We start from the raw sequence: 115,343 nt of genomic DNA on the forward strand, positions 1-115,343 counted from the left end.
AGCGATGGCGTCCGCGGCAACACCGATCAAGGCGTAGATCGCGATGGTCAGAACGATGACATCGGTGCGAAGGAATTCCCGCGCATCCATGGCGAGGAAGCCGATGCCCGATTGAGCCCCGATGGTCTCGGCCACGACGAGCGCGAGCCAGGCGGTCGCCAGTGCATAACGCACGCCAGTGAGGACGGACGGTAGGGCGCCGGGAAGGATAATGCGCCGGATCAACTCGAGCCGGCTGAGCCCTTGGACCCGTCCGAGCTCAATCAGCTTGGGGTCGATCTGCCTGATCCCGAGGGTGGTGTTGATATAGATCGGAAAAGTGACGCCGAGCGCGACCAGGAAGATCTTCTCGGCTTCACCGACGCCAAGCCAGACGATTACGAGCGGGAGAACCGCAAGGAAGGGAATGGCGCGGATCATTTGGACACTACGGTCGATAGCGGCCTCCGCGATGCGCGAGAAACCCACGAGGGTGCCAAGGGCAAAGCCGAAGCTGGCGCCGATCGCAAATCCACTTGCCGCGCGCAGCAGGCTCACGCCGAGATCGTTTAGCAGGCTATCAGTCGTAGCCAGCTTGATAGCGGTGGCCAGGACCTTGCTCGGTGCGGGCAGCACTTGCGGCGAAATCCATCCGGCTCTCGCCAGCAATTCCCAAGTGACCACGAGCGCCGCCGGCGCGAGCCAGGAGATCACCAGCAGGCTTCGCTTGCCCAGCGGAGCTGGTGTGTGCTGTGAGGCGGCCGTCTTCCCCTGATCGAATTCGGTCACTGCGAGAGTTTGCTCGGTATTGCTCAAGGGTGCTCGGTTCCTATTGCATTGTGTCGCGTGTCAGGGAGCACACGAAACGCGCACCAATCATGCTGCGCAGGAAACCGACAGGAGCCATCGCTCGCTGCGTTGCCGCTACAGCAATCTTTGTTACGCGCGCAAAACAGTCCCACGATTTTCGGCGAACAGAAATAGAGCGGTATTTCAATTGTCATTCGTTCCGGAGTTTTCTGATTTCTCCAAGTATGCTCGGGCGGCAAAGAATATCTTTTGATGTGGATGTGCTTGAACTCGAAGCACGCGTCGGTCAAAACGGCCAGCGTTCGTCCGATAAGGCGCGAGCTCTACGAGGAGAGGGTCCCATGACAGCAACGTCTCCGCGCTTTGGTATCTGGGCGGTCGTGCACGGATCACGTGGCGCGTACCAGGATCCCGATGAGCCCTATAACGCGTCATGGGAACGCAATCGCGATCTCGTGCTCGGCGCGGAAGAGCTTGGCTATGACTCGACCTTAATCGCGCAGCACACGATCAATCCGCATATCGAGGATTTCGATCAACTCGAGGCCTGGAGTGCCGCGGCTGCGATCGCGGCATTGACGAAACGCATCGAGGTCATCGCGGCCATCAAGCCTTATCTCTATCATCCCGTCGTGCTGGCCAAAATGGCGCTCGGGATCGAGAACATCAGCCGTGGCCGCTTTGCACTCAATCTGGTCAATGCTTGGAACCGTCCCGAGCTCGAGAAGGCGGGAATCGGCTTTGCCGAGCATGACGAGCGCTACGCCTATGGTCGTGAATGGATCTCGGTGGTGTCCCGTCTGATGGATGGAGAGCGGCTGACCTACAAGGGCAGGCACTTTGACGTTCGCGACTATGTGCTGCGGCCGACGAGCCTCTACCGACAGCGGCCGACCATCTACGTCGGAGGCGAGTCCGAACCCGCCCGCGCACTGGTCGCCGATCATGGTGATGTCTGGTTCATCAATGGGCAGCCGCTGGTTGATGTCGCCGAGCTCATTGCTAATGTTGCGGCACGTCCGCGAGCCGCCGCGCCGCCTCTTCGGTTCGGGCTTTCCGCCTTCGTCGTGGCCCGCGAGAGCAACGAGCAGGCTTGTGCCGAACACCAACGCCTGTTGGCCCTTTCGGCAAAGGATGCGCCGATGAAGGCGATTCAACGCCAAAATACCGATCCGAAGGTCGTGATGATGCAGACGATGCAGAAGACGCCGCGTGTCGGCACCAATGGTGGAACGGCCGCCGGTCTCGTCGGCAGCTATGACGAGGTGGCGGCGCGCATCCGCGACTTCCACGCCGCCGGCATCGAATTGTTCATGCTGCAATTCCAGCCGTTCGAGGCAGAGATGCGGCGTTTTGCTCTGGAGGTCATCCCTCGGGTGCGACAGGCACAAACCGCGCGGGCGCTCGAGCCGGCGGCGGGATCCTAGGCCGACGCCGCGGCTGGTCCGGACTGGGACAAACCGGCTCGGCGGCCTTGTGAGACCAAAATGATCGCGCAGGGTCGAGCCGCCATACTCGGTCCGCAATAGGCGGCGCCGTGGCCGGATCGGCACCGACGGTTTCGTCCAACGTTTCTGGCCAGACGGCAGCACATTGGGCACGAGCTGAATCGATCAGCCGCGCCAGCCGTGAACCCGATCGTAGCAAGATGGCGTGCTGGCAGGATGATGATCGGCTCATCGAGCCGAACTGCCCTCGCTCGGACAGATGATTTCCGATCAGACCATGCCCTCCCGGTCTCTACAGGAGTATCGAGGCGCGAAGCGCACGCTCAAAAAATTCTCTATTGGCAAACGTGGAGCCTGGCAGCCCAATGTGCGACGGTCAACGCAGCAAACCGCATCGTCAATTGACGAAGACATGGCGTCCGCGCGCCCATGTCAATGCCAAGGTCACGCGCAAGCCGTTCCACCACGAATGCGGGCGACATCGTCCTGTTGAGACGTTGCAGCAGCAAGTGATGAGAACGTGGCGCGATCATCGTATCAATCGTAACTAGCGGTATTTGACGTCTGGCGATGAAATCCTCGGTCCACGGCTTGGGCCGCGTTTCTGGACGATCGTGGTTGCGATCGTAGGCGGATTGGGGGGCCGTTTCGCACGCATCCATCATGAGCGCACTCACCTTCAATACAGCGCGCCGGTCTGGGCCAGCCCCCGGGGCGCCGACCATACACCTTGTCGAATTGATTGATGATAGCGCTACTATCGACCAGTACCGCGCCGTAGTTGAGTCCAGGGCCAAAAATGCCGCCGGTTGGGTTATTGACACGCACTTGAGCCCCGTTGCCGAAGCCGCAAAGCGGATACTGCTCGAATGGCATGTTGTATTTACTCGAGGTAATCGACGACAGGTCGCCTGGACGGTGACCGGTTTACCGCAATGAGCAGCATGTTGGCTCGACAATGCTAGGCCGCGGCCGCGGCGCGCAAGTAAGGCAATGAACTCGACAAAAGATGCAACCGACGTGCAATCGGTAGCGAAGCCATTAAGCTACACGAGATCGTCGGATCACACATGACGATGTACTTCGCGTAAAGTAAGAAAGACGCGTCCGATGAGAAATTTGATAATGGAGATTATCTCCACCCGATGAAAAATAGTCGGTATTGGACTCGCGCATCCGAAAATTCTCTGAGAGGATTGATCATCAGGGCAATGATGCCGATCGAGGAAGATTGTGATGCGCAACGACAACTGCGGCAAGGTGGGTGATACCAGGGCGCAGCACTTGTCGGTGACCTGTCCGTGTCGTTGTGCTGACGCGGGCTAGATGCGCGGCACTGATTGCGCCTGAGATCGCTGCAACTCTCCCAACTCCAATAGTGCTCAGAAACGTGAATGCGTGCTCGTCGCGAGCAACGCGATTGCACGATGCTGTCTGACTTCTCGCACCTCTCTTCCGCACACACAACTGTCGAGGGACCTACACGATGACCGTCAACAACGATCCGATCAAATTTGCCTACTGGGTTCCGAACGTATCCGGCGGCCTTGTGATTTCTTCGATCGAGCAGCGCACAAGCTGGGACATCGATTATAACCGCAAGCTCGCCCAGATCGCGGAGAAGTCAGGTTTCGAGTATGCCCTATCGCAGATCCGCTTCACGGCAGGTTACGGGGCTGACAAGCAGCATGAATCGGTCGCTTTCTCACACGCGCTGCTGGCGGCGACCGAGAAGCTCAAGGTTATCGCCGCTCTCCTTCCCGGTCCATGGAATCCGGCACTGGCCGCAAAGCAGATTGCAACGATCAGCCAGCTCACCAACGCGCGCGTTGCCGTCAACATCGTCTCGGGTTGGTTCCGCGGAGAATTCCATGCGATTGGCGAACCCTGGCTCGATCATGACGAGCGTTATCGCCGCTCGGAGGAGTTCATCAGCGCGCTTCGCGGGATCTGGACTGAGGAGAACTTCACGCTCAAGGGCGATTTCTATCGGTTCAACGACTATTCCTTGAAACCAAAGCCGCTGGATCCGCTGCCGGAAATCTTCCAGGGCGGCTCCTCGCGCGCAGCCCGCGATATGGCCGCTCGCGTGTCCGACTGGTATTTCACCAATGGCAATACGCCAGATGGCCTCAAAACGCAGGTCGAAGACATCCGGACAAAGGAAAAGGCTTTCGGGAAGAGCTTTCGCACCAAGATCGGCATCAATGCTTTCGGCATCGTCCGGAAAACTGAGAAGGAAGCCAAGGATGTCCTGCAAGAGGTCATCGACAAGGCGATCCCGGATGCGGTGCGCGGCTTCCATCATGAGGTCCAGAATGCCGGGAATGCAAGTCCCGAGCGCGAGGGCAATTGGGCCAAGTCCACCTTCCAAGATCTCGTTCAGTACAATGATGGCTTCCGCTCGAATCTCATCGGTACCCCGCAACAGGTTGCCGAACGGATCATCGAGCTCAAACAGGCCGGCGCCGACCTGATCTTGCTCGGCTTCCTCCACTTTCAAGAAGAGGTCGAATCTTTCGGCAAGCATGTGATCCCGCTGGTCCGTGAGCTTGAGGCGAGGGCTCCCTTGCGCGTGCAGGCCGCTGAATAGCCGTTACGGAGAAGCCGGTGTCTAGAATTGGGACAGGAGCGGGTGCGCTTCGTCTGGAGGAAGCGCCTCCAGACGGACATGTCCATGCGCCGGCTGGCGCACGGTGTGCTGGGGTAGAGCGCCGTACGGAGCATGTGGCCGCAACGCTCGCATCTCCGGTCCTTGGTCTCACCAATGTCTCGCTGGCATTTGGCGGTGTCGCAGCGTTGCGTAATGTCGATTTGCAGGTCGCCCAAGGTGAGATCCGGGCCATTATTGGACCAAACGGCGCGGGAAAGAGCTCCCTGCTCAATGTTGTCAGTGGGCTCTACCGGCCTGACCGGGGCGAGGTCAGGCTCGGCGAGCGTTCGTTTTCTGAAGTGCCAACGTCGCGGCTTGCTGCCCTTGGCGTGGCGCGGACGTTTCAGAACCTGGCGCTGTTCAAGGGTCTTTCCGTCTTCGATAACGTGCTGATGGGGCTTGCGCATCGCGTGCGCGCCGGATTCCTGCGCCAGATCGTCGGCTCGCCGTCGGCGCGGCGGATCGAGGCGGAGAATCGTGCAGCTGCGGAAGACGTCATTAGCTTCCTGCATCTTGAGCAGGTTCATGATCGCATTGCGGGAACGCTGCCTTATGGCGTGCAAAAGCGAATCGAGCTGGCGCGCGCGCTGGTGGCCCGGCCAAAGCTTCTGCTGCTGGACGAGCCGTTTGCCGGCGTAACCCTCACCGACAAGCAGGAGCTGGCGCAGCATGTGCGCAACGTCCGCGACAGCTTTGGCGCCACCATCGTTCTGATCGAGCATGACATCGGAGTGGTGATGGACCTGTCCGATTGCGTGGCTGTGCTGGATTACGGTCGAAAAATCGCAGACGGCCCGCCCGACGAGGTGCGTGCCAATCCCGCAGTAATCGATGCCTATCTCGGCGTTGCCCATGAGGACGAGACGGAGCTTGCGGTCTGATGTTCGACTATCAATTTCTGATCGAGGTCTTGATCGGCGGGCTACTGTCGGGGGTGATGTACTCACTGGTCGCCATCGGCTTTGTGCTGATCTAAAAGACCTCGGGCGTGCTCAATTTCGCGCAAGGCGCGATGCTGCTGTTTGCGGCGCTGACCTTCGTCAGTCTGGTCGAGCGCGGTGCGTCATTTCCTCTGGCGCTTCTCGCTAGCCTTGCGATCATGGTTGCGCTCGGCATTGCAGTTGAACGCACGGTGCTGCGGCCGCTCGTGAACCAGCCGCCGATCACCTTGTTCATGGCCACCCTCGGGCTCTCCTACGTCATCGAGGGCGCAGCCCAGCTCCTGTGGGGCACGCAGGTACATGGTCTCGAGATCGGGGTCAGCGATACCCCCTTTGAAGTCGCAGGCGTGCTGATCAGCCAGTTCGATCTGTTCGCGGCCGCGATCGCCGGCAGCCTGGTCGCGCTATTTGCCCTGTTCTTCCGCTACACGCGCACCGGGCTCTCGTTTCGTGCCGTAGCCGACGACCAGTTTGCCGCGCTCGCAGTGGGCCTGCGGCTGCCCTGGGTTTGGGCCGCGGTCTGGACCGCGGCTGGCATCGTCGCCCTGGTCGGCGGGCTCTTGTGGGGGGCACGGCTCGGCGTGCAATTCTCGCTGTCGCTCGTTGTGTTGAAAGCGCTGCCGGTGCTGGTCCTCGGTGGCTTTGATTCGATTGCAGGTGCGATCGTCGGCGGTCTTCTGGTCGGTGCGATCGAAAAGCTGGCGGAGGTCTATGTTGGACCATTCTTCGGGGGCGGTATCGAGGCCTGGGCAGCCTATGTCGTGGCACTCGTACTCCTACTGATCCGACCGTCAGGCCTGTTCGGGCAGAAGCTGGTGGAGAGGGTGTAACCGTGGCCGGACTCGCATCTCGTAAATCGAGCTGGCCGACTGCCGAGACGCTGTGGATCGGCTTGGCGATCGTTCTGGCCTACGGCATCGTTCCGCTCGCCGGATCGGACTATCTGTTTGACGCCGTACTGACGCCATTCCTGGCGCTTGCGCTCGCAGCCGTCGGGCTGAACGTCCTCACCGGATATGCCGGGCAGGTCTCTCTCGGCTCGGCCGCCTTCCTCGCGGTGGGCGCTTACGCAGCATACAATCTTCACCTTCGCGCGCCAGCGCTGCCATTGCTATTGGATGTCGTGCTGGCCGGCGGTATCGCCGCCGCTACCGGCATCGTGTTTGGGCTGCCGAGTTTGCGGCTGCGGGGATTCTATCTGGCCGTGTCAACGCTCGCCGCCCAATTCATGATCCAATGGGCGCTCACCAAGTTCGGTTGGTTCTCCAACGACAATCCGTCCGGCGTGATCGATGCGCCGGTTATCAGCATTGCCGGCGTCTCCTTCGCAAGTCCAGCAGAACGTTACGTCTTCACGCTTTCGATCGTAATCATTCTGGCCTTGTTGACACTGCGGTTGTTGCGCTCTCAAACCGGTCGCAACTTCGTCGCGGTGCGCGATCACGAGGTCGCGGCAAAGGTCATAGGTGTACCGCTGCTGCGCACCAAGCTGCTCGCTTTTGGGTTCTCGTCCTCCCTCATCGGCATCGCCGGTGTGCTCTGGGCCTTTGCCTATCTGCGCACGGTCGAACCGGCTGGCTTCAATCTCGACCGCTCGTTCCAGATCCTGTTCATCATCATCATCGGCGGGCTCGGGTCGCTGCGCGGCTCTTTCATTGGCGCGGCGTTCATCGTCGTCTTCCCGCTCTTGTTGTCACGGATAGGCGCCGCCCTGCTCGGTAACCTGTTCGATTCCGGCGTGCTCGAGATGAGCCAGCGTATCGCTATCGGTGTGCTCATCATCGCCTTTCTGATTGCAGAGCCGCGCGGCCTGGTCGCCCTCTGCGACCGCGCCTGGTCCGCAGCCCGACGCGCCAAGCGCCCGGCACTCCCAACTTGATCTGTTCAACTCAAAGGAGCTTACGATGAATATCTTCGGGCGTTTGAAGGTGACAATGGCGGTAGCGCTCGCCGTGGGCCTTGCCTCTACGCTCACCGCGCAAGCCGATGAGCAGTTCTTTCCGCTGCAAAGCTACCGCGTGGGACCCTATGCGGCCGGCGGCACGGGGTTTTTCGGGGGATTCATTGATTATCTCAACCTGATCAACATCCGCGATGGTGGGGTCAATGGCGTCAAACTGACCTGGGATGAAGGCGAGACCCAGTATGAGGTCGAGCGCGGCGTCGAGGTTTACGAGCGGTTGAAGAGCCGTCCGGGGATTGCAGCCTGGAATCCCCTGTCGGTCGGTATTGCCTATGCCATGATCGATCGAATCTCCAAGGACAGGGTGCCGCTGATCACGATCAATCACGGCCGAACCGATTCCACCGATGGCCGCGTGTTCCCTTACGTGTTTCCGCTGCTGCTCAATCCCTACAGCGAGACCTCGGGCATCGTAAACTACATTGCCGCAAAGGAAGGCGGCTCGGACAGGCTGAAGGGTAAGAAGATCGTCGTGCTTTATCATGGCTCGCCCTACGGCAAAGAGACGATCCCGATCTATAAGCTGCTGGCGGACAAGTATGGATTCGACCTCGAGCAGATCGAGGTTCCGCATCCGGGCAACGAGCAGCAATCGCAATGGCTCTCGATCCGCCGTGCCAAACCTGATTACGTGGTGCTGCGCGGCTGGGGCGTGATGAATCCGGTCGCGCTGAAGACGGCGCAGAAGGTTGGCTTCCCCGCCGACCACATCATCGGCAATGTCTGGTCCAATTCGGAAGAAGATGTCATTCCCGCCGGCGACGCCGCCAAGGGCTATATCGCGATTACGACCCAGGCCTCTGGCGCCGAGTATCCCGTGCTCCAGGAGGTGATCAAGACGGTCTATGGTGCGAACAAGGGAAATCTCGATGATAAAAAGCGCATCGGCAGCGTCTATCACAACCTCGGGATCGTAAACGGCATTCTCAACGTGGAAGCGATCCGGGTTGCGCAAGCAAAGTTCGGCAAGCGCACCCTGAGCGGCGATGAAGTCCGCTGGGGTTTTGAGCATCTGCAGCTCGATCCGGCGCGGGTGGAGGTGCTGGGCGCAAAAGGCCTGTTTCACTCGATCAATGTCACCTGGGACAATCATGAGGGCGACGGCCGCGTCACGTTCCAGCAATGGGATGGCAGCAAGTGGAAGGTCGTCTCGGACTGGATCGCGCCGGACTGGGCCTTCCTTCGGCCGATTATCGAGAAGTCCTCGACCGCCTATGCCAAGGAGCATGGCATCAAGATCCGCACCTCCGGCGATGATGCGGTGAGCCAATAGCGCCAAGGCTTGGTACCTGCGGGCGCCGTCGGCCCCCGCAGGTTTCAGACCAAATGGGTCAAAATATGAGTGACGTTCTGCTTTCAGTCGAAGGCCTGGTCGCAACCTACAACCATGCCATCCATGCGGTGAACGATGTCTCCTTCGCGGTTCGGCGCGGCGAGATCGTCGCAGTGCTCGGTGCAAACGGTGCCGGCAAGTCGACCACGCTTCAGGCGATCTCTGGGCTGTTGCCGGCGCGGCGGGGCCAGGTGGCCGCCGGGCGCATAGTCTTCGATGGCCACGACATTACAGCCGCATCGCCTGCGAAATTGGTCCGTGCGGGGATCGTTCCGGTCCTTGAAGGCCGGCATTGCTTCTCCTCGTTGACAGTGGAAGAGAACCTCATCACTGGCGGGATCGGCCGAGACGCAAGGTCTCGGGTGATCCGAACTGATCTCGAGGAAATCTACGACCTTTTCCCGCGCCTGAAAGAACATCGTCGGTCAATTTCCGGGCTCACCTCGGGCGGCGAGCAGCAGATGACCGCGATCGCCCGCGCGCTGATGTCGCGGCCACGGCTCCTTGTGCTCGACGAACCCTCGATGGGGCTCGCGCCGCTTATTGTCGAAGGCATCTTCCGGGCGCTGAAGCAACTGAATGCCGAGCAAGGCCTCGCGATCCTCGTGGCCGAACAAAACTCGACGGTGGCGCTGCGTTTTTCCGATTCCGCGCTTGTGCTTGAGAACGGCCGCGGCGTGCTGTCCGGCGCGTCAGCCGCATTACGCAATCGCGACGACATCAAAACGCTTTACCTCGGCGGCTCCACCAAGAAAGACGCCCACGAAAAACGGCTGGCGCACGCCGTTGCATGATTTTGAAGAACACTGGAGAGACTGACCATGGCTAACGAGAATTTGGCACGCAACGTCGGCCAAGACGTCTATACGCGGCTGGATGCGGCGATTGACACGACCGTTGGCGTTAACGCCGATCGCAATGATCTGGAAGGCCGATTTCCCAGCGAAAGTCTGAAGGCGCTCTCGGAAACGGGCTGGACCGGCGTGCTGAACGAGCCCCGATTTGGTGGCCTTGGCCTTGGTCATGTTGATTTCGCGGAGGCCGCATACCGGATTGGACAGGCGGATGCATCGACCGGTCTCGTCTACGTCATGCATGTCGGCGCGGCCCAGACGATCAATTTGTTTGGCAATGATGACCAAAAAGAGCGCTGGCTCAAAGCCAACAATGGCGGCCTGCTTGGCACTTATTCGACCAGCGAACGCGCAACCGGTGGCCACTGGTGGTATAACCTCTCGGAAGCATCACGCGACGGCGACAATTATCTTCTCAATGCTGAAAAATCCTTCACGACGAGCTCCGGTCAGGCGGATTTTTATGTCGTGCAGACGCGCACCCCAGGCGCCAAGGACCAGACTGACATCGTCTTCTTCATCGTCGACGGCAAATCTAAAGGCATCGAATCAAAGCCCTGGAATGCTCTTGGCGTACGCGGCAATCACTCCGGTCCAATACGCTACACCAACGTGCGGGTGCCGAAGCGGGATCGCCTCGGTGCCGAAGGTCAGGGGAAGGAGATCATCTATGACGGCGTATCGCCGGTCTATCTGATCGGGCTTGGTGCCATATGGGAAGGCGTCGCCCGCGGCGCATTGAACGCGGCCGTCAAGCATACCACGAGTTTCGTGCACAAGGATCGAAACAAGAGCCTTTCGGACTATCAAGCGATCCGGCAGGAACTTGGCGCTGCCAAGGTGCTAGTGGAGACCCTTCGACCCTGGCGCCTCGAGCTTGCGGCGAAGCTCGATGAGCTGTCGCGTGCGGGCAAGCCGCAGAGCGAGATCCTGATCCCGCTGACCGAGTTCAAGGTCCATGCCGCCGAGGTCGCCAACAAGGTTGCCGCGGCGGCCCTGACGGTGACGGGAGGTTACGGCTATCACCGCGGGCCGATCGAGCGTTCCTTCCGCGACGCGCGCGCAGCAATCGCCATGGGGCCCTCGAATGTGATCGCGCGCGACTGGATTGGTAAATCGTTGGTCGGACTGCCTCTGGAGCTGTTCTACGAAGGGGGAGAATAGATCTTGCTCGAGGGGTCCCCGCAAGCGGCATGGAATCCCGTTTCGTTGCCGGTGAATGAATATCTGAATCACCCGAAATGGACGCCAACCAATAGCCAGCGAAGCTATCTGGCCGACGTGCTGGCGCTTATCGTGTCCGATCGCAACGGATCCGCTGGCAGACCGGGCTCGTCTGCTTCCTCCCTTGGACTTAGCCGCTGCTGGACAGGTCCAGCAGCGGCTTCTTTTCTAAGCTAAGGCAATGGTGGGTGAGGCGTCAGCCTGCTACTCTTGGCGATGCCGATCTCACGTCTTCGCGAAGAAGGCTATCGTTGCAATCGTCGGATGCTGCTAGAGAATCTGCGCGGTATTGGTGAGAAACTGAGTTCTTCGATCTGGACGAGATTGCGCAGATCAGGTTTGAGCGCGTAGACGCGCTCGGCCGACGCAATCGATCAAGTCGATCGGCTAATCCGGGCGACTCGGGCATCGCCGTAAGCTGCTCAACGCCATCGCCACCTTGCGGGCCGAAGCGGGTGCACCAGCGCCGCTATCCGACGCGCCTTTTGGCAATCGACAAAGCCGGCGGGGACACCGCCGAGCGCCGCCACGTCACTGTAATGTTCTCGGACCGCGTTGGTTCGACGGCGCTCTCCGCACGTATGGACCCGGAGGACCTACACGAGATCATTTTGGCCTATCAGAGATGCGTCGCTGACACTGTCAGCCGCTTGGGGGCTTCGTCGCGAAATACATGGGCAACAGGTGCTCGTTTTCTTTGGCTACCCTGGAGCACTTGCCCAAGCTCGCTCCTGAGAACTCTGCTCTGCGTCGAATGCGATGTGCCCTTGCACGAAAGCGGACGAGGCGGTGATCATCTCGCCTTTCCTAAAGCTCCTCTGCTTATTCATCATCAAGCAGTCGCTGAAGCTCCCCTGGAGGGAACTGCTCTGGGTCTAAAGTAAATTCTTCCGGATCGAGGGAAACCGACGGGCCGGGGGGATTCTCCCATGGCCGGTGAAGCGCGTCATGCAAGTCCTTTTCCAGTTGCTGAAGCTCCTCTGAAGGGACGGAGACTTGCGAGGGGCTGGGTTGATCATCGAGATGATCCAGTACTCGCCGAAGATCTGCCTGAGGGCGCTGCTCCGAATCGAATGCGACTTGCTCCTGGATGAAAGCCGATGGGGCGGGTTGATCATCTCGACCCTCGGCAATCTCCTGTGCGTCTTCATCCTCGAGCAGTCGCCGAAACTCCCCTGGAGAGAACTGCTCTGGTTCAATGGTAAGCTCTTCTGGATCAAGAGAAAACGAGGGGCCAGGGGGATCCTCCCATTGCCGGTGAAGCTCGTCACGCAAGTCCTTTTCCAGCTGCTGCAGCTCCTCTGAAGGGAGCGAAACCGGCAAGGGGATGGCTTGGTCATCAAGATGATCCAGTACGCGCCGAAGCTGCTCCTGAGGAAGCTGCTCTGGATCGACCGCGAGCTGTCCTTCGAGCAGAGCCGACGGGACGGGTTGAACATCCTGCCCCTCCTGATGCTCCTCTTGCCGATTAGCTTCGTACGACGCGCGGTCCTGCGCAGCGGCGCCGTCGATGCGTGTCGGCTCCGTCAGTAAAGCGCCTTCGGGATTGATGAGAGCCACGTTCTGGGGGGAAGGATTGAGCTTAGCGCGAGTGCGCCCTGGACGCACGATGGGCACGACGACCCCCGTCGACCGAAAGGTCCGCAGATGCTCCAATGCGATAATGAGTTTTTTGCTGTTAGCGTCTCCGCTGAACTCGCGCACGTCACCGCCATCGGTCAGCGACTTGCCGTCCAGCCGAGCAACAATGCTTGGTTTGTTTTTTGCGAAGAGCCAACGGCTAAAGCTAATAAGAGAACTTGCATGCTGCTTCGCCGTAGCGGCGGCCATCCCGCCCTCAATGAGGGCCTCCTCAAGCCTGAAGATATCGGGAGCATCCTCGGGATAAAGAGGCCGCCGGTCCACTGCCCCCCGGATTATAACGCCCGTTGAGGCGACCGGCATTGCTCCGCCACTTTCTCCCGAAGCGGCGACTGCGCTCGGTTGCCGATATACCCTAACCTCTTCCAGATCGTTCAGCGTCCTCTGTCTCTTCGCTGCTCTCGATTGAGCTGTGTCATGCTCATGATTGATGAGGACCTCCTCGCTTGGCAGGAGATTGCTCCGGGCACGTGCATCCATCGCCTCGTCCGGGGATTGCTGGCCATGGTCAGGTGCGTCTTTCGCTGAGGGGAGCGCGCGCGGTCGCCCGCGAGAAACCAAATGACCGGAATCATGATACGCACGAAGGACGCTTACGCCTGTCTTCATGAGGGCGTCTTTCGGAAAGTAAGTATCTAGGTGATTAACCAGGGACTGGTGGTCCCCTAGATCAGTCGTTTGGCCACGGGCGCGGAGATCATTCGCCAGTCGACGAATGGCCTGAGTATAAAGACTGACCGTGTTCGGTTGTGGGTTCTTCTGAGCCGTATATTGAGCAATCGCCCTGTCGATAAGGTCCCGGTCTTCCGTAGATAGATGGGGATAGGCGCCTCCACCGCCGACGGGAGCGGGATCGCCCTGCCTTGCCTCGACCAAGTGCAGTTCAAAGCCATCTTGTCCGGCCTGGCTCGTCTGCGGCTCTTGCGAGACGGCGTGCTGCACCTGCGACCAAGCTGGTACATTAAATGGGTCAAAATCTTGCGGGTTCACCTAACCTCACCTCCAGGATCACCTGAACAGGTCTCCGTAGTCGGGCAAGCTTTCGAGAACCTGACGTGGCCATGGTTCCGTACGGGAAGTTATTCGCGCTAGCCAACCTCGGAAATGACGGCGCCCAGGACCAGCCTCTCCTCAACAATCCGCCCGATCCTCTCTGGAGAACTAACGAGATCCTTTTGCGTAATCTCTTCCAGCTGGCGTTCCGTCACATCCGACCTAACGGGCTCGTCTAGCGCAGATGCAGGCCGATCGCTTCAAGGAGATCGCGAAGCTCCGGTCCCATGCATCACGAGAAGGTGGGAGCGGAACGGCGCTTGCGATGATCAGAAGAATATCAACGTAGATACCAACAGATTGAGCGCGTGTTCCGTTTGGGGCGTGTGTGTGATGCTTGTCGGGTTATGGATGTATGACAGTCCGACGCTTGCATATATCCCCGGAGCGAGATGCGCAGTGTATGTTCCCGTGATTGCTGTGGTGTCGCGGTGCGCAAGCTGGCCTTTAGCCAGAGCAGCATCCACTGCAAGCTTGCTCCAGGCCGTGTTGGTCGCAACGAGAGCAACCAGATCACTGGGCCGACTATCAAAAGGTCCCTTCGCATAAAGACGAAGCTCGTAATACCGGCTGATCATGTTGAGTTCAGGCGGAGCTCCCATGAGGGAGAATCCGCCATAGATGCCGCGAGACGGCGACCCAAGGGCGTCGCTCTGCCAGAGCTGCCTGTCCGCAGCGATGTAGTGAAAATTATTCCCGCTCTCCCTTTGTTGCTCGGGATCCGCCAAATTCTTGTAGCGGCTAGAGTTGAAACCAACGCCCGCCCGCAGCCACGTGTCGGGCACGCCGGGAGCGGCCTTGCTCCTGTAGCCGGCTTCATCAACGAGAAGGATGCCTGCATTGGCCGTGCTCCAGTTCAAGCCGGTGGGATTCTCCGTTATCTGGGCGTAGGGACCATCTGGACTGATTGAGCGCTGGACGGAGACCTTGTTGTACAAGCGATCGTCATAATTGTAATTCAGGTTGACCGCAGGCGTCGGCGCAGCATTGGTGCTCATCCCTGCCTGCAACAAGGCAGACATGTTCGATCCTGTAATCCCTCCGAACAATGTGCCGGTGAACTCATTTTGGTTTCTGAGGTAACCAAGTTTGAGTTCTAGTGTCCTGTCGAAGAAAGTCTGGTAATAGGCGAGCGTATTGATTCCCACTCGATCTGGCCCCGGCCGATCCCACGTCCAGTATTGCTGCTCGGCTCCTACGACAATCTGTCCGTCGGCAATGCCAAACCGGCTGAGATCGTAGGTGACGATCATGAAGTTTGCCGACGCGAAGGTCGGATTCTGGCCCATATAGAGCTGGTTTGCGATAGTGCTTCTGGCTGCATTCGGTAGCTGGTTGTTTGCAAAGGTGTTGTGTGTCCAGCCGATGTAGCCGACGCCGACATCTGCCAGCGCCGATCTAACGCCGTCCTTGTCCTGACCAATCGTGTCCGCAGGGCCGGGTATGTTGAGCCACAGCCCTTTTTCACGCAGATTGTCGTACCTCGCGAAGGGATCGATCGTCTTTTGCGGTCTCGTCTGAGCAGCCCTGTCCGCATTGCCGCGCTTCTGGAAAGGCACTCCGGGACCTGCTGCTGGCGCCGGGGCAGGAGGGCGGATGGCCTGACGGATCAGTTCGATCGGGAGCTTTGCGGCCCGATCGGAAGCCTTTCGTCTTTTGCTGGCCTGATCCACAGGGTGGCTACTAGGATCAAGCCCGCTCGCGGTTTGTGCCAGTACGGAATTGCCGACCAGACAAGCCGCTAGCGAAAGTGCGATACGAAGCCCACGTTGCTTTCCCCTTGGTCTAAAATTGAAAGAAAGTGCTGCCGTAGCCGAGTATGTCCGAGGTGAGGTCGTCGCAAGAAGGCAATCACGCATGGCGTACTTCGGGTCCATGTCTGCCGGAAATGAATAGATTGCACTGCGGCCTGATTGGCCCAGAGTGAGCTCCCGGCGTTCTCGCGTCCGAGGGCGAGGGGGGCGAGCCAGAACTCGATTTATCCGAAGAGAACCACTCAGGCTTCCCGAACCTCTCAGCTCGCGGCGCGATGATGCTCTGGTCCGCAACTTTGCGTGGATGACGCTGGTGCGCCGAGAGCCAGCGGCGAGCGATGGCTCTCGGCAAAATGCTCACGACGAGCGCGCGCGGCCTCGCTGTCCTGGCCACCAAAACATTGCGAATGTCCACCTTGCTCACTGTGAGTCAGGCGAGTCTGGCGGTGCCGCGCATCTGCATCGAAGGCGGCTTTCGCGACGAAACGGCAGCTACCAGAAAGCAAGGCTCGCCGGGCAAGAGGCCTGGCTTCACGAGGCGGTTCATTGGTACCGAAAGACGAGACAATCGCCAGGCGCGAAGGCCGAAGAGCCTTTGAATTTGCGCGCGCAGCAACCACACCACAACGTCTAACGTGATGGCCCAGGAGACCGGAGGAATCAGCCATCCAGCAGCTTTGGCGGGTATCGGCGAGCAGTTGCTGGCTCCGTCAGCGCCGTTGGCGCGACAAAATCTGTCTTGCATCCGAATCCTTGACGTGCGCGGCGTTCGTTGGTCACGCTTGCCACGTGCCCGTCATCTCGAACAACCTGCCGGAATTGGTAGTCGACCAGGTGCAAGCGGCTCGGCCGATCAGCCGTGGCGCTTACGTGGCGCGTCCCGGATGAAGTTGCTGGTCTCGGCAAAGCCTGAGGCGGGGCTCCATCGAACACACTGCAGGAATCATGGACGGTTTGCATTCGTGCCGGGGCAACGTAAGAAAATCGGCAAGGTTCTTCTGAATGATGAGAAAATGCTGCGGCATCGCCGGCGAAGATGAGAACCATTGCTCGCTGGTGACGCTATCATGGAGAACGCGCAAATTGTCGCGTTGCGTTGTTCAAGAAGTAGCGTTTCATAGGAGCAGGGGCAGCCGATCGGGAAGCTCGCCAAGATTGATCATTGTCGACGCTGGCAGCTCCTGGAGCGCGTGAGCATCGCAGGCTCTCGCGTCGACAAAATGAGCCTGCTGAAATGGGATGTTGAGCGAGGGACAATGGACTTGATTGATCAAGCGGCCGCGCCAGACTTGCGGCCGCTCTTGCATGGGCCGTCAAGTCGGATTGTCCCGGTTCTGGTGCTCCCGCTTGTCCTCGTCGGCTCGTGTGCTGCTGGCGCCTGGCTTTGGGCTAACCTTGAAGAGTTTGTCGAGACGCCGGAAGCCCCGGGCGTCGCTTCAACGATGAGCCTGTCACTGGAGGACAGGGCATCCCTGTTCGAGATAAAGTGGGCACAGCAGAAAGCTGGCGATGAGATCGCAGAACTCAACCGCCAGATCGATGCCCAGCGGGATGACCTCAAAGGGATTCTGGATCAGATCACCGTGCTGACTTCGCGGATCGATTCGCTGCAGAGTCTAACACCTATCCCTTCTGCTGCTCCCGCGCCTCCTTTGTCGCCAGCCCGGGCTGCTTCAAGCGTCGCCAGGAAGCGCTTCGGGGGGTCCAAACCACAGGGACCTGTTTCCGTCGGAGGCGCGCCAGTGATCGCGGGACCGAAGACAGCCGAGCCTTGAGGTCTGAGAACGCTGCGGGCGTGGTCGAGTCTCCAACTGTGCTCGAGGAGGTGGACCGTAGCTTCACAAAGCTGCGTGCGGCCGTAAAATACCCGAAACTTGTGCGGGCGCCGGCGTCTCCAGCGGCATGTCGCTGATGCCGTCGCCATCATCGAGAGCACTCCAGCGGAGGTGGGGCAGAGCGCTTTCCGCATGATCGAGGCGTGGCCCTGAGCGGCGGAGTCCGCTGCACCTCTCCTTTAGATCAGCTCCCTTTTCAGCCCTCGCCAGTCTTGAGACCATATGTGAAAGGTCGTGTCATCACACCGCCGATGCATCCTCGAAATCTGGCCTGTCCGAGGCGCTTTCTTCGGATCGCTCCCTCGCGAAGAGCTTAGAGGTTTGGGATCTGCTCACATGCGTGGTTTAGTTAAGAGGGATACGGTCGAGACAAGTGTCGAATGCGGCAGCAACAGCGCGGATGACAAACCGGTGCTCCTGCTTGACCCGAATGAATCCCTCTTCAATGTCCACTATCCCGTCTTCGGCAAGCATTCCCAGGCGGTCGGCCGAATCGAGAAGAGGAATCGGATCAAATCCGTGAGCAGCACAGATCGCTGGTACGTCGGCCTGCAAATCGCACATCAGACGCTCGATGATTGCGGCGCGGAGGCGATCTTCGGCGGTGAGACAGTAGCCTTTTGAGGTTGCCAGACGACCAGCCTGAATGTGTTGGTGATAGGAAGCGGTTGCGATCTCGTTCTGGACGTAACCGTCACGCAGACGGCCGATGGCTGACGGACCTAAGCCGATCACGGTTTTGCAGGTATCAGCCGAATAACCGAGGGAGTTGCGGCGCAGCTCACCGGCTTTCTGCGCCAGCGCGAGCTCGTCGTCGGGCAGAGCGAAATGGTCGAGCCCGATCTGGCGGTAGCCGGCCGAGACCAGCGTATCTGCAATGGCCGCGGCTTGCTCAGCGCGGGCGACATTGTCCGGCAGCGCCGTCTCATCGATCTGGCGCTGACGTTTCATATAGGAGGGGACGTGAGCATAGCCGAAAACCGCAAGCCGGTCTGGCCGCATGGCCAGAGCCGTCCGCGCGGAGTCCACGCAGGACCGCACCGTCTGATGCGGCAGTCCGAAGAGAAGGTCGAAATTGATGCGCCTTATCCCATGCTGGCGAAGACTTTCGACGACAGAAGCCGTCTGCACCTCGCTCTGGACGCGGTTGACCGCCCTTTGAACCACGGGGTCGAAGCTTTGCACGCCGATGCTCGCGCGGCTGACCCCCGCCGCTTCTAACGTTTCGACCATCTCGGCCGTGCACGCACGCGGGTCGATTTCTATGGCGATGGTAGCTGATTTGCTGAACGCGAAGCAGCGGCGCAGGAGTTCCATCAAGGCCAGGAAATCGGTCGGCGCAATGGTGGTCGGCGTCCCGCCGCCGAAATGCACGTCGCTCACCGGCAGAGCGGGCGGCGCTTGCTCTGCGACCAAGCGTATCTCATCCTGCACCGCCGCCAAATAATTGCGGATCGGTCGCTCGCTCCGAGTGAGGCTTGTAGGGAAGCCGCAATACCAGCAGATCGAGCGGCAGAACGGAACGTGGAAGTAGAGCGATACGGGTTCGTCGGGCGGCAGCCGCCTCAACCACGTCTCACAGGTCTTGGGACCGACCACCGCGGAGAAATCTGGTACGGTTGGGTAGATGGTGTACCAAGGCAGGCGAGCATCGCAATACTTGTTCAGGAGGGAGGTCTGCAAGGCTTAACTTTCCCATGCTCAAACAGCATGAAGCTGACCGATGCCCTCTCTTGTGTCTTTGCGTTATGTCAAACGCGCCTAACTGTTGCTGAGATCTGGTCCCGCTCTCGATGTCACTGCCAACGCGGCTTAGGGGCCGGGAGTGAGGGTGGCAGTGAGAGCCGCTCGTTGGCGATTATCTGGATGCTTGTGGGTAGAATGAACTTCTCGTACGAGCACGGCCCAAGCGGCTAAACGTCCCCCGACTAGCCTGCGCGCAGTGTCAATCATTCATCGGAGGGCGCGTCGCTTCTGCATTCCCTGACATGCAGCCTTTTTGCGACGAAGACAGGGATTTAAAGGCAACACCAAGAGCGGGCCAGGCTGTCCCTGGACTTTCAAGCTGGTTTTCCGTGGAAAAACCGATGTGGATGCTCGCAGCATTCGACCGATGCCTCCCATCCCAAGGCCGGCGTGTCACGGAAAATAAGTTGCTTGCGAGATGAAGAGCGCCAACTGCGGATCGTACAACGTGACGCTACGTGCGATTCAAGTCCTTTGGAGCAGCTCACGAAAATATTCTTGAATTTCAAGTATAAAATGCATGAGCCTCAATTCCGCCACGCTGCTTGTCTCATTGCCGCAAGCATCATCACGGATGTACTGATGATGTTGGGGCGGGCCCGGCGCACTTTCAACCCCCCGGCAAAGTGCGTCGGGGCGCCTTGGTTCGGCGGCGCCTCGTTCCGGCTCCAATGCGGCTCACCAACTCACAACAACCTGCAGGTCCTGCTTATATAGCGAAGGCGAGGGCCGGCCAGATACTCACACGTGACACTATCTGCGATAGTTTCTATTCTGCTTCAGCACTTGACGTCTTTTGTTTTTAACGTCGCCTTTGCAGCTATCGGTCGCCGCCTGAGCGCGCATAATTATGCAGTTGGCCCTCATTGGCATCGCATCAATCCGATGCACCTGCAGCTCTCACTGTTTCACATAGGCCGCCTGGTGAGGCGTCGATCATCCCGTCACAAGGAACCGTTCTCGCGCGGTGACCTGGAGGCCACACCCGCGGCTTGCATCGTATTGCACCTCGATCTGACCGCGCTTGGCGCTTCCCAACCCATAAACGATGGGACTTGAGACTTTCAAGCGCGAACCAATTGGATGCCGGCAACGAGCAGAACCGCCACGAGGATGAACCTGATAGCTGTCTGGCTCAACCATTTCAGGCCGATAACCGTTCCTGCGACGGCACCGGCCAGCGCGGAGATTGCGTAAAGCGCCAAATCCGAGGACGGAAATTGGCCGGTGAAAAGAGCTCCGACGAAGCCGACTGTGGAATTAGCCAGGATAAAAGGGGGTGATAGCGCCGCGGTCTGCTTAGGTGATGCCCAATTCAGTGCGATGAGCGTCGGGGCGAGGAACACTCCGCCGCCCACGCCGGTCAGGCCGGAAACCAGACCGAGGACCGCGCCAATGCTCACGCTTGCCCGGAGCGGAGTTTCGCAAATGCGATCGGCGGCTCGTCCGCGCCGCATGATCATCACGGCGCTCGCCAGAAGAAGAACGATCCCGGTCAGTGTCTTGTAAATGTGTTCCTCGAGCACAATCAAGCCACCGGCAAGCGCCGCTGGCATCGATGAAAGCAGAAGCGGGCGCAGGATTATCCAGTCTACGACTTTGTTGCGGTTGAAGAGCCACGTAGAATAAGTCGCGACAACAATGTTGAGACCAAGCGCCGTCGGGCGCATCTCTGTCGATGGCATCCCAGAGAAAGCCATTAGCGACAGGAATGCAGTGCCGCCCGCCTGGCCAACGGTCGCATAGAGCAGTGAGATGATCGCGAAGAGCAGAGAAACCATGCTTCACCGATCTTGGCGAAGTTCTTCGCCTTGGTTGCACCAACCGCATCACCATTCGTGCGTGAGGTGCCGGCGCAATTATCTTTCCGCTAGGGGGCGGATTCCGAGCGCTTAACCGGGGATCCGCGCGGCCGGAGGTGCAGTCAGTCCAAGTTCCTTGACGATTGTCATGTGTCGACTGTCCCCATCAATTGCCAAGGTTGGTACTTGACTGGGCTCCGAGAGGGCTGCGCTTGGGGCACCGACGGTTGGACTTGCGGCGGCCGCCGAGAGGAGCTGTACCTTTCTTGGTCTAGGTCAACTCGTGCCGCGGCTCGCACAAATGGCGCTGTCGCCTTTCCTCCCGATGTCATGATTGCTTCAATGGACTTACTTTGCGACCAACCGTCCGCCTTTCAAGCTCTTGTCCCGACGGTTGATTTTCGCGAAATCAACAGTTGGTACGACACTTGCTGGTCAGACCCCGGGTCCTCTCCCTTCTGGAGATGCGCATGCAAAGTGTCCTCTGCATCAAGCAGGTCTCGCGACTGCGCGTATCTCCCATTGCGCGTTGGACGTGGCCGTTTTCTGCCCCTTCGATTCATTTGCGCCGGACCTGGCGGACGGACCCGCTGAGACGCCGGACAATCAGGCGAGGAGTATGGCTTCGGCTTCGGCTGTTCCGTGTTGCTCATCGATCTCGACCCCGACGCCGTCATAGGGCGGAGCATCAGTCAACGGTTAGCGATGGCAATTCGCAAGATTGGGAAGAAAAATGACGCTCCTGTTGTCTTCGTCGGCAAGCAGAGAATCAATGCCGACAACGCGCAGGTCGAGTCCGGCACCGCCAAGCGCATCGGCGTGCTGTACCTTACCTGTATCGCGGAGTTCAGTGCCAAGGATCTCCTCGCGCTCGGCCTTGAGACAAAGCGAAGCGTTGTTCGGACAGGATCCTAATTTCTCGCTATCCAATCTGAACAGAGCCGGGCCTGTAGCCGCTCGTGCTGTTTGGTTCGTCTCGCTAGCTGAGTCGCCAGGGTCCTCGGACTTTCTATCACTGCCAGACCATCAACATGGACGATGGCGCGGCCGATTTGGCCAATGCGTCATCGGTCGAGCTGGACCGATCACTTCGCATGTGCAACGGCGCTTCGATTGCTTCAGCCTCGGACCAGGGATGATGGCGGCATCTCGGCTGTTTGACGGGACGATCATGCCGGCGCAGCCAGCGGCAGGGCAACGGATTCGGGAATGGCGTCTGACGCAGCGTGCGGCGCTCAGACGTCACGAAGAACAAACCCAAGAGTTCAGGTCATGGAATGGAATTTGGCTCCGCCTGAAACAAGCGCAATCGAACACATTGACAGGGAGCTTGATCGACGTTCTGAGGCGCCCATCATGGATCTCTTTACCTTCACCGAATGCGCGAACCAGACGCATTCGCTCAGAGCGCTGTTCGAGCTTCTTGTAAGCTGTGCCACCGAGGAAGGGTTCAGTGAAGTCGCTTACGGCGCTCTCAACTTCGTCGAGCCACTTCGGCTGGCGGAGTATCCACCTCCGACTGTGGCTGTGAAGTGGCCGCCAGACTGGTGCGACCGATACTTCAAACGCAAGTACCATACTATCGATCCGGTGGTCCGGCGGACGCCGATGCTTTCGCGGCCGTTTTTGTGGGATCAACTCGCCGACCACTATCAACTTCAACCGGACGAGAGACGCGTACTGGACGAAGCGAGAGAGGCGGGCCTGAAGCATGGCATGAGCGTGCCATTGTTTGGCCCGTTGGGTCGGGTATCCGTGGTGTCGTTTGCATCTGCGTCCGACGATGCTGATCCTCAGGACCGCATCGGTCATCTCAACGCGCTGGCCTGGCAGTTTCACACCGCCTATGGCGACATCGCTCGTCCCTGCAATAATGGTTGCGAAAGAAATGTTACATTATCGCAGCGGGAGATCAGTTGCATGCGTTGGGTGGCAGAGGGGAAATCGTCATGGGAAATTGGGATGATCCTGGAAATCAGCGAGAATACAGTCAATTTTCATATCAAGAATGCGATGCGAAAGCTGGGTGCGACCAGCCGGATTCAAGCGATCGTTATGGCTATGCGCCTCAATGTTCTTTGAATTCATCAGTCGAATGGAACGAGCACCAACTGCCAAATGTTTGCTTCCAGCTTCTGGCGTCAGCAGGGCACTTTCGGCGAAATCGCAGATACAACGCTCCTCGAGACAAGCGCTCTCAAACCTCACGCTGCGTGAGGTTGTGGAGCTCCATAACCGTCGATGACGTGCCGAACCGACTGACCTGGTGCGCCAGCGTTCGAGTCAAGCGGCGTCGTTCCAGCCAGCCGGTGACCCAGCCCTAGACGGGCTCGGGCCTGGTGCTTCGGAAGTCCGGCAGGGATGCCGCGGGGGAGAGGAGCGTCTGAAGGAAGAACCCCGACCGTGGTCGGGGCCCCCGATTCACGCAGGCGCGTGGAGATCAATATTTGGGAAACGTCTGGCCGAGCTTGTAATTGAGCCGTGCCGTGATGAGATCGATGTCCTGGTGGACGCGATCGGCGCCAAAGGCCGCTGGGAAGCTTACATTGCTGCGCTGCATGAACAAGTGGGTATACTCGACGCCAGCTGACCAGTTCGGCGTGAGGCTGACTTCGGCACCGGCGCCCAGCGCGCCACCCCAACGCACATCATTGTTTTTGGTAATCTCGGTGCCAGTAGCCACCGAGTTGACGTGATAGGTGTTGCTGGTCACCGCAGCACCGCCCTTGCCGTAAAGCAGCACGGCATTGAACGCGTAGCCGATATGGCCGGTGAGCAGACCGAACGCATCTGTCTTGGTGCCAATGGTGTCTGCTGGGAAGGCGGTGCTGACATTGGAGCCGCTGAAGTCGGCCCAGTTGCCCTGGCCTTCGATCCCGTAGACCATGTTGAAGATGTGCCAACGATAGCCAATCTGGCCGCCAATGGTACCGCCAGTCGAATTATGACAACCCTCGGAAGTGACGCCATTGAAATCCCAGCAGTTGCGGCCCGTTCCCCAGCCGCCATTGACACCGATATAGTAGCCGGACCAATCGATAATCGGGGCTGCGACCGGCAGCGGTGGCGCCTTGACCTTGACGGGCTGCCCGGCCAAGTCCGCGCCAAATGCGGGAGCGGCCGCACTGAGTGCGCCGATGCTTGCGATCAGAATCAGAAAATTCTTCATTCGAGTGTCGTTCCTTTCGATGCCCCCCGGCGCCGTGCGTTTAACAACATGATCGCGAATTGCTGTAACTGCGGCACAACATGTCTTCGAAAGAAATGGCGCCAATCGCACGCCGCGTCAGATTGTGGAGCGCGCAATTTGCCATGCACTGCCTTGACCGAAATGCTGCGGCCTGACAGTGGTCGCTTGGCGCAGATCCTTCTTTGAATACGATCCGTTCATGACGGCCTGTGATGTGACGCAATGCTGCGAGGTGTTTGGCTCCCTCTGTCGCTAACTGGCGCCAAAGCCAGGCTGCGCCAATGCGCCCCGTGCATGCTCGCTGTTCAGACAGTTCGGCAAATGAAGACCGCTGATCGAGGACGCGTCTTGGGCGCTCAAGCTCATTCTTCCGGCAGGACGGTCGCGCTGCCGCTTGTAATCGTGAGCGATGCGGTGGTGATCGATCACAGGCCTCGATCGCTTTGCCTCCGGACCTATTACAAGTGTAGCACAACATTCCTCAATCTCTACCGGGATCGAGGGACGTCAAGAAGGCAATGCGGCTGCGCTTGACGAGGCTCTCGCTTGAAGTTGCGCAAGCTCGTGCCGAGCTCAAGGTCAGAAGAGAGAACGAATTACGCCAGGGAATATTAGCGCGGCTGTCCCGTCTCGTCGCCGACTTGCTCAGGGGTCCAGCTTACTGGTCCCGGGTGACCAGAAGAGCTGCACAGGCAACAGTCGTCGCGAACGTGCTCGTCGTCAGCGGAGCAGAAAATGAGTGGAGGAAGGTCAGCTCGACCACGCTCTGACCCGGTTGTTTTCCTGACGCATAAGGTCCCCAAGAGCCTTAACGAAGCCAAACCCATCTGGCAGTAGAGGTGCAAGCCTTATTGCTTGGTCGACGGCGTCAGTTCAGCCCGCAAGTTGCGTATCGCCTCGTTCGCCAGATTCAAAGTATTCCGTTCGCCGTTCCTTATCGAACACTCAAGAAAAGTGCGCAACCGGCTATGAAGGACCGTTTTGAGATTATGCGCCAGCAACGGATCCTTCTCGACAAAGCGCCAAGCCTTATCAAATGCGACACTCACGATAGCATCTGGCGCCTGCACTTGCTCGGATAAGAACTGATCCATCTCAACACTCCTCGACATCCTGATACAAGGACGTACCTTGCAAAAGCGAACCGAGAGTCTGTGGGCCTGTCCCAGCAAGTAGGACATCAGGGCCCAGACCGCTTGCGTATCGAGCTGCTCTCGGCGCTTCAATGAAGTCGATATAGATGTTTGTTGAAGTTCCGATGACCGAACGTCGTATTGCCAGGCGCAATTCGAAAATTCTGAAACGGTTGAAACGATCACGCGTTGTTCGCGCGCTTCATTGCCGCAGTGCTCTTGTTGCTTGGCATCGGTCAATAGTTGTGGCTCTTCTTCCTGCAATCGGAAGATCGGCGCCATGCCATCACGACTAAAGCCGAACATGATGAAAATGGGCCGTTCAACTCCTTTCGCAGTCTCAAGCTAAGAAGAGCTCTGATCGCAACTGCTTGTCATGTCGTTTCTGGAATCGTGTGGCGTTTTCCGAACGCTGCTTGTTTGCTTTTCTGACATGTGTCCGCGATCCGTCGTCCTGTTGCTCGACCCTGCGCGTGGCCTCCTGCTCTCGGTGCGGGTTTTGCTCCAGGTGAGTCGCACTAGAGAAGGGGGGCGAGATGCAGCGGCAATTGCGATGCTCTCCTGCCGAATTCGCTGTCGTCCGGCAAAGGAATGTGGGTGCCGTTCGTTGCGCTTTGTAGGAGACAATGCCGCAACGAGGGCCGAACGCATGGAGAGATCACAAGCGGCGATAGCCGTGCGATGTCTCGCACGCATGTGTTGGGTTGCGCTTCCCCGCTATCAGCCCTTGGAGTTGGCCGCAGGCGTTTAAGACACCATAGCTATCAGGCGCTCGAAGAGCTGCAAGGTCTAGCTGGATCGAATGTAACTGTATTATCTCCGGCGCGAGGTGGTTTAATAGGGCGAGCCTGCTTTCGAGCGTGGTGGCGAACAGCCAGCGGAACCGGCGCGCTTACGGGACGGTGAACCCATAAACGCCAAGTCGTCGATCCCTGGTGCGCTCGGGCGTAGCAGTCAGCCCAGCGATAAACGCTCGATAAGCGCGCCATCAACCGCAGAAAAACCAAATCAAATCTCAGTCCGCTGCTGCACGTGACAGAATTAGTTTGGCGATCTTCATTTGGTTGGCGGGAGTTCGCAGCACTTCCGGTAATGCCGCCACGGCCTGATCGAGAAGGCGTCCCAAAACCTGAAGGTCTTCTGGGTGGTAAACGCCACGGTCCCGCGACAGTCGCGCTGTTTGCCGGTCGCCGGCGTGACCCCCGGTTCTCGTATCGCTGAGTTGGCCGAGCTCCAGTTCCGCCGTAATCATTTGGTTTGTGAGTGCGTTTAGCAGTCGGATCGCTTCGAGTTCGTTGCCTTCTTCGCGTATGAGGGCGGCCACGATGTCGAGTTGCAGGTCGATGCGATCCTCGAGGTCTTGTGTGCGTGAATTGGAAGGGTCAAGTTCCACGGTATTGCTCCAAAGTAGTTAAATGCAGGGCAGCAGGCTGAGTAACGGTTGTGCCGTGCTTCCCCGTTCGCGAGACGGCAGACGCGGCGCTACAACGAATGGCTGCTAGCAAGGTGCGCACGCATGGTCGCCGAATGGAGAGGGTGGCAGGCACGTGCCGCGAAAGGACCGCAAAGGCGGAATCGACGGGATAGAACTCCGCGAACAGCGTTGTAGATGGCCCGTCATTTGATTGGACCGTCGAGCCGGTCCAGCGCGTCGGGTAGTGGCAGTGACTCCAGCCAGCGGGGACACCGCTGATGACGGCAAGTCGAGAAGCGCCGCCCGAACTGCTGCGGGATTGTTGTCGCCTGACATAGCGATCCATACGTAACCGGAGCGCTCGCCAGGCGGAGTGCCATACAGAGCGCTTGGCGCTGGACGAAGCTGTTGCTGAAGATGCGCCGTTAGCTGGTCCAGACCGGTCCCCTCATCATGCCAGACAATGATGTCCCAGTCCATGCCAGGCAACCCAGAAATAACATCCGCTACAGACGTCTGCGGTTTCTCTCTGCATTCGTTGACAGGCGATGCCTGGCACGCTGAGGGTGCGGATGGGCTCCTGGAAGCTGCGCGCGCTAAGATACAAGACCGGCAGATCGCGCACGTCCCCCACTCGTTCCGATAGTGATGTAAGGATTGCTGCCAAGGCATAACCGCGTCGGGATATGGTCGAAGAGCGCCGGCGCATAGAATGAGATGAGGTAGCGTCAGTCTGTAGGAAGTGGGTATGGGTGCCGCCCGCCAACGAAGGCTGAGGACGCAAGCAGAGTGAGAATCCACGATCACACGACGTACGGGGGTGGGCAGTAAGATCGCGTGGCTGGTCTCATCACACGGATCGACATCAGTGCCCCGTCCTGGCCGGAGGATATGTGTCTTCTTAGCGCAGTCAGATAGCTGACCGCACTGCTTTGCTTGAAGGCCGCGACAACGGCGGATTGTCGACGCTGCCCGCCTGGTGAGGGCGAAAAGTCCAGCCCGCAACGGTGTAGCGGGCAGTTCGCCTGCCCGAACTCTATGCAGCGCACGCATTTACCCTGGCCAAGCAGTGTGCGTGAGAGCCGATCTTCTTGGCCTTAGTATGATGGGAAAGGGGGAGGCGACAACGCGATAGATTGCGCGCCAGACGTTGCGGCTGGCCATCGGACCGCATCTGCGCCGCACGTGCGTCGATTTCAAAGATTGAGGGGTGTCGTTGGGGATGCAGCCACGAGAAGCTTGAATTGGCCTGCGACTATGCTGAAAGCAAGAAGGATCCATTGTCACACGACATTCGTGAAATGTGCTTTCCGGAAACCGGGCGATCGACTTATGGGGTATTTGGCTGAAATTGGTAAAATCGAAAGTGTTGATGGGATGCATCCAGTTCGTGAATAGCGCACATGAGTAATCTCATCGCCTACATCAAAGGCGGGGTAATTAGTTTTTTTCCCGCCGTCTTGGTTCAGTGAGCTTAAGGGCTTTCAGGCGAGCCTGCTGATTCGTTGATGACAGGCCGTGATTGAGAAGACAAAAAGGTCGCAGCGGTGACCCTTCGAATACCTTTAAATTGGACCCCCAGATGTCACGAAGTTCCAAACTCCTCGATTGCCGCAAGCTGAAGAGAAGACCATGGAATCTCGACGGCGACTATCCACCAGCTCCGGCCTCCCGCAGATGCAGGATGACCCTGAGCAATCGCAGGCCTTCATTGAAAAGGCCCGCGAGATCGAGGCGGACGAAGAGCGTTCGGCTGCGGATGAGTTGATGAAGCGGTTGGCAAAGACTGCCTAAGCCAAAGCTCGCTTCCAAATAGGAGCGCCAGGCGGTCAGATATCGCCGATTTTCTCCAGTATAACGTGTGCCGGACTACCCTCAACCATGAGCGCCTGTAGTTGGCAGGCCAATCGAGCGTCAGGCTCCATCTGCTGTCTGCCGGTACTTGAGCGCCGGTTACAAGCGTACCGCCGGTTGGCGTATATAGGTTGACAGTCCCCTTCATCCGACCGCCCTCCTCGATGTAGGTGCCACTATAGCGAAGGTTCCCAGCGTCGATTCCGACAATCTTGCCGTTGCCGACGTAGACGGCACCGCCGCCAGTTCCGCCCATGCCGACAAAGTTCATTGCGTAAAGCGCGCTCACAACGAAGAATTCCCTTCAGCAGAGTTTCATGTGTCGAAGCAACGAAGAAGCGCAGTCCGAAAGATTGACCGGTTGATCGCTGCCATTGAGGCTGACCGACGCCTTTGCGCCCAGGGCAAGCGACGACCAAAATCGCAACCAGCTTCGGACATAATCTCAGCGCGTCGATCTACTTGCCAAGTGTATGATTCCCCAATCTAGACATTATCCGGCAAAACTATCGAGAATTTCAGCTTTGATTGCTGTTGCGGTGTACAGGGAAGTCTCCAGCGGAAGGTTTCCGAATGCAAGCTGGCAAAGCAGGTAGTTGGCACCTGCCTCTTCCATCTGGTTAAGAAGGAGCTGTCGGACGGAAGCTGGCGTTCCGACGACGCACAATTCGCTCTCAAGCGCTGCATCGAAGGTCAGCGGGAGGGCGGGCGGTGTCGGAATGGCATTCAGCTCGTAAAGAAACGTGAAGCTCTCCAGCCATCGTCGATACGCAGTTTCGGCCGCCGCATGAGCGTCCTGGTCGGATTTCGCAATCACGACCATGCGGGCCAGCCCGAGCAATGGCTCGCGACCGTGGGCGGTTGTATTGTGCGCTCGATGGGAGCGGTAGGCATCCGTAACGTTCCGGACAACACAGGCGCGGCCTATGCACGCCAGATTGGCGCCATTTGCAGCGGCCCACTGCGCCGTTTCGACCCGATTACTCGCGATCCAGGTCGGCGGATATGGACGTTGATGAGGCCTCAAGGTTAAGGGTATGTCCCTCAGCTCAAAGTGGTGTCCCTGATAAGATAGCGTATGCCCCTTCAGCGCAATATTCAGGATTTCGCTGGCTTCCGTATAACGGCTTGGTGCGGCGTCTGCACTGATGCCGAAATAGCTCCATTCAATCGGCTGGGAGCCGCGGCCTATCCCGAGCTCGAGCCTGCCGCCGCTCAATTGGTCAAGCATGCAGATCTCTTCGAATGCGCGCAATGGATGATAAAGGTTGAGCAAAAGGACGAGCGGACCGAAGCGTAATCGCCGGGTGCGCTGCGCGACGCTTGATAGAAACAGGTTCGGCGAGGGCCCTCTGCCATGAGGTGTGCAGTGGTGTTCGGCCAGGTGATAAGCGTAGAAGCCGAGGGAATCGCAGACCTCCGCCAGCTTGAGACGATCTTCATATTGTCGTGCGGCATCTCGGCCGTCGTCGTCCAAATGGTCGAAAATGCCGCACGTTAGTCTTGAAAGGCCACTCTTCACTCGATCAATCTCCGATTATGGGCTAGGTGGCGAGTCCTGGTTGCTTCATGCCGTCGCGCTCAAAGAGGTCTCGTTCGTCATTTGACCGTTTAGGGCGTTTCCTTTTGGGTGCGTGGATCTGATTGCACGGTGTGATTGGCTCACGATAATGCGCAGATGGCGGCCCGGCCGTTACTTTGACTGGCGAAGCGCCTCCACACCAAGCATGTGCTCGACCAGAAGCATCGATGGCTTGGCGTTCTCCTCTTCCTGGGCTTCAACTGCTTGGCCGCAGAAACGTCCATGCCGCCAAACCTGGCACAATTGTAGATCGCCGCTTCAGAAATGCTGTGCCTGCCTGCCAGATCAGCTCGGTACGGCTACTATTTGTCTATCGTCAGACGTAGCGCCTCCTTCAGGTCGACATCGGGTAGCTCTGCGAGCGCCGCAGCGAACGCTAAAAACGCTCCAAAAGCTGCAAGTATAAGAGAGCTTGCGAGTATCGCTGCTCCAACGTTATGAGGGCGTCTCATCATCCGTGTCACTTTGAGTTTGGGGAGACGGCGTTGATGCCAATCAGTTCTGCTGGACAGTTTCAACACGGCCGTCGCGCCAGCGGTAAACCAGAAAACCAGGAGCCGCGTTGTCTCCCTTTGTATCGAACCGGACTGGGCCAATCACGGTGTCGATCGGCCGTGAACGAAGTGCACTGGCGACGCGCGCAGCATTGAAGGAGCCGGTCCGGTTCACCGCTTCTGCCCATGCTTGCACGGCTGCATAGGCGTAAAGCGTGTAGCCTTCAGCGGACAGGTTGGAAGCTTGGAGTCCGGCGACCACGCCGGCCGCATTGGCATTCCTGGCGGGGTCCGGCATGAAGGTAAACAATGTGTCATTCCCAGCGCTGCTGGTAATGGCCCAGAATTCAGAGGTCATCAACGGATCGTTCGCCATGACTATGAGTCCCGCTCCTGCTTCTGATGCCTGGCGTACAAACAATCCGATTTCGGTATGATAGCCGCCGATATAGGCAACGCGCACCCGATCCTTCTTCATTCTTGAGACCAGCGCCCTGTAATCCTTTTCACCGGCTACATAGCTTTGCCGAATGACTTGTTCACCGAATCTCTGAAGCTGTGCCTGAACCACGTCGGCAATACCCTTGCCTGCGGTGCTCTTGTCGTCGAGCACCGCGATCTTGTGGTTAGGATAGTTCCTGTGAATGTACTCAGCGGCAACGGTGCCCTGTTGGTCGTCGCGGCCGCAGATCCGAAAGACAGTCTCAAGGCCGCGCTCTGTTAGCTGAGGATTGGACGAGCCAGGTGACAGCTGAACGATGCCTGCTTCGGCGTAGATGTCGGAGGCCGGGATCGACGAAGAGGAACAAAAATGGCCAACGACCAACCGAACCCGCTCTGTTGTGAGCTTATTCGCAACTGCGACAGCTTGCTTCGGGTCGCAGGCGTCGTCGGCGACGCTCAATATCACCTTGGTATCGGGAAGTAGGCCCGAAGCATTCAATGCCTCGACCGCCGCAGCCGCACCAACGCGCATTTGCTCGCCGAACGCAGCGCTGCTTCCGCTCATTGGGCCAGCCACGGCAATATTGACCTCGGAGCCGCGCGCAGCCGAGGCGAGGGCGCAGAAGAGAAGCGCTGCACTCGCAGCAAAAGCGTAACGCCCATTTAACATTGTAAAGCTCCCAATGCTCACCTGAAGTGAACCGCCAGCAGCTGTGATCAGACGCGCCTGCAGGTCGAGGCTGCCGACCAAGCGAAGCGTGCGTTAGGTCGGCCAGATTGCGACCACGGTGGAGCCTACAATTTGACGTTACGTGCGGTTCAAGCCCCTTTTGAAGGAGGCCTCGATCAATGCGTCAGGGGAGCGCGGATCGGTGAGACGATGACGATCTGTCCCATTGAGTCCTTAAAACTGTCGGCCCGCATCAGAGCCGCCGATCAACCAAGCGTCATCGCGTTTTCAGCTTGCCAAGGCCGATCGGCAGCCTTGTGCGGAGCCGGCCATGAGAACGTCATTACGGCTGATCCTCCAACCCGCCAAGGGCGAGGTCGAGATACTGCATGAGGCAGGGATCCCAACCAGCCAGACTTTGGGGGGCGCTTAATCGTGCAAGTACCTTCAGGATCATGGAAACGCGTGAGTCGGCGCCGGCGATTTCGCTGATCAGCAAGCGTGCTGCAGCTGCGACGGCCTTGGCCCGCTCGCCGCAAGGGTGCTCGCCTCGATCCATGCAATCACGCAGGTCGTCGCGGATCCGCCGCCACCGCTCCTCGCGATCTGCAGCTAACTTGCAGGTGCATCGGGACGTCTGACTACGCGTCTCGACCCGCGACATCGCATTCAGGGTGGCAGGCAGCTCATCCACACTGACCTGGCTCTCGCGGTCGATGGTCATGTTGCGCAAACGGTCGCGCAGCAGAGTTGCTCGAGCGACTTGAAGTTCTATCCGCTCTAGATGTTTGCGCAGCAGGTCGATGAGTGAGGTCGAGCCCTCCATAGCTTTACGGATCTCGACAAGGGAGAAGCCAAGCTCACGTAGCGCGCGAATCTGGTGAACCCGCTGCACGCTTTCACGGTCGTACATCCGGTGGCCGCCGTCAGTACGCTCTGAGGCTGCTAGGAGCCCCGTGTGTTCATAATGATGCAGCGTGCGTACCGTTACTCCGGTCGCCTCTGCAAGTTCGCCAATGCGCCATCGACGCCTTCGTGGTGTAGCTTTGCTCATGTTGTTCAATTTAAAGCCTACAACCTGACGTCACGTATGATTCAAGCTATTTCAAAGCTCTAGCCGGATCGTCTTCCATTCCAGCGCGAGAATGGTGACTATCCTCAGAATGCCGGGGGATCAACCCTGAGAGGAAATGGTGATCAACAAGTTCGTCAGGCATGCCACTTGAGCCTTGCCAGCCGCGGTACGCTCCAGGATGAGTTTGGCGATTGCTGTGCGATTTTCCGGATTTCGCATCGATGGGGGTAGCGCGGTGACCGCGCCATCATAAAGGCTTCCCAGGACGGAAAGCTCTTCCGGATCGAACACCCCGCTGCATTGCTCCAATGTCAGCTCCTTGTTTGTCATTGCGTCAGGGCACCGCACGTCGTCAAGACGTTTGGCTGCGGTAGGGCCGAAAGAAGTCAGACCGGCGGCGCAGAGCGACGAGGGTGCGATGTACTCCAGGGTGATGCGACAGGGCAACACGCGTGCGAGATGCTTGCTTCGACAGCGCAAGAGATCGTGGTCATATGCATGATCGATGACCACCACGCTCACTGTGCATGGTGGTACTTCTGCGAAGAAGCCGAATCGTCTCCCTCATCGGGAGCCACTACTGATTCGGAGAGTTGACGACGACATCCCCCCTTCCGATCCTAGCTGTATCGAGGCCCGGCGGCCGGGGTTGCAACGTAAGGCCTGGCTTGGCAGTGAACGCGTCGCTCCGTCCCTGTCTCTAAAACCAGGCCAACAGTCTGAGCCGCCGCTCGCATGTCGCGCCTAATGCCAACATGCGAAAGAGCGACACAACGTCGTCATGATAGCCGTCCGCTGCGAGGGCCTCTATTCAGCGACAATGAGTTCGAGCGAGGCGAGCCTGAATTGTCTGCGTTGAGACATGCGTTGAGATATGAGGTTCGCAGCCGTTGCGAACGTCCTTACGACAAAGGCGAGACAGATCGTGCGAAATCTCCGGCAGTATCCGCTCGTTCCGAAGTGCAGATGATGGAGGGCTCTTGTGCAGTTGCCATGCGGGTGGCCTCCTGCAACAATATCTCTCGCATCCAGAGGCTTTCCGGGTCGCTGTTGTGAAGCACGGGCCATTGGACTGCCTCAGTGAAGGCGGGGAATGGCTGCGGAAGCTCGGCAATCCGAAGGGGCATCGTTCTTTGGAAATGCTTTACGAGCCCTAATGGCATCGTCCCTATGCGGTTCGTATCTACCAGTAGGGGCGGGATCATGCTGAAGCTCTGCACGAGAATGTCGATGCGCCGATTGAGGCCGAGATCGAGTAAAAAGGATTCCTCGATCGGCGTCTTGCGCGCAGCTCCGAGCTTAACCGCAACGTGGCCCATCGACATATACCGATCAAATGTAAGCCGCGGTAGTAGGTGGCTGTTCGTGCAGCAGCCTACGCAGACGAGTCTCTCCTCGAATAGGGCCGCCCTGGGGTGCGCGCTGGACATGAATAATTCCGGCAAGATAACAAAATCGACTTCGCCGCGGCGGAGAAGCTCATCGTGCTCATCGGTGAGCGCCACAAGTTCGAAGCTGACGGCGGGTGCTTCTCGCGCGACGCGCTCCACGACATTTCGGAAGAATACGACTGTTATGAAATCAGAAAGGCCGATCCGGAATCGCCGATTCGATCGAGCTGGGTCGAACACGTCCCGCGCCATAATTGAGAGCTCAATGTGCATTAGAGCCTCGCGCACAGGAGCTGCGAGTCCTTCCGCGCGTGAGGTCGGGACAAGTTCCCGCCCCCTCATCCCAAACAGCTCATCACGGAAATAGGAGCGCAGCCGGGCAACGGCTGCGCTCATGGCCGGCTGACTGAGGTTAATCTTGCGTGCCGCTGCGGTGAGGTTGCGCTCGGTCATTAGAGCATCCAGCGCGACGAGAAGATTTAGATCTAGACCTTTGAAACGCATTCTTCTTATCCGGCACAAACGTCCTTGCGGCGCATACGACAAGCGGCGACGGCTGCGTCTGAAGCGGTCCTATTGGCTCGCCGAATGGACATCGGTTCCATCGTGCGATCGCGTAAAGACGCTCGCGAAGTGACCGCAAGAATGGAGAGCAACGCGGTAGGCCGATCAGCAGCGGCCGGAAACCGTCAGGAGTCCCGAAGCTGATCGGTCTCGCTGCTTCCGGCGGGCCCGGTCAGTTCGTTAATGGCAGATCAACCCCAGCGTCCGGCCAGCGCCGTGAGTTCGCCAAAGCGCCCATCGACGGCCGCGTAGCGCAGCGTTAGTCACGGCGGTTAACCTACAACCTGACGCAGTGTGCGGTTCAAGCGATTTTATCGGGCAAGCTAAACATTATTGTGCTTGAGGAGGCGTGTTCTGCCGCGTAGTGCCTGGCCTCACCTGTTTGCAGTGCAAGCGAATTCAACCACACCTGCGAGGTCACCACGCTCACCACTCGGCAAGTCTTCCCGACCGATCGCCGCCTCGCGGCGGTCTCTGGCAGCTTCGCCCCAGAGACGTTGAAGTGACGAAAGGGGCCGAGCACGTCGAAGGAGTTATAGCGTATTTGGAACTTTCCGAGCGCGGCTTATGGCGAGCCTAGCAGCGCCGGCGAGTTGGAGGCTCCTGATGCCCAGATGCCATGTTGGACGCCTCCTCCAGCAATATCCGCCGCATCCAAATGCTCGCCGGGTCGGTATTGTGAAACGCAGGCCACTGCAAAGCCTCGGTGAATGTGGGCAGGGGAAGCGGTGGCTCGACGATCCGCAGTGGCATCCGCTTTTCGAAGTGTCTGGCGAGCCGTAAGGGCATTGTGCCGATCCGGCCCGTGTCCAACAATATGGGCGGAATCAGGCTAAAGCCCTGCACAACGACCTCAATGCGTCTCTTGAGGCCGTGCTCAAGCAAAAACCATTCTTCTAGGTTTGGTCTCAGGGCTCGTCCGAACTTGGCCGTAACGTGCCCCATCGAAATGTATTTTTCGAACGTAAGCTGCCGCGATAGCTGTTTGTTCGCGCGGCAGCCCACGCATACGAGGGTCTCGTCGAACAGCGTCGCCTTAGGGTGCGCGCTCGACATGAACAATTCCGGCAGAATGAGAAAGTCGACCTCGCCGCGGCGGAGCAGCTCATCGGGTTCATCGGAAAATGGCAGCAATTCGAACCGCACCGCGGGAGCTTCCTGCGCAACACGGTCCACGATTCTACGAAAAAAGACGATTGTCATGAAATCGGAGAGAATGACCCTGAAGCGTCGGCTCGATTGAGTCGGGTCGAATGCGTCCCGTGATATGATCGAGAGTTGGATGTGCAGCAGGGCCTCGCGAACCGGACCTGCAAGCGCCTCCGCGCCAGGTGTCGGGACGAGCTCGCGACCTCTCATGGTAAATAGTTCATCGCGGAAATAGGTGCGCAGCCGCGCGATCGCAGCGCTCATAGCGGGCTGGCTCAGGTTAATTTTGCGCGCCGCCGCTGTGAGGTTGCGCTCCGTCATCAGAGCATCGAGCGCAACGAGAAGATTTAGATCAAGTCCCTTGAACCGCATGTTGTGAGTCTATCCATCGTGTGGATGTGTTCTATCGAAACAATCGATTTTACCAAACTGCGGGATGTTGGATAGCAAACATCAGTTTGGAAAAGTAATCAGGCATACCACGATGGCTGCTGGTCGCTCCCGCGGGCTCAGAGAAAAACTTCTGGACGTGCGAGCAGCACGCCGCATCCGTTTCGAGGGCGGCTATGGGCGCGCCGTGCGAGCCACGTCGATTCTTCTCAGCGCGAAGCTCGCTCAATGGGATACCAGGCGGATCCCGATAAACCTTGGTTTGCGTATTCCATCCGTTTCCATATTGGAGGTTTACTCGCGTACACTTGAGAGCGCGTTCAGCCTCATTCTAGTGTCGCGAAATAGCGGCAGGCGCAGATTGCGGATGCCAAGCATTTCAGGCGAATCTCCAAATGGCTCGCCTGTTCACCGCATTCAGGGCGTGTCGAAGATGCATAAGAACCAGTTTGATCTGATGCCGCTCCGATGCGCCATCGATGAGGCCCCGCGCATCGATGGCCTGCCTTCAGACGTCAAAACATCGACAGCGATGCTGGACGAGGCGGAAAAGCGCCGTGGTGCAGACAGGTTCTGGTTAGTCCAATCGCTTCGTCGGTATCTTCCGGCCTATCGCGCGCAGGGCATTGGTCGGGTGACGACGCGAACGATGCGATCGCTTCATCGCGAGAGAAGGCGCGAGGCGCGGTGCAGGCGAGGGGTGCCGAGCTCCGACGGGGCATGGCAGCGCCATTTCAGTGTGGACCGGCGCTTTGGCGGGTAGCGAGTTCACGTGACCATCTCCGCTCTTAATTCCACTGGCGCAAGGAAGCCCGCCATGAACATTGCCGTATCCCGGACTGCGGAAGCTCCTTCTGCACGCGCTCAAGTGCAGTGGAGCCGTCGCTGGGAAAACGAATTGCAGCTCACCGATCATGCCGAACTCGCCGAGTTCTTCCGCAAGAGTTACGGGCCGACCGGTGCGTTCAATGCGCAGCCATTTGAGGGCAACCGAAGTTGGGCCGGGGCGAGGCCTGAGGTCCGCATTATCGGTTACGACGCGCGCGGGGTAGCCGCTCATGTCGGGCTACTACGCCGCTTCATCAAGATTGGCGGGGTCGATCTACTCGTTGCCGAACTGGGGTTATATGCGGTGCGTCCGGATCTCGAAGGGCTGGGAATCAGCCACGCAATGCGCGTGACGTATCCGATACTGCAGGAGCTTGGGGTTCCATTCGGCTTCGGTACGGTTCGGCCTGCGCTTGAGAAACATATGACTCGACTGGTCCAAAGGCAGGGGCTCGCCACCCTCATGTCTGGCATTCGCGTCCGCTCCACGCATCCGGATGTCTATCCCAGTTTGTCGCCGATCCGCATCGAAGACGTGATCGTGGTGGTTTTCCCGGTTGGACGCTCGATAAGCGAGTGGCCGGCAGGGACGATCATCGATCGGAACGGGCCTGAGCTGTGAAAGCGCTTTTCCCCCTATCTGCTGTCCGCTGCGACTACGCTGACGTGAGCGGAAGTCGCCCTGTCTATTTGACCTTTGACGATGGGCCAAATCCATTCTGCACGCCAGAGGTGCTCGATGTGCTGGCGCAACATGGGGTTCCGGCGACGTTCTTCGTGATCGGCACGTACGCGGCCGACCAACCTGAACTCATTCGACGAATGATTGCGGAAGGGCATGAGGTTGCGAACCACACGATGACGCATCCAGATCTATCCAGATGCGGACCTGCGGAGGTGCACGATGAAGTGCTGACGGCGAGCGAGGCGATCCGTTTGGCGTGCCCGCAGGCCTCGCCCAGGCACATGCGAGCACCTTACGGCATATGGACACAAGAGGTGCTCGCTATGTCAGCGAGCGCTGGTCTTACAGCTGTGCACTGGTCGGTCGATCCGAGAGATTGGTCCCGCCCCGGGGTCGATAGAATTGTGAATTCAGTACTGGCGAGCGTTCGCCCGGGTGCAATCGTGCTCCTGCACGACGGATATCCTCCCGATGAGGAGAGACTGTGCACTGATGCCACGCTGCGTGATCAGACCACGATGGCGCTGTCATATCTGATTCCGGCATTACAACGGCGCGGGTTTGTAATCCGTCCACTTCCTCAACTTCACTGAACAAAAACTGAGACCCTATGGACCTGCTCGCTACAACCAGCGCTGTCGCCGTTTCGTCTTATGCGCTGCTCTCGACTATCTACAAAAGCGCGCAAGCGCTTTATGCCCAGCCGGCGATTAAGTCATCGCTGCAGGACAAGCCGGTACAATCCGAGGTGGTCCTTCCCACTGTGGACGTCATCGTGCCGTGCTTCAACGAGGATCCAAACACGCTCGCGGAATGTCTGGAGTCGCTTGCGAATCAAGACTATGCCGGAAAGCTACAGGTCTATGTGGTCGACGACGGATCTGCAAATCGCGACGTTGTCGCGCCTGTACACAAGATCTATGCAAACGATCCGAGATTCAGCATCCTCTTGCTGGCAAAGAACGTTGGGAAGCGCAAGGCGCAGATCGCTGCAATACGCAGCTCATCCGGGGACCTGGTGCTCAACGTGGACTCGGATACGATACTTGCTGCTGACGTTGTCACGAAGCTTGTATTGAAGATGCATGACTCGCAAGTCGGTGCGGCCATGGGTCAGTTGATAGCGAGCAATCGCAGCGAAACCTGGCTGACCAGGCTGATCGACATGGAATACTGGTTGGCGTGCAACGAAGAGCGCGCGGCACAGGCTCGTTTCGGTGCCGTCATGTGCTGCTGCGGCCCATGTGCCATGTATCGTCGCTCCGCGCTCGCCTTGCTTCTTGATCAATACGAAGCGCAATTCTTTCGTGGGAAGCCGAGCGATTTCGGCGAGGATCGCCATCTAACGATCCTCATGCTCAAGGCGGGGTTTCGAACCGAATACGTCCCGGACGCAATCGCAGCAACAGTCGTCCCGGACAGTCTTGGGCCATATCTGCGTCAGCAACTCCGCTGGGCGCGCAGTACCTTTCGGGACACGTTTCTTGCATTACGCCTGCTGCCAGAGCTCGATGGCTATCTGACGCTAGACGTTATCGGGCAAAATCTCGGCCCGTTGCTTCTCGCCCTTTCATCCCTGGCTGCGCTCGCGCAGTTCCTAATCGGCGGCTCTGTACCCTGGTGGACGGGATTGACGATTGCAGCAATGACAATGGTCCGGTGCAGTGTGGCAGCCCTTCGTGCTCGCGAACTGCGGTTTCTCGGCTTCTCGCTCCACACACCGATCAATATCTTTCTCTTACTTCCTTTGAAGGCTTATGCGCTTTGTACATTGAGCAACAGCGATTGGCTATCGCGCAAGGTCGCCAATGTGCCGGCCGAAGGGGAAAAGCAGTCTGTCATCCCGCACCCGAACGCTGGACGAAGTCCTGCAATTATGGGAGGGATGTCTGGCACAATTTGTAAGGCGGGAGTTTCGCACCGTCCATCGAGCCTGGCAGCGACGGAGAGTGTTTGCGGTCGCGATCGTTCGACTGCCTACAAATAGGTGGTTGTTTCATGACCCTGGACACAAACCATCAGCTATTAGAGCGAGAGTTGGCTGTCGACGATCCATGGCGCCTCGACAGTAGTTCGTTCGAGCAGGAGCGGTACGCGCAAATGCTCCGGATGTCGCGTTGCAACGGAGATGTTGCGCATGCCCTCGAAGTAGGATGTGCAGCCGGTGCATTCACGGACATGCTGGCGCCGCTATGCAAACGACTCACCGTGGTCGATGTCATGCCGCAGGCGATCGAGCGAGCGCAACTCCGGACAAGGAAGTGGTCACATATCACGTGGGTGACCTGCGACATTCAGCGGTTCTCGACCATTGAGCAGTTCGATTTGATCGTCGTGGCCGAGGTTCTTTACTACCTCAAGGACATTGTCGAGATGCATGCGGCTATCCGCAATCTGGTGAGTATGCTTGCGCCAAATGGAGCTCTGATCTTCGGGTCCGCACGTGATGCCACATGTCAACGCTGGGGTCATGCTGCTGGTGCCGAAACGGTGATCGCTCTCTTCAACGAGAACCTATCGGAGGTCGATCGTCTGCACTGCCACAGCGAGTCGGTCAACGAAGACTGCTTGATCGTCCGCTTCCAGAAACCGGGTCACTCGTCAGAACAATCAAACGTCGGTCACTAGGCCAGGGGGTCGTATGCGCATCTGCGGCATCAAGTTAACACATGACGGGGCAATTGCTGTCGTCGAGGACGGGCGGCTTGTCTTTTGCACCGAGCAAGAGAAGCGCGGCAACAGTCCACGCTATCAGTCCGTCGACAATCTCGATGCAGTCGTGCTCGCCTTGGCGGAGCATGGTCTGGATCCGCGGGATATCGATCAGTTCGTCATCGATGGCTGGGATGGTGAGATCGAGTCGCAGTTCCATGTCAACAGTGGAGCTGTGCCGATCTCATTGAAAGGGGCGCCATATGTCGAGCGCCATGCTGAGGGCCTTCTTGATGCCGTCGACGGCTTTGGCCTGATCCTCGGCGGCAAGGTGTTCCCATATAAGAGCTACCCGCACGTCACGGGCCACGTTACGTCTGCATATAGCACCAGTCCCTTTGCCACCGCGGGAAAACCCGCGTTCTGTCTGGTATGGGACGGCTGCATCTTTCCACGTCTTTATTATGTCGAACCTCGGCGGGCACGGCTCATTGGATCCCTGTTTCCGATGATCGGCCATGCCTATGCTGCCGCGGGCCTTCACTTCGGACCTTACAGGCAGCCGAACCGCTCGAGTTGGGATCTGGGCATCGCCGGCAAGCTGATGGCCTACATCGCGCTTGGCTCTGTCGACGAAAGCATCGTGTCAGTGTTTCAGGAGCTTTATGAAAAGCGCTTCGCGGCTGACACGGAGCAGGCGCGTCGCTACCGCGCTGACATCAACAATGCGGAATCGTCTCTTGCAGCTCTGCATGACTTCTTCGAGGCAAGCGCATTGCGCCTGACGGCCAAGCGAGCGGAGGACGTCCTTGCGTCGTTTCATGTGTTCCTGGAACGTCTTCTTGTCAAGGAAATCGCGATGGTTCTGCTGCGGCACTCGTCGCTTCCGGGAGCGCGAAATCTATGTGTCGCCGGAGGCTGCGGTCTCAATATCAAGTGGAACAGCGCGCTTCGTGCGACGGGATTGTTCGATGATGTCTGGGTGCCGCCGTTTCCGAATGACAGCGGTTCGGCAATCGGCGCTGCTTGCGGTGCGATGGCGGCGCAAAATGGCTTCGGGCCGTTGGAATGGTCAGTCTACAGTGGTCCGGCCCTGCAGGACAGCGAGCTTCCGTCGGACTGGGAGGCCGCGCCGTGCAGTCTACGTGAACTTGCGGCGATTCTCGCCGACAACAAGCCGATCGTCTTCCTTTCCGGCCGCGCCGAGCTTGGGCCGCGGGCGTTGGGCGGGAGAAGCATTCTTGCAGCCCCAAGCTCCCCGGCAATGAAAGATCATCTCAACGACATTAAGCGTCGCGAGCACTTCCGACCGGTGGCGCCGATTTGTCTGGAGGATCGGGCGCCGGAGATCTTCAGCCCAGGCACGCCAGATCCTTACATGCTCTTCGATCACCAGACCCGGGCGGAATGGCGCGACAAGATCCCCGCTGTGATCCATCTTGACGGCTCGGCGCGCCTGCAGACAATTTCCCGCAACTCTCCGCACCAAATCGCCGCGCTTCTCGTCGAATTTGAGCAACTCACGGGCATTCCGCTGCTCTGCAACACGAGCGCCAACCTCCACGGACGCGGATTCTTCCCGGATGCTGCGGCGGCCTGCCAATGGGGGCGTGTCGAGCATGTGTGGTGCGACGGCGTGCTCTGGACCAAAACGGCCGTCAAGAAGCCATCGTCTGCGGAACGACTTCTGTCAGCCTAAGATGAACATGTCCACTGTAGCGATCGACCTTGCCGGCGTGAAAAAGTCATTTGGCGACAAGGTCATCGTCAATGAACTGTCGTTCTCGGTTGCGCGCGGAGAATGCTTCGGCCTGCTTGGGCCAAATGGAGCAGGCAAGAGTACGATTGCGCGTATGCTCCTCGGCATGATTTCGCCAGACGCAGGCAAGATTACGGTCCTCAATGAGCCTGTACCTTCCCGCGCTCGTGTGGCGCGTGTGCGCATCGGCGTGGTGCCGCAGTTCGATAACCTTGAACTCGAGTTCACCGTGCGAGAGAATCTGCTTGTGTTTGGCCGCTATTTCGGCATGAGCGCTCGCAAGATCGAGGCGATCGCGCCCTCGCTGCTCGAGTTTGCGCGCCTCGAAAGCAAGGCGAACGTGCGCGTCTCTGAGTTGTCCGGTGGCATGAAGCGGCGGCTGACGCTGGCGCGTGCCTTGATTAATGATCCACATCTACTCGTGATGGACGAGCCGACGACTGGTCTGGATCCACATGCACGCCACCTGATTTGGGAACGCTTGCGGGTTCTGCTTGCGCGTGGCAAGACGATTCTCTTGACCACTCACTTCATGGAAGAGGCCGAACGCCTGTGCGATCGGCTGTGCGTGCTTGAGAGTGGGTGCAAGATCGCCGAAGGCAAGCCCGACGCCTTGATCGACGAGCATATCGGCAGCAACGTGATCGAAATCTATGGCGGTGATCCACATCAGCTCCGTGAGCTGATCAGGCCTTATGCGCGGCACATCGAAGTGAGTGGAGAGACGCTTTTTTGTTATGCGCCATATCCGGAGCAGGTACGCATGCACCTGCGCGGGCGAGCGGACCTTCGCGTTCTGCAGCGCCCGCCCAATCTCGAAGACGTGTTTTTGCGGTTGACCGGGCGCGAGATGGAGAAATGAGCGATGGGTGAAGCTTATGCGGCGGTAATGCCCGCTAACGCGTACAACTGGATAGCGGTATGGCGTCGAAATTTCCTGGCATGGAGGAAGGTCGCGCTTGCATCGCTTCTCGGCAACCTCGCAGATCCCATAACCAATCTGCTCGGCCTTGGCTTTGGCCTCGGCCTCATCGTGGGACGAGTCGAGGGGACTTCGTACATCGCCTTTCTGGCGGCGGGTATGGTCGCGATCAGCGCCATGACATCCGCGACCTTTGAAACCATGTATGCAGCCTTTGCGCGCATGGATGCAAAGCGCACCTGGGAAGCGATCCTCTCTACTCAGCTCACGCTTGGCGATATCGTTCTGGGTGAACTGGTGTGGGCGGCCAGTAAGTCCGTTCTGGCCGGGACAGCAATTGGGATTGTCGCTGCCACATTGGGTTATGCATCCTGGACCTCGATTTTCTGTGCGATACCAACAGTCGCCCTTACCGGCCTTGTCTTCGCCAGCCTGGCAATGGTCGTCATATCTCTTGCGCCAACTTATGATTACTTCGTGTTTTACCAGTCGCTCGTCCTTAGCCCTATGGTGTTTCTGTGTGGCGCGGTCTTTCCGATGAGCCAACTGCCCGGCTCATTTCAGCACTTCGCCGGCTTGTTGCCGCTCGCACATTCGGTCGACCTTATTCGCCCGGCGATGCTTGAGCGCGGCGCCGACAGTGTTGCCCTCCACGTCGGTGCGCTTTGCGTTTACGCGGTATTGCCCTTTTTCGTGTCGACAGCACTGTTTCGGCGCCGCCTGCTGCGTTGACGTGAGTTGAGCGATAACGGAGAAAGTCAAATCGATGCAGGGTCACGATGCTTTCTGCGGTAGCTCGGGAAGACCTGGTCTGTCACAGCAGTTGCTGAATGGCCTTAAGAGCGCCGCGATCGAGCCAGGTCTACGGCCGCCTGTTCAGTCGATTGGTGCGGACGCCAGTATCGTTATTTTCTGAGCGCCTGTCGCTAGCCGCCGAGACGGACTTTGGAGGATCCTGGTTGTGCTGTCTGGCCCGTGCAGCCGACGGAGCGTGACTGTACAGATAGATGGAACGGCAGTTGACCTTCCCGTCATCATCGAATGGAGAATGAGATGTTGTGCCTGGGAATTAGTGGCGGTCTTGACCGAATCTATGAAAGCTCGCCGGAGCTGCCGAATACATTTCTTCACGATGGCGCGGCGGTCCTTGTGCGCGATGGCCGCGTGATCGCTGCCGTCGAAGAGGAACGCCTCAATCGCGTCAAGCACTCCAACAAGCTCCCGAGCAATTCGATCCGATATTGCCTTTCCATCGCAGGAGTTGAGCTCGGCGAGATCGACCGTATCGCGTTCTACGCGACTGAAGCCTACTGCAACACTATGCTCGAGCGTCTTTCTGTTTCTCAGCCCGTTCCGCTGGACGCCAAATTGTTGCTGCGGCAGCTGCTGGCACGGGAGTTCGGCGCCGAGATCGATCCGTCCCGGCTTTCCTTCGTGAATCACCACGAGGCGCATGCCGTGAGCGCGTTTGCTATGTCCGGGTTCGAGCAAAGTCTCGTTTTTACGATCGACGGCGGTGGCGATCTTCTCTCGGGCTTATTGGCGGTGGGGTCTGGCACCGAAATTGCGCAACTTGCAACCTTCCCGGAACATAACTCCCTGGGACTGTTCTATCTCGAGACAATCCGGTATCTCGGCTACGGGTTATTCGACGAGTACAAAGTGATGGGGCTTGCCCCGTACGGTGATCCCGCTCCCTATCGCGAGCTCTTCGCGCGGTTCTACGAGTTGTTGGACAACGGTGGCTATCGCGTTCACCTGGATCGAATCGGTCCGGCCCTAGTCCGCAACATCGAGGTTCGGCGAAAAGGAATGCCATTCACCCAACAGCATCGAGATGTCAGCGCTTCGCTGCAGGAAGCGCTGGAGCGGATCGTGTTTCACATCCTGCGCCACTATCGCGAAGCGACGGGCATGACTCGCTTGTGCCTGGCTGGGGGTGTAGCCCATAATTGCACGCTGAACGGTAAGCTGCTTTATTCCGGGCTATTTGACGACATCTTTGTCCAACCCGCAGCGCACGACGCCGGTTGCGCACTCGGCGCTGCATTGATGATGTCAAACGAGCTGGGCAGGCCAGCGCCGCGCGAGCGACTGCCGGACGTTTATTGGGGGCCCGATCTCGGAACCGAGCAAGCCGTAGAGCATGAGCTCAACGCATGGTCAGGCCACCTCGACATTCAACGAAGTGATGACATAGCATCCAGTGCGGCAGAATGGATGGCAAATGGCGCTGTAATCGGCTGGGTTCAGGGCCGCTCTGAATTCGGCCCACGTGCGCTTGGTAACCGCAGCATCCTTGCGGACCCGCGGCCTGCGGAAAACAAGGACCGCATCAACGCGATGGTCAAGAAGCGCGAGGGCTATCGCCCGTTTGCGCCATCTGTACTGGAGGATGATGCGAGCGAGTTCTTTGAGCTCCCGGACGGCACGCGGCAGCTCCCCTTCATGAACTTCGTGGTTCGTGTGCGTGAAGCCAAGCGTAACGTGCTCGGTGCGATCACGCACGTTGATGGGACCGCTCGGCTGCAGACAGTATCGCGCGAGACAAACCCCACCTATTGGGATGTAATTGATGCGTTCAAGAGGCGAACCGGCATCCCGGTTCTTCTAAATACGTCATTTAACAACAATGCCGAGCCGATCGTGGAGTCCGTTTCAGATGCGATCACCACGTTCTTGACGACTGACCTGGACGGACTTGTTGTTGGGCCTTTCCTCGTCAGGAAGCGGGCAGCATCACTGCAGGATTGGAGTGCACTGGGCGTTTCATTGCCGCCGTATGCATCCCTTCATCGTGTTCGCTCCCACACGGGGCCAGATCGTCAGGAAACGGTCTGCGAGATCCGCACGGGACATTCCGGCCGCGACAGTATGCGTATCTCATATGAGCTTTTCGAGATCTTGATGCGGATCGAGGGCGAGGCGTCGCTCGGCTCGCTTCTCGACGCAACCATGCTGGGCCAGGCCAAGCGTGAAGATCTCGTGAAGGAATTGCGGCTCGTGTGGGAGCTGCGGGGCGTTCGCCTGCATCCGCCGCGCGCGGCTTGCGGCCGCAATAAACTGCAAAGCGAAACATAGCCGGAGCTCAGAGCATGGCCATGCTTATGCCTGCATGTGAGGAGGCCTGGCCATCCGACGCACAAGGTTCATCGGCCATCCGACTGAAATCGGCACGCCGACGCAACACCGCCGAAGAAAGACGGAAAGTGTTGAGAGAACGCGGCCCATCACGGAAAGTGCTGCTATGAAGTTCTACCGACGCAGCTCACCGGCACCGCGATTTCAGACCATGATGCCGGACAAGATGATACGTGAGATGTCTGCAACGACGTCTCTTGTCCAACCAGGAGCCCGGGAAGAGGCAATGCAGATGCTTAGTGGTTCGAGGAATGATCGGTTCGTAGTTTCCCGGCGACGTACGGGGTTCGGCGACTGCCTGTGGTCACTGGCGGCTGCCTGGCGTTTCGCAAAGCAGACAGGACGGACGCTAGCCATTGATTGGCGGGGATCTTGTTATCTCGATGAGCCATTCACCAACGCCTTTCCAGTCTTCTTCGAACCGGTTCAAGACATTGCTGGCGTGCGGGTGATTTGCGACGACAAGATCAATCAGTATACATTTCCGGGACCATTCTTCCCGACATGGTGGAACAAGCCACCCATCGATTGCGTCTATCGCCCGGACGAGCAGATTTTCCGGGAACGCGACGAGCTCGATCAACTGTTCCAAAGTCAGCAAGATAGTGACGCTAACACGGTTGTGTGTGACGCGTGCCTGATGTGGCGCTGCGATCAGGAGGCCGAACGAGAAATCTTTCGGAGCATCAAGCCACGACCTGAAATTCAGGCTCGAATTGATGCTATCTACCGCGAGCACTTTGAGCCGTACAGCGTAATCGGCATTCATGTCCGGCATGGCAACGGCGAGGATATTATGGGGCATGCTCCCTATTGGGCCGACCCGGAGCGCGCCTTGCGACAGGTCCGTAATGCCATTGATAAGGCCAGGGGTTTACCCCACCCAAAACCCGTGAGGGCGTTCCTGTGCACGGACAGCGCGCTCGTCCTTGAGAAGGTTTCGACTATATTTCCCGATGTTTTCACGATCCCAAAACAGTTCCAGGCGCCTCAGGCCGGCCCATTGCACAACGCCGCGTTCGGAGCCGAGGGTGGCTTTTCCGCCCTCATCGAAATGTATCTGCTTGCGCGCTGCGACACCGTGATCCGTTTTCCCCCGACGAGCGCCTTCACGCGCTATGCGCGTCTCTTTGCCCCACGCGTTATAGAATTCGATTTGAACGATCCGAGCCGATTGATCCTGATTGAACAAACCTCGCAAGAGCTCGTGGCTTCATGAAAGTCGTAGCCCGCTTGATCGATCTGATTGCCGCTCTTTGCATCCAGCAGTACTGGCAGTTCTTTTCGGGGCGGCAAATGTCTGCCCAAAGTGAGACTTCCACCGGAGAACAGAACGATGCGGCGGCCGAATGCCTTCCGCTGAAGCTCGACGTCGACAACAATGGCCTTAACGTGCTGCCGCCGGGCTAAACAGGTGGAACACGTCTTCGTCTTTGCCTCGGGCGGACCGCGACTCGAAGCTAATCGGTGGTCGATCGCGGATGAACATATCGAAAGGTTCTGCGTTCAGCCGGCGAGTTCCGTCGTGGTGGTCGGGCACTCGCTGGTGCGGACGGCGCTCTCGAGATCCACTATGTTGGGCTGAACATTCAGCGCGCCAGGTCGTGGTCCGGATTCAATCCGCCCGGAGATGTGCCAGTGCTGGACACAGCAGAGCAGGGCGCGATGAAGTCAGCATCAGTTGCCGACGAATCTAACGCACGAAGCTGGTAACGTCAGTTTTCGAGTTGACGTGGCTACTGGCCGCGGTCGCTATCCTGATCGTCGTTGCTTCGACGAGAGGCGCTGGCCATCCGCTGGCTCTTCCGGTTGTGCGATCAGGAAAGAGAGCGCGGCTCGTAGCCTTGTCTTGACGCAGGCGAGTGTGCTCGCGACATTACGTAGCTGATGCACCATCACTGTCACAAAGCACACGCATCGTGTCTTGAACCCGCCAAGCATTCCGTGTGCGCGACATTAGGACGCAAAACGGAAGCGGATTTATGGGCATCGCAGTGGCACAAACCCTGCTACGCGTGCGCCGGCGCAAAAGCAGAGGAGGCGGGCGTGGGTCTCGATCTAAAAAATGACGATCTGATCAGAGGCCCGGTGCCCGAAACACAGTTGGGCTGCCTGTTTCACGCGGATAAAGCCCGTGTTCATCGCGGAGAGCAGAAGGCGATGTTGCTGACCGGGGCATCGCGCGGAATTGGCCATGCCACTGCCAAGCTGTTCTCGGAGGCGGGCTGGCGCATCATTTCTTGCGCGCGCCAACCGTTCGACGGCGAGCGATGCCCCTGGGAGGCAGGGAACGAGGATCATGTCCAGATCGACCTCAGCAATCATCAAATGCTGCCGCGCGCGATCACCGAGGTCAAGAAGCGCTTGGCCGGTGCACCTTTGCACGCGCTTGTGAATAATGCTGGTGTCTCGCCGAAAACGCCCACTGGCGATCGGATGACGTCGTTGACGACGTCAACCGAGACCTGGATGAGGGTATTCCATCTCAATCTGGTGGCCCCGATCCTGCTGGCGCAGGGTTTGTTTGACGAGCTAAGAGCCGCGTCAGGATCGATCGTGAATGTGACTTCAATCGCGGGCTCGCGGGTGCACCCGTTTGCCGGCAGCGCCTATGCGACCTCGAAAGCTGCGCTTGCGAGCCTCACACGCGAAATGGCCCATGATTATGCGCCGCATGGCATTCGCGTGAATGCGATCGCGCCCGGCGAAATCAGGACGGACATGTTATCGCCCGACACAGAAGCGCGTCTCGTGCCATGTATCCCGCTGCGCAGAGTGGGAACCCCGGATGAAGTGGCCAAGGTCATCTTCTTCCTGTGCTCGGATGCGGCGAGCTATGTCACGGGGGCCGAGGTGCCGATCAATGGTGGGCAACATCTGTGAATCGGCCAGCCTTGGCGACGCAGCTGACTTGAGCTGCAGCAGCGGTACTTATGTTCTCCGCTGACGACGCGCACACAATCCGCAAAAACGAAATGAAGGCACACTGTAAGTTTACCGTAGTGCCATGAAAAGGTGTTACGGTTCTATGTCATCTCGTCAACACTTGGCGCTAGATCGAGAGTGACATGAAAAACGAAGCTCGCCGACCCGAACAAGATGCCAGGGAGGATGATCAAGACAAAGGAGACCGCCTCATGCTGCATATCCCGTCCTCACGCGAAAGACCTGCCTCGCAACCTGAGCCGGAGCGTAAGCTCTCGGGGGAGCCGTTGCGTGAGAGCGCGCTGACCTGCATCTTCGAAATATCGAAAATACTCACCGCTCCTTGTCGGCTCGAAGTCACGTTGGCCAACGTTGTTGGTCTTCTGCAATCGTTTGTGCAGATGCGACACGGCATCGTCTCACTGTTCGACGATGACGGCATGCCGGAAATTACAGTGGGCGCCGGCTGGAGCGAAGGCAGCGACGAACGTTACCGGATGCGCCTGCCGCGGAAGGCAATTGACCAGATCGTTGCGACAGACAGGCCTCTTGTCGCCGAGAACGTAGCCGCCGAGCCGGCATTCAGCGCTGCCGACCGGGAAGTGCTCGGCGCCTCCGATGATATGCCAGTATCGTTCATCGGGGTTCCGATTCGCATTGATCCGAAGGTCGTGGGTACGCTGACGATCGACCGTATCCGGGACGATAGGTCGAGTCTCCGGCTGGATTACGATGCGCGGCTGCTCGCCATGATCGCCAACCTGGTGGGACAAACAGTGAAGTTACATCGCTTGTTCGCCTGCGATCGCGAACGACTGATGGCGGAGAAAGACCGGCTGCAAAAGCAAATATTAGAGCTCAGGCAACCCGCTCGGGAGCGCAAGAAGCTACACGCCCATGGGATCATTGGCGATAGTCCGGCGCTGCGCGGGCTGCTCGAGAAGATTGCGGTTGTAGCGAGATCGAACAGCACGGTTCTGCTGCGTGGCGAATCCGGTACCGGGAAGGAACTGGTAGCCAAGGCCATTCACGAATCGTCGTCCCGCGCCAAGCGGCCGTTCGTTAAGCTGAATTGCGCGGCGCTCCCTGAGACCGTCCTGGAATCCGAATTATTTGGCCATGAGAAAGGTGCCTTTACCGGTGCGTTCAGCTCGCGCAAGGGACGCTTCGAACTTGCTGACAAAGGAACGTTATTTCTTGACGAGATCGGCGAGATCTCAGCTCCGTTCCAGGCGAAGTTGCTGCGCGTTCTGCAAGAGCAGGAGTTCGAGCGCGTCGGCAGCAACCAGACTATTAAGGTCGATGTTCGAGTTATAGCTGCGACCAACAAGAACCTTGAAGAGGCCGTGGCAAGGAGCGAGTTCCGCGCGGACCTTTACTATCGCATCAGCGTAGTTCCCTTGCTGTTGCCGCCGCTGCGCGAAAGACGCAGTGATATTCCGCTGCTTGCCAGCGAGTTCCTCAGGAATTTCAACAACGAGAACGGCCGTACGCTGACCTTGGAGGCGAGTGCGATCGATGTACTGATGAACTGCGGCTTTCCGGGAAATGTCCGCGAACTCGAAAACTGCATCGAGCGGACAGCGACGCTGTGCGCCGGATCATCGATCGTCAGAAGTGACTTTGCATGCTGCCACGGCCAGTGCCTTTCCGCGATGCTGTGGAAAAGTACATCGGACGAGATGACAGTCCAGCCGGCACCCATCGCGCCGGTGCCTTCGAAATCCATCACTCCGGTACCTCAAGCGACTGCGCCGGTCCCGCCTGTTGGCAGCGACTTGGTCTCACTGGCACCTCCCGGCACAGTCCTCGTAAGTGGCCCGAGAATGGCCGATCGCGAGCGGGTCATTGCGGCCATGGAAAGATCTGGTTGGGTGCAGGCAAAGGCAGCGCGCTTGCTCGGACTAACGCCGCGCCAGATTGGCTACGCGCTAAGGAAATACGGAATCGAGATCAAACGGTTCTGACGCAAGGACCAAAACCGTCGGGGCCACCGCGGTTTGCTGCCAAATGCCGCCGTTTTTTCACTTGCGGGACCGTCCGTCGTCCCATCGTGATTGACGGCGGTAGTCTGCCGCAAGCTATCTCAGCGTTACTCAGCTGACGTCCCAGGGGAATAGCGCTGTCGCAGCCCCGACGCGGTGTCGGTGTTCGCTCATCAGAACACCGGGCTAGGGCGGCGCATCGGTCCCGTCCAAAGGCCTGTCGTAGCTAGTCGATTCCAAAATCGGGTGCGATGGTACGACACTTGCTGTGCGCCTTGCAGCTATCGCAACTTTGGAGCAACTCCGTGCACAATGTCGTCTGCATCAAACAGGTTCCCGACTCTGCGCAGATCCGCGTGCACCCCGTGACAAATACGATCATGCGTCAGGGCGTGCCGACCATCATCAACCCATATGACCTCTTCGCGCTCGAGGCCGCGCTGGACTTGCGCGATCGGTTCGGCGGCGAAATAACCGTCCTTACAATGGGGCCGCCTTCGGCGGAAGACTCCTTGCGAAAGGCGTTGACCTATGGCGCCGATCGCGCCGTACTGCTCACCGATCGCTGCTTTGCGGGCTCCGACACCCTGGCCACAACGTATGCGCTAGCAACAGCCATCCGAAAAATTGGTAAGGAATATGGCCCGACAAACCTCATCTTCACCGGCAAGCAGACCATCGACGGCGATACGGCGCAGGTTGGGCCCGGCATCGCGAAGCGGCTGGGCGTATTGCAGCTAACCTACGTTGCCAAGGTCAGATCCTTAGATCTCGCCGCCCATACAATTGAAGCGGAACGACGCTCCGAAGGTGGTGTCCAGGTGCTGCACACGAGGCTGCCCTGTCTCATCACCATGCTGGAGGCAACCAATCAGATTCGGCGGGGCGCGATGGCGGATGCCTTGCGTGCCGCGCGTGCGCCAATCGTGAAATGGAGCGCGCACGATGCCGGTGTCGAAGACGTCTCCAAATGCGGCCTCAAGGGCTCGCCGACCGTCGTCAAGCGAGTGTTCGCTCCCTCTGCGCGGGCTGAGAAGGCGGTGCTGGTTGAGGCCGCCGAGCAACCGGCGCAGGCGTTGATAGACGCTATCTTCAAGCATCAACCGAAGCTGGAATCCGATCTTGCCGCACTAGCCCGTGACGCTTGATCTGGAGAGCTTTGTTAGATGCATTCGGGTCTATACGGTGGCCGGTACTCAGCTGGACACCAACGACATGTTCGGGCCTCAGGCTGCTATCGACGAGGTCATACAGTTTACGAGACAGGCCACGACATCCGGAGCATGTCGCGGCCTGGAGTCCCGATTATGCCGCCAAGCGCGCCGGTTGAGCGCGCCGCTGCCGCTGTCCGAAAGCCTCGTGATTGCCTGGCGCGGACCGTCGGCCTGATTGTCGCGAAACTCATCGTGCTCTTCATTGCTGGCTACGTACTATTTCAACGGCAAGAGGTCAGGGCGTGAATACGTAAGCGGGTCGGGTCAGCAACAAGGACAACTGCTCAGCATCCACCGTGTGGTCCCCGGACTATTTTGCACCCTGGGACTGAGCTTACTGTCCACCGATTTCTGCTACAGCCAACGCGCCACCGCGGAGAGCGAGGAGTCCGCATCGCTGCCGCTGGCGCACAAAATGGCTTCGCGCATCGGCGCGACGTCGAACCCGCCAAGCGGCGGCTTCAGTGCCGCCTGCAACGCCGCATCATGCGCGCGCCGCGGCGCCAGTAGCAGGACCGCATCATAGGGCGGGATCGCCTGCTTGGGATCGGCCAGCGTCACCAGGTCGTATTTCTTGATCTGTCCGTCGCTGAAAGCCCATGACGCTTATGATGCAGCGCTGCAAAGTCGATCGCGCCGAAAGCCTTCGGAATTATGGCCTCCAGGCGCGTGGTCACGCTATGAAAATCCGCGGCCGCGTCCTCTGGCTTTGCTCAACGCGGACTCTCTCGACAAGACACGATCTCTCGCTGACCAAACCTCGTACCACTTGCCGGCATAATGGAACAAAGACCCCTGTCTTGCCCATCAACGTTACTCCCGGGTCACGGACGGCTCATCGCTGCGATCGAGGTGCCGCTTGCGTATATTATAATTGAGCAGCCAGACCGCGCAGACTGCAATCGGCACGCATGCTGCGGTTAGGTACGACGGCTCGACATGCAGTCCCACATCGTGCGCGCCCTTGGCGAGGTAGCCAAACAAGCTAACCACATAATATCCTATCGCAGCGACCGACAATCCCTCGACCGTGCGCTGCAGCCGAAGTTGTTGTCCCGTGCGCTCGTTGATAGCGTGCAACAGGTCACGATTCTGCCGCTCGATTTCGACGTCGACACGAGTTCGCAACAGATCTGCCGCACGCGCCAGCTTGGCCGATAGAGCGACCTGACGATTCTCGACCGTCTCGCAGGTTCGCATAGCCGGCGCCATGCGGCGCGCCAGGAACGACGACCAGGTCGGATAGCCCGCGATCTCGCTGCCTTCGATGATGGACAGTCGCGATTGGACCAAGTCGTTATAAGCTCTGCTGGCGCCGAAGCGAAACGGGCTCCCCGTCGCGCCTCGTTCGAAAGAGGCGGCCAGCGCGGTCAGCTCGGCAAGCAGATGGCTGTTGAGTTCCAATCCCTCCGCGCCTTGCATCCCTTCGAGCACCTCAATAAGACGTCGATCAATACGATCGACGAATGGGCCGAGCTCAAGCGCTGCTGATAGACCAAGTAGCGCCAACGGACGATAGGTCTCAATTTCAAGGAGCCGTTGCACCAATGCGCCCAGATTGTGTGGCGTCATTCCGAGGTCGCAGACGAGTATTTTGGTGAATCCGTTTTCGTCGACGCGAAAATCGGAGGCCATAACACTTGCTCCTCCCTTTACGCGCGCCATGGCCAGGCTGCTCTTGTCGAAAAGCTGTTCTGCTCGCCTCGCTGGGGAGGTGTGCCCCTCTACATCCAGCTTGATCGCGACTAGTAACTGCCCGTCCTGCCGTAAGGCGCGCATCAGGGATTGAACGGTACCGTGGGCGTCATCGAAGTGGCGAGCGGCTGGACCATTGCCGGTGCTCCATATCCAGGTAAATGTCGCAAATTCCGAATGCTGCTCCCAGCGAAGCACGACGGGCTCGATGGCTATCTGATGATGTTTCGCCGAGAGGTCTGGCGCTGGAACGTCGTGCTCCCGGCAAAATGCGACGAAGCGGTGGCGATCGCTTGCGGCCGCTTCGCCCTTCGCAAGAAATGCGAAGTGGATCATACTGAACGGTGCGACGAGTTGCGTGAATGGGCGCGCGTGTACTTCAGCGAGAACGGCATCGCGTTGCGGATGAACCGTGAACTTACTCAAATCGAGTTTATCGAGCATATGTAGCGCCTTGCTTCAGAAGCAACTCACAACCATCAGTGCTGCCGCAAGCGGCAATAGCGGCGGCACTCCTCGCAGAGGCCAGTCCGCCCAGATTTGAGACCGATAGCAACTCCGCCACGCGCCGCTGCCAAGAAGCGGCGATCGGCACGGTTTGGATGAGCGCCATCGCCAGTAGCGATCAAACCGACGGGCTCTTCGCTCGATAACCCGCCGCATGCTGCTCGGTGAAGCCCTGGCCTCACCAAAGAAGCGAACCTCTCCTTGCCGGCCAGCTCCACAGTCGGGATCGGTTCCTTGCCGAATATGCATATACGTCCGTTCTGTGAACGCAGCGCCTGCAGCGAACGTATGTTCGGCCAACCTGACCATGCGGCGACTGTTCTTCTCGATCCCATGACGCATGCGCGTTTGTGGATAGCTTTGCAGGTGTCGTGCCAGACGGGAATCGGATTTCGGGACAATGCGATTACTTAGAGTGCGTCCCGTGCAAGACGACGCTCGATGCAGTGCCGCCGCGGAGCGGCATGCCATTCTATAGTGTCTTCATATCCAGCGCGAATTGCAGTCATCTGCCGAGTTGGAGATGGCTGTGAGGAGAACTCTCGCCTGTAATCTGCGCTAAACGGAGCTTCGGCGGGCTGGCTCTTCGCTGTTCGGTTTCTCACGGCCGTGCAAACCCTGTCAGGATCAATACACTTGCAATCGAGGAGTCGGTCGCCAGCGTTTTGTCAACGTATTCAGAATCTTATGGAGTGAGTGCACGAGTTGGCACGGCGATTGCTGTAAGCGTGCAAGAACACAGGGTGGTGGCGGTGCTCGCAGAACGCGCAAAGCTAAGGGCGGTCTCTTTGAGACGCTCGTGCCAGGAGCCCGGCAGATGCGGATTGGTTCTTGTAATGCTGTACCAAGCTCACAGCGGCTCGATGAAGTGGCAGGAGCAGCAACCGCGAGGGCTTGAGCCATTCACGACAGATCGCGAAAGCCGGAAGCGACCGCGACCAGACACGCCACTCCCGCATGTGACGTTAGCCTCCCGATGGCGTGCGCGGCGCAATATCTCACCATGACTCTGCAAGCGAATGCTGGCCGTGCCGGGCATTCGCGGCATCGGACTGCTCGTGGACCGGAATCCGACTGGATCGCCGCCGCTCAATTAATGGACGCGTTCCCATCGATACGCGTGAGCAGGCATGCCGCTGTCTGCTACCGCGAAGGTGGGCACGAAGAAATTTCCTGGATGGTGAACGCGATCATAAGGCCATCGCACCAACAACTCGCCGATCTCGCGGCGGCCAATGGTTGGGCCCGGACACAGAGTTGCTTCGTCAAGGACCGTTCTCTCCTCATAGCCAGAGGTCAAATGACATCTCAAGCGTCTCGATTTACACCGGATCAGCCTCCGCAGATATCCTGCGAGTACTTGACTGAGCAAGCGCGAGCCATGTTCGGCCCACATCCGTTCGCTGCGGAGATGTCCCAGGACCAGGCCGCTAGCCTGCTGCCTGAATACCTGGCGATGTCACAGGCGTTCCCGTACCTGCAGGCGGGGTCACAAAGGGATCTCATATTCGATGCAATGCATCACAATCGAGACCTTGCGAGGGACATTGAACTGACCAGCGTGGTCGCAAATTTCATCTGTTGGGACGAGACGGGTGGTTATGGGCGAGTTCTGCACGGCGGAAAGGCGGCGCTACCCGATATTCTGGTGACTGAAAACTTCCACTCAAACCTGTTTAGAAAGGATGCCTCGCAACTACTCGGCAGAGCGATACGGCCCAACTACAGCGCCACGACGAAGCGGTACCTGCATTCTCTCTATGCCGGATTGTCATCGAAAGACCCCCTAGTGCGTTGCGCCTACATGGTCGCTTTTGAGCTACATGCTGCGGACATGATCCAGTCGCTATGGACCACTCTAGTCAAAACCTTTAAAGCGCGGTCTGACGATCTTGAGTACTTCCGCAGCCATGTCGGCGGAGAAGATCCCGCGGAGAAGTATCACGGAGACATGACAAGCCGGCTGATTGGCGAACTTGTCCCGGCTGACCGTAATGGTCGCTTTTTGGATGAATTCGATCGAGCCTATCGGCTCAGCTTACAGTGGTGCCGCGATCTGCTCCGAATTGTTTCACTTGAGGAAGATGGTCACTCGGAGATCGAACACCATGGCCGTTGTCATTGTGGTTCTGTCAAGTTCTGCGTCCGAGCGCCGCGAGAGCTCTCTGCGGTTCGATGCAATTGCTCAATCTGCCAAATGTCCGGATTTCTGCACTTGCTCGTACCTAGCGATAAGCTTGGCATTGAGTGCGGCGAAGAATTCCTCACCGCGTACCAGTTCAACAAGCACATCGCTCGGCACACGTTTTGCCGGGTTTGTGGCGTAAAGCCATTCTACAGGCCGCGATCGAACCCCTCCGGATTCAGCGTAAATATCCGATGCCTGGATAACAGGACCATCGAACGCATAAGAATAAGCGAGTTCGATGGCGAGCATTGGGAGCAAGCATTCCGCTCGATGCACCAGAACCTGGAGTCCTGCGTCGAAGATCAAAAACCCTGGAGCGAACTCGAATGGCGCGCGCAATGAATGATAAATCCCGTCTGCTTTCAGAGGAAGCTCTGACAAAATACCGCATAGAACTATTGGTGAAGGGGACGGTCGTGATCGGCCCCCAGATATTGTTCACCCAAGATGACTTGGCCAGGATCGATCAGCTGCAGGCTGAAATTCCCGAAGAAGAAGTGCGGGAGGGAGATGCCGGTGACGCGCACAATGTCTTCGTCAAACGCGTGAGGGTAGACCCGCCCGGCCGCGCTCCTAGCAACGTGAGTGGTGCAGCTCCAGGGCAGATCATGGAACTACTTGAAAGGAAAGACCGCAGCTTCGCGCTAAGAAAAATCTTGGGAGCATCGTCAGATTACGTGGTTCGCCGATGCCAAATGCATCGTTTGCCTCCTGGTTCCTTTGTTGGCATCCATCTGGATGCTGCGAGCGACCCGGATTTCGAGTACTCGGTGATTGTGCAGCTCGCGAGAGACTTCGAGGGGGGTGAGTTCGTGGTATATCCAAGCGCGTACGAACAGCAGGTATTCCGACCGCCATTTGGCGCCGTGCTTGTCACCACATGTAAGCTCCGGCATGAGGTGAAGCCTGTGCTGACCGGGGAGCGCCGATCGCTGGTCTACTTCTGTTCAAAACGCAGCGGCGCGAACCGCCGGATCATCGAAAGCTCTACTGGTGGCCAATGAGATTGTGAATGAGTTGGGTAACGGGTGAGCTCTCAGCAGATAAGGTTGGTAGCTTGGCCATCTTGTGTAAGATCCGGTTGGGTCTTTGTCGCTGTGGGATATAGACTGTTTTTTCAGGCTCAGCGAAAGGTCGCCGCCTAAAGCTGCTCGGAAGAAATCACGCTGTGACCGTCACGATCCGTGACGAGCTCCCGCACCGAACAGTGCGATCGGATTGTCCAAATTCCACTGAATCGAAGCGGAGCTGCGACATTGGTCAAGCGGGACCCTCGGTTCTTCCGACCCAAGCGAGCACCTCTAACGAGGTCCACCCGTTCTCGTCGAGCGGCGACGCAACGAGCGCGCCGGGGAGTCTCATGTCAGCCTGAGCCATCATTAATCAGCTGATCCGTTTGATGGAAATCGCGGCGGCGTTCGTGAGCGAGCGGCGCATCGGCGGGACGAAACTGCTAGCCTCTTCGGCCGAAAGCGCCAGAGGGTGCTCAGGATAGATTGTGGCAAGTCATCGTTGCTGCCTTGACGGCAGGCGAGTCGGCGCGTGCCGATGGTGCATTCGCGCCGCGCGCACGAAGCCCTGTTGTCGTCAGGTTCTCGACAGCTACCACACCTAGCAAAACAGCCGAATGCGCAGAGTGATTTGGGACGGCATCTGCGCGAACTGGGGCTTGTTGCAGGGGCCAGACCTCAGAAGAGGCGCCTCAGCTGAAGCCTCCTGATCGCGCTCGGTTTTTGCACGATCGTCCTGGAGCAGCCGAGTCCTAAGTCTATATTTCGAAGGTGAAAACGGATGGACTTTACCTCAACTCGCGGGGGGCTCCAGCAGTCGGGCAGCGCGGGCCCGCAAGAGAACTTGTCGGTTTCCCCGTCGGCAGACGCAGCGGCTTTCGAACAGCAGTTGAGGGAGATCGCCAATGCAGGTGGCAGCGTGCCGACGCAAGCCTCCATCCATCAAGTCGGCGCATCCTTACCCGAGGGGCAGCCCCTTAGGGAGGCGGGCGAGCACGAATACCCGCCAATACCGCATGGCGGAAGGGCTGGGACGATGCTGGCCGTCTCGGTGCCGCCGCCACGGCCAACTTGGGCTCTCGTAGGCCGTAGCGGCGAGCCTCTCTATTCTGAAGATGCCCCTCTTGTCGAGGGACTGAGGGCGGCACTCATCAAGGGCGGGTTCAAGGAACGCACTGCCAAGAGTCATGTAGACGCTCTTCTTAGATTCGGACGATGGCTTCTCAAGAACAACAAGCAGGGCATAGCCGAGCGTCTTTACGACGGCACCCTGGACAGCGATGCAGCGGAGTTCAAGAAGGCGGGCGAACGGGGCATCCTTACCGCGCTCGGTCATCTGCGGGCCTCGCAGGCTGCGGGCGGAGTCGCGCCGATCGCAAGCCGGGCCAACCCTTCCGCCGATGATGCCGACCTCATCAAGGAGTACAAGTCGACTATCATCAAAGAACGCAAGAAGGAAGCGGCGACTGCGTACAAGTATGCAACTGCTCTTGGCAGCTTCAGTGAGTATCTGCGCAACAACGCCAGGCCAGGCATTGCTGCTCGGCTCTACGATCAGTCGCTTGACGAAGATCTCATGCGCTATGAGGCCGGCCCTCGTCCTCACCCGAAGATCGGTGCCGCACTGGTTCACCTGCGGCAGTCACTGGCTGGAGACGGAGCGGTCGAGCGTGACAGCCATATTCTCCCCGAACATGCCGACCTGATGGACGCGATGCGCCCGGCGGATGGCGTTGCGCAGGACAGCGCGTTGCGGCGAATTGTCAGCTGGCCAGAAACGCTGCCTGCGCAAGGTCACGATCAGGACGCGCCGTTGAGCATCATGGACCAACCCAGCCCCTCGTCCTATCTGGCGCTGCAACCAGGCCAGGTCGGCCGCAGCGCCGAACTTCTTTATTCCGAGGATGTCCCCCTTATTTTGGGGCTCAAGGAAGCGCTCCTCAGGGGTGGGGCCGCCGAGAGCACTGCCAGGAGCAATGTCGATTCTCTTTTGGGCTTCGGCCGCTGGCTTTTTGCAAACGACAAGCCGCCAATCGCCGATCGGCTCGACCACGAGACGCTCGATAAAGATGTCGAGGAGTTTATAACCAAGCGTGGTGCCACGAACGTCCGGACGGCACTGGCTCATCTGCGGACCTCGCAGATGGCGGGCGGAGTTGCGCCAGTCGCAGGCCGGCCTGACCTGAATCCGTATCCCGAGGACGTTGCCATCATTAAACAGTACAAAGAGCAGGCGGCCACCGCCGGCACATCAAAAATTGCCGGCACCTATGCAAGCTTCATTACCGATTTCGGTCACTACCTGCGCGAAAACAACAAGCAAAGTATTGCCGCTCGGCTTGACAACGGCACGCTGGATGACGACAGCGAGTCGCTGAACGAGGATCTAAAGCTCTACAGGGAGTCCGGGGGTTACAGAGCGATCGGCGCGGCACTGGATCATCTGCGGACCGGTGCCAGAAAACCAGGTCCTTCATCTCTTCATGCCGAGGATGCAGAGCTCATTTCCGGGCTTGAGGACGCACTCATCAAGGCGAAGTTCGAGAAGATTACCGCCCAGACCATCGGACGGATTCTCCGCAGATTCAGCCGTTGGCTCGTCGCAAACGAAAAGCCGGCAATTGCGTCCAGGCTTTACGATAGGTCGCTGGAGCAAGATGCCGCAAGGTTTGACAAAGGTCCCAAGCGGCGCGCCCTTGCGGCACTAGATCATCTACGGGCCGCACAGTCGCCAGACGGAATCGCGCCGAATGCAAGTCGCGCCAAAACGGTAGCGACTCCCTTCCATTCCGAGGATGCTCAGCTTATTTCGGGGTTGGAAAAGGCACTCGTCGCAGCCAAGTACGAAGAGGCCAGCGCCCAGGCTACCGGCCGTTATATTCGCAAATTGAGCCAGTGGCTGTTTGCAAACAACAAGCCAGCAATTGCCGGCAGGATTGGCGAGGAGTCGCTGGACAAAGATATAGAGGCATTCAAAGCGAGCGGCGGCGAGCAGCAAGTCGTTGCGGCCCTGGCTCATCTGCGGGCCTCTCAGTCGGCTGCCGGCATTGCGCCGAGGAAGGGCCGGCCTCGCCTCAGTCCTTATCCGGAGGATGCGGACCTGATCAGAGATTACAAGGCCACAGAATCCAAGCCTACTGCCAGAAACTATGCACCTATTCTGACCGGTTTCAGCGACTACTTGCGTCAAAGCCACAAGCAAAGCATTGCTGCTCGCCTGTCCGACGGGTCGCTGGAGAAAGATGTCGAGGACTATAAGAACTCTGGCGGGCATGCGAAGACCGGTGCCGCACTGGCTCATCTTCTCAAGTCGCCGGCGGGCGTTCGAGCCATAGAGCTCAGGCGCGCTGCTGACGCTGCCGGGCAGCATCCCGCGTCCGCGGGACGTATCAGCTCGCCTGCGGACCTTGCCGTGGACGAGTACGACCAGCATCTATCGGCGGCGGTGGACGTACCCGGAATGTCGTTGCTTCTCGAAGCAGCCTTGAATCAGCAGCGGGCACAGCGTCCCGAAGAGTACCCAGGTCCGTTAAGCTGGCACTACGAGGACCCGGCGGCCGCGGACGAACCGATCGATGCACTTGATTGGGGCGACCTCCTGCCAAGCGAGGAGGTGTTTGAGCACGGCGCTGCGGACTCGAGGCCAACGAAGAGACAGAGGATCCAAGATGACCCGCAAGACGGCCCGATTGAGCAGCAGTTAAGCCAGATCAGCAATTCAGAAGTCCGCGCTTTAGTGCAGGCCCCGGCCGATCAACCGGGTGCCTCGCTATGGCAGGCACAGATTGGACATGATTACGAGGCCGCACCGCACGTGGTCGTGAGACAGGCCGAGGACGTCGCTGCGCAGCAAAGCGCGCCTCAGGGAAGCGTCAACTGGCCATTGCTCCTCCCCGCAGCTTACGATCCGGATGTCCTTTGGGGGATGTTGGAGGATCGTCCACCGTGGTCCGGGTCAATCAATCCTGATCAGGCGCAGGAGGTAGAGCAAGCTGCATCAACTGTTGGGGCCACCTCAAGCTGGTCGCTGCCCACGTCGCCCAACTTTGATTGGAGCATGGTGCCGACCACGCCATCCTCCGTCGGGCCTCAGTCCTCTGATGTCGAACGCCGTGTGGAGTCTCTGGTTGATTTGCTATCGCAGGAGTTGCGCGATAATGCCCACTTTGCGCCAATACGCACTCCACCTGACGCCCAGATCGCGGCTGGGGCTCCGACAGCCCCGCTCCAGGGGCGCAGCGGGCCGCTGCTGGGTGTCACGGAATGGCTGGGCGATGAGCATATCACGGCCGACTACGCGCTCGTGGAAGAAGAGTTGCAGAGAATCGATCCGGATCTCGCCGCCCAGACCCGATTCGTTCGGCCCGCGCAAGCCCAGCTGCTGCGCTTGATTCCGAGCCATAGCGACCGCGTACAAACCTTCCGGCAGATCGTCAATGATCAGGATGGCAACGATACCGCCAACTTCGTGTTCGTGCCCGTGAACGATGGTGGCGTTACTGGCGGCGGCGCCCACTGGTCGCTGCTGCTGGTTGACCGACGCGTGCGCACCGCCCCGGTTGCCTATCACTATGACTCCGCGGGGTCACGCAACAGCACCGTTGCAGAACAGCTCGCAGCACGTTTCGGCTCCCGCCTGCAACCGGCCCGCATGGCCCGGCAGCAGAACGGCCATGATTGCGGAGTCTATGTGGTAGACGCGACGCGAGCGCTGATTGGACGATTGACGCAGGGCGAGCGGCCGGACAATGAGCCGCTGCACCTCGAGCACCTCAACGCCGATCGGCCGCCACTTCAGGAGCGACTTAGGGGTGGTCGCGATTGGGGCTGACAGAGCTCGAGCGAGACGAAGCAGACATTCACGTCACGTCGTCAGGTATCGGTTTCAGCGCGCGATCGAAAGCAGGGACAAGTTCGGATGAATTGAGCGGTTCAAGATATGGTCGCTGGGATCTCAATCAAACCATTCTCAGTAGCCGGTGCTGCAGATCGCGGGCCGCGGGCCTATCGCGCGCAATCACAAGGCACTCCACTGTGCCAGCCTCTTCGTCGGCGGCAAGCGGGATCACGCCCTCCTTGCGTGTGCGGTCGAACAGAAATCCTTCCTTGACGAAACGATCATGCGCCGTTTGGAGGGACCGCGATCGAACATTTCTCGCGGATAAAATAACGTTGCAACCGGAATAGTCGAAGCCCAGCAGCCGGACGGCAATGCTGTGCAACACCGAGCCGCCACCCCAGCGGCCGTTCGCTTCATTAAACAGCAACCGTCCGTCATCCGCGAAAATGGCGTCAATGTTGATCATTCCGCGATATCCCAGGTCTCGCGCAAGCGCCACAAATCGGTAGGCATGCGCCTGGGCAGTCAACCATTGCTCGTTCCCCAGGTCGCTTGGAAGCTCAAGTCCTGTCCAGATCAGAGCTCTTTCGGATCGATCCGTGCTTTTACGCAGACGTATGTTTCCACTGTTGGTGAAAACGATTGAACCATCATCCTCAATTTCATACTCGAGATAGAACAAAGACCGGGCCAGGTGGTACGATTCCACGACCAGCGTCTTACACGATGCCGTTGTCATCTCAGACCAAAGCGCGTCAGGATCGAACGACGGCCATGAAATTCGCCGGGTATCTCTTGCCCCAGGTAGTGGATCACTTTCATCGCCGGTCAGGATGACATTTCCGACCCCACCGGCTCCATTGTCCAGCTTTACAATGACGCTGCCGGTCTCGGATCTGAGGGAAGTGACCGCTCTGAATAGTTCGTTTGAGTCGGTCGTGACGGTCCCATTGGGCAGCGGAAGTGCGACGCTTGTCGCCAATTGACGGAAGTGGCTCTTGCGGTTCAACAGATCAGGCCCTCGCTGCAGAGCGAAGTCGTCGCCGGCCTGTGCTATGCCCAGCATGACCGCAAGGCGTGCGACGCCTTCGGTAGAGTAGCAGGGATACAATCGCCAGGTTGATTTCTGGCGAATATGTCTGTTGATTCGCTCAACAACAGTCTTGGACAGAAGTGTGCAATCATCAAGGACCGGCGATTGGCGGCCGCCTTCAGGTACAAGCAGACAAAGGCTCGATGCGTCGAAATCGAGCGTCGCGCCAATGAAGGATAGCAGATCCGCCGGGATGACTACCGGGGAGACTATCAGATCACCCTCCTGAGCAAACCACGCTGAACGGTATGCCGAGTTGGCGGCCAGCGAAAGTTGAGCTGGTGTCAGATCGGCGCCCGACATTTGAGCCGTACCGGCATTCATGATCAAGATCCGCGGCATCCGCGACCTCCGAGCATTTGGACGCGATCAGAGACAGGGATCGTCATGCCAACAATGATGAACTTGCTGCGCCGTGGTGAGGCACTGAGCGGAGGCTGATTTTGCGCCGCCTCGATGTCACCTGCGATGTAGCGGGAGAGCACGGCCCGCCTCCAACTGCTGATCTCAATTGATAGCTCCTTACGGGCTTGATCGCGTGGCGATCTCCTTCAGCAAAAAATGCTGGATCTTGCCCAACGCGGTTTTCGGTAATTCTTGCGTGAAAATGATTTCGCGCGGCACCTTAAAACGAGCGAGCTGTGACTGGACATGCGCTATCAGCGCTTCCGCCTCGATCCGGGCCCCAGCTCGCCTGATCACATAAGCGACCGGTACTTCTTGCCAGCGCGGGTCGGGTCGACCGACCACGGCACATTCCGCGACATCTGGATGGCCCGTAAGCACACGCTCTACTTCTGCCGGATAGACATTCTCTCCGCCCGAAATGATCAGGTTTTTCTTGCGGTCGTGGACCCAAAAATATCCATCTGCGTCGCAGCGGCCAATGTCCCCAGTGCGATACCAACCATTGCTCAAAGTCTCACGCGTTGCCTGTTGATTGCCCCAATATCCGCAAAAAACGTTGGGCCCACGGATTGCGATCTCGCCTGGGGTACCGGGCGGCAAGTTGCTGCCCGAATCATCAATGATCGCCGCTTCGCAGCACAGACCAGCCTGGCCGCTTGAGCCCTCAGGCACGAGCTCTCCGCCGAGCTTCGTATACACAGCGATCGGGCAGGTCTCCGTCGAACCGTAAACCTGCAGGACTGGCACGCCGCGAGCGACAAAGCGCTCGACAAGGTGCTGAGGCACCATCGTCGATCCGGTACAGATTGCTCTGAGCGAGGATAGGTCGGTGCTGTCCCATCGACCATTGCTCGTCAGGGCTTGCATCATGGCTGGCACCAGGGCTGCCAGCGTCGGCCGGTCACGCTCGAACGCATCAAGCATGGTCTCCGGCGTAAAGCGGGTGTGGATGGTCACCGTCGCGCCCTGATGCAAACTCGGCGTTGTCTGGATGTTCAAGCCACCGACGTGGAAGAACGGCAAAACAGCCAGCGCGTGATCGGCCGAGGTGAGGTCATGCATGTGCTGACTCATGATGCCGTTCCACAGCAACGCTTCCTGACGCAGCACGGCGCCTTTCGGTCGCCCTGTCGTGCCCGAAGTATAGACGATCAGAAGCGGGCAAGAGAGGTCCGCACGTGGATTGCGTCCGTCACCACAGTCTCCGTCCAGGAGATCGTCCAACTTGCTGCCGCCGAGAGGCGTAAAGTCCAACCCGACAGGGGAGGCATGGGGCACTTGCTTCGTCAGGACAGGCAAAGCTGCGTCGAAGCACTCCTCGAGAACGAGCGCTTTTGCCTCCGAGTCTGACAAGATGAAAAGGTGCTCGGCGGCCGCAAGGCGCCAATTCAATGGTACGAGGATTGCGCCGAGCCTCGCGCAGGCATAGAGCAGCGCTAGATAATCAGGCCTGTTGAGGCTGAGGATCGCGATCCGGTCTCCCCTTTGGACGCCGAGCTGGCTCTTGAAGGCGCGAGCGATCCGCTCGATCCGTCGATTGAGGCTGACGTAGCTGAGAGTCTGCCCTTCGAAATGGATCGCGGTTTTGTTGGGAGTGTACGCAGCGTTTCGCTCGATCAGTGTGCAGAGATCCAACTTGTCATCCATGTGCCTCAGGCCCGCACAGTAGGTTTTTCCCGATGCGCTTCAGGCGCAACCCGGAATTGCTCGGCGAGGCCCCGATCACATGCTTCGGTTGACCTTTGTACAGGCTATGATCACACGGCCTTGGCTGAGCCCGGTTCTTGATGGTTGTCATGGGTTGCGAACAATGGATATTGCTTGAGGGATCTCGGGCGATTGATCACTCACTCTGTTCTGCTGGGCGGCGGTCGTGTGCATCTGTCGGTAGTGATAGGCACACCACGAAGACAGTGTCTTGCCGCGTCTTTGATATACAGGCTCGCCGCACATATAGGCCGCTCTGGCATCTCCATCTTTGAAGCCGATGATGCAACGGCATTGGCCTTCAATATGGTCGATTAAAAGGACCTTCTTGACACCGTCGGGCTCTTTCAACTTGCTGCTCCAGAATGCCAAGCAATATCTTCCGATGCCGCGTTGGTCACGCGGAGCGACACTTGCAGCTCAGGCTCTTTGAAAACCTGCGCCGTTCTGAGGCCCGCCGTCTGTCGCACCTTTGCGCGATGGAAATGCCTTGCCAGCCACAGGAAAGCAGTTTGAACAGAGCGGAAAGCCGGTTCGGCGAATTGATTTTGGCGCGGTGTCGCGCCAGAGGAGGGGCTTGTTTCAGATTCGGGAAGCAGCTTAGGGGCGTCGGATGGAGGTCGACGTCGATCAAATCTGACCTCATCGGCTCTCTGGTGGCCCGGCCCAGGACAGCCACATAGTCTCGGGTCCGGAATGGCGAACCATTCAAAGCTACGTGCGAGCCATCGCGCCGCAATCGGGACTCGCTGCATAGCCCTTCCGGCCGACCCGCCACCGGAGATGAGGATCATGACCGACCATCGGGGCGTGGATCTGACCAGCTGAGACATTCACAATCCTTCACAATCCCGGCGGCAGACCAAGATCCAACAAGACCGTACAACTTAACGTTACGTCCGATTCAAGCCCTTTTAGGCAGCCTGTGTGAACGTAGCCAAGCTCTCAGGCTGTCGGAAACGGGCCGCCGGCCGGTCTGGTGTCGCACGCATTCAGCGCTGCGATTTGCGTTAAGAAAGTTCGTCATCTCCTTGAGATCAGGGTCGCTGCCGATGAGCCCATTGTCGGAAACGCTCGCTCTTTCGCGACCAAGTGCTCGCTGCCTTTGCAGCCGATTGCGCGCCTGACCTCCGCTGCGTGGTCATTGAATTGCTCAGTCACTTCTATCCGACGGCTGCCCCTGGAATGCCAAATGCGGCATCCGACTGATAGTTTTCGATCAGGTCGGCCTGGACGGGGGCGCAGCCTGTAGCCCTTGGGGGCGGGCGAGGAACGATCCCGCGAATGTTCCGGCGGCCGTCATCCAACGCACGTCGCGGTCGCTGACTTCGCTTGGCGCCGGGATTATCGCAGCGTCTGATAGAGGCGGTACAGCAGCCGCGCGCGAGGTTCAATCGACGAGATGTAGAGTTGCTCATAATGCGTATGCGCGCCCTTGCCGTCGACGCCAAGGCCGTCAAGGGTCGCGGTATGCGGCGCGGTGAAATGGCTATCGGAGCCGCCGCCGCTGAACGCGTCGAGCAGCTCGAAGCCAAGCTCGGCGGCAAGCTTTTTTGCGTGTTCGTAAAGCGCGGCACCGGCGCTGGTCTTCTCATATGGCGGACGGTTCAATTTGCCTAATACCTTCACGCTGACGCCCTCGGTGCGCGAGCTGATGCCGAGAATCTTCGGCACCAGCTCGTCAGCATGGGCCATGGTCGGGACGCGCATGTCGACTTGCGCATAGGCCAGTTCCGCGATCACGTTTGGCCTGGTGCCGCCGCGGACGAAGCCGACATTGACGGTGATGCCGCGTGTGAGATCGTTCATCGCCTCCAGCGTCTGGATCACATGGCCGAGTTCCCGGATCGCGCTGCGGCCGTCCTCGGGGCGCGTGCCGGCATGCGCGGGCGCCCCCTTGATGAATACGTCGAAGCGCGCGACGCCCTTGCGCCCCGTGATGACCTTGCCGCCGTCGCGCGCCGGCTCGGTCACCAGCACGTATTTGGCCTTGCGGCCCTCGGTCTCGATCAGCGCGCGCGAGGTCGGGCTGCCGATCTCTTCGTCCGAGACGTAGAGCTGGGTGATGCCGAGCGGTGGGCGTACGTCATCGGCGCAGATTTGCCGGAATGCGTGATAGGCGAGGTAGGCGCCGCCCTTCATGTCGTAGATGCCGGGGCCGAACGCACTATCGCCGTCGATCTTGAAGGGTAGCCGTTCGATGGATCCCATCGGATGAACGGTATCGAGATGGCTCAACACCAGAATGCCCGGTACGCCCTGCCCCCAAGAAGAGCGGGTGACCAAATGATCGCCGCAGCCGTCACGCCCCGCAACGCGCTCGACGCTGGCCGGCAGGTCGCGATAGCCTGCTGCGACGAGATCAGCCAGTTTGTTGATCTGATCGGGCCGCTCCGTCGGAGATTCGATCACGACCCAGCGGCGAATGCCCTCGAGAATCGGGGCGATTTCGAACGCGTTGCTGGACATAGTTGTCTGACGCCTTTGAATTCGATTGTCATCGCTTCCGCAAGATCATGACATCACCCATGTACTCACATCAGAATCGAGCCCGAGGATCTAGAGATTCGCCAACCGTTGTGACCCAGGGCATGCGGCTGGAGCCGATCTTGCTGCGGCAACCTACGCGCCTGTCGATTATAACTGAGCTGCCAAAGTTGGTAGTTTTCGACGGGATTATGCAGCCCCAAGAAGGCCGTACCGGAGTTGGCCGTTCTGGTGAGCTGTAATTGTTCTGATCAGGACCTTCCTGCGATATCCGCGCAAAGCGCATTGTCCTGACCAGATGACCCGCACGCGTCTCGACGCGGGAGGTCGCCGACCAGCGCCAGCATAGCACGACCGGCGAAGCGCCGAAATCGCCGGAGCTGAGGGGCCTTCAATACGAGCTCTAATCTGTGAAACCAGTCGCAGCTCGGGCGATTGTTCGATGACTGCCGCTGGAAGCGACCAGCGATTGAGGCCATCCACCGTTCTGCTCTCCCGACGCACTCAGTCGAGCAGTAACGTTCGAAGCGCGCCCCGCAAGTTGATCAATGGATTGCCATGGCCTTCTCGGGCCGAGATAATTCGTCCGATAAAGATGGTATGTGTCCCAAGCACCTTGTGGTCATACAAAACGCATTCGAGCGCGCAAAATGCGTTCGGCAATAGCGGTACATCGAGGACGCCCTGATTCCAGGGCGCCGTATCGAAGCGGTGAACGCCTTTCGCCCCCTCCCGACCGCCAAAACGCAGGGCAAGGTCCTCTTGGTCACTGCGGAGAATACTGACTCCAAAGCTGCCGCTGGCAAGGATCTCATCATGTGCCTCGGAGCAGGCATTGATGCCGACGACCAGGCACGGCGGCTCCATGCAGATGGATGTCACAGAACTCACCGTCAGTCCACGTCGTCCAGCTGCCGTTCCGGTCGTCACGATGGCGACACCGCTCGCCAGGCTTCGCATGGCCTGGCGGAACTCTGTCGGTTGGATAGACGGCATATCCCGAATCGCAGGAGAGAACTGGTGGCTCATGATCTGCCTCTGGAGTTGTACCCCACTTCTAGTGTCTCCACACCCAGAGACGACTTTGATCCCTATTGGGCCTGTAATGGGGTACCCGGTGTCGGAAATGCCTGACGAGTAAGCTCAGATTGAGACCGGATGTCCTCTGCATCAGCTACAATCATGACCGGACGGACGTGCAATATCTCGGCGCGTTACGCCGGATCGGCGATCGCAGCGGCAGAACTGAGAATTGCCGTCGTCACGTGTTTCAGTAGGACCCTCTTCAAGCAGAAAACCGCGCTGAGCGGCCAGCAACGCGCCAGTGCACATGGAGTCGTCGTCGCGATCCGACCAGCTGGGGCTGAAACCTCGCTGGACCCCCGTGCGGACGGGATGATGCCGATTGCGGTACCGGCGCGCGCCTGCCAGAGTTTCTCCGCGTAGACGGCATCGACCCACCTAATGCACGTTTAGGAGAACACGTTTTTTTGCCTCGAGAAGATGCTCATCGAGCGTCGCGTGCAGCGCACCCCGCAGCTCCGGCGGGATCGAGCTATCTGTATCGATCAATTCCCGAAACTTCCGAATGATGTGTTCTATCATTGCAACAGATCCGAGTGTTTCAATCTTCTGCCAGGACATCATCGATTGTCTCCTTTGGCGCGCAGCGAGCTTGGTCGCGTGTCCTCATCTCGGCAACCCCGGCTGCGACAGGCTCTCGTCGTTAAAAAAGTTGGATCTCCGGCCGCGTGCTCAGCGCGAATTGCTTTGATCAGGACGAGGGCAGGCGGCGCACGCTCCCTCAAATCCCGCAGAAGTGACGCGCATTCGCGGCCGCAATGTTGTCGCGCTCGTGAGCAGCAGTCTTGGTCGGAATACTGGAACATCGGCCAGCTCGGTTGTCACGCGTTCGAAACCGCGATCAGGCGCTTCAGTCGAGCGGCTGCGGCGCCGCGATCAAGTGATTCTTGTCCAAGTGCTACGCCTTCCTGCAGGGTCGAGGCCCGCCCGGCCGCGACCAATGCCGCCGCCGCGTTCAAAAGCGCGGCGTCGCGAAATCGACCTGGTTCGCCATCAAGCACATTTTGTAGCGCAACGGCATTAGCCTCGGCATCGCTGCTCTCCAGCGCGTCGTTGCGGCAGCGGGGGAGCCCGGCTTCTTCCGGCGTCACTTCGAAGGTGCGGACTGTACCGGCCTCAAGCGCAGCAACAAAGGTTGGACCGGTGAGGGTTATTTCGTCGAGCCCGTCCGAGCCATGAACAACCCATACCGACTCGGCACCAAGGTTCTTCAAGACGTACGCCAGAGGCTGCACCCATTCGGGAGAGAATACCCCAACGATCTGCCGCTTGACCCCGGCCGGATTGCACAGAGCCTCGATCAGATTAAAGATCGTGTGGGTTCCAAGTGCGCTTCGGATCTGCCCGACGCGCTGCCTCGCCGGATAATGGGCTGACGCAAACATGAAGCCGATGTCGGCTTCCTGCACACAACGTGCAATGGCCTCAGGTTTGAGATCGACCTTCACGCCGAGGCGCGTCAACAAGTCCGCGGCGCTTGAACCCGAAGACGCAGCGCGATTGGCATGCTTGGCGACAGGAATGCCGGCCCCGGCGACAATGAAGGAAGCACACGTCGACACGTTGACCGAATACATAAGGGTGTCGCTCATGCCAGCGATACCGATGGGGTCGCATGCCGCCTCGACCCGCGGCATTCTATTCCGCATCGCGGAGGCGGCGCCGGTGACTTCTTCGACCGTCTCGCCCCGGACCCGCATCCCCATCAACAAGCCACCGATTTGCGAGGGAGTCGCGTAACCCGACATCACGCTGTCGAAGGCTGACGCAGTTTCCTCACGCGTCAGAGTGGCGCCGGTGGCAACTTTGCCGATGATCGATTTAAGCGCTTCCATCGAACTTTACACATTCCTTGTCCAAACCTAGGGTTCTTTTCAACCAGGCATCGTTGAGACCCGGCACCCGTTGCCTTTGATGCAGCTGCCCGTCCCATCCGCAACGCGCCATGGCCTCATTGATGCTTGTGGCTGCAGTCGGTTGAGTGTGGGGCACCCTTGGCGAGGCTACAACCTGACGCTACGTGAGGGTCAAGCTCTCCATTTCGGTAGTGCCGTCGAGAGGAGATCGCTGGCCAGTTAGAGCACGGCAGTTGCTTGACGCCAGGACCGATGGCACTGTCTCGCGCCCGCTTGCCGCGTCCGCAGCGGCCTCTTTACCGCGGTGTTCCGGCCGGATCACCGCATCCTTCAAAGCCTTTTTAGCTTTCCGGCGCCGGCATCGTGGAGCGTTGAAGCTGCTTCCTCTAGCTGCTTCGAGGCTATCGGTGCTGAGTAGATCGAGGCCGATTCAGCTGGCTCTACAAAATATCCCGACCTGATTGTAAATGAAGGTCCGCAGGACAGCCTTCATAGAGCGATGGACGCGTCCCGTTGATCCGCCCGCGTGAGGCGGTGAGTCGCCCGTGTTCGGTCCTGTCTTACAGTCGAAATACGCCGTACTGCGGCGCGTCGATCGGCGCATTGAGCGAAGCGCTCAATGCGATTGCGAGGGCAGTTCTGGTGTCGACAGGATCAAGAATGCCGTCGTCCCAGATTTCCGAGGTCGCATAATAGGCACTTGACCGCTCGCGATATTCTTCAAGAATCGGCGCTCGAATGGCTGCCAATTCCTGGTCCGAGAGGCGCCCTCCGGCGCGAGCCAATTGTCTCGCCTTGACGTGGGTGAGAACTCCGGCGGCCTGCTCGGCGCCCATCGCAGATATCTGAGAATTCGGCCAGCTGAAAACGAATCGAGGATCAAACGCGCGTCCCGACATAGCGTAAGTTCCTGCGCCGTGCGAGCTATTACAAATGATCGTAAACTTCGGCACGGACGCTCCGGACACCGCCATGATCAGCTTGGCGCCGTCCTTGGTGATCCCACGCCGTTCATATTCGCGGCCAACCATAAAGCCCGTGACGTTCTGCAAGAACAGCAGGGGCGTCCGGTTCTTGTCGCACAGCTGAATGAAATGAGCCCCCTTTAGCGCGCTGTCGCCGAACAGCACGCCATTATTGGCAAGGATCCCGATCTGATATCCATGAAGCCGCGCAAAGCCGCACACGAGGGATGTCGCATAGCGCGGCTGGTATTCGTGAAATCGGCTGCCATCGACCAGACGAGCGATGATCTCTCGCATGTCGAACTGCGCTCGCGTGTCCTTTGGAATGATCCCGTAGAGTTCGGACACGCTATAGGCGGGCGGCTCGGGGGCTACTCGATCGATCGAGGTCTTCGCTGGTTGGTGGAAGCGAGCTACGACGTCGCGGGCAATCGCAATTGCGTGGATCTCGGAGCTTGCGAAGCAATCACTGGTCCCTGACACGCTGGTGTGCATGAGGGCGCCGCCAAGTTCTTCGGCGGACACTTGTTCGCCGGTGGCAGCCTTCACAACCGGAGGGCCGCCGAGAAAAATCGCTCCAGTACCTTCGACGATAATGTTGTATTCACTAAGCGCCGGGACGTAGGCCCCTGCCGCGGTGCAGTGGCCCATGACGACGGCGACCTGCGGCACCCCCATCTTCGAGAGAACGGATTGATTGCGGAGAATTCGACCAGCATGGTAGCGATCAGCAAAGAATTCCGCCTGCAAAGGCAGGAATCCGCCGGCGCAGTCGCACAGGTGAACTACCGGCAGACGGTTTTCGATGGCTATATCCAGGGCCCGCACGATCTTCTTGACCGAGAGCGGATACCATGCGCCGCTCTTCACGCTGGCATCGTCGGCGTGAACAATAACCTCTCGTCCCGCCACAATGCCGATGCCGACGACCTGGGCGGCGCCGGGCACCTCGCCGTCGTATGCCTTGTTAGCCGCCAGCGTCGAAAGCTCCAGGAACGGAGTTTCCGGATCGAGCAAGGCCGCGAGTCGCTCACGAACAAACAGTTTATTCTGGCGACGCAGCCGCTCAAAGTCCCGCTCGGGCCGGTGGAAGCGGGCAACGCGTTGGCGCTCCTTCAATTCGGCGGCAAGTTGTCTGTTGTGCAGGTCGTTGCGACGAAATTCCTGCGAGTTCACGTTCGCCACGGAACCGATCCGCTGCATTTCAGCCCTTCTTTGGAGAGCGTGACCAGCACAACGTCGTGCCCGAAGCTCTCACCTTCCTTGACGTGAATTCGATCGACGATGCCATCCTGTGGTGAACGTATGATCGTTTCCAGCTTCATGCTCTCAATTGTCATCAGTGCCATTCCCGCCGAGACCGATTGACCAGACGAAACTGTGATCGCAACAACAAAGCCAGGCATCGGCGCCCGGGCCACCAGCGCGTGAGTCTCGTTATTCCCGGAAGCGGACGCTCGCAACGGGTCATTGTAGCGCAAAATGCGCGTCCTGCCGCGGACGTGGAGGTGAATGAACTCCCCCTCGATGGCGAACCTGACCGGTTCGCTCTCGCCCGCAATGGTCAAGATGCCGCTGCTGTCGCTGCGATGGGTGAACGCGACAGGGGCAATCACCTGGTCTCGCAGATGAAGCCGGTAGCCCTGCTGGCTGGATGAAAGCCACAATTCATGATCTACGCCGTCGACCTCGAATGAGTGATGCACGTCAATTTCTCCAACTGCCGAGTGCTGCGTGAAGCTCGGGCACGGCGTCGGCCGCTTCGCGGACCGGTCTCGTCAGGAGAGCCGCAGATGCCAGGAACGCAGACATCCCGGCAGAAAAGGTCCCCGCTGCGAGATGTGGGTTTTCTTCCAGGTATCCCGTATGGAACTGACCGCTGAGAAATGCCTCGTCGCAAAGAATCCGGGCGAGCAAGCTCGCGTTGGTCTCGCACCCAAGTAGAACCAGTTCGCGAACCGCGCGATGGGCTTTCAGAGCAGCCTCTATGCGGCTCGGTGAATGCACGATGATCTTGGCGAGCATGGGATCGAACGCCGGCGTGATGTGCTGGCCTTGCATGATGCCGCTGTCGATCCGTACGCCATCCGGATACTCGAGAAGAAGTACTTTGCCGGTGGTCGGGACGTATCCGCGTTCGGGAGCTTCCGCGCAAAGCCTGAGCTCGATTGCGTGCCCATTTGAAACAATGTCGGACTGCGAAAGTGCAAGTTCGCGACCCGCTGCCGCATAGACTTGTTCGGCGATCAGATCGACGCCGGTGATCATCTCGGTCACCGGATGTTCGACCTGAAGGCGTGTATTCATTTCCAGAAAGTAGAACTCTCCGCCGCTGAAAATGAACTCGATCGTTCCTGCATTCTGATAGTTCGCTGCACGGGCGATGCCGACGGCGGTCTCGCAAATCCGGGTCCGCAATTCTGGTGATAGCGCTGGCGAGGGCGTTTCCTCGATGATCTTCTGGAAACGGCGCTGCACCGAACATTCGCGCTCGAAGAGATGGACCAGGTTACCGAAGGAGTCACCGAGCACCTGTACTTCAATATGTCGCGGGTTTTCGATATATCGTTCAACATAAAGTCGGCCATCTCCAAAGTAGCGACGCGCTTCACTGCTCGCCTGCTCGATGGCTGCCTCCAACGTAGAAAGGTCTCGTACAATCCGCATTCCCTTGCCGCCACCGCCCCCTGATGGCTTCACGAGCAAAGGAACTCCAATAGCCCGCGCTCTCGAAACGAATGTCGCCGGATCATCTTCCTCGATGGCGCAGGGTGCGACTGGAAAGCCGTTGCCTTGAACGAAATTACGGGCGCGGATCTTGTCGCCCATTAGCTCGATAGTTTCTGGAGCGGGTCCGATGAACGCAATGCCGGCGTTTATCACTGCCCTGGCGAATTCCGCACTCTCAGAAAGCATTCCATAACCCGGATGTAGCGCGCCGGCGTTCGCCTTGTGGGCGGCAGCGATGATCTGCGCGATGTCCAGATAGCTTGCGATTGGCGTGCGGCCGCTGATCGGAATAGCCAAGTCGGCCATTGAGACGGCCGGGCTTCCCGCGTCAATCTCGTGGTAGGCAATTGCAGAACGAAGTCCAAGCTTGTGCAACGTTTTGATGATACGTACGGCTATCTCACCCCTATTGGCGATCAGAACTGTATCGAAGGGTAATTTGTGCATTCGCCTATCCGGACAAGCGCGATTGAACCAGAGCGTCCGTCAATTGTGGGCGGCCATGCTCGTCACCTGACCTCGCGTGACCATCCTGCAGGTCAGGCTGGGACCACGTCTGGGCATGAGGCAAGCGAAACAGGCCGCCACATCCTTCACCTCGAGTCGCTGCTTCTCTTGTCGGTGTCTCGCACGGAGATCACGTAGCGACATTGCTGACTGAGGCTCGCTTGCTTGGATCTGAGGCAGGCAGTGATAGCGGTGCGATCTGGTATGTGGTTGCTACAAAGGCGGAACACGTCCTGAGTGCAAGCCTCTTTTTCTTCTGCGGTCGGCGTTTGATCGCGCGCGTTGACCGGCCCAGGGATTACAGCTGTCATTGCGAGGGCAAGAGCGATGGCGCAGTGGTAGATCTTGAGGCGCGAAGCCAACTGAGTGCGTTGATTTTGAGTCATGATATCCCTTCAACTCGGTGGGTCTGCGGTATTGTTGTTCCTGCGCGAAGCGCAACATGGCCTGTCAACCGGGAAACAGGCCGGAACTGTTTAAGTACGGTGCCCGCAAGCTCGTTCTCCCGCTTTCGCGGTCCTGCTGTACGGTGCTGGTCATCTGTCCGGCACGACAGAAACGAGACCCGCCGTAGTGGCGGCCCCCCCGCGAAGAAGGGAAGCACTGGCAGCTAAGCTGGCCCAGCAAGTGATCATTTTGGAGCTTCCCGTGATTGTGCGGTCGGTGCATGCCTGCGACGCCGGGTCGAAGGGGCCCGGGCCAGCTATCGCGAGGTAGAGAGATCAGGCAAAAGCCAGGTGCACTCAAACCATTGTTGATGATGCATGCGATCGTGCAGAGCGAACCATGATGGCGCGCGCCGAGGCTATGTTTGATGTAATCGCGCTTGTGTTCCACCTTATGTGAAGACGGCGGGTGGGGTATCTGGGATGGAGCCTTCGTCTTGCGTCCGTTCCGGTGAGGCTATGGCAGCGCCTGCCGTGCAGATCTTGAAACGCGCGATTTCGTTCAGCCGCGACAGGTGCAGCCTCCGATGAAGCGCGGACAAGGGTGCATCTGGAAGATCTTATAGCCCTTATTGGGTCGTGCCAGATGAGTTTAGATGTTTGAGACATTCGCAATTCTCATGACCTGTCTGGATTGTCGGAGGTGGTTCCCACTTGTCCAGGATCGTACAATCTAACGCTACGTGCGATTCAAGCCCCTTCGTGCGTCTGATCGTCTGAGGATGTCGGGGCTGTGCATTCTTCGTACGAACTTCGGCTGCAACGCGCACTTTGGTGTTTCGGAACAGCGGCTATGCATGGCGATTGTCCGCTTCGGCAACCGCGGCCACGAGCGTCGCTGTTACGTGATTATACGGAGCGCCGCTGTCGCATTTCTTTGATCTGCGAATTGCATGCTCGCGGCATGAATCCGAAAAGTACACTCTACCAGCCAGACCACTGGCGAGGCCGTGCGGAAGCAACGCGAAAGAAAGCGGAAGCACTCGCTGACGGCAAACCCAGAGACAGGCTGCTTAAGATTGCCATGGAATATGAGAACCTGGCTCGGCGTGCCCAAGTGTGGCAGACGCGCAGAGACGAGGACGATACGTGGCCTGAGCAAGAGCTGTAAAGCGTCGCTGCGGTTCGATAAAAACGCCCCAGCCGGTTGATAGCTACCCCCCAATGGCTAGGCAAATGTCGCTCAGCAGGCAATTCAGTGGCGCTTGCACGGGACAAGAGGCGGCACCATAGGGCGACGCATACCGACGGTCCTGTGCCGCGCTCCAGATCGCGACACGTACGTCGAGGGCTGAGCAGGCCGCCCAACGGCCACTTCAGGTCTACTCGTTTAGTCAGCTTCTCGAAAGCTAATCTTCTTACCATGAGGATGCTGGAGCCCTAGACCTGCATTTGCAGTCAATGCGTCGCGCTGAACGTAAAAGGCCGGATGCCATCCACGCGTGGCAGTGTTGAGCTGTGACAGGTCAGTGTTTGGCACTTCGTCGCGGCTGCAATCCAGGCCGGCAAGCTGGCGGCATATCAGCTTCGCCAATTCGAGAGCGTCATGCCTCGCTATTTCGTTTGCGTCGGTCGGAAGGGCGGATTTTATATCCAGGCAGCGGCGCTAGGTGTGGACTTGAACCAAGTCTGTGAAAGAGGTCTCCACGTGCGATTGATGGTGCGCATACGTCGCAGCCGCATGCGAGCGGCGTCCGAAGGTCCTCGCGCCTTTGCTATCGGCGAGATGATTTCAGAAGAACGCTCTGATGATCCAGTAGATACCGACCCAAAGCAGCGCATTTATGAGGAGTGCGGCCAGCGGCCACAGGTTCCACCGCCTTTGCGCCTGCCGGGAGCGACAATCGGCGCCGTAATGCTTGATCGTTGGGTGCTTTGGTGCGCGCCAATGCGTCATTTCATCAGACGCCGCGCTGGTCCACGGAAAAATGCCAGGCCTTTCATGCCTCGTATCACTCATAAATTCGCAGTCCTCTTTCAAAGCGCGATTATCAGAATCCTTGTTTGTTGCGCGGCGAGCATCCGGCCGATGATATGCTCGCGCATCGGCGGTACAGGGAGGTCGCGTTCCGTCACCACAGCAATCTGCATGCCACGACGGAGAAGTGCCGGCATCGCTTTGATAGAAGAAAAAGCGCGTCTGTCGACGTTGGCGACACGGAGTCGCTGCCCGTGGTCGGATTCGCGACGTCGACGTCTGAAAGACAACACCCGCATTAGCAGGAAAAGGGTGAGCGCTTCGCGAGCGCCATACCGGAAACAATGCGTTAGGAGTTGCATCGTAAGTGACGCGGGAAGATCGGCCGACGGTCGCAGTTGCAGTCAATGAGATCGAGTAATCATTGTCTCTGATCGTTAGCTTACAAGGAGGCAGCGAGATGGCAGGCGATCCGCTGAATGGTATCAGCTCGAAGACGGTTCATGCGAGGGATCCGCGGCTCTGGTGCGAGCCCGTGATTTGGCCCCATACAACTCAATCGTGGTCATATAGATGGCGCATTGGCACTGTTTCAGACCCGGCGAGAAGGTTGCGAATGATCAAGTACGATCTCGCGAAGCAGCAATATCGCCGCGAAGCGTCATCTGGTGCCGCCACTGGTTTTGCGAGCCATCATGGAATGTAGATTTCAAAGGCCATTATAGGGAGCATGCCATGATGACGATCGATTCATTGAAGACGAGGTGACGGGCCAAGAGCCGCCGATTTCATGTGCTCAAGCAGATCGCCATGAGACATGAATGGGCACGGGCACGAACGCTTGCTTGAAGCGCGAAAGCTCGATGGCAGATATTACTGGTGCTGATGCGCGCGCTCTGTTTGGCGATGTACGGCCAGCACTGGCTGGCATCGATGAGCAAGATGCTTCGCATGACAGGGGCTCGAAGACGCAGTTGTCCGGTGAGCGAACCCGTCGGGCTACCAAGAGCGGGAAGGTGCAATCCGCGGGCTGAGTCGCCATCGCTCAGATCGTGCACGGCTCATAGTCAGGCAATCGGCGGCCCCTGAGAGCGGTCGTCGGCCACAATGCGAGCGTTAGAAGATTAATAACAGGAGAACGAGTGATGATGGACATCTGCAGCTTTCTCGAATGGTTCGCTGAAGAGTGGCATAGGAACACTCGGCCGAGGACCGAGCCGGTTGATGAGTTGCGAGACAACGTCATCTACGTCGAGTTCAAGGCCATCCGAGAGGCAAAGGAGGCGGCGTGCGAGCGCAGATCATAGAGAAGCTGGAGGCCGGTCGCGTGCAATACGGCCAGTTCGCTACCCTTCCGGGATCAGGCCCTTGCGGCCTGTTCTTTGTGCAGGGGCCTTGCGGGTGTGAACTCAAGATAACTGGATTAGTCCGTCCTGGCTGGGAGCATGTCGCTGTCTCGACGCCGCGGCGCTGTCCGAATTGGGACGAGATGTGCTTTGTCAAAGACCTGTTCTGGGATGAAGAGGAGTGCGTCATGCAACTGCATCCGCCACATTCGCAGTATGTGAATAACAGCCGATATTGCCTGCACCTGTGGAGACCCACTCATCGGGACATCCCAATGCCGCCGCCGAGCTTTGTAGGCATCGTTGGGCTAGGGCCATCAGAAGCGGCAATGTTGTTTGCGCAGATGAGCGCGACAGCATGATGAGCTGAGTTAACGATATCCGAGCGGAAGATGAGGCCGAGCGGCTGCAGAAGCACCGGTTCGGCACCGCCGGAATGAGGCGTCGCAAGCGGATATATGTCAGGACCGATCGCCTGTTGCAGTTTGCAGGGGTGGCTGAGCTGAATTCGCTGCTGTCAATAAGGAGCCGCTGACAGTGCACTGATCCTGTTCAAGTGATGTCTCGTATGTCACCACGCCCCGCCTCGGCCACCTGACTGCATCCGGAATTGCTCAAGCTAGGCCTGCCGGTCGCTGTGCAAGAGCCGTTAGCTCGTCGACCACTACCCCGCATCTGGAGCGGGGCTGGTGAACAGAGACGGTCGAGTCACCAAATAGCCAGCTGGGGCGGTAGCTTCTCCAAGCTTATCTGGTTGTCAGCTCGTCGTCAGCTTGCCGCGAATATCATTCGCAGGCAGGGTGTAAGCAGCCCGCGCTCGCTCTGACGAAACGTACGCTGAAGAGGCCGGCGAACCATGTATAATCGAGTTAGTGGCCAATCCACGCGCCCTAATCAAACTGACGAACCGAGTCAGGTAGACAGTAGCGAATTTGCGCAAACACTGACGGATCTCGCTCAACGGGAGAGCCCGCCATCTGGGGAATTGTCCGACAAAATGGGGCTCTGCTGCAGCAAGCCACATACCTCCGATGCAAACATTTACAGTCCAAGCGCCTCGGACCCCAGCACATCCTCTCTGTCCTCCCGCTCAAATCCATCCTCTCCAGCGAGGCCTATCCGTCCTCTGTTCGAATACAGGACTGCTGAATTGCCCGAGGCCAATGTCAACGGAATCTGCGTCGGATTGGCAGCGGAGTGGCTCCTCAATCTCCCAAGCAGCCCTTCATCCCGGATGAGGGCGCTGCGCCCGGGTACTCAAAATCACAGCTCGGCGGCAGTGCGGCAGCAGCGGTATGAAGACCTCAAGATTCTGTTGCGAAGCGATAGGGCGGAAGGTTCTCACAACCTTCAGGCAAAAAGCACGATGTTACGCGAAGCCGGCCTAGAGCCGTCCGCCGAACAGACGCGATATAGGTTTGGTACATCTTCGCGCATTGACCAGATCGTGAACGAGGTCACCGGCGATCCATCGATCTATTTGGTCGGCTTGCGTTTCGCCGGAGGTGGCGCCCACACAATCGCAACGTCGACATCGAATGGAATGACAACCCTCTTTGATCCTAACTATGGAGAATTTACTGTTCGGTCAGATCAGATGGGTGAGTTGTTCAAAAGTCTCGCCGATCGTTACAGCAACCTGAACGGATATGATATATCGACAGTCGTCACACAAAGGATGACGTGAGCGTTTCGGGGAGTCCGACGGAACCTTGCCGATGCCCACGCGCGGATCCTTTCGCGATCGATACTGGAACAGCCGCATCGCCTCCGACAATGCAACACCACGGCCGGGAACACGGATTTTGCCGCCCTGAACGTGCGCCCGACGTCATACCGGACCTCGCCGCGGCCCGTCAGATGTTGGAGCGGTACGCTTTGACGGAAGCTAGAAAGTACTGCAGCGAGGGGTCGAATGTTCAGAGATAGACGCTGGCCGCACTCAGGTTGATGAGCTCGTGCCTCGCGCGTCAAAGCGTGAATGGCCTGCGCTTGCACAAGTGGGACCGATGGCCCGTTAGAGCTTGCTGAAAGCAGGCTAAGCTCCTCGTGTGGGTTTCGATGCCTCACGCCCCCCTTGCGCTCAGGGCTAAGAGCGGGCACCAGGCATCCCCATAGCCGGCACAAGCTGTATTTCGTCTGCTTCGGAATGATCGCCGGCCTCTTCTCTACTGACGTCGCCAGCCAAACAGGTGCTGCGGCGGCAATGCATGCCGTCGCACCACCGAACGAACCGAGTCGACGCTCGCCACGAGCTCCGCAACAATCCGCGCCTTGTCCTCGTCGCTGCACTTTCGCTGACGTCCGGCTCCGGTGAAGTCCTCAAGCTTCGAACCGACTCAGTGATGACACTATGCCCTGTGTTCGTTCTAAGCCTCACGGTTCAAACAAACCGTCAGCGATGTCCCAAGCCTTATCCATATCTCTTTGGAATTGGTCCAGCTTTGCACCGAGCTGGACTAGAAGGTCATTTGACAATTTACTTCCCGAATAATGCGAGGTGAGCCCCCTCCGAGGAGCGGGCGCAAGCTGGCTATTAAGCTTGATCTGGAAGACCGTGGCCCGGTGGCTTGGATATGATCCCAGTCTCACACCGGAAGCAGCGCGGGCGCGACTCGGCGCTGGTCGGGCTGGATGGATCAGACGCTGTCCCTGCCACGCCCGCACTACTGATTGAAGTTAGCAGAAACGTGACTCGGCGCCCAAAAAGCCCCACGCATACACAGGGCAAGCGCTGTCCCTACCACGCGCCGCTAACTTCAACGGCGTTGTACGCGGACTAGCTTTCCGAAAGCTGACGAAACCCGACGCGATTCAGAAAACGAAAAGCGGCCGGTGTGGGTCGATGCCCTCTGTCTGGAACCCACCATCTGGCCGGCGGATCGCCCAATGCGGTTGTCAGGCCTGAAGCCCCCGATCACTACCAGTGTCGATTACCGCCGCCGCTAGCTAGCGCATCCGCCGTGCTCGGATCGACCAAGTTGTCGTTGGCGCCGTGCCGGTAAAGACGGACTGCACATTCAGGTAGAACGTAAGCGTCGTTTCTCCAGGCTCTTTGAAGGCTTGAGCTCGGTAGACCCAGGGCAGTAGCTGGTCGGTGTCGCCGTTTGGATGCCCGTTGACGATTCTTGTCAGGACGTCGGTGAGATAGGCGAGCGGATCGACGTTGATCTTGCAAGTCTCGACCAAGGTTGCGACGACGGCCCAACGTTCGGCGCCCCCGTCGGGTCCGGCAGCATGCTCTCGCGCACCAGGATCGCAAGTCCTTCCATCCCCGTGCGGAAGTCTACCGGCTTGGTCGCCACCATCACCCGGACCGCACCCGACGGACCGATCACCGGCTCGCCTTCAGTGCCTGGACGATCGACGCAATCATTGTCGTATCCGCACCACGGCCGGCCCGGATCGTGATCGATCTCGATGATCCCGGCATCGCAACGGCGAGCCCGGGAATCCGCTGTGGCCTTGCAGCGCGCTACTTTGCGCTCCCGGCCAAGAGCGGGCGCCGGCATCACGGCATCCACTACCGCCGGCACAAACTGTACTTCTTCCGCTTCAGAGTGATCGCCCGCTGCTTCTCTCAACTGACGTCGCCCGCCAAACAACTGCTGCGGCGACAATTCGTGCGGTCGGGCTACCGAACAGACCGAGTCGCCGCTCAAGCCGCCGCACCGGCTCCGTGATAGCAGTATGCACTGTGTCCATTCTAAGCCTAACGGTCCAAACCGAACTGAAGACTCGCAGATCGCCCCATCATCTGGAAGATGGCTGCTGAACACCGCTTACGCCTAATCACCGATTACGCCAGCATCATCTGCAACCTAGAAAAGCCCCGGATTGTCATCTTTGCTTTGGGATCGGCTGGCTGCTCATCCGAGGATCTCCGTCGTCCTCGCGATTGTGGTCGGGATACTGGCAACGAACTCTCATAGGGCTTTACTGAGTCGCCTGTTAGGTTCGTGACCAATGTCGGAGAGCTGACGATACGCAGGCTGGGACAAAGCGCAGAATCAGCAATTTCAGTTGGCGCGCCGCTTGCTTTGTTCTCTGCGTCATCACCGATCGCTTCCAAGGAAGCGGGTCGTTGGCCCGATTAACCAGAGGCGGGAAGATTAGCTATGGTGGAAGCCGAGGTGCGGCGATGCATCAAGAAGCTGGCGAAAGAGCGTCGTCCGCTCGAAAACCTCCAACAGAGCGCGACCGGTTTTGCACGGATTGCGGGGGCCGATTTGAAAAGACGCAACCCAACGGTGTCCATAACCTAGTCAAGCCGCGTGCTCCTCTTGCTTTCCGGGCGAAATATCTGGGCATCTGTTTGGGTATTTCCAGGATGTGGTGGAAGTCATTTGTGCAGATATGAGTAAAAGCCCGACTATCCCGCCGATAAATGTAGCGACCACGCATCCTGCTGATGTGTATATGTCCCCCGTCAACTTGACAGCCAATGGCAGAGCACATCTGGGTCACGCTGCTGGGCCATTTCTCAGAATGGATATCGTACAGAAACATCTGAAGAGAGCGGGGCATCATGTCCGCTCTGGACTGACGACCGACGGCTTCGAGAACCATGTCTTGGTCCGAGCGGTCCGTGAGAACATTGACCCCTCGGACCTGGCACATGGCTTCCATGCTAGAATTGTTGAGGATCTCGCCTCCGTAGGTATCGTTTTCGATCATTTCGATGATCCGGCGTATGGCAGGAATCTGCAGCGCTTCTCGAATGTCAGCAACGCGCTCATGGATGCCTTGTTTGCAGCGGGCTCGCTCCATTTCCGCGCAGCACGCTTACCAGTGGACGACGCGGGTTCTACTGCCATGCAACCAGAAGAGCGCTTCTGCATTGGAGGCTGGTTTGGTGCAACCTGTCCAGTGTGCGAGGCATCTGCGGGTAGCTTCTTCTGCGAACAGTGTGGATATCATTTCGAGCCCGAAGAAGCTCTGAATCCGGTATCGAGGCGAGGGCGGATCGTAGAATGGACGGACAACATTTCCGCCTTTCTTTCAATTTCGGGAAACGACCGACTTCTCCAGGCGTGGGACGAGGCAGCCGTCGAATCTAGCTTTCTGGATATAGGGAAGCGGTATGTCGCACGCAAAGGACAGCAAATGCGATTGACAGTACCAGGCCTGCACGGGCTGGCTTGGGATTCGGGGCGTTTCGACAGCCAGCAGATATTGTTCAGCTACTCCTCGTTACTCTACGCTCATTCTCTCTATTGCGGACATAAAGACACAGAGGACTCCGGCAAGCTCAATCCTTTTGCCCGTGATTCCGATACTTTCCTGATCGGCGCCACCGGCATCGATAACACAATTCCGATGCTTGTCGGAGTTACAGGATGCGCATTGGGCCAAAACTCGTTTCGTCCATTTGATCGAATTTTCTTTAATCATTTCCTTAGACTGAACGGATCGAAGTTCTCCGCTAGTCGCAGTCACGTGATCTGGGCGGGTGAAATCACTCGAATTCCAAATATATCTATTGATGTTCTTAGAGTGTACCTGTCGGAAATCTGCCCGGAAGAAACCGAGACTGATTTGGTGTCAGAGCGGTTAGTCGATCGCTACAACGTAGTTTTCGATAGGATATCTGCAGCCATTGATCGCTGCACCGACTCCGTAAGCGCGATGCCGGCGCTCACCGGGTGTCACGTAGATGACGCGATGATGATCGCGCTGGATCGCCTCTACGAGGGGCAGTGCGCCGTCCTTTCGCTAGACCACCTGCGAGTGTCACAAGCTTCGAGAGCGGTCATCGAATGGCTCGATTGTCTTGATGAGAAGCCGGACCATCAGACCGCTTACACATGGCTGATGGGGTTCAGTATACTGGCCTGGCCGCTGATGCCCAAAATAACAGAAGCCTTGTGGCACTGGCTAGGTCATGGCGGCCATCCCGTTGCAGCATGCGCTTCGACGCCTTCATCCCAACGGATCGGAACAGTACCAAAAATCCATGGGCGCAGGTTAGCGGTTGCAGATATTGATCGATGCCTTCCGGGAAAATAGTAGCATGACACCTGCAGCGAACATCGTTCCCGCCGAGAAATTGCCCAATCAAGTCCCGTTGGAGATCTCAATTCCCTTTATGCTTGGCAGTATCAGCGTGGCCGCATCCTATGGCTCGAGCTTCTTTCTCGTGGATGCTCTGCGGTCCATTCGACAAAGCGCCACGACAGCCGGAGCCGTTATTTCGACCGGTACGATCGCCACAATACTGTGTTCGCTCGTAGCTGGCCGCATCGCGGACTCACTAGGCGTGATGCGAACCATCACCCTTGCCGCGGCGATGATGGCGATGGCGATGATATGTTTCGCATCAGCGCAAACTTTGACGCTTTTCGCTTACGTCGGCGGGCTTTTTCTTGGCATTGGATGGTCAGTCTTCTACATACTGGCGCCGCTTCAAGTCCTGGGTCACGTGCGAGCTGATGCTCGTATCAAGTATCTTACCTTGCTTTCGGGATCTCAAATGCTGGGCATCGGGCTTGCTGCCCCGCTCGCGCGCACCGTCGCGGAAAGTTCTGGTTCATACATCGCGGTTTACGCTTCATTCGCGGCTGCATGTCTCGTCGGTGCGATGCTTTTGGAGTTCGCCGGTAGGGCCCTGGCGCAAGCTCCTCAGATCAAAATGCCAACTGTACGACTCACCCTTGAAGGCGTGCTAGGAGCCCTCAAATCGAACACGCGCTATCCGATAATCATGATAGGCCTCGGGGCATGCGCTTTCGCCGGTCTTTCCACGTTCCAGACGCTTTACGCGGCATCGCGGTCGCAATCTGCCGACACGTTCTTTCTTGTATTCACGCTGACAGCCGTCTTCCTGCGGTTTGCGGTGGCCCCGATAATTGGAAAGTTTCGTCTTGAACGCGTAGCCGCGTTTCTTATCGTGTGCACCATCGCCGGGCTATTCATCCTATTCATGAATGCAGGTAGTGCGGCGCTCTACATCCTCGGAACAGCGATGTTCTCACTGGGATACGGGCTGAGCTATTCGACTCTGAACGGTATGGTTGTTTTCATTGCAGGTACGGATGGGACATCATTTGCCGTCGCTTCTCAAGTCTTCACGCTCTCCTATTTCATTGGCCTGTTCGGATTTCCATACATCGCCGGGCAGGTCGTGAAAGCCAGCAGCTTCGATGAACTGCTAATCAGCATGATGATGCTGATCGTCGCGAATGGTGTCCTTCTCGCAACTCAAGTCGTCTCGACCGGCCGGAAGCATTGAGCGGCTGTTTGCAAGGATCATGGGATGCTGAAGCAGGGCAACAGCGTTGATGTAATCGCGATCGGTGCAGGGCCGGCTAATCTGAGCTTGGCAGCCCTCGCAGCACCGATTCCGGAAATCTCTTTGCGAATCCTCGAAAGATCAGAAACGCTTAGATGGCATCCCGGTCTGCTTCTGGACGGTGCCGTTATGCAAACCAGCCCGCTAAAGGACTTGGTAACACCCGCGGATCCGACGAGCACGTACAGCTTCCTGGCCTACTTGCATGATAAACGGCGGATCTACCAAGCCATCGTCCGAGGACTCGCGTGTGTTAGCCGTAGTGAATTTGACGATTATCTGCGATGGGCAGCGGAAAAGCTGGCTAACGTTCAGTTCGGCGAGCGTGTTATTGCAGTCGAACTGCGCGACAAATCCTTCGATGTCATAACTGATCGCCGCAACTACCAAACCAGTACGGCGGTGCTGGGCGTGGGTCGGGTCCCGTCTATTCCCGATTGGGGCAGGAATGCACCGCCAAACGAGGTGTTTCACAGCAGTACCCTCCTCGTGCAGCGCCGCGAGCTTTCAAGCAAGCGTGTTGTGGTCGTAGGTGGCGGCCAAAGCGGGGCTGAAATATTTCTTCGTCTCCTGAGGGGGGCATACGGTCCGCTGGAAGCCCTGACCTGGGTGACGCGCCGGGCAAACATATTCGCCCTCGAAGATAGCCCCTTCGTCAATGAATGGTTCTTTCCGCAATATGGCGGCTGGTTCTTTGAGCAAAGCGAATCCACTCGGAAGCAAATTCTTGAGCGGCAGTCATTGGCGAGCGATGGCGTCAACTCCGCGACACTTCGCACGATCTACAGTGCACTTTACGATCGCGAGGTCCATCGCGAGTCCTACCCGGCTCACGTGGAAATACGCGTCGACACCACGGCGGACGAGTTGCGCAGCGTGTGCCCGTTTCGCCTGGGCTTACGTCAGCAGACGACAGGTATTTGCTCAGAACATGTCGCTGACATTATCGTCTTGGCCACCGGCTACCGCACTGAAATCCCTTCGTTTCTAGAGCCGATCGCAAGCCGACTGGCGGTTGTCAGCGCGCCTGGTGGCTCTCGTGAGATCGTGGTCGAGGAGGACTTTTCGGCTCGTTTTGACGGTCCCGAAAGATGTCGTTTGTACATACAGAACGGCGCACGCTTTCAACACGGCATCGCTGATACGAATCTCAGCCTAGTCCCTTGGCGTGCTTCAACCGTCCTCAACTCGATCATCGGCCGCGTAGCTTACGATTGCGGGCCTGCAACGGGCGTCGTCAAGTGGACTAGCACGGGGGTCGAGAGCTCCCGTTGAGCGGCGAGCGGTCGGCAGCATGCCGCGATCCAGCAGGACTTATTGGGAGTAGACCATGAAGAATGCGCAGCTGATGACCTTAGGCGACATAACGGTCTATAGCCCTGGTGTACTAATACAGGGCGTCAAGGGAATAGGTGATCCCAAGACCACTTGTCCGGTTGAACTCATCGAATTCCGGCTCGACCCGTTCGCGGTGTCGACGCCTCATTCCCATCCTTCCACCGAGATCTGGCGAATCACGAGCGGCCACGGTCAGGTGATGACCGATGATGGTGAGTTGGCCGTCAAGTCAGGGGATCTTGTGTTTCTGCGACCAGATCGAACCCATTATTTGGAAAACCGCGGCAGCGAAGTTCTGAGCGCCTTGTCCATCTCCTGGAAAGAAACCCGATGACCGACAGGATCTATGACTTAGCGGTCATTGGTGCCGGCGTCATGGGGCTCACTGCCGCCTTCATCGCAGCGAGCGATAGCCCGAAGAAGAGAATCGCCATCTTCGAACGGGATATCGTTGGGGCAGGTGCCAGTGGGTTGGCCCCCGGAATCCAAATCAACATTTGTCGGAACGAGAAGGAAAGGAGCCTCATCAATCGTGGTTCGAAATTCTGGCGAGAGGTCTATCCCCATTGGCCCAATGGCCGAGACTGTGATGTGTTTTGGCTGACGCGCGATCCCAACGAACTCGCGCGACGGAGCAGCGTGGGCGGTACCACCCCTTCAACATCTTTCGCGTTGGCCGAGAGACTTTCCTCGCTGCCGCGGTTTTTAGTTCCGCCCGACGTGGCCGTGTCGCTGGATCGGGGATCGTACTGCCCAGTCGATTCCATTCTTCAGGATCTGGCCCAAAGGCTCAAGACCGTCGGGATTTCGATTTACGAGGGCAGTTCAATTGAAAGGATATGGCAGGGACCAAGCGATATTCTTCTTCAGACCTCTCATGACAGCGAACTCTCGGCAAGGCGGGCCATCCTCGCAATTGGCCCCTGGTTACCAGAGTCACCATTGCGTCGGCATCTTACAGACGAACCGCGATTGCGAGTTAAAAAAGTCGTCGCGCTTCACCTGGCGGCGCGCCCCACCCCAAACTGTCCAATGATCGGCTTGTTCGACGACTACGCTTTCCTCATTCCCATGATTGAGCAAGGATATTGGTTGTTCAGTTTTACCTCGCAGGAATGGGATGTGAGGCCCGACATCAATGGGCTGCGCGTCAGCTCGGATGATCTGGCGCGTGCAACCGCAATACTGGCAAAATGGTTTTCCTCTGACGTTCCCGCGGTGGCGTCAGTGCGCGTGTTTTGCGACTGCTATTCTGACGATGGTGTCCCGTTCTCCCGTCCAGCCAGAGATGTCGCCGGTCTGCATGTCATTGGTGGTGGTGCGGGTAACGGGTTTCGTTTTGGGCCCGCGTGTGCGGAAGAGGCAGTACGATCCCTGTATTCTCCGTATCGACATGGCGGCGCGACATGAGGGGAAGGCATATGCCGGATACGATTGGTATCGAAGCCAACCTCTCTCATAATTTTGCAGATACCGGTTATGGCGTTACCTCGAGATCGACCATGATTGTTGATCTCAGCGCCATTGAATCCAATTATCGGAGGTTTCAGGCGCTTGCGCCGTACAGCGCTTGCGGCTTAGTTGTCAAGGCAGACGCCTACGGTCTTGGCGCGGCGCGTATCGCGCCGTTTCTCGCTCGCATTGGCTGCAGGCATTTCTTCGTAGCCGATGTGGAGGAAGGTATCGCCGTGCGGGATGTGCTGCCATCATCTGCGAGGATCTACCTGCTTCACGGTGTTATGCCAGGTATGGAGCCGGCTGCCGAGCATCATGATTTATTGCCAATCCTGAATAGCAGCGAACAATTGGATGCATGGCTTCGGCATTGCCGACTTCGCAATCGGGCGTTGCCAGCGGGTATTCATGTCGACACGGGCTTGTCCCGACTAGGGTTTCCTATTGATGAGTTGCAGAAACTCGCCGACGATGAAAACGGGCTGTCGGAGTTGCCTATAGCGCTGTTCATGAGTCAACTCGCCTGCGCGGAGTTGCGAAATGAGGTCAGTCTTCAGCAATTAGATCGGTTCCGCGAACTGACCCATTTGTTTCCGAAAGCTATTCTGTCACTATCGAACTCGGCGGGACTATTCGCCGGGAGTGAATTTCATTTTGACCTCATAAGATCGGGTGGAGGGATTTTCGGCTTCTCGACCTCCGATGATCCCGACTTCAAGCCATCGCAAGTCGTCCGTCTGCGAACGCAAATCATTCAATGTCGAGAAGTGAAGCAGGGGGAAGCTATCGGATACCACAGGTCCTACACAGTGAAGAGGCGGATGCGTGTCGCTACAGCGTCCATTGGTTATGGAGACGGGTTTCCGCGTATTCTGGGCAATCGGGGGCACGTCTTCGTATGTGGTACCCGTGTGCCAATCGTCGGCTTAGTTTCGATGGATCTTATTACTATTGACGTAACGGATCTGCCCGAGAGTTGGACTCCGCCGGGTACCGTGGTCGACCTGATCTGCCCCGAGCAAACAGTTGGGGATGTGGCTTCAGCCGCGAAAATGCTGAGCGACGAACTGACCACCGCGATCGGACGGCGGTGCCATAGGGTGTATGCTTCAGCCCAACGAGATGATATGAGGCACCCGTGAACTCACCCGCCCTCCACTCCCGGCAAATCAATCGAGCGATCTATCTGGGCGACGAAGGGACACGTCTCATGCGTCCGAACTACTTCACCGCTCAGGTGCGTCAGTTCCATGACTGTGAGAGAGTCTTCTATCTCGATCTCTTGTGCTCGAACCGATACGATTTGATCATTGAGGTAGGTTGTAGTTGCTATCGCCTCATCGGCGTCAAAAAGGCTGACAATGATTACCTTGGGATCGACATAAACCCACCTCGTGCACGACGGCTAAAAAAGGGAAATGGAGCAGTTATCCGCTGTGAGGCTAACAAGTTCTTCAAAAGAACGCGGCTGATCGATGAGATAATGCGGCGATATGACGGAAGGGTACTTTGTATATTGCCGTTTAATTTTCTTGGTACGATGGATGCGCCAATGGAGTTTCTCGCACGGGTGTGCCAGGCGCCCTTTGATCTCGCTTTGTCGCTCTTTTCAACTGGCGAGACGGCAACCGTAGCTCGCCTGGAATACTACAATCTTTGCGGCATCAACGTTCAGGGTGTGGTGCGTACCGATGACTATGTCCGCTTGGACTGCTCCAACGGTTTTCAGGCGTTCGCTTTCGATCCGCTCTTTCTGAAGAACCGCATATCGACCTTTGGCTTCCGCTTGAATGAAGCAGGGTATTATGACGTCTGTAACTTCCTCCATTTCAAAAAGAGCGCTCCTGAAGATTGTTCGCCTTGTAAGGCAAACTGAAGGGCTTGGGCTTTTGCGTGTGGCGCGGCACGGCGTCGTTGTTTAGGCCGACGTACGAACAAGCGTGGTACATGGCGTTTCTCGGGCGTATTACGAGAAAGATCTGGAAAACGCGATCCCTATCGCAGGCGGCCGGGCGCAAAAGCACGGTGGCGTCAGTATCGAACATTTGAGACCCCAAACGGTGGCTGGCCATCACGACAAGGGGCGGGACGTACTCAAGTTCATGGTGGCGGCCCACCGTTGTCGAGCCGCAGCGGCCGAGGAGGCGGTGCCGGTTGCTCCCTTGCTGCGGCCGCCGGCCGACGTGGACGCCGTCAGCGCCGGCGCGTTGCCCGGGAGCGAGCTCGGGATAAGGCCTCATAGCAGAGCCTGCCGGATTCAGAAGGCGGCAGTGCTCGGCGACGCCTCGGCTTTGCGCAGCTGCGTCGCCGCGCGTGGCACCACGACGTGGAAAGACGTCCGGACCGCGAGCTAGTGTCAGACGTACTGCACCAATTTGAGGTAATCGTCTGTGAGGACTGGTGAGCGAATCGAACAGGCCGCGTCTTGAAGGAAGGTGGTCAGAGTCTGACTGGCGCGATTGCGGCGTTCGAAAGATTGCCGTGCCGGCGCGCGAGTACGGAGAGTTGCTAATTCGGAACTAACGAGCTCAGCCGCTGCTCCGGCGCAATCTGAGGCCGAGAAGCAACCAGCGGACATGACAGCCTGTGCCAGTCCCAGTGTGGTGAGCCAACCCGCATAGATCAGCACGGCACCGTCTGTCTCATTGAGCGCAGAGAGTTCCTCAATTGCAGCAGCATGGACTGATGCCGCACCAACAGACCGAAAGAGATCGGCTATCTCGTCACGCGTGGCTTTAGAGAGGAGGCAGCGGCCGAGATGTGATAGGAGCGCCTCGGTCGGACCTTCGAAGATGCGGAGGATGCGAGCGTCTCGATAGATCTTGGCTAAAGGCGTTCCCTCATCGTAACCACGGCCACCTAACAGCTGGACACATTGATCAGCGACAAGGCCGCACCACTCCGAGGACAAAACCTTCGTTGCCGACGCAAGGTGGACGTTAGGGGCGCCCTGCGCTGAAACAAGTCGGCAGGATGCGGCCAGCATCGCCTTCACGACTTCCCGCCGCAGCACCATCTGCCCAAATAACTGCTCGATGTAGCTGTTCTCGATCATGCGCAGTTTACCGAGTCGACGATGGCTTGCATAAGAGGCTGCGACCTGGATAGCGCGCTCAAGCGCTCCAAGACCCATAGCAGCCACACCGATACGGCCGCGGTTCATACTAGATGCCGCCGCGCCCCAGCCGTCTTGATCGCGAGAGAGCACGTAAGCACTCGGCACCTCGACATCCTGGAACTCCAGACTATTCTGAATAATGCCGCGTAGACCGAGTGTGCGATGCTCGTGCGTGACCTTTAGGCCTGGAGCCTGCCTGTCAACGAGTACACCAACGAGCCGGCCTTTCGCATCGGGACCAGACGCGCGCGCAAAGCAAACGATCCAGCGAGCCCAGTCGGCGAGGCCGATCCAGATCTTGCGGCCAGAGATACGAACTTTATCTTCGCGCATGAGAGCCGAAGCCTCTATATGCCTCGGGGCAGAGCCAGCTCCAGGCTCCGTCAAAGCGAAAGCGCAGAGATCGCCGCGTGTTGCACCCCAAATGATATTTTTTTGTTCGGGGATGTGCGGTGCCGCTTCGATGCAGGGCAAGGCCAGGAAGTTATGGATAACGAGCGTAGAGGCAGCGGAGACATCGAAGGATGCAGTGGCGGAGATGAGGTTGATGGCCTCTTGCAAGGGAAGAGCTAATCCGCCGTGCTCTCCTGGTGTGGTGAGCCCGAACAGTCCATGCTTTGCCAACATGCTGTGTAGGGTCGGAGGGAATGCTCGGCGGTCATCCGCGTCTGCGAAATTCAGCTGACTGAGGTCAGCGATCAAACTGGAGTATAGTGCAGCTGCACGACCTTCAGCTGTGCGTTCCTGCGCCTCCCCGCATTGGGCGTAAACCTGAGTGTACATAGCCATAAGGCCCACAATGATCCCGGCCGCGCTTGGTGCCAATTCATCCCCGTGGCTAGCTCGGCTACACATTGGTATAGTGTGGATGCAAGCGCAGTATAAGCAGGCTGTCTGGACCGGCATTTTATTGTGGCCGCCGCGCGGGCTCCCATCAAGATGCGTCTTGTCGATATGACCTATCGGAGGCGCACGCTCGTTTCAGTGACCTCCCATTCTCCTCAAGACTCACTCAGGTTGTCGATTGGTGTTTCGTCCCAAAGAGAGCCGCCTGGGGAGAGATCCGTCATGCACCGATCGCCAGCATAGCGAGGCGATACGTGACATAGATGGAAGCGAGGATGTCGTCGGCGGACTTGGTCCATTTGAATGGCCGGGAATCGGCGTTGTGATGATCGATGAAGTGGCAAGAAATACCCCGACGGCCTGCGTTGCGATGAAGCGGCCGTTGATGGGCGGAACGGTATGGAGATCGAGCGCGAGGCTAGGCGGATCCTCTGGAAAGCACATCAAGGCGGGATCGACGTCGCGCGGTTGGTTTTTATCGAGGAGACGTGGATCCTGCATCTGACTGCTCGGGACCTCCGCCGCGCGGCGGTCGACGATGGCCGTGCCAGCGAGGGAAGAGCTAGAGCTCCGGTCGCCCCACCTCGCCGCGAAACAGCTCTGATGCACGATGCAGGACCGCAGCGGCACCGGCCAGTCGATTCCGGGTGCTATTGCGCCCACGTCGATGCTCGCCAGAAGCTTCGGATGGCTCGAGAGGCAGTCTCGAGCTGGCCAAGATCAAGTCTTTGAGTCGAACTTGTATGAGGCCTGAAAGAATGTACCCCAGCGCTCCATACTGTACTTCGCAAATGAGGGCGAGTGCTCGATGCAGCCGTTACCGCAGTGCATGGACCCGGCGTCCCTTTTGGTCCACATGGCCCAATAGCGGCCACCAAAGCCGACGCTGATGTTGCTGGTGACGAAGTAGGACAGCACGCCTTCAAGCTGGACGCCGCCGCCACCATTGCCGCGTTGTTCCGTGAACGTGGTCTCGGGACGCAGGAGGTGATTGTCTCGCCCGATGAAATCAGTCCAGGGCAGGTAAGCGACATCAGCGTTCAAGCGCCAACGCTCGGTCAGCATGGTTTCGGCGCTCAGGCCGATCCGAGGTGCATTCCATTGAGTATCCTCGCTGCCAACGATCCTGTTGTCACCCGGCTTCAGACATCGATGCCGCGGATTAGCGAACTCAACGCAACCGATCGAGTCCGAGCTCTGGCCGTAATAGGTCCAGCCTATGAATCCACCGACTTTGTAGTTGGTGCTGCGCAGGAAATCGTAACCGACGTCGGCTGTGTAATATGTGAACCTTCCATTTGTCTGACCTGAAAGGGTGTTCTGGTAGGACCGTCCCTTGTGGGGTACCCAATCTTCATCGTTAACTTTCCCTTTGTTGAAGCCCCCGATACCAAGGTTGCTCTTCAGGAACACTCCCAAGGGACTGTCAACACGGCCAAATAACTCCCCGGAGAATCCGTCCAGTCCATGATACGTGAGCCTTGATATCAGCAAGCCGGGATCTTGGTCTTGGTCCGCTGCGCTGTGATCCCACTGGAATCTTCCCCGGCTGAGCCAGAGCCGCGAGCCGCCTTCGAATGACCAGCCGGGCGCGTAGGGGATGGGCTGCACGCTCGTGGGTGCCTTCGTGTAGAGCGGAGCATTAGACCATTCTGCGCCGTTTAGGTCGGCGTCGAAATGGTAGTTAAGGCCAATCCTTCCGATGTGGTAGTTGCTGGACAGGCTGGTTGTGTTCGCCGGCAGAATCGCAAACGGCGGAAACTGCACTGTCGAAGCCGTCGCGACGCCCGGTCCGCCAAAGTGCAGATAGTCATACTCGACGTTCACCGACCATGCAGGCGCAATCGCTTGCTCGATGCCCAGCCCGATGACGCCACCGAGACGACCATAGTCGAAATGGGTTTTCTCCTGAGGCACGTAGCCGGCTTCAAAGTTGTTGACGACATCGCCTCTATTGTTTTGCCAGGCTACGCCTCCCTTGAGATACGCCAGCGTGTGGCCGAGTGCGCCAAAGGCGTAACCAATTCGGCCAGTCCCGGTGGCGAAGAGGTTGGGACCTGCGATGCAGTTTGCGCTCACAACCAGGCCCGAATGAGCGAGGCAGGTATTTGTGCCTTCGGAAACGACACCGCTGGCATCCAGTTCGACGCCAAACACCCAGCTGCTGTTCTGCCAATTGTAGCCGATCTGGCCACCCGCAAGAAATGCCGGGCTTTCCACGATACCGCCATAGATCGATGGACCGTAGGGATTGCTGAAGGAGGTTCGGCCGTACCCACCGCCGACGTGTCCGCCGATATAGCCACCCGACCAGTTCCATACGACCAGCGGCAGCTTCGGTTCTGGCTCAAGGCGCGCGTTGGCCGCACCGCTGGCCATGACTGCAATTGTCGTGGCACCCAACAGAAGAACTCTCGATTTCATCAAAGACCCTGCACTTTCCCGGTCCACACCGGCTTCCTAAGATATCGCCGCACGGCAAATAGTCGGAGCAGACTGACACTCGCGGTAACGCGCGCCAGATCCGCTCCGAAAATCACCGCACCGCGTTAGGTGATGATGCACCGAAGGAAGCAACCCGCGTGCCGAACTGAATTCGTATGTTTTGCAGGAATTTCGTCGATTTGTTGCGTCATCTTGCTGACTAATTGTCTCAAGTTTTACAATCGGAGCTTCCGACAGTCCCTTCATCGCCGAATAATTTGCAAGGTAGGCTCTAATGCGCGACGTGCATCTGTCGTGGAGTGGTCGCGCGGACGCGCCGCTCGCGCATTCTGCCCTCCGAACCGGAGCATATCTTGTGCTTCGCGCAGACCCGGAGCGGCAAAGGCGTCGGCCTCGTCATCCCTCGCTGCTGACTTGGCCAGGATCTGCGATCGCACACGACATCAAGGGCGAGAACTGGCAGCGCTTCCGTGCCCGGCACGGCCGCGTACTTCTCTTCGATCCGACCAATGCGAAGTCATCAGCCTACAACCCGTTGCTGGAGGTTAGGCACGGCGAGCGGGAGGTGCGCGATGTCCAGAACATTGCCGACATCCTCGTCGACCCCGAAAGGCAGCCTCGAGAAGCGAAACCATTGGGAGAAGACCAGTCACACGCTCCTGGTTGGCGCGATTCTCCACGTCCTCTACGCCGAGGAGGACAAGACGCTCGCCGGCGTCGCAGCCTTCCTGTCCGATCCCAAGCGGCCGATCGAATCGACGCTTGCGGCGATGATGCTGATCGCGCATCTCGGCGAGGCCGGCGTCCATCCGGTCGTTGCCTCCGCCGCGCGCGAACTGCTGAACAAGTCCGGCAACGAGCGCTCCGGTGTCCTGAGAGCAACGCGATGTCGTTCCTCGGCCTCTATCGAGATCCCGTGGTGGCCGAGGTGACGCGACGCTGCGACTGGCGGATTAGTGACATCGTCGGCGGAGACCGAGCGACCACGCTGTACCTCGTCGTACCGCCATCGGACATTAACCGCACCAAGCGGCGGATCCGGCTGATCCTCAACCAGATCGGCCGCCGCCTGACCGAGCATCTCCAGGCGAAGGCCAGGCGGCGCCGGCTCCTCCTGATGCTCGACGACTTCCTGGCGCTCGGCCGGCTCGATTTCTTTGAGTCGGCGCTCGCCTTCATGGCTGGTTACGGCATCAAGAGTTTTCTGATCGCCCAGTCGCTGAACCAGATCAAGAAGGTCTACGGGCCAAACAACTCGATCCTCGACAACTGTCATGTCCAGGTCCCGGCGACGATCTCGGATTGTGAGGCAGGCATGGTCGCGAAGAAGAAAGCTCAGATGTCGGTCTATTTGTATCGACCACTTCAAGCCGATTCAGCGAACGGATCGTATGGGCAGTCCATACGTACAGTTCTCAACCATCGGGCCAGCCCGCCGCAAAGCGTCTTCCCTCGGAGGCTTACTGACATATGGCATTTAAATCATGTTCACCGCCACTCCGTGGCTGTTCGGCATAGCGCGGACATACGCGCAGCACCAACGAACGAAAATGATCTGTCGCTCAACTGCGAGCGCTAGGCGGGTCCAACCCCGCTCCGCAAGCAAGAGACCTCTCGATAGCCAGACTTGTTGCAAAGCGCGCGCACCGTGTCCGAGGTGCGACGATGTGTGAAGATGCGAACAGGCTGCTTTGGGGGCCAAGTTGTAATTCAAAGAGTTCCTTCTTGGCACGACTAATGCTTTGGGTTGGCCGGCGACGCCGCCGGACCAGGATAATACCCTCGAGCAAGCGCGGCGATATCCAAAGAATGGAGCAGCAGATAGATGACATTGATCATGATCTCATTCCTCATCCAGAAACAACTGCAATGGAGCTTGCAAAAACTCGTGCCACTCAAGCGGCGGATGAACCATGCCGATAACAATGCCGCGTCCAACCACCCGCCCCACCGTGCTTTCGTTCCAGTTCGAGTGCTGTCAAGGCTGCCGACATCTTCATCTCGATCGGTCGCGTGCCTTCTAGCGCTGGTCCTGACCTGCGCCTTCTTGACAGATGGCATGTCAGCCGAGGCTCCTTCGAGCTCCGTGAGGCTCTCCAGCTTTACGCTTGACAACGGCCTGCAGGTGGTCGTGATCCCGGACCATCGCACACCGGTGGTGACGCAGATGATCTGGTACAAGGTAGGCTCCGCTGACGAGACGGCGGGCAAATCGGGGCTCGCACATTTCCTCGAGCACCTGATGTTCAAGGGCACCTCGAAGCATCCGGTCGGCGAATTCTCCCAGACGGTGCATCGCACCGGAGGCAACGAGAACGCCTCAACCTCGGTCGACTACACCAACTACTATCAGCAGGTGCCGCGCGAGCAGTTGCCGACCATGATGAAATTCGAGGCCGATCGCATGACCGGGCTCGTGCTCAAGGACGACAACGTGCTGCCCGAGCGCGACGTCGTGCTCGAAGAACGCAACATGCGCGTTGCCAACAGTCCCGCGGCGCGGCTGAGCGAGCAAATTCAGAGGGCACTCTACCTCAATCACCCCTATGGACGGCCGATCATCGGTTGGCGGCAAGAGATCGAAAAATTGGATCGCGAGGATGCCCTGGCTTTCTACCGCCGCTTCTATGCGCCGAACAACGCGATCCTGGTGATCGCCGGCGACGTCGAGGTCGCCGACGTGCGCCCGCTGGTCGAGCGCAATTTCGGTCCGATCCCGGCACAGCCGGCGATCCCCGCGCAACGCATCCGTCCGCAGGAGCCGGAGCCGGCCGCTCCGCGCACCGTTACGCTGTCGGATCCGCGCGTCGAGCAGCCCAGCGTGCACCGCCATTATGTGGTGCCCTCGGCGATGACCGCCGCAGCCGGCGAGAGCGCCGCGCTTCACGTGCTCGCGCAACTGATGGGCAGGGACTACAACTCTTATCTTTACCGCGCGCTCGTGGTCGACAAACCGCTCGCGGTCTCGGCCAGCGCCAGCTATCGGGACATCTCGCTCGACCCGAGCGAGTTCTCGATCTCGGCCTCGCCCAAGCAGGGTGTCAGCTTCGCGGAGGTCGAGCAGGTGATCGACGACGTCATCGCGGACATCGTAAAGAAGCCGATTGGCGCCGAGGATCTCGAGCGGGTCAAGACCCAGCTCATTGCCCGAGCAATCTACGCCCAAGACGATCAGGCGGTGTTGGCGAGCTTGTATGGCAGAGCGTTGACGATAGGCCTGTCCACCGAGGACATCCGCAGCTGGCCGGATCGCATCCGCGCCGTCACCGCCGAACAGGTGCGCGCCGCCGCGCAAAAATGGCTCGAGAAGAAGCGCTCGGTCACCGGCTACCTGATCAAGGATACCGCCACCGCCACCGCCAAGCGCGAGGAGAAGCGTTCGTGACCTATCCGTTCCTCCGCATGCGCGGCATCGCGCTCTCCGTCGTGACCTCCGTGACGCTCTCCTTGGCGTCCATCTCGCCCTCGCAGGCGGCGGCCAAGATCCAGCACATGATCTCGCCGGGCGGCATCGAAGCCTGGTTCGTGCAGGACGCAACGGTGCCGCTGATCGCCATGGAATATTCCTTCGCCGGCGGCTCGGCGCAGGATCCCAAGGACAAGTCGGGCGTCGCCAATCTCGTCGGCGAGCTCCTCGACGAGGGCTCCGGCAATCTCGACTCCAAGACCTTCCATGAACGGCTCGACCGCCGCGCCATCGAACTCTCCTTCAACGCCACCCGCGACACGTTCCGCGGCAGCCTGCGCATGCTGCGCGACAACAAGGACGAGGCCTTCGACCTGCTCAGGATGGCGCTAACCTCGCCGCATTTCGACACGGCCGACGTCGAGCGCATCCGCTCGCAGGTCATCTCGGGGCTGCGCCGCGAGACCACCAATCCGACATCGCTGGCGAGCCGCAAGTTCCTCGAGGTCGCCTTCGGCGATCACCCGTACGGCCGGCAGACCAACGGCAACCTCGATAGCGTGCCGACCATCGCGGTCGCCGACTTGAAGGATTATGTCGGCCGCGTGCTCGCCAAGGATGGGCTGAAGATCGCGGTCGTCGGCGACATCGATCCGGCCACGCTCGGCAAGCTGCTCGACCACACCTTTGGTAGCCTCCCCGCCAAGGCCAATCTCACGCCGGTCCCCGACGTCGAGGCCGCAAAGCCGCCGCAACGCGCCTTCGTGACGCTCGACGTGCCGCAGACGGTGATCGCCTTCGGTGGCCCCGGCGTGAAGCGCAGCGATCCCAACTTCATGGCCGCCTACGTCGTCAACCACATCCTCGGCGGTGATGGATTGTCCTCCCGGCTCTTTCGCGAGGTCCGCGAGAAGCGCGGGCTGGCCTATTCCGTTTACGAATCGCTGCTGTGGATGGAGCATTCGGCGCTCTTCATCGGCAATACCGGCACGCGCGCCGACCGCGCCGGCGTCAGCATCGACGCCGTCGAGAGAGAGGTCCGCCGGATCGCCCAGGCGGGACCGACGCAGAAGGAGCTCGACGAGGCCAAGTCCTACCTCAAGGGCTCGCAGATGCTGGAGCTCGACTCTTCCTCCAAGCTCGCGCAGGAGCTGTTGCAGTATCAGCAGGACAAGCTGCCGATCGGCTATATCGAGAAGCGCAACGCCATCATCGATGCCGTGACGATGGACGACGCCAAGCAGGCTGCCAAACGCCTGTGGGGTCAGGGCCTCCTTACCGTCGTCGTCGGCCGGGCACCCCAGGCGGCCGCGCAGCCCGCCGCAGCGACCCCGCCGAAGTCGGACTGAAGTGCCTCATGGCCAGCAGAGCTCCATAAGTCGAGTTCGGCACCCCCCATCTGTAAGATATGTGGCGCTTCGCGGCCCAGCGGAAACCGCGTCGCGCCGCGTAGCGTTCTCAACGGCAAAACAAGGAGACGATGCATTTTGGCTCTAGAGGATCGCTGGCACGGGGCTAGACTGCATTTGTTGTCAATGAGCATTTTGAACCCGGAGGGCCGCCGGCAGTATCGTCGGCGCCTCCTTCAAGGAGAAGCGGATGAGGATTGGGCTGCCCTTTGTCGCGACCAGCGTCCGGGCCACGTCGCGGCTTGTGTAGCGGGCCGTACTCCGCGGGAGAGCGTCAATGCGTGATTGGAAGAGCGAACTCGATGCGCTCGTCGCTGAAGCGATGGCTTTCGCCGGATCGCTGAAGGTGGAGATCGGGCAGCCCCGGCCTCAACTGAAAGAAGTCATCGACCGGGATCGCGTCAGCCTGCCCGACTATGGTGGCAGCGAACGCGATCAAATTAGGAAGCGGGTCGAGAGCTTCAAAGCGCACCAAGAGCGCTTCATGCGCGAGCGCGAGGAATATGCCAATTCGCTGCTGCGCCGGATCAGGCCGATCACCAAAGCTTAGAAGAGTTCGTTGAACCTTTTCACGAGCCCGCAGGCCGCTTTAGTTATGCAGCTCAAGCAGTGCTCGAGGGCAAACCTGTGGGCCGAGAGTTTTCCGCCATTTCGGTCATTGATAAGCTGACCCTAGACTTGCGGACCTCTCGAACCGGCGCATTCCGGAGAGGTAAAGTTCCCAGGCTCTCGTGGTGCCAGGGTTTTTCCGCCGCACATGTGCCCCCATTATGCTAAAAAGAGGCGTTCTTTTCTACAAGTCGCGGGATCTTGCTCCGAACTGCGGCGTCGTCACGCTCGGGCGTTTTTTCGAAAGTGCCGATCGGCAGACGGATTGCGACCAGCTATTTGGCACACAGGTCGCGATGATATCCCGCGGCCATAACGCGAAAATTCCGCCGCGCCCTCATCTCCGGCCAGAAGCGCGGGTTGTTCGGCGCGATCACGCGCGAGGTACGCCGCCACTTGAAATTGACCCCATCATCGCAGACCTCAAGTGGATCTGGCGGCGTTACGATTGCCGAAAGCTGGCCAGTCTCGCAACTTCGACATTGCAAAGCGGCGATTGGGCCGATCCCGACGGCGCCGACGTTAAGAATTCTTTGAGAGCACGTTCATCTTGAGAACGCCGAACGAGCGTCAGACTTCCGCCCGGCCTCCGAAAAGAGGCCGGACTGTTTCGCCACAAACAGCTCTCGCAAATCCCGAACGATTTGAATCGGATGCTAACGCTTCACCGTGGCCGCTGTTCGCAGAAAACCTCAGCCACAGTTGCCAACCAGAGCTTTGTGGGGCGTACGCGCTGGCTTCAGTCGGTGTCGGCGCTGCCACCATTTGCCGAATCGTCAATAATCGCTTTGGACGGGGCCGTGCCGGTGGTGCCGGTCGTACCCTTAGTCCCCTTAGTTGATTTTATGCCCACCTTTCCGCCCACGGAGCCGGGGTGCGCGCTCAAAACCTCATCATCGATCTTGGTGCCCTGTGTTTTCTTGCCTTGCAAGCCGCTGTGGGGCTTCGTGGACTCGGAAGGAAGTGCTTGCGCGAGGACAGGGCCGACAAGCAGGGCCGAAAGGGCGCATGCGATGGCAGAGGTTTTCACTAAGTTCATCCAAATCTCCTGGATTGCTTCGCGATGAGACGATTCGGTGACTTCCCGCCATTCGCATGCACCGGACCGATCGCATCGCATAAGATGGTGCGAATGGCGCGGGGTGCATCAATCTGCTTCGTGTGGTCATCGTGTAGGGATTTCGGGGCAATTTCGCGGAAATGCCCACCGCATATGCGGCGAGACGCAACCCGCACGGCAACGTGCGGAGGGCGACGTGGCGGTGCTTTGCTGAAGCCTTGGTCTCACCTTCGGATCAATCCAAGAGGCTCGCCTTTTCTATGGCGGCGGACAAAGGGAAGCTTGGCTAGGTTTCGCGGAAATCATGCTCAAGAAAGAACCTAAACCGCGATGGTGATTGATCCTTTGGCGCGCTGCCTTCGCGAGCCCCTTCATCTTCTCAGTCTGCCGCCAGGTAGATCACATTCCATGACGCCGGCTTGAGCCTCGCCTGCAACCTCCCGCGGTCAAAGGCCACGCTTTGCAAGGGCGCCGGCTTGACCTTGTCCGGCGTATTCTCGGTATTTGCTGCCATCAGATCATCGTGCCGGAGCTCGAGCCGCTCGTGAACTGTCAGGGGACCGAAGCTTCTGGCCTCGACGCTCACCTCCATCTCCTGCTTCAGATCACGATTGAGCAGAAAGAGCGACAAGCCGCCGCCTTGTTCGGCGACTGCCGCTATTTTGAGATACGGCACGTCAGGCACTGGAAAGGTCTCGGCCGGTCTACCGTCAGGATTGTTGTGCGACGCACAGTAAGCCTCCGACTCGACTTGTGCGCGCAAAATCCTGCCCCGACCAAAGCGGCTCATATGCGCAAAAGGAAAGAAGATGGTTTGGCGCCACGCACCTGCGCCTGTCTTGGTCATGATCGGCGCGATGACGTTCACGAGTTGCGCCAGGCAGGCAACTTTCACCCGATCGGCGTGATTTAGCAGGGAAATGCAGGCGCCGCCGAAGGCGAGCGCGTCCTCCATCGTATAGATTTCCTCAAGGATGGGTGGTGCCACTGGCCAGCGGTCCACCACCGGGGCAACCTCGTTGCGCGTTCGATACCAGACGTTCCATTCGTCGAAGCTCAGCATAAGACGCTTTTTGGAGCGCCGCTTGGCCGCAACCGCATCAGCTAGGACGACGACCTCATCGATGAAGCTGTCCATCAGGTCGGTGCTCGCGAGAAACGATGCGGTGTCCTGACTGTAATTCTCGAGATAAGTATGGATTGAAATGTAGTCGACGTAATCGAAGGTGTGTTCGAGGACCGTTTCTTCCCATTGGCCAAAGCTAGGCATGTTGCGCAACGATGAGCCGCACGCCGCAAGCTCGATGGTAGGGTCCACCCACCGCATCATCTTGGCCGCCTCTCTTGCAACTGCCCCGTAAGCGGCGGCGCTCTTTTGCTCTATCTGCCAGGGCCCGTCCATCTCATTGCCGAGGCACCACAGCTTGATCCCATGGGGCGTCTGCCAGCCGTGCTTGCGGCGGAGCTCCGACCACGCAGTTCCCCCGGGATGGTTGCAGTATTCGACCAGATTGCGAGCAGCGTCGCCGCCGCGGGTCCCCAGATTGACGGCCATCATCGGCGCGACATCGGCGGCCCTGCACCAGTCCATGAATTCATTGGTGCCGAAGCTGTTCGGCTAGGTGCTGAACCAGGCCAAGTCGAGGCGCGCAGGCCTCGTCTCCAGTGGCCCAACGCCGTCCTCCCAATTGTATCCGGAGACAAAATTGCCGCCAGGATATCGAACGAGGGTCGGGCCGAGCTCCTTCACCAGCGCCAGCACGTCCTTCCGAAAACCTCTCTCGTCTGCGCTCGGATGGCCGGGCTCGTAGATGCCACCATAGACGCATCGGCCCAGATGTTCGATGAAAGCACCAAACAGACGAGGGTCCGTGTGACCAATGGTGAAGTCGCGGTCGATCAGAACTTTGGCTTTTCTCATGTTCTTCTCGGGTGGCCTGAGGCTGATGACGGTTACGAAGGTGTGCGAAAGAAACGAATCAAGATTCGTGCCGTTTGCGCGGAGAAAACTCCATTAAGCCGATCCGCATCTAGGATTTGCGGAGCGCGAGCCTTCCGCGGCAGCGACGTCGTGGACTGGAAAGAGCCTGCAAGGAAGTCGGATCTCCGACGACGATCCGCGTCGATCAGGGCAGCGAGTTCGGGTCGCGCAATCTTGACCTGCGGGCTTACCAGCGCGGCGTCTCGCCGGACTTCTCGCAGCGCGGCAAGCCAAACGACAATTGCTGGTCCGTTTTTACCTTGGCGGAGGCCCTGTCGCCGCAGGAAAAGTCAAACCAAGCAAATTAGGTCTGGGCCCGACCGCCGCTCGTACGGATAGGCCAATGGTTGGCCTTTGGGGCTCTCGGCGCCGTCTGCCCATCCAGGCTCGCAAGGGCTATCGACGGTTGCAAGCTCGCCCGAAGCCAAAAAACCCTGGCATTCCTGCCAGGGTTTTGCATGTCATCGACACTTTGAGAGGCTTGATCAGAAGTCCATACCGCCCATGCCGGCGCCCGGAGGCATCGCAGGACCGGCCGTGGCCTTCTTCGGCAGCTCGGCAACCATCGCTTCCGTCGTGATCAGCAGCGCTGCCACCGAGGAGGCGTTCTGGACCGCGATGCGCACGACCTTGGTCGGGTCAATGATGCCCTTGGAGACAAGGTTGCTGTACTCGCCTGTCTGCGCATCGAAGCCATAAGAGTACTGCTCGTTCTCGAGAACTTTGCCGACCACGATCGAACCGTCTTCACCGGCGTTGATCGCGATCTGGCGGGCTGGCCAGGACAGGGCCTTGCGCACGATCTCGACGCCGGTCTTCTGGTCGTCGTTCTTGGTGCGCAGGCCCTTGAGCTGCTCGGAGGCCCGGAGCAGGGCGACGCCGCCGCCCGGCAGGATGCCTTCCTCGACTGCCGCGCGGGTCGCGTGCATCGCGTCATCAACGCGATCCTTGCGCTCCTTTACCTCGACCTCGGTCGCGCCGCCGACGCGGATCACCGCGACGCCACCCGCGAGCTTGGCGAGACGCTCCTGGAGCTTCTCACGGTCATAGTCCGAGGTGGTCTCCTCGATCTGCGCCTTGATCTGGGCCACGCGCGCGTCGATGTCGGCCTTCTTGCCGGCGCCGTTGACGATCGTGGTGTTCTCCTTATCGATCATCACCTTCTTGGCGCGACCGAGCATGTTGAGCGTGACGTTCTCGAGCTTGATGCCGAGATCTTCCGAGATCGCCTGGCCGCCGGTCAGGATCGCGATGTCCTGCAGCATGGCCTTGCGGCGATCGCCGAAGCCGGGAGCCTTGACGGCCGCGACCTTCAGGCCGCCGCGGAGGCGGTTCACGACCAGGGTCGCGAGGGCTTCGCCTTCGACGTCCTCGGCGACGATGACCAGCGGCTTGCCGGTCTGCACCACGGCCTCGAGCAGCGGCAGCAGCTCGTTGAGCGAGGAGAGCTTCTTCTCGTTGATGAGGATGTAGGCGTCGTCCATCTCAACGCGCATCTTGTCGGCGTTGGTGACGAAGTAGGGCGAGATGTAGCCGCGGTCGAACTGCATGCCCTCGACGACGTCGAGCTCGGTCTCTAGCGACTTGGCCTCCTCGACCGTGATCACGCCCTCGTTGCCGACCTTCTTCACGGCGTCGGCGAGGAACTTGCCGATCTCGGCATCGCCGTTGGCGGAAATGGTGCCGACCTGGGCGATCTCCTCGTTCGAAGTGACCTTCTTCGAGTTCTTCTGGAGATCCGCGACGACGGCTTCGACCGCGAGGTCGATACCGCGCTTCAGGTCCATCGGGTTCATACCGGCGGCGACCGACTTGGCGCCTTCACGGACGATCGCGGCGGCCAGGACGGTCGCTGTGGTGGTGCCGTCGCCGGCAGCATCCGCCGCCTTCGAAGCCACCTCGCGCACCATCTGGGCGCCCATGTTCTCGAACTTGTCCTCAAGCTCGATGTCCTTGGCGACGGCAACGCCGTCCTTGGTGATGCGAGGCGCGCCGAACGACTTGTCGAGCACCACGTTGCGGCCCTTCGGACCGAGCGTAACCTGCACGGCATTGGCGAGGATGTCGACACCGCGCAGCATGCGGTCTCGCGCGTCTACTCCGAATTTGACTTCTTTGGCTGACATAAAGAATTCCCTCAGTTCTTATTTTCTCATCCTTCAGCGCGCCCGATGGGCGCTCGTCAGGGGTGAGCTGTGCGAGCGCTGGGTTAGGCGGCTTTCTTCTTGGAAAACACATCGGTGAGAACGCCCATGATGTCGCTCTCCTTCATGATCAACAGGTCCTGCCCGTCGATCTTGACCTCGGTGCCGGACCACTTGCCGAACAGCACGCGGTTGCCGACCTCGATGTCGATCGGAATCAGCTTGCCGGTCTCATCGCGGCCGCCCGGGCCAACTGCAATGACTTCGCCCTGCGAGGGCTTTTCCTTGGCTGTGTCCGGAATGATGATGCCACCGGCGGTCTTCTCATCGGCGTCGATGCGCTTGACCACGACGCGGTCGTGAAGCGGACGGAAATTCATACAGGACTCCTGAGCGATTGAACAAGTTGGAGATTGGCACATTGTGACCAGCCCAATTATAGCAAGAGTCAGGCCAGAAATGAGCTGAAGATCCATGCCTGCAGTTCTGTTGAATCGTTGCCTGGCCTGCGCGTGTCTTTGTCCGGAAGCAAACGCCCTTAGGTACACAGCCTGCCAAGCTGTTGCGAAAATGACATTGCGTTTCGTCGAAACACCCGGATTAAGCCTAGAGTTCCTTAACATTGCACCGGCGGCCGTTACACCGATCGAAGCGCCGCGTGTTTCGACGACGGCGGCCGGGCTGCACATGATTGCTTCGTCTGACGGCAGCATCTAACAGCTGACGCCGCCGAAGCGTGCGGTGCACAAGACTCATCGAAGAGCGGCGCTCGATGAATCTGACGTAGCCGCGCATAATAACAAGTATGCCAACTATCTCGAAAACTCAGGCGATGTTTCCTGTAAAAGGCGGCGGCAAGAGAGGCCATCATCGGATTGTATCGAATTGTCGATGTCCAGCCGTGGCACGGTCGCTCAAAACCTGTTGCATTTACCCCGATCGTTCGTAGACCGATAGTGATCGAAGAGATCTGCGACGATCGGCGAGGAGCTTGCTTGCGCAGCAACGCTGCGTCGGAGCTTTGATCGCGTACGCTCTTCTCCGAAGGACAGATGATTCCGAGGAAGGGATCGCCCGGAGCTGCAAATTGCGTCAGCGAATCTGTGATGGCGACCGTCAGTCGGCAGAGCACATTTCGCGCAACTGTGATCGAGGTGATTGGCTATTGCCGCGCACGAGAGATCACTCTGCCCGGCACGCCCCAGGGAGAATAGCCGACAGGTGACATTCGAGCGAAGCCGATCTTTCCGCTGCCCCAAAAGGCGAACCGGAGACGACGATCTGGCTCACAGTTGGCGCATCTCCCGAGACTGGGTAGGGCAGTCGCTGCACCTCCCGGTCCGACAGGCTTTCCCTTTTGATGTCGATGGCATCCAAATAGCCGTCATGGATCAAGGGGACTGACGGGCATATGAATTATATACGTTGATATACGTTGTACCGGCGCGTCTGCCGTGTGATTGCGGCTTCAAGGACGAAATTCACCCGATCTCCGCGCCAAATGGAAAAAGCACCTGTGTCGTCTGTAGAAGTACACCAGCATATTGTCTCACTTCTTCAGAAGCCGAATCCCGTCATCCTGGATATCGGCTGCAATGACGGGACCGATACGCAACAGTTTCTCAACCTGTGCCCGCAAGCTCAACTCTACTGCTTTGAGCCGGACCCCAGAGCGATCGAGCGCTTCAAGAAGAAGCTAGGCCCATCCCTCAATAGGGTGAAGCTGCTTGAAATCGCCATCAGTGATCGAAACGGGATGATCGACTTCCATCCAAGCAATGCAGATGGTGATGCGAAGGAATGGGACCTCTCCGGCTCAATACGCCGCCCGAAGAATCATCTTACCGAGTATGATTGGGTTCGGTTCGATCGCCCTGTCTCGGTTGAAACGCGGCGGCTGGACGACTGGTGCAGCGAAGCCAAGCTGAATACGGTCGATTTCATCTGGATGGATGTCCAGGGAGCCGAAGCCGATGTTATCGCGGGCGGCATGCAGACCTTGAGCAACACGCGCTTCATCTACACGGAATATAGCGACCGCGAGCTCTACGAAGGGCAGTTGCCCCTGCAAGCCATTCTTGACCTGTTACCATCGTTCGAAGTGGCGGCCCACTATCCCCGCGCAGTGGAAGGTGATGTTTTGCTCAAAAATACACGCTTCTAGTGGCTACTCATATCGAGCGCCTCATTCATCGCTGGAAGACCTGACGAGCGCGCTTATGCCGCCCAAAGCTGCACAACGGGTGATCATTAAGGCGAGCGGATATCGGTGGCCGGACGGGCACTCCGGTTTCCGGTTGCCATTGCAGACCCCCGAGCGAGCACTAACGCTTTCGCTGGAGATCGGCCGATGACATTCGAGCGATCGAGACCCGCGCGATCGAGGTGATCCGCCACGCGGATCACTTCACCGCATCGCTGTTCCTCGGGCGCGGTCAATACCGCGTCGGCGGTCCACTGTTCTTGCGGCGATGCAAGCCGCCCGCGAGATCGAGCAAGACCCGGCGGCGCATAACCGCCGCGCGCTTGTGTACGCCATCGCGCCCGACGGTCACGCCACCTTGCTGACCGCCGCGCTGATCGCAAAACTGCTTTCCCTCAAATCGTAAGGACGTCCGTTTTAGCCCGCACACTGGAGCTATTACAACGAAATACTGCCGGCCTTTTTCAACGGAATCGGCCAGTAGCAGACTCATGCATCGCTGCAGCAAAGAGCATCTCTATTCGATCACATCGTCGGCGCGGACGAGCAACGAAGGCGGCACGGTGAGGCCGAGCGCCTTTGCAATCTTCAAGTTGATCACCAATTCGAATTTGGTTGGCCTCTCTACCGGCAACTCGGAAGGTTTGGTCCCTCTTAATATCTTGTCCACGTAACTGCCCGCGCGGCGCATCAGATCGCCTACGTCGGCCCCGTATACCGACAATCCGCCATTGGCATATTGTCGGAACATGTAGTTTGCCGGCAGATGATACTTCGCCGCCAGCGCGATTATTCGCGGAGCCTCGACATAGGTGAGCGAATCGCCAAAATCCACTATCGCATCGGCCTGTTGGGCGGCGGCCGAGGCAAAGGCGACGTCGAGGTCGTCGGCCTTGGTCGCCTCAACTATCAGCAGAACGATACCGAGCTGACGGATAATGCCGGATATCTTCTCCGCCAAGTATGGCCGTGTCATTGGATTGTCCGGATTGATCAAGAGCGCGATTTTCGAGGCGCCGGGTACGAGTTCCCGAAGGATTTCGAGACGTTTTGCGAGGAAATCATCGGGTACATTGGTCGTAAAACCCGTTATGTTGCCACCGGGTCGCGACAGGCTTTGCACGAGGCCCAGCCGCACAGGATCGGCTATCCCTACGAATACAATCGGAATGCTCGAAGTCGCCGATTTCAGGGCCAGGGCTGCCTGAGGTCCCGCTGCAAAGAGTACATCCGGATTGAAGGCAACTAGGTCGGCAGCGGAAGCTGGCACTCGATCCGGGGGGTGGGAAAAGCGATACTCGATTGCAAGGTTTTTTCCCTCCACCCACCCGAGACTTCGCAGCGTTTCAAGGAACACACGCTCCGCCTGATTGAGGGCCTGCCCGCTCCCGTCGCCTATGGCAAGAAAACCAAGTCGACGGCGAGCCCTCTGAGCCCCCGCATGCCTCGGCGAAGCGAGCAGCGCCGCAGTAGCCGCTATGAACTCCCGCCGCTTCATTCGATCGATCCTCATCGCAGCTTGAGGACGATGGAGGACGGGTATCACGTTCGGTGGTCGCATGAACTGCGATGCTGCGTCGCAAATGCGACGTGTGGCCCAGGCCGGCAACAACGCCGCTCGGCCGCTTCCGAGGCGGCGCCATTACATCGCATTACTGCTGCCTTTTTCAACGGAATCGGCCATTTGCGGAAGTCGAGCACTGAAGTTTTTGAGCTTCAATCGCAGAGCTCACCGGCAGGCTTGATCGGAACGGCAGCTAGCGCCGGCCTCCTTTGCAATGCTTACGCTGGGGAAGGAACTTCCCAAACCCTTGGGATATTCCTGTTATGCACAGCACTCCTCACATATACCTTCGTTTGTGTTGACAATCTCAAAAAAAGTTTGGGCGAGAGTCGCAAACCGAACCGACATTCCCGTTTCTCTTAACCCAAAGTCGGGTCGGGGCTAACTCAAGGCTCATCCAAAATCTGATCGAACACAGAGCGTGAGCTCTCGTGACGCAAGCGAGCGTTGCGAGGAATGCTTTCGCTTGAGAAAGGGAATGTTGCGTGAGTGAAAGCGAAATGAAATTGACGCCGAACGGAACGAATGTTTTCGGGATGCCATGGTTGGATTTCTCGAAGGCCGCCTTGCCGGGCGTGGGGCGCGAGCTTGCCGAGCAAGGCCTCGCCCGCGCACGGGAAGGCTGCGAGAAGATCAAGGCCGCCTCGGAAGAGATGGCGGAGGCGCTGCGCGAGACCTATTCGAGCAATGCGAGATGCACGACCGACTACGGGCTCAAGGTGCTCGAAATCTCAAACGCCAATGCCGCTTCTGCGCTCGATTTCTTCGTCCATCTGTTCGGCAGCAAGTCAGCGACCGATGTCTATACCTTGTCGGCGGCGCAAGCGCGCAAGGCGTTCGACACCGCCTCCGACCAGAACAAGAAATTGTGGGCGCTTGCCCAGAAGCTCGCGACGGAAACGGGTGAGCCGATCAGGAAGCACTTCACCAGGGTTCTCCACCAAGGCGCCGGCTAAAAAAGCGCGCTCAATTTCACATCCAGATTCGTTTGAGGAGGGATCCGGCCGGTTGGAGCACGCCGAGCTGAGCGAGCACGCCCCCCACTGCCCCATGCTCGATCAACAAGTTGCGCGATGCCCCCCAAGTACCCCGCACCGACAAGAGGCGCATTCCAACCGGCCGGTGCTTTTCTGCAAACCAGAACAAAGACAAATCGCAAGGGAGGGCAACATGGGAATGGTCATGGTCAAATGTCCGCAAACCGGACACGCGATTCCCACCGGTATCCAGATTGATCGCGAGAACTTTGGGCGCCGCGCGGTGTTTTTCTCGCGCACCCGTTGTCCGATCTGCCGCACCGATCACGCGTGGTTCGCGCGGGAAGCCTGGGTCGACGAGCCGGGCATCCGGATCGCGCCGTCGTAGCGGCGGCTCCCGGCGAACGGCTTTGTTGACCTTGTCTCGATCCCGGCGGCCTTCAGACGCAAGCTGCATGACCGGCTCATGGATCTCGACCGAGACAAGGTGCGAGACATTCATGAACCCTCTATCGGCGAGCGACGTGTTCCTTACGGTCGCGATCATGAGCGCCACTTTCCTGGCCGAGGTTGGGCTATTTATTTTGATTGGAATGCTTTGAAAGGAGCGCGCGATCTGGGCAGCGCGCCGCCGATGCGAGGTCTAGGACTCCGCAAGCTTCAACAGCGGGGGAAAAGCAGACATCACCCGAGGTCGCAGAAGGGCCATTTTCGGACTCATGCACCGCGTCAAAGTGAACCCTCATTCGATCACCTCATTGGCCTGCAACAGCATCGAGGTCGGTAGATCAAGGCCAAGCGCCTCAACTGTCCTCAGGTAGACGTTCAGCTCTGAGGAGTTCCCTCGATCGCGAACCGGGCCGGGCGGTATCAAAGAACCGAAACACGTTCTCGAGCAGCCTTGCGGGTGGTGCCGAAAGGCGCGATGATGTTGCACCGGGCGCAATACCGGCGAATGTTCAACGAGTGTCCTGCTTCGTCCTGCAGTTAAGTAAATGCCGGGAGGGGTCGATGGTACTCGTTGGCAAGCACGCGGTTGTGGTGGGCGCGGGAATGGGCGGTCTTTTAGCCGCACGCGCTTTGGCGGATCATTTCGACGAAGTGACCATACTTGAGCGTGACGCGCTTCCGGATTCGGCTGATACGCGCAAAGGCGTACCGCAAGGACGGCATACGCACGGATTGCTTGCCCGCGGGCGCGATGTACTCGAGCAGTCGTTTCCCGGGTTTACTGAGGAAATAATCGCTCAGGGAGCGGTACCTGCGGACATCGTCAACGATGGGCTTTGGTTCAATTACGGCGTCTATCTTCACAACGCCCCCAGCAAGATGGTTGGGCTCGGGGTGAGCCGACCCACGCTGGAAGGCTTCGTGCGACGGCGGCTCCTTCAACTACCCAACATTCGGGTGCAGGAGCGTCGTGACGTTGTGGAGCCGGTGTTTGATCGCCCCTCAGGCCGCGTGACCGGTGTTCGCGTCCAGTCAAAAAATGGCTCAGGCGACAAGGAAATCCTGGAAGCCGATCTCGTCGTTGATACAAGCGGTCGCGGGTCAGCAAGCCCCACATGGCTCAATGCGTTTGGTTTCGCAAAACCGCCGGAGGAGCAGGTCACTGTCAATCTCGGCTATGTCTCCCGCTTCTGTCGTCTCAAGCCCGAACATATGGAGAATTACCTGCATGGCAGGAAGTTCGTTCTTATGGGAGCGTGCTTGCCTGATTTTCGCTTCGGTGCCCTTCTGCCACAGGAGGGCGAACGTTGGACCGTGACATTAGGCGGTTACATGGACGATCAAGCACCACTGGATGATGCTGGTTTCCTTGAGTTTGCACGTGGCTTGCAAAAGCCGGAAATATTTAACGTGATCCGGAATGCGGAGCCGCTTACTCCGCTCACGCCATACAAGTTTGTTTCGAACACACGACGCCACTACGAGAAACTGACTCACTTTCCGGAAGGCTATCTGGTGTATGGCGACGCCTTGTGCAGCTTCGATCCGGTCTATGGTCAGGGAATGACGGTAGCTTGTGTGGAATCGCTGGCCTTGCGCGAGTGCCTGGCAAAAGGAACACAAGGAATTGCTCGCCGCTTCTTCCAGATGGCCAGTCGGGTCATTGAAACTCCCTGGCAAATCGCCGTGGGCAGTGATTTGCAAAACCCGCGCGTTGAGGGCAAGCGGACGGCGCAGGTGCGCTTTGTCAACTGGTACATAGCGAAGTTTTACCGAGCGGCACAACGTGACGCCGCGCTGGCAACCAGGTTCCTGGAAGTGGCCAACCTTATGCAACAGCCAACCGCGTTGCTAAGCCCAGCGAACGCGCTGAAAGTGTGGAATGGAAGTCGGGACATGCAGCATCCTGACCTTGGTCAGGGGCGCCAAGCCGCCTAGCCACGGTGGCGACATGTCTCAATCGACACCCTTGTTCAGTCGCGCGCCCACAGGCAGCATCGCGAGGCGTTAGTACTCAATCTCAATGTACGGTGCGGTCCCGTTAGGTTGCGTAAGCGCAGTTGCAACTGCGTGGCGACGGCAGCGAAGTACGCATCCGTCCCGAGCTGGGCGGACTTGGTGCGCGCCGCCCGGGGAGGCGAGTGGCCCATGTCGCAAGTGGGTCAATCGCGTCGGTTTGGCTCTCGGATGCGAACTTCGGGCCTACCCCTGTGAACCGACATGTAGCTGCACTGCGTCAACGGAAGCGATAGGCCGGGAGCGGACATTCCATACTGCGCGGTTGACGGGATTAAAATGAGATCAGCATTTCCCCGGCACGCAATCACGGCGGTAGGCCCATGATGCGGCAAGCTCGCGCTATCCTTTCGATGTGTTCCTGCTTATAAATTCTAGCGAGCTTGGGAACGAGTGTAGAGACGCGCAGAGTCGGTTTCGCTTGCAGCAGGCGCGCCCCGATCATCCGGGCTTCCTCAACCCTTCCAGACATTGCCTGGCATATCGCCAGAATAAATTGTCCGTTTAGATAGTTGGGCCGGTGCAGCACAGCCGACTTGCCCCATGATGACCCTTCCTCGTATCGACCTGTCAAGAAATGCGTAGCCGCTATTCCGGTCTGCATCAGAAAAAGAAACGGATCCATGGGGCTTAAACGCACCCCGGCATGGAATTGCTTGAGCGCCGCCTCTATTTCGCCGCGGCGTATGTGTTCCCAGCCAATAGTGTACCGTGCGACAGCCAGATTGGGGTTAAGCTCATGCGCTCGGAAGACGAGGGCCACGCCATCGTCTATCTCATACAGTACAGCGGCAATTGCCTGCCCAACCCTCACGAGTACAGTCGGATCATCCTTATCGAGCTCAATGGCGCGACTTGCCAATCGTCGGGTGTCGTTAAATTCCTGATCCGCGTCGATCGTCCAGCCGAAGACCTTTCGTTGCAGATAACAATAAGCACCAAGCGCGTATGCTGCGGCCAATCCGGGATCGATCTCGACAGCAAGCCGGGTCAGTCTGAGGGCTTCAATGTTTTGTTCGCGGGTGAATTGATAGAAGCTCGAGAGTGCACGAAGATAGTAGTCGTAGGCCTGAAGATTTTCGGTTGGCTTGCGTTTTGCGCGCTCTATCTCGGCCCGCTCCAATTGAGGAAAGAGTGCGCCAATCACGCTGCTCGTCACTTGGTCCTGCAGATCGAAGATATCGTTGAGTTGGCTGTCGAAGCGGTCCGCCCAAAGATGGGCGCCCGTCGTGGCCTCGATCAACTGCCCGGAAATGCGAACTCGGTCGCCGGATTTGCGCACACTGCCTTCGAGTACATACCGGACGCCTAGCTCGCGCCCGACCTGCCTGACGTCGATAGCCTGGCCCTTATAGATAAAAGAGGATTGTCGCGCGATGACGAACAGCGATTTAGACCGTGAAAGGCCGGTGATGATATCCTCAACCATGCCATCGGCGAAATACTCCTGCTCCGGATCCGAGCTCAGGTTAGTGAATGGAAGAACGGCCAACGACGGCTTGTCGAGGACCGGGAGGGTGGGTTTTGGCGCTTCCCTGTCGGCTTCGATGACCGGCAAGGTAGAGGCGCTGTGAGCTTCCTGTACCGCACCAATAAAGCGGAAGCCCTTCCTCGGCAGGGTCTTAATGAGCCGCTGCTTTTCGCCGGAATCGCCGATCGCCGATCGAGCTGCATTTAGGTGGGTCGTCAGGGCTGCATCGGAGACGACGCGCCCGTCCCATATGGCCTTGATGAGGTCATCCTTGCTG

At 58.6% G+C, this 115,343-nt stretch carries 81 protein-coding genes and 7 pseudogenes (2 of these 88 cut by a window edge); 50 read left to right on the forward strand and 38 right to left on the reverse strand.

The window, feature by feature from the left end; genetic code table 11:
- On the reverse strand, positions 1–795 hold the 5' portion of the coding sequence (locus AAE027_RS19355) for an ABC transporter permease subunit (RefSeq protein WP_370987091.1). 54 nt of this gene lie to the left of the window's left edge; the window shows 795 of its 849 coding nt (coding positions 1–795); it begins with the start codon at positions 793–795; its stop codon lies beyond the left edge, outside the window.
- 335 nt (positions 796–1,130) lie between these two features.
- On the opposite strand from AAE027_RS19355, the gene AAE027_RS19360 reads away from it, so the two are divergent.
- From AAE027_RS19360 to AAE027_RS19395, 8 genes and pseudogenes are all read left to right on the forward strand, one after another.
- Positions 1,131–2,216 (forward strand): LLM class flavin-dependent oxidoreductase, encoded by a 1,086-nt coding sequence (locus AAE027_RS19360; RefSeq protein ID WP_370987181.1) that lies wholly within the window; start codon positions 1,131–1,133, stop codon positions 2,214–2,216.
- A 1,507-nt stretch (positions 2,217–3,723) separates the two neighbouring features.
- Complete coding sequence (gene sfnG / locus AAE027_RS19365) at positions 3,724–4,830, forward strand: dimethylsulfone monooxygenase SfnG (protein ID WP_370987090.1); 1,107 nt, start codon at positions 3,724–3,726, stop codon at positions 4,828–4,830.
- A gap of 134 nt (positions 4,831–4,964) precedes the next feature.
- A complete protein-coding gene (locus tag AAE027_RS19370) occupies positions 4,965–5,771 on the forward strand; it encodes an ABC transporter ATP-binding protein (protein WP_370987089.1) in 807 nt (268 codons plus the stop codon).
- A pseudogene (locus AAE027_RS19375) lies at positions 5,771–6,661 on the forward strand (branched-chain amino acid ABC transporter permease). The gene AAE027_RS19370 and the pseudogene AAE027_RS19375 overlap by 1 nt, the downstream one beginning before the upstream one ends.
- Positions 6,662–6,711: 50 nt before the next feature.
- The gene (locus AAE027_RS19380) at positions 6,712–7,710 is read left to right on the forward strand and encodes a branched-chain amino acid ABC transporter permease (RefSeq protein ID WP_370987180.1); all 999 of its coding nucleotides are present in this window, start codon (positions 6,712–6,714) and stop codon (positions 7,708–7,710) included.
- Positions 7,711–7,765: 55 nt separating this feature from the next.
- A complete protein-coding gene (locus AAE027_RS19385) occupies positions 7,766–9,067 on the forward strand; it encodes an ABC transporter substrate-binding protein (RefSeq protein ID WP_370987179.1) in 1,302 nt (433 codons plus the stop codon).
- A 65-nt stretch (positions 9,068–9,132) separates the two neighbouring features.
- Positions 9,133–9,921 carry an ABC transporter ATP-binding protein gene (locus AAE027_RS19390; protein WP_370987088.1) on the forward strand — a complete coding sequence of 263 codons (789 nt, stop codon included), beginning with the start codon at positions 9,133–9,135 and terminating at the stop codon, positions 9,919–9,921.
- A 27-nt stretch (positions 9,922–9,948) separates the two neighbouring features.
- Positions 9,949–11,145 (forward strand): acyl-CoA dehydrogenase family protein, encoded by a 1,197-nt coding sequence (locus AAE027_RS19395; protein ID WP_370987087.1) that lies wholly within the window; start codon positions 9,949–9,951, stop codon positions 11,143–11,145.
- Between the two features lie 882 nt (positions 11,146–12,027).
- Here AAE027_RS19395 and AAE027_RS19400 read toward each other — a convergent pair.
- Both AAE027_RS19400 and AAE027_RS19405 read right to left on the reverse strand, forming a co-directional pair.
- Positions 12,028–13,836, reverse strand: a complete 1,809-nt coding sequence (locus AAE027_RS19400; RefSeq protein WP_370987086.1) for a hypothetical protein — start codon at positions 13,834–13,836, stop codon at positions 12,028–12,030.
- Between the two features lie 332 nt (positions 13,837–14,168).
- On the reverse strand, positions 14,169–15,572 hold the full coding sequence (locus tag AAE027_RS19405; protein ID WP_370987085.1) for a carbohydrate porin: 1,404 nt from the start codon (positions 15,570–15,572) through the stop codon (positions 14,169–14,171).
- A gap of 1,301 nt (positions 15,573–16,873) precedes the next feature.
- On the opposite strand from AAE027_RS19405, the gene AAE027_RS19410 reads away from it, so the two are divergent.
- Positions 16,874–17,428, forward strand: coding sequence for a hypothetical protein (locus AAE027_RS19410; protein ID WP_370987084.1), 555 nt, complete (start codon positions 16,874–16,876; stop codon positions 17,426–17,428).
- Positions 17,429–17,833: 405 nt separating this feature from the next.
- Here AAE027_RS19410 and hemN read toward each other — a convergent pair whose 3' ends face one another.
- A complete protein-coding gene (gene hemN / locus AAE027_RS19415; RefSeq protein ID WP_370987083.1) occupies positions 17,834–19,171 on the reverse strand; it encodes an oxygen-independent coproporphyrinogen III oxidase in 1,338 nt (445 codons plus the stop codon).
- A gap of 1,127 nt (positions 19,172–20,298) precedes the next feature.
- Positions 20,299–21,015, reverse strand: coding sequence for a sulfite exporter TauE/SafE family protein (locus AAE027_RS19420; protein ID WP_370987081.1), 717 nt, complete (start codon positions 21,013–21,015; stop codon positions 20,299–20,301).
- Positions 21,016–21,678: 663 nt separating this feature from the next.
- On the opposite strand from AAE027_RS19420, the gene AAE027_RS19425 reads away from it, so the two are divergent.
- Both AAE027_RS19425 and AAE027_RS19430 read left to right on the forward strand, forming a co-directional pair.
- On the forward strand, positions 21,679–21,951 hold the full coding sequence (locus tag AAE027_RS19425; protein ID WP_370987080.1) for an adenine nucleotide alpha hydrolase family protein: 273 nt from the start codon (positions 21,679–21,681) through the stop codon (positions 21,949–21,951).
- A 441-nt stretch (positions 21,952–22,392) separates the two neighbouring features.
- On the forward strand, positions 22,393–23,118 hold the full coding sequence (locus AAE027_RS19430) for a helix-turn-helix transcriptional regulator (protein WP_370987178.1): 726 nt from the start codon (positions 22,393–22,395) through the stop codon (positions 23,116–23,118).
- Between the two features lie 358 nt (positions 23,119–23,476).
- Here AAE027_RS19430 and AAE027_RS19435 read toward each other — a convergent pair whose 3' ends face one another.
- From AAE027_RS19435 to AAE027_RS19445, 3 genes are all read right to left on the reverse strand, one after another.
- Positions 23,477–24,205, reverse strand: coding sequence for an outer membrane protein (locus AAE027_RS19435; RefSeq protein ID WP_370987079.1), 729 nt, complete (start codon positions 24,203–24,205; stop codon positions 23,477–23,479).
- Positions 24,206–25,074: 869 nt separating this feature from the next.
- A complete protein-coding gene (locus tag AAE027_RS19440; protein ID WP_479714229.1) occupies positions 25,075–25,665 on the reverse strand; it encodes a hypothetical protein in 591 nt (196 codons plus the stop codon).
- 709 nt (positions 25,666–26,374) lie between these two features.
- The gene (locus tag AAE027_RS19445) at positions 26,375–26,752 is read right to left on the reverse strand and encodes a NolY (protein WP_370987077.1); all 378 of its coding nucleotides are present in this window, start codon (positions 26,750–26,752) and stop codon (positions 26,375–26,377) included.
- A gap of 1,653 nt (positions 26,753–28,405) precedes the next feature.
- On the opposite strand from AAE027_RS19445, the gene AAE027_RS19450 reads away from it, so the two are divergent.
- Positions 28,406–28,567 (forward strand): hypothetical protein, encoded by a 162-nt coding sequence (locus tag AAE027_RS19450; RefSeq protein WP_370987076.1) that lies wholly within the window; start codon positions 28,406–28,408, stop codon positions 28,565–28,567.
- Between the two features lie 553 nt (positions 28,568–29,120).
- On the opposite strand, the gene AAE027_RS19455 is transcribed toward AAE027_RS19450, so the two are convergent.
- The 6 genes from AAE027_RS19455 to nodD1 all read right to left on the reverse strand — a co-directional run bounded on the left by AAE027_RS19455 (position 29,121) and on the right by nodD1 (position 36,368).
- Positions 29,121–30,149, reverse strand: a complete 1,029-nt coding sequence (locus AAE027_RS19455; RefSeq protein ID WP_370987075.1) for an LLM class flavin-dependent oxidoreductase — start codon at positions 30,147–30,149, stop codon at positions 29,121–29,123.
- A 555-nt stretch (positions 30,150–30,704) separates the two neighbouring features.
- On the reverse strand, positions 30,705–31,898 hold the full coding sequence (locus AAE027_RS19460) for a branched-chain amino acid ABC transporter substrate-binding protein (RefSeq protein ID WP_370987074.1): 1,194 nt from the start codon (positions 31,896–31,898) through the stop codon (positions 30,705–30,707).
- Positions 31,899–32,160: 262 nt separating this feature from the next.
- On the reverse strand, positions 32,161–32,871 hold the full coding sequence (locus tag AAE027_RS19465) for a MerR family transcriptional regulator (RefSeq protein ID WP_208753027.1): 711 nt from the start codon (positions 32,869–32,871) through the stop codon (positions 32,161–32,163).
- Positions 32,872–32,991: 120 nt separating this feature from the next.
- A complete protein-coding gene (locus AAE027_RS19470; protein WP_370987073.1) occupies positions 32,992–33,408 on the reverse strand; it encodes a hypothetical protein in 417 nt (138 codons plus the stop codon).
- Between the two features lie 386 nt (positions 33,409–33,794).
- On the reverse strand, positions 33,795–34,787 hold the full coding sequence (gene nodD2 / locus AAE027_RS19475; protein ID WP_091886369.1) for a transcriptional regulator NodD2: 993 nt from the start codon (positions 34,785–34,787) through the stop codon (positions 33,795–33,797).
- A gap of 636 nt (positions 34,788–35,423) precedes the next feature.
- Positions 35,424–36,368 (reverse strand): transcriptional regulator NodD1, encoded by a 945-nt coding sequence (nodD1, locus tag AAE027_RS19480; protein WP_130214172.1) that lies wholly within the window; start codon positions 36,366–36,368, stop codon positions 35,424–35,426.
- A gap of 112 nt (positions 36,369–36,480) precedes the next feature.
- Between nodD1 and AAE027_RS19485 the strand changes: the two genes are divergently transcribed.
- The 14 genes from AAE027_RS19485 (at position 36,481) to AAE027_RS19550 (ending at position 52,431) form a co-directional block, all read left to right on the forward strand.
- Positions 36,481–37,149 (forward strand): NodY, encoded by a 669-nt coding sequence (locus AAE027_RS19485; protein ID WP_370987072.1) that lies wholly within the window; start codon positions 36,481–36,483, stop codon positions 37,147–37,149.
- Positions 37,150–37,203: 54 nt separating this feature from the next.
- Positions 37,204–37,836, forward strand: a complete 633-nt coding sequence (locus tag AAE027_RS19490; RefSeq protein WP_091886376.1) for a NodA family N-acyltransferase — start codon at positions 37,204–37,206, stop codon at positions 37,834–37,836.
- Entirely contained in the window at positions 37,833–38,492 is a 660-nt protein-coding gene (gene nodB, locus AAE027_RS19495) for a chitooligosaccharide deacetylase NodB (RefSeq protein WP_130214173.1), read from the forward strand. The genes AAE027_RS19490 and nodB overlap by 4 nt, the downstream gene beginning before the upstream one ends.
- 17 nt (positions 38,493–38,509) lie before the next feature.
- A complete protein-coding gene (nodC, locus tag AAE027_RS19500; RefSeq protein WP_370987071.1) occupies positions 38,510–39,886 on the forward strand; it encodes a chitooligosaccharide synthase NodC in 1,377 nt (458 codons plus the stop codon).
- An 11-nt stretch (positions 39,887–39,897) separates the two neighbouring features.
- Positions 39,898–40,527 carry a nodulation methyltransferase NodS gene (nodS, locus tag AAE027_RS19505; protein WP_130214175.1) on the forward strand — a complete coding sequence of 210 codons (630 nt, stop codon included), beginning with the start codon at positions 39,898–39,900 and terminating at the stop codon, positions 40,525–40,527.
- A gap of 13 nt (positions 40,528–40,540) precedes the next feature.
- Positions 40,541–42,250, forward strand: coding sequence for a nodulation protein NodU (gene nodU, locus AAE027_RS19510; protein WP_370987070.1), 1,710 nt, complete (start codon positions 40,541–40,543; stop codon positions 42,248–42,250).
- 1 nt (position 42,251) lies between these two features.
- On the forward strand, positions 42,252–43,172 hold the full coding sequence (nodI, locus tag AAE027_RS19515) for a nodulation factor ABC transporter ATP-binding protein NodI (RefSeq protein ID WP_370987069.1): 921 nt from the start codon (positions 42,252–42,254) through the stop codon (positions 43,170–43,172).
- A 3-nt stretch (positions 43,173–43,175) separates the two neighbouring features.
- Positions 43,176–43,964 (forward strand): ABC transporter permease, encoded by a 789-nt coding sequence (locus AAE027_RS19520; RefSeq protein WP_130214178.1) that lies wholly within the window; start codon positions 43,176–43,178, stop codon positions 43,962–43,964.
- Positions 43,965–44,285: 321 nt separating this feature from the next.
- Positions 44,286–46,313 (forward strand): carbamoyltransferase family protein, encoded by a 2,028-nt coding sequence (locus AAE027_RS19525; RefSeq protein WP_370987068.1) that lies wholly within the window; start codon positions 44,286–44,288, stop codon positions 46,311–46,313.
- A 166-nt stretch (positions 46,314–46,479) separates the two neighbouring features.
- Positions 46,480–47,592 carry a nodulation protein NodZ gene (locus AAE027_RS19530; RefSeq protein ID WP_370987067.1) on the forward strand — a complete coding sequence of 371 codons (1,113 nt, stop codon included), beginning with the start codon at positions 46,480–46,482 and terminating at the stop codon, positions 47,590–47,592.
- Positions 47,589–47,783, forward strand: coding sequence for a hypothetical protein (locus tag AAE027_RS19535; protein ID WP_370987065.1), 195 nt, complete (start codon positions 47,589–47,591; stop codon positions 47,781–47,783). The genes AAE027_RS19530 and AAE027_RS19535 overlap by 4 nt, the downstream gene beginning before the upstream one ends.
- 636 nt (positions 47,784–48,419) lie before the next feature.
- A complete protein-coding gene (locus AAE027_RS19540) occupies positions 48,420–49,256 on the forward strand; it encodes an SDR family NAD(P)-dependent oxidoreductase (protein ID WP_370987064.1) in 837 nt (278 codons plus the stop codon).
- 254 nt (positions 49,257–49,510) lie between these two features.
- On the forward strand, positions 49,511–51,265 hold the full coding sequence (gene nifA / locus AAE027_RS19545) for a nif-specific transcriptional activator NifA (RefSeq protein WP_370987177.1): 1,755 nt from the start codon (positions 49,511–49,513) through the stop codon (positions 51,263–51,265).
- Between the two features lie 323 nt (positions 51,266–51,588).
- Entirely contained in the window at positions 51,589–52,431 is an 843-nt protein-coding gene (locus AAE027_RS19550; protein WP_370987063.1) for an electron transfer flavoprotein subunit beta/FixA family protein, read from the forward strand.
- 420 nt (positions 52,432–52,851) lie between these two features.
- Here AAE027_RS19550 and AAE027_RS19555 read toward each other — a convergent pair.
- A pseudogene (locus AAE027_RS19555) lies at positions 52,852–53,088 on the reverse strand (glycine betaine ABC transporter substrate-binding protein); the annotation flags it as partial.
- Between the two features lie 222 nt (positions 53,089–53,310).
- Positions 53,311–54,636 (reverse strand): DUF3422 domain-containing protein, encoded by a 1,326-nt coding sequence (locus AAE027_RS19560; protein ID WP_370987062.1) that lies wholly within the window; start codon positions 54,634–54,636, stop codon positions 53,311–53,313.
- 1,066 nt (positions 54,637–55,702) lie between these two features.
- Here AAE027_RS19560 and AAE027_RS19565 point away from each other — a divergent pair.
- From AAE027_RS19565 to AAE027_RS19575, 3 genes are all read left to right on the forward strand, one after another.
- A complete protein-coding gene (locus tag AAE027_RS19565; RefSeq protein WP_370987061.1) occupies positions 55,703–57,229 on the forward strand; it encodes a GFA family protein in 1,527 nt (508 codons plus the stop codon).
- Positions 57,214–57,891 carry a 2OG-Fe(II) oxygenase gene (locus tag AAE027_RS19570; protein WP_370987060.1) on the forward strand — a complete coding sequence of 226 codons (678 nt, stop codon included), beginning with the start codon at positions 57,214–57,216 and terminating at the stop codon, positions 57,889–57,891. The genes AAE027_RS19565 and AAE027_RS19570 overlap by 16 nt, the downstream gene beginning before the upstream one ends.
- Positions 57,892–58,678: 787 nt before the next feature.
- Positions 58,679–62,728, forward strand: coding sequence for a Ulp1 family isopeptidase (locus AAE027_RS19575; RefSeq protein WP_370987059.1), 4,050 nt, complete (start codon positions 58,679–58,681; stop codon positions 62,726–62,728).
- Between the two features lie 127 nt (positions 62,729–62,855).
- Here the strand turns inward: AAE027_RS19575 and AAE027_RS19580 are convergent, their stop codons facing one another.
- The 5 genes from AAE027_RS19580 to AAE027_RS19600 all read right to left on the reverse strand — a co-directional run bounded on the left by AAE027_RS19580 (position 62,856) and on the right by AAE027_RS19600 (position 69,461).
- A complete protein-coding gene (locus AAE027_RS19580; protein WP_370987058.1) occupies positions 62,856–64,172 on the reverse strand; it encodes a preATP grasp domain-containing protein in 1,317 nt (438 codons plus the stop codon).
- Positions 64,173–64,352: 180 nt separating this feature from the next.
- Entirely contained in the window at positions 64,353–65,873 is a 1,521-nt protein-coding gene (locus AAE027_RS19585; protein WP_370987176.1) for a class I adenylate-forming enzyme family protein, read from the reverse strand.
- Between the two features lie 159 nt (positions 65,874–66,032).
- Positions 66,033–66,296: a hypothetical protein gene (locus AAE027_RS19590; RefSeq protein WP_370987057.1), complete on the reverse strand. Its 264-nt coding sequence runs from the start codon at positions 66,294–66,296 to the stop codon at positions 66,033–66,035.
- Positions 66,297–67,289: 993 nt separating this feature from the next.
- Positions 67,290–68,414 carry a M20 family metallopeptidase gene (locus AAE027_RS19595; RefSeq protein ID WP_370987056.1) on the reverse strand — a complete coding sequence of 375 codons (1,125 nt, stop codon included), beginning with the start codon at positions 68,412–68,414 and terminating at the stop codon, positions 67,290–67,292.
- A gap of 522 nt (positions 68,415–68,936) precedes the next feature.
- Positions 68,937–69,461, reverse strand: a complete 525-nt coding sequence (locus tag AAE027_RS19600) for a flavin reductase family protein (RefSeq protein ID WP_370987055.1) — start codon at positions 69,459–69,461, stop codon at positions 68,937–68,939.
- A gap of 153 nt (positions 69,462–69,614) precedes the next feature.
- Here AAE027_RS19600 and AAE027_RS19605 point away from each other — a divergent pair, with 153 nt between their 5' ends.
- Positions 69,615–69,878: a hypothetical protein gene (locus AAE027_RS19605; RefSeq protein WP_370987054.1), complete on the forward strand. Its 264-nt coding sequence runs from the start codon at positions 69,615–69,617 to the stop codon at positions 69,876–69,878.
- 15 nt (positions 69,879–69,893) lie between these two features.
- Here the strand turns inward: AAE027_RS19605 and AAE027_RS19610 are convergent, their stop codons facing one another.
- From AAE027_RS19610 to AAE027_RS19630, 5 genes are all read right to left on the reverse strand, one after another.
- Positions 69,894–70,079: a hypothetical protein gene (locus AAE027_RS19610; RefSeq protein WP_091886436.1), complete on the reverse strand. Its 186-nt coding sequence runs from the start codon at positions 70,077–70,079 to the stop codon at positions 69,894–69,896.
- 257 nt (positions 70,080–70,336) lie between these two features.
- Complete coding sequence (trpD, locus tag AAE027_RS19615; RefSeq protein ID WP_370987053.1) at positions 70,337–71,350, reverse strand: anthranilate phosphoribosyltransferase; 1,014 nt, start codon at positions 71,348–71,350, stop codon at positions 70,337–70,339.
- Between the two features lie 581 nt (positions 71,351–71,931).
- Positions 71,932–73,539 (reverse strand): acyl-CoA carboxylase subunit beta, encoded by a 1,608-nt coding sequence (locus AAE027_RS19620; protein ID WP_370987052.1) that lies wholly within the window; start codon positions 73,537–73,539, stop codon positions 71,932–71,934.
- Positions 73,509–74,042: an acyl-CoA carboxylase biotin carboxyl carrier protein subunit gene (locus tag AAE027_RS19625; RefSeq protein ID WP_370987051.1), complete on the reverse strand. Its 534-nt coding sequence runs from the start codon at positions 74,040–74,042 to the stop codon at positions 73,509–73,511. Before AAE027_RS19625 ends, AAE027_RS19620 begins: the two co-directional genes overlap by 31 nt.
- Before the next feature lies 1 nt (position 74,043).
- The gene (locus AAE027_RS19630; RefSeq protein WP_370987050.1) at positions 74,044–75,513 is read right to left on the reverse strand and encodes an acetyl-CoA carboxylase biotin carboxylase subunit; all 1,470 of its coding nucleotides are present in this window, start codon (positions 75,511–75,513) and stop codon (positions 74,044–74,046) included.
- Between the two features lie 3,569 nt (positions 75,514–79,082).
- On the opposite strand from AAE027_RS19630, the gene AAE027_RS19635 reads away from it, so the two are divergent.
- From AAE027_RS19635 to AAE027_RS19645, 3 genes are all read left to right on the forward strand, one after another.
- Positions 79,083–79,244: a hypothetical protein gene (locus tag AAE027_RS19635; protein WP_479714230.1), complete on the forward strand. Its 162-nt coding sequence runs from the start codon at positions 79,083–79,085 to the stop codon at positions 79,242–79,244.
- A gap of 77 nt (positions 79,245–79,321) precedes the next feature.
- The gene (locus AAE027_RS19640; RefSeq protein WP_433995560.1) at positions 79,322–79,645 is read left to right on the forward strand and encodes a DUF7694 domain-containing protein; all 324 of its coding nucleotides are present in this window, start codon (positions 79,322–79,324) and stop codon (positions 79,643–79,645) included.
- A gap of 635 nt (positions 79,646–80,280) precedes the next feature.
- Positions 80,281–80,970, forward strand: a complete 690-nt coding sequence (locus tag AAE027_RS19645) for a YopT-type cysteine protease domain-containing protein (RefSeq protein WP_479714236.1) — start codon at positions 80,281–80,283, stop codon at positions 80,968–80,970.
- A 481-nt stretch (positions 80,971–81,451) separates the two neighbouring features.
- Here the strand turns inward: AAE027_RS19645 and AAE027_RS19650 are convergent, their stop codons facing one another.
- The 3 genes and pseudogenes from AAE027_RS19650 to tnpB all read right to left on the reverse strand — a co-directional run.
- Complete coding sequence (locus AAE027_RS19650; protein WP_370987175.1) at positions 81,452–81,535, reverse strand: hypothetical protein; 84 nt, start codon at positions 81,533–81,535, stop codon at positions 81,452–81,454.
- A gap of 814 nt (positions 81,536–82,349) precedes the next feature.
- Positions 82,350–82,517, reverse strand: a pseudogene (locus AAE027_RS19655) (transposase domain-containing protein); the annotation flags it as partial.
- Positions 82,508–82,621, reverse strand: a pseudogene (gene tnpB, locus AAE027_RS19660) (IS66 family insertion sequence element accessory protein TnpB); the annotation flags it as partial. The pseudogenes AAE027_RS19655 and tnpB, both read right to left, overlap by 10 nt.
- Positions 82,622–83,401: 780 nt before the next feature.
- On the opposite strand from tnpB, the gene AAE027_RS19665 reads away from it, so the two are divergent.
- The 8 genes from AAE027_RS19665 to AAE027_RS19700 all read left to right on the forward strand — a co-directional run bounded on the left by AAE027_RS19665 (position 83,402) and on the right by AAE027_RS19700 (position 91,243).
- Positions 83,402–83,548 (forward strand): hypothetical protein, encoded by a 147-nt coding sequence (locus tag AAE027_RS19665; protein ID WP_370987048.1) that lies wholly within the window; start codon positions 83,402–83,404, stop codon positions 83,546–83,548.
- Between the two features lie 67 nt (positions 83,549–83,615).
- Positions 83,616–85,292 (forward strand): class I tRNA ligase family protein, encoded by a 1,677-nt coding sequence (locus AAE027_RS19670; protein ID WP_479714231.1) that lies wholly within the window; start codon positions 83,616–83,618, stop codon positions 85,290–85,292.
- 4 nt (positions 85,293–85,296) lie between these two features.
- Positions 85,297–86,514 carry an MFS transporter gene (locus AAE027_RS19675; RefSeq protein WP_370987046.1) on the forward strand — a complete coding sequence of 406 codons (1,218 nt, stop codon included), beginning with the start codon at positions 85,297–85,299 and terminating at the stop codon, positions 86,512–86,514.
- A 24-nt stretch (positions 86,515–86,538) separates the two neighbouring features.
- A complete protein-coding gene (locus AAE027_RS19680; RefSeq protein ID WP_370987045.1) occupies positions 86,539–87,849 on the forward strand; it encodes a lysine N(6)-hydroxylase/L-ornithine N(5)-oxygenase family protein in 1,311 nt (436 codons plus the stop codon).
- 55 nt (positions 87,850–87,904) lie between these two features.
- Positions 87,905–88,246 (forward strand): cupin domain-containing protein, encoded by a 342-nt coding sequence (locus AAE027_RS19685; RefSeq protein ID WP_370987044.1) that lies wholly within the window; start codon positions 87,905–87,907, stop codon positions 88,244–88,246.
- Entirely contained in the window at positions 88,243–89,322 is a 1,080-nt protein-coding gene (locus AAE027_RS19690) for an NAD(P)/FAD-dependent oxidoreductase (protein WP_370987043.1), read from the forward strand. The genes AAE027_RS19685 and AAE027_RS19690 overlap by 4 nt, the downstream gene beginning before the upstream one ends.
- An 11-nt stretch (positions 89,323–89,333) precedes the next feature.
- Positions 89,334–90,509 carry an alanine racemase gene (gene alr / locus AAE027_RS19695; RefSeq protein WP_370987042.1) on the forward strand — a complete coding sequence of 392 codons (1,176 nt, stop codon included), beginning with the start codon at positions 89,334–89,336 and terminating at the stop codon, positions 90,507–90,509.
- A complete protein-coding gene (locus tag AAE027_RS19700; RefSeq protein ID WP_245471395.1) occupies positions 90,506–91,243 on the forward strand; it encodes a hypothetical protein in 738 nt (245 codons plus the stop codon). The genes alr and AAE027_RS19700 overlap by 4 nt, the downstream gene beginning before the upstream one ends.
- 480 nt (positions 91,244–91,723) lie before the next feature.
- Here AAE027_RS19700 and AAE027_RS19705 read toward each other — a convergent pair whose 3' ends face one another.
- The gene (locus AAE027_RS19705; RefSeq protein WP_130218205.1) at positions 91,724–93,391 is read right to left on the reverse strand and encodes an acyl-CoA dehydrogenase family protein; all 1,668 of its coding nucleotides are present in this window, start codon (positions 93,389–93,391) and stop codon (positions 91,724–91,726) included.
- Between the two features lie 660 nt (positions 93,392–94,051).
- Positions 94,052–95,734, reverse strand: coding sequence for an outer membrane protein (locus AAE027_RS19710; protein ID WP_370987040.1), 1,683 nt, complete (start codon positions 95,732–95,734; stop codon positions 94,052–94,054).
- Positions 95,735–96,114: 380 nt separating this feature from the next.
- Here AAE027_RS19710 and AAE027_RS19715 point away from each other — a divergent pair.
- The 4 genes and pseudogenes from AAE027_RS19715 to AAE027_RS19730 all read left to right on the forward strand — a co-directional run.
- Positions 96,115–97,079: pseudogene (locus AAE027_RS19715) on the forward strand (type IV secretory system conjugative DNA transfer family protein); the annotation flags it as partial.
- Between the two features lie 756 nt (positions 97,080–97,835).
- The gene (locus AAE027_RS19720; RefSeq protein WP_370987039.1) at positions 97,836–99,161 is read left to right on the forward strand and encodes a M16 family metallopeptidase; all 1,326 of its coding nucleotides are present in this window, start codon (positions 97,836–97,838) and stop codon (positions 99,159–99,161) included.
- Positions 99,158–100,531, forward strand: a complete 1,374-nt coding sequence (locus AAE027_RS19725) for a M16 family metallopeptidase (protein WP_370987038.1) — start codon at positions 99,158–99,160, stop codon at positions 100,529–100,531. Before AAE027_RS19720 ends, AAE027_RS19725 begins: the two co-directional genes overlap by 4 nt.
- Positions 100,532–100,868: 337 nt before the next feature.
- The gene (locus AAE027_RS19730) at positions 100,869–101,141 is read left to right on the forward strand and encodes a hypothetical protein (RefSeq protein WP_370987037.1); all 273 of its coding nucleotides are present in this window, start codon (positions 100,869–100,871) and stop codon (positions 101,139–101,141) included.
- A 798-nt stretch (positions 101,142–101,939) separates the two neighbouring features.
- On the opposite strand, the gene AAE027_RS19735 is transcribed toward AAE027_RS19730, so the two are convergent.
- Positions 101,940–102,239, reverse strand: coding sequence for a hypothetical protein (locus AAE027_RS19735; protein ID WP_091898706.1), 300 nt, complete (start codon positions 102,237–102,239; stop codon positions 101,940–101,942).
- Between the two features lie 400 nt (positions 102,240–102,639).
- Positions 102,640–104,181 (reverse strand): annotated as a pseudogene (gene arfA, locus AAE027_RS19740) (arabinosylfuranosidase ArfA).
- Between the two features lie 134 nt (positions 104,182–104,315).
- Here arfA and AAE027_RS19745 point away from each other — a divergent pair.
- Positions 104,316–104,489 (forward strand): annotated as a pseudogene (locus AAE027_RS19745) (IS3 family transposase); the annotation flags it as partial.
- A 237-nt stretch (positions 104,490–104,726) separates the two neighbouring features.
- On the opposite strand, the gene groL reads toward AAE027_RS19745, so the two are convergent.
- On the reverse strand, positions 104,727–106,367 hold the full coding sequence (gene groL, locus AAE027_RS19750; protein ID WP_370987036.1) for a chaperonin GroEL: 1,641 nt from the start codon (positions 106,365–106,367) through the stop codon (positions 104,727–104,729).
- Positions 106,368–106,450: 83 nt separating this feature from the next.
- Positions 106,451–106,765, reverse strand: coding sequence for a co-chaperone GroES (locus AAE027_RS19755; protein ID WP_091898696.1), 315 nt, complete (start codon positions 106,763–106,765; stop codon positions 106,451–106,453).
- A gap of 1,136 nt (positions 106,766–107,901) precedes the next feature.
- On the opposite strand from AAE027_RS19755, the gene AAE027_RS19760 reads away from it, so the two are divergent.
- Positions 107,902–108,549 (forward strand): FkbM family methyltransferase, encoded by a 648-nt coding sequence (locus tag AAE027_RS19760; protein WP_370987174.1) that lies wholly within the window; start codon positions 107,902–107,904, stop codon positions 108,547–108,549.
- Positions 108,550–108,856: 307 nt separating this feature from the next.
- Positions 108,857–108,994 carry a hypothetical protein gene (locus AAE027_RS19765; RefSeq protein ID WP_370987035.1) on the forward strand — a complete coding sequence of 46 codons (138 nt, stop codon included), beginning with the start codon at positions 108,857–108,859 and terminating at the stop codon, positions 108,992–108,994.
- A 111-nt stretch (positions 108,995–109,105) separates the two neighbouring features.
- Here AAE027_RS19765 and AAE027_RS19770 read toward each other — a convergent pair whose 3' ends face one another.
- Positions 109,106–110,086: an ABC transporter substrate-binding protein gene (locus AAE027_RS19770; protein WP_370987034.1), complete on the reverse strand. Its 981-nt coding sequence runs from the start codon at positions 110,084–110,086 to the stop codon at positions 109,106–109,108.
- A gap of 611 nt (positions 110,087–110,697) precedes the next feature.
- Between AAE027_RS19770 and AAE027_RS19775 the strand changes: the two genes are divergently transcribed.
- Entirely contained in the window at positions 110,698–111,108 is a 411-nt protein-coding gene (locus tag AAE027_RS19775; RefSeq protein ID WP_370987033.1) for a phasin family protein, read from the forward strand.
- A 16-nt stretch (positions 111,109–111,124) separates the two neighbouring features.
- On the opposite strand, the gene AAE027_RS19780 is transcribed toward AAE027_RS19775, so the two are convergent.
- Entirely contained in the window at positions 111,125–111,676 is a 552-nt protein-coding gene (locus AAE027_RS19780; RefSeq protein WP_370987032.1) for a hypothetical protein, read from the reverse strand.
- Positions 111,677–112,140: 464 nt separating this feature from the next.
- Here AAE027_RS19780 and AAE027_RS19785 point away from each other — a divergent pair, with 464 nt between their 5' ends.
- Complete coding sequence (locus tag AAE027_RS19785; RefSeq protein ID WP_370987031.1) at positions 112,141–113,517, forward strand: FAD-dependent oxidoreductase; 1,377 nt, start codon at positions 112,141–112,143, stop codon at positions 113,515–113,517.
- 385 nt (positions 113,518–113,902) lie between these two features.
- On the opposite strand, the gene AAE027_RS19790 is transcribed toward AAE027_RS19785, so the two are convergent.
- A protein-coding gene (locus AAE027_RS19790) for a winged helix-turn-helix domain-containing tetratricopeptide repeat protein (protein ID WP_370987030.1) crosses the window boundary here: on the reverse strand, positions 113,903–115,343 show its 3' portion. It continues 47 nt past the right edge of the window; the window shows 1,441 of its 1,488 coding nt (coding positions 48–1,488); the start codon falls outside the window, past its right edge — the gene reads right to left on this strand; its stop codon occupies positions 113,903–113,905.

Source organism: Bradyrhizobium sp. DN3 (assembly GCF_041357655.1).
Taxonomy (GTDB): Bacteria; Pseudomonadota; Alphaproteobacteria; order Rhizobiales; family Xanthobacteraceae; genus Bradyrhizobium.

Coding starts and splice junctions, on each gene's coding strand:
- AAE027_RS19360 (WP_370987181.1), top strand. CDS start 1,131: ATGACAGCAACGTCTCCGCGCTTTGGTATCTGGGCGGTCGTGCACGGA.
- sfnG (WP_370987090.1), top strand. CDS start 3,724: ATGACCGTCAACAACGATCCGATCAAATTTGCCTACTGGGTTCCGAAC.
- AAE027_RS19385 (WP_370987179.1), top strand. CDS start 7,766: ATGGCGGTAGCGCTCGCCGTGGGCCTTGCCTCTACGCTCACCGCGCAA.
- AAE027_RS19390 (WP_370987088.1), top strand. CDS start 9,133: ATGAGTGACGTTCTGCTTTCAGTCGAAGGCCTGGTCGCAACCTACAAC.
- AAE027_RS19395 (WP_370987087.1), top strand. CDS start 9,949: ATGGCTAACGAGAATTTGGCACGCAACGTCGGCCAAGACGTCTATACG.
- AAE027_RS19410 (WP_370987084.1), top strand. CDS start 16,874: ATGAGCCTGCTGAAATGGGATGTTGAGCGAGGGACAATGGACTTGATT.
- AAE027_RS19420 (WP_370987081.1), bottom strand. CDS start 21,015: ATGGTTTCTCTGCTCTTCGCGATCATCTCACTGCTCTATGCGACCGTT.
- AAE027_RS19430 (WP_370987178.1), top strand. CDS start 22,393: ATGGATCTCTTTACCTTCACCGAATGCGCGAACCAGACGCATTCGCTC.
- AAE027_RS19435 (WP_370987079.1), bottom strand. CDS start 24,205: ATGAAGAATTTTCTGATTCTGATCGCAAGCATCGGCGCACTCAGTGCG.
- AAE027_RS19440 (WP_479714229.1), bottom strand. CDS start 25,665: ATGTTCGGCTTTAGTCGTGATGGCATGGCGCCGATCTTCCGATTGCAG.
- AAE027_RS19450 (WP_370987076.1), top strand. CDS start 28,406: ATGGAATCTCGACGGCGACTATCCACCAGCTCCGGCCTCCCGCAGATG.
- AAE027_RS19465 (WP_208753027.1), bottom strand. CDS start 32,871: ATGAGCAAAGCTACACCACGAAGGCGTCGATGGCGCATTGGCGAACTT.
- nodD2 (WP_091886369.1), bottom strand. CDS start 34,787: ATGCGTTTCAAAGGTCTAGATCTAAATCTTCTCGTCGCGCTGGATGCT.
- nodD1 (WP_130214172.1), bottom strand. CDS start 36,368: ATGCGGTTCAAGGGACTTGATCTAAATCTTCTCGTTGCGCTCGATGCT.
- AAE027_RS19485 (WP_370987072.1), top strand. CDS start 36,481: ATGGCTGCTGGTCGCTCCCGCGGGCTCAGAGAAAAACTTCTGGACGTG.
- AAE027_RS19490 (WP_091886376.1), top strand. CDS start 37,204: ATGAACATTGCCGTATCCCGGACTGCGGAAGCTCCTTCTGCACGCGCT.
- nodC (WP_370987071.1), top strand. CDS start 38,510: ATGGACCTGCTCGCTACAACCAGCGCTGTCGCCGTTTCGTCTTATGCG.
- nodS (WP_130214175.1), top strand. CDS start 39,898: ATGACCCTGGACACAAACCATCAGCTATTAGAGCGAGAGTTGGCTGTC.
- nodU (WP_370987070.1), top strand. CDS start 40,541: ATGCGCATCTGCGGCATCAAGTTAACACATGACGGGGCAATTGCTGTC.
- nodI (WP_370987069.1), top strand. CDS start 42,252: ATGAACATGTCCACTGTAGCGATCGACCTTGCCGGCGTGAAAAAGTCA.
- AAE027_RS19520 (WP_130214178.1), top strand. CDS start 43,176: ATGGGTGAAGCTTATGCGGCGGTAATGCCCGCTAACGCGTACAACTGG.
- AAE027_RS19525 (WP_370987068.1), top strand. CDS start 44,286: ATGTTGTGCCTGGGAATTAGTGGCGGTCTTGACCGAATCTATGAAAGC.
- AAE027_RS19530 (WP_370987067.1), top strand. CDS start 46,480: ATGAAGTTCTACCGACGCAGCTCACCGGCACCGCGATTTCAGACCATG.
- AAE027_RS19535 (WP_370987065.1), top strand. CDS start 47,589: ATGAAAGTCGTAGCCCGCTTGATCGATCTGATTGCCGCTCTTTGCATC.
- nifA (WP_370987177.1), top strand. CDS start 49,511: ATGCTGCATATCCCGTCCTCACGCGAAAGACCTGCCTCGCAACCTGAG.
- AAE027_RS19560 (WP_370987062.1), bottom strand. CDS start 54,636: ATGCTCGATAAACTCGATTTGAGTAAGTTCACGGTTCATCCGCAACGC.
- AAE027_RS19565 (WP_370987061.1), top strand. CDS start 55,703: ATGACTCTGCAAGCGAATGCTGGCCGTGCCGGGCATTCGCGGCATCGG.
- AAE027_RS19570 (WP_370987060.1), top strand. CDS start 57,214: ATGGCGCGCGCAATGAATGATAAATCCCGTCTGCTTTCAGAGGAAGCT.
- AAE027_RS19575 (WP_370987059.1), top strand. CDS start 58,679: ATGGACTTTACCTCAACTCGCGGGGGGCTCCAGCAGTCGGGCAGCGCG.
- AAE027_RS19580 (WP_370987058.1), bottom strand. CDS start 64,172: ATGCCGCGGATCTTGATCATGAATGCCGGTACGGCTCAAATGTCGGGC.
- AAE027_RS19595 (WP_370987056.1), bottom strand. CDS start 68,414: ATGTCCAGCAACGCGTTCGAAATCGCCCCGATTCTCGAGGGCATTCGC.
- AAE027_RS19600 (WP_370987055.1), bottom strand. CDS start 69,461: ATGAGCCACCAGTTCTCTCCTGCGATTCGGGATATGCCGTCTATCCAA.
- AAE027_RS19605 (WP_370987054.1), top strand. CDS start 69,615: ATGACCGGACGGACGTGCAATATCTCGGCGCGTTACGCCGGATCGGCG.
- AAE027_RS19610 (WP_091886436.1), bottom strand. CDS start 70,079: ATGATGTCCTGGCAGAAGATTGAAACACTCGGATCTGTTGCAATGATA.
- trpD (WP_370987053.1), bottom strand. CDS start 71,350: ATGGAAGCGCTTAAATCGATCATCGGCAAAGTTGCCACCGGCGCCACT.
- AAE027_RS19620 (WP_370987052.1), bottom strand. CDS start 73,539: ATGCAGCGGATCGGTTCCGTGGCGAACGTGAACTCGCAGGAATTTCGT.
- AAE027_RS19630 (WP_370987050.1), bottom strand. CDS start 75,513: ATGCACAAATTACCCTTCGATACAGTTCTGATCGCCAATAGGGGTGAG.
- AAE027_RS19635 (WP_479714230.1), top strand. CDS start 79,083: ATGATGGACATCTGCAGCTTTCTCGAATGGTTCGCTGAAGAGTGGCAT.
- AAE027_RS19645 (WP_479714236.1), top strand. CDS start 80,281: ATGGGGCTCTGCTGCAGCAAGCCACATACCTCCGATGCAAACATTTAC.
- AAE027_RS19665 (WP_370987048.1), top strand. CDS start 83,402: ATGGTGGAAGCCGAGGTGCGGCGATGCATCAAGAAGCTGGCGAAAGAG.
- AAE027_RS19675 (WP_370987046.1), top strand. CDS start 85,297: ATGACACCTGCAGCGAACATCGTTCCCGCCGAGAAATTGCCCAATCAA.
- AAE027_RS19680 (WP_370987045.1), top strand. CDS start 86,539: ATGCTGAAGCAGGGCAACAGCGTTGATGTAATCGCGATCGGTGCAGGG.
- AAE027_RS19685 (WP_370987044.1), top strand. CDS start 87,905: ATGAAGAATGCGCAGCTGATGACCTTAGGCGACATAACGGTCTATAGC.
- AAE027_RS19690 (WP_370987043.1), top strand. CDS start 88,243: ATGACCGACAGGATCTATGACTTAGCGGTCATTGGTGCCGGCGTCATG.
- alr (WP_370987042.1), top strand. CDS start 89,334: ATGCCGGATACGATTGGTATCGAAGCCAACCTCTCTCATAATTTTGCA.
- AAE027_RS19705 (WP_130218205.1), bottom strand. CDS start 93,391: ATGCCGGTCCAGACAGCCTGCTTATACTGCGCTTGCATCCACACTATA.
- AAE027_RS19720 (WP_370987039.1), top strand. CDS start 97,836: ATGTCAGCCGAGGCTCCTTCGAGCTCCGTGAGGCTCTCCAGCTTTACG.
- AAE027_RS19730 (WP_370987037.1), top strand. CDS start 100,869: ATGCGTGATTGGAAGAGCGAACTCGATGCGCTCGTCGCTGAAGCGATG.
- AAE027_RS19735 (WP_091898706.1), bottom strand. CDS start 102,239: ATGAACTTAGTGAAAACCTCTGCCATCGCATGCGCCCTTTCGGCCCTG.
- groL (WP_370987036.1), bottom strand. CDS start 106,367: ATGTCAGCCAAAGAAGTCAAATTCGGAGTAGACGCGCGAGACCGCATG.
- AAE027_RS19755 (WP_091898696.1), bottom strand. CDS start 106,765: ATGAATTTCCGTCCGCTTCACGACCGCGTCGTGGTCAAGCGCATCGAC.
- AAE027_RS19765 (WP_370987035.1), top strand. CDS start 108,857: ATGCAAGCCGCCCGCGAGATCGAGCAAGACCCGGCGGCGCATAACCGC.
- AAE027_RS19770 (WP_370987034.1), bottom strand. CDS start 110,086: ATGAAGCGGCGGGAGTTCATAGCGGCTACTGCGGCGCTGCTCGCTTCG.
- AAE027_RS19780 (WP_370987032.1), bottom strand. CDS start 111,676: ATGATCGCGACCGTAAGGAACACGTCGCTCGCCGATAGAGGGTTCATG.
- AAE027_RS19785 (WP_370987031.1), top strand. CDS start 112,141: ATGGTACTCGTTGGCAAGCACGCGGTTGTGGTGGGCGCGGGAATGGGC.